The sequence below is a fragment of the Streptomyces sp. NPDC048361 genome, from assembly GCF_040651795.1.
Lineage (GTDB): Bacteria > Actinomycetota > Actinomycetes > Streptomycetales > Streptomycetaceae > Streptomyces.
This window is the reverse complement of sequence record NZ_JBEZKW010000012.1, coordinates 1-82,571: the sequence shown is the minus strand read 5'-3', so window position 1 is coordinate 82,571 and position 82,571 is coordinate 1. Positions and strand designations below refer to the sequence as shown.

General features: G+C 71.3%; 74 protein-coding genes and 2 pseudogenes. 34 read left to right on the top strand and 42 right to left on the bottom strand.

Translation table 11 applies throughout. The features are described 5' to 3' along the window. Positions 1-183: 183 nt before the first annotated feature. From AB0D31_RS09525 to AB0D31_RS09510, 4 genes and pseudogenes are all read right to left on the bottom strand, one after another. Positions 184-2,991, bottom strand: a complete 2,808-nt coding sequence (locus AB0D31_RS09525; protein WP_362719363.1) for a molybdopterin-dependent oxidoreductase — start codon at positions 2,989-2,991, stop codon at positions 184-186. Further along, positions 2,988-3,821, bottom strand: a complete 834-nt coding sequence (locus AB0D31_RS09520; protein ID WP_362719360.1) for an FAD binding domain-containing protein — start codon at positions 3,819-3,821, stop codon at positions 2,988-2,990. The genes AB0D31_RS09525 and AB0D31_RS09520 overlap by 4 nt, the downstream gene beginning before the upstream one ends. Before the next feature lie 155 nt (positions 3,822-3,976). Beyond that, a pseudogene (locus tag AB0D31_RS09515) lies at positions 3,977-4,090 on the bottom strand (polyketide cyclase /reductase); the annotation flags it as partial. A gap of 225 nt (positions 4,091-4,315) precedes the next feature. Continuing rightward, positions 4,316-5,257, bottom strand: a complete 942-nt coding sequence (locus AB0D31_RS09510; RefSeq protein WP_362719507.1) for a LysR substrate-binding domain-containing protein — start codon at positions 5,255-5,257, stop codon at positions 4,316-4,318. Positions 5,258-5,381: 124 nt separating this feature from the next. Here AB0D31_RS09510 and AB0D31_RS09505 point away from each other — a divergent pair, with 124 nt between their 5' ends. The 5 genes from AB0D31_RS09505 (at position 5,382) to AB0D31_RS09485 (ending at position 10,920) form a co-directional block, all read left to right on the top strand. Then, positions 5,382-6,509, top strand: a complete 1,128-nt coding sequence (locus tag AB0D31_RS09505; protein ID WP_362719357.1) for a diaminopropionate ammonia-lyase — start codon at positions 5,382-5,384, stop codon at positions 6,507-6,509. A 247-nt stretch (positions 6,510-6,756) separates the two neighbouring features. Beyond that, positions 6,757-7,302: an FABP family protein gene (locus AB0D31_RS09500; protein ID WP_362719354.1), complete on the top strand. Its 546-nt coding sequence runs from the start codon at positions 6,757-6,759 to the stop codon at positions 7,300-7,302. A gap of 583 nt (positions 7,303-7,885) precedes the next feature. Continuing rightward, positions 7,886-8,599 carry a DNA primase gene (locus AB0D31_RS09495; protein WP_362719352.1) on the top strand — a complete coding sequence of 238 codons (714 nt, stop codon included), beginning with the start codon at positions 7,886-7,888 and terminating at the stop codon, positions 8,597-8,599. Beyond that, on the top strand, positions 8,583-9,875 hold the full coding sequence (locus AB0D31_RS09490; protein ID WP_362719350.1) for an SRPBCC family protein: 1,293 nt from the start codon (positions 8,583-8,585) through the stop codon (positions 9,873-9,875). The genes AB0D31_RS09495 and AB0D31_RS09490 overlap by 17 nt, the downstream gene beginning before the upstream one ends. Positions 9,876-9,978: 103 nt before the next feature. Then, positions 9,979-10,920, top strand: coding sequence for a cation diffusion facilitator family transporter (locus AB0D31_RS09485; RefSeq protein WP_362719347.1), 942 nt, complete (start codon positions 9,979-9,981; stop codon positions 10,918-10,920). 165 nt (positions 10,921-11,085) lie between these two features. Here AB0D31_RS09485 and AB0D31_RS09480 read toward each other — a convergent pair whose 3' ends face one another. Beyond that, on the bottom strand, positions 11,086-11,433 hold the full coding sequence (locus AB0D31_RS09480; protein WP_362719344.1) for a PRC-barrel domain-containing protein: 348 nt from the start codon (positions 11,431-11,433) through the stop codon (positions 11,086-11,088). 263 nt (positions 11,434-11,696) lie between these two features. On the opposite strand from AB0D31_RS09480, the gene AB0D31_RS09475 reads away from it, so the two are divergent. After that, positions 11,697-12,197, top strand: coding sequence for a flavin reductase family protein (locus AB0D31_RS09475; protein WP_362719504.1), 501 nt, complete (start codon positions 11,697-11,699; stop codon positions 12,195-12,197). A gap of 27 nt (positions 12,198-12,224) precedes the next feature. Here the strand turns inward: AB0D31_RS09475 and AB0D31_RS09470 are convergent, their stop codons facing one another. The 5 genes from AB0D31_RS09470 to AB0D31_RS09450 all read right to left on the bottom strand — a co-directional run bounded on the left by AB0D31_RS09470 (position 12,225) and on the right by AB0D31_RS09450 (position 15,508). Next, positions 12,225-12,812 (bottom strand): hydrolase, encoded by a 588-nt coding sequence (locus AB0D31_RS09470; RefSeq protein ID WP_362719342.1) that lies wholly within the window; start codon positions 12,810-12,812, stop codon positions 12,225-12,227. Between the two features lie 287 nt (positions 12,813-13,099). After that, positions 13,100-13,549 carry a MarR family transcriptional regulator gene (locus AB0D31_RS09465; RefSeq protein WP_362719340.1) on the bottom strand — a complete coding sequence of 150 codons (450 nt, stop codon included), beginning with the start codon at positions 13,547-13,549 and terminating at the stop codon, positions 13,100-13,102. A gap of 157 nt (positions 13,550-13,706) precedes the next feature. Next, positions 13,707-14,207: a hypothetical protein gene (locus AB0D31_RS09460; RefSeq protein ID WP_362719337.1), complete on the bottom strand. Its 501-nt coding sequence runs from the start codon at positions 14,205-14,207 to the stop codon at positions 13,707-13,709. Between the two features lie 87 nt (positions 14,208-14,294). Beyond that, positions 14,295-14,807, bottom strand: coding sequence for a hypothetical protein (locus tag AB0D31_RS09455; RefSeq protein WP_362719335.1), 513 nt, complete (start codon positions 14,805-14,807; stop codon positions 14,295-14,297). Positions 14,808-15,091: 284 nt separating this feature from the next. Continuing rightward, complete coding sequence (locus tag AB0D31_RS09450; RefSeq protein WP_362719332.1) at positions 15,092-15,508, bottom strand: DUF5997 family protein; 417 nt, start codon at positions 15,506-15,508, stop codon at positions 15,092-15,094. 58 nt (positions 15,509-15,566) lie between these two features. Between AB0D31_RS09450 and AB0D31_RS09445 the strand changes: the two genes are divergently transcribed. Then, the gene (locus tag AB0D31_RS09445; protein WP_362719329.1) at positions 15,567-16,355 is read left to right on the top strand and encodes a LysR family transcriptional regulator substrate-binding protein; all 789 of its coding nucleotides are present in this window, start codon (positions 15,567-15,569) and stop codon (positions 16,353-16,355) included. Positions 16,356-16,448: 93 nt separating this feature from the next. Here the strand turns inward: AB0D31_RS09445 and AB0D31_RS09440 are convergent, their stop codons facing one another. Continuing rightward, positions 16,449-17,045 carry an XRE family transcriptional regulator gene (locus AB0D31_RS09440; protein WP_362719326.1) on the bottom strand — a complete coding sequence of 199 codons (597 nt, stop codon included), beginning with the start codon at positions 17,043-17,045 and terminating at the stop codon, positions 16,449-16,451. Between the two features lie 81 nt (positions 17,046-17,126). Between AB0D31_RS09440 and AB0D31_RS09435 the strand changes: the two genes are divergently transcribed. Together AB0D31_RS09435 and AB0D31_RS09430 are read left to right on the top strand one after the other, a co-directional pair. Next, positions 17,127-18,191, top strand: coding sequence for an NAD(P)/FAD-dependent oxidoreductase (locus tag AB0D31_RS09435; RefSeq protein ID WP_362719323.1), 1,065 nt, complete (start codon positions 17,127-17,129; stop codon positions 18,189-18,191). 133 nt (positions 18,192-18,324) lie between these two features. Next, positions 18,325-19,971, top strand: coding sequence for a GMC oxidoreductase (locus AB0D31_RS09430; protein ID WP_362719320.1), 1,647 nt, complete (start codon positions 18,325-18,327; stop codon positions 19,969-19,971). A gap of 43 nt (positions 19,972-20,014) precedes the next feature. Here AB0D31_RS09430 and AB0D31_RS09425 read toward each other — a convergent pair whose 3' ends face one another. The 4 genes from AB0D31_RS09425 to AB0D31_RS09410 all read right to left on the bottom strand — a co-directional run bounded on the left by AB0D31_RS09425 (position 20,015) and on the right by AB0D31_RS09410 (position 23,077). Continuing rightward, positions 20,015-20,494 (bottom strand): carboxymuconolactone decarboxylase family protein, encoded by a 480-nt coding sequence (locus AB0D31_RS09425; RefSeq protein ID WP_362719317.1) that lies wholly within the window; start codon positions 20,492-20,494, stop codon positions 20,015-20,017. Then, on the bottom strand, positions 20,491-21,573 hold the full coding sequence (locus tag AB0D31_RS09420) for a dihydrodipicolinate reductase (RefSeq protein ID WP_362719315.1): 1,083 nt from the start codon (positions 21,571-21,573) through the stop codon (positions 20,491-20,493). Before AB0D31_RS09420 ends, AB0D31_RS09425 begins: the two co-directional genes overlap by 4 nt. Before the next feature lie 84 nt (positions 21,574-21,657). Then, positions 21,658-22,482 (bottom strand): class F sortase, encoded by an 825-nt coding sequence (locus AB0D31_RS09415; protein WP_362719313.1) that lies wholly within the window; start codon positions 22,480-22,482, stop codon positions 21,658-21,660. Beyond that, on the bottom strand, positions 22,469-23,077 hold the full coding sequence (locus AB0D31_RS09410; protein WP_362719311.1) for a hypothetical protein: 609 nt from the start codon (positions 23,075-23,077) through the stop codon (positions 22,469-22,471). Before AB0D31_RS09410 ends, AB0D31_RS09415 begins: the two co-directional genes overlap by 14 nt. Positions 23,078-23,369: 292 nt before the next feature. Here AB0D31_RS09410 and AB0D31_RS09405 point away from each other — a divergent pair, with 292 nt between their 5' ends. Further along, positions 23,370-24,140, top strand: a complete 771-nt coding sequence (locus tag AB0D31_RS09405) for an IclR family transcriptional regulator (RefSeq protein WP_362719308.1) — start codon at positions 23,370-23,372, stop codon at positions 24,138-24,140. Next, positions 24,137-24,979, top strand: a complete 843-nt coding sequence (locus AB0D31_RS09400; protein ID WP_362719305.1) for an SMP-30/gluconolactonase/LRE family protein — start codon at positions 24,137-24,139, stop codon at positions 24,977-24,979. The genes AB0D31_RS09405 and AB0D31_RS09400 overlap by 4 nt, the downstream gene beginning before the upstream one ends. A gap of 62 nt (positions 24,980-25,041) precedes the next feature. Here AB0D31_RS09400 and AB0D31_RS09395 read toward each other — a convergent pair whose 3' ends face one another. The 7 genes from AB0D31_RS09395 to AB0D31_RS09365 all read right to left on the bottom strand — a co-directional run bounded on the left by AB0D31_RS09395 (position 25,042) and on the right by AB0D31_RS09365 (position 33,555). Further along, complete coding sequence (locus tag AB0D31_RS09395) at positions 25,042-26,199, bottom strand: aldose epimerase family protein (protein ID WP_362719302.1); 1,158 nt, start codon at positions 26,197-26,199, stop codon at positions 25,042-25,044. Between the two features lie 37 nt (positions 26,200-26,236). Next, a complete protein-coding gene (gene mmsB / locus AB0D31_RS09390; RefSeq protein WP_362719300.1) occupies positions 26,237-27,472 on the bottom strand; it encodes a multiple monosaccharide ABC transporter permease in 1,236 nt (411 codons plus the stop codon). 5 nt (positions 27,473-27,477) lie between these two features. Continuing rightward, entirely contained in the window at positions 27,478-28,998 is a 1,521-nt protein-coding gene (gene mmsA, locus AB0D31_RS09385) for a multiple monosaccharide ABC transporter ATP-binding protein (protein ID WP_362719501.1), read from the bottom strand. Positions 28,999-29,045: 47 nt separating this feature from the next. After that, positions 29,046-30,161, bottom strand: a complete 1,116-nt coding sequence (chvE, locus tag AB0D31_RS09380) for a multiple monosaccharide ABC transporter substrate-binding protein (RefSeq protein WP_362719297.1) — start codon at positions 30,159-30,161, stop codon at positions 29,046-29,048. Between the two features lie 5 nt (positions 30,162-30,166). After that, on the bottom strand, positions 30,167-31,156 hold the full coding sequence (locus AB0D31_RS09375) for a hypothetical protein (RefSeq protein ID WP_362719294.1): 990 nt from the start codon (positions 31,154-31,156) through the stop codon (positions 30,167-30,169). Between the two features lie 210 nt (positions 31,157-31,366). After that, positions 31,367-32,380, bottom strand: a complete 1,014-nt coding sequence (locus AB0D31_RS09370; protein ID WP_362719292.1) for an alcohol dehydrogenase catalytic domain-containing protein — start codon at positions 32,378-32,380, stop codon at positions 31,367-31,369. 14 nt (positions 32,381-32,394) lie between these two features. After that, on the bottom strand, positions 32,395-33,555 hold the full coding sequence (locus tag AB0D31_RS09365; RefSeq protein ID WP_362719289.1) for a mandelate racemase/muconate lactonizing enzyme family protein: 1,161 nt from the start codon (positions 33,553-33,555) through the stop codon (positions 32,395-32,397). Positions 33,556-34,021: 466 nt separating this feature from the next. Between AB0D31_RS09365 and AB0D31_RS09360 the strand changes: the two genes are divergently transcribed. Beyond that, complete coding sequence (locus AB0D31_RS09360) at positions 34,022-37,210, top strand: amidohydrolase family protein (RefSeq protein WP_362719286.1); 3,189 nt, start codon at positions 34,022-34,024, stop codon at positions 37,208-37,210. A 200-nt stretch (positions 37,211-37,410) separates the two neighbouring features. Here the strand turns inward: AB0D31_RS09360 and AB0D31_RS09355 are convergent, their stop codons facing one another. Further along, entirely contained in the window at positions 37,411-37,701 is a 291-nt protein-coding gene (locus AB0D31_RS09355) for a hypothetical protein (protein WP_362719283.1), read from the bottom strand. Between the two features lie 161 nt (positions 37,702-37,862). On the opposite strand from AB0D31_RS09355, the gene AB0D31_RS09350 reads away from it, so the two are divergent. Genes AB0D31_RS09350 through AB0D31_RS09340 form a run of 3 tightly spaced genes read left to right on the top strand, consistent with a single transcriptional unit; the run spans position 37,863 to position 40,149 of the window. Further along, entirely contained in the window at positions 37,863-38,543 is a 681-nt protein-coding gene (locus tag AB0D31_RS09350) for an ABC transporter permease (protein ID WP_362719280.1), read from the top strand. Next, complete coding sequence (locus tag AB0D31_RS09345; protein ID WP_362719278.1) at positions 38,540-39,214, top strand: ABC transporter permease; 675 nt, start codon at positions 38,540-38,542, stop codon at positions 39,212-39,214. Before AB0D31_RS09350 ends, AB0D31_RS09345 begins: the two co-directional genes overlap by 4 nt. After that, entirely contained in the window at positions 39,211-40,149 is a 939-nt protein-coding gene (locus tag AB0D31_RS09340) for an ABC transporter substrate-binding protein (RefSeq protein ID WP_362719275.1), read from the top strand. Before AB0D31_RS09345 ends, AB0D31_RS09340 begins: the two co-directional genes overlap by 4 nt. A gap of 39 nt (positions 40,150-40,188) precedes the next feature. Here AB0D31_RS09340 and AB0D31_RS09335 read toward each other — a convergent pair whose 3' ends face one another. The 8 genes from AB0D31_RS09335 to AB0D31_RS09300 form a co-directional block, all read right to left on the bottom strand. Continuing rightward, positions 40,189-40,869: an alpha/beta fold hydrolase gene (locus tag AB0D31_RS09335; RefSeq protein ID WP_362719272.1), complete on the bottom strand. Its 681-nt coding sequence runs from the start codon at positions 40,867-40,869 to the stop codon at positions 40,189-40,191. A 272-nt stretch (positions 40,870-41,141) separates the two neighbouring features. Beyond that, positions 41,142-42,302, bottom strand: a complete 1,161-nt coding sequence (locus AB0D31_RS09330) for a betaine/proline/choline family ABC transporter ATP-binding protein (RefSeq protein ID WP_362719270.1) — start codon at positions 42,300-42,302, stop codon at positions 41,142-41,144. A gap of 68 nt (positions 42,303-42,370) precedes the next feature. Next, the gene (locus AB0D31_RS09325; RefSeq protein WP_362719267.1) at positions 42,371-43,867 is read right to left on the bottom strand and encodes a HAMP domain-containing sensor histidine kinase; all 1,497 of its coding nucleotides are present in this window, start codon (positions 43,865-43,867) and stop codon (positions 42,371-42,373) included. Between the two features lie 13 nt (positions 43,868-43,880). Continuing rightward, complete coding sequence (locus AB0D31_RS09320; RefSeq protein ID WP_362719264.1) at positions 43,881-44,615, bottom strand: response regulator transcription factor; 735 nt, start codon at positions 44,613-44,615, stop codon at positions 43,881-43,883. Between the two features lie 38 nt (positions 44,616-44,653). Then, positions 44,654-45,283 (bottom strand): DUF5666 domain-containing protein, encoded by a 630-nt coding sequence (locus tag AB0D31_RS09315; protein WP_362719262.1) that lies wholly within the window; start codon positions 45,281-45,283, stop codon positions 44,654-44,656. Between the two features lie 5 nt (positions 45,284-45,288). Beyond that, on the bottom strand, positions 45,289-46,500 hold the full coding sequence (locus AB0D31_RS09310) for an ABC transporter permease (protein WP_362719260.1): 1,212 nt from the start codon (positions 46,498-46,500) through the stop codon (positions 45,289-45,291). Continuing rightward, a complete protein-coding gene (locus tag AB0D31_RS09305; protein WP_362719257.1) occupies positions 46,497-47,378 on the bottom strand; it encodes an ABC transporter ATP-binding protein in 882 nt (293 codons plus the stop codon). Before AB0D31_RS09305 ends, AB0D31_RS09310 begins: the two co-directional genes overlap by 4 nt. Beyond that, a complete protein-coding gene (locus AB0D31_RS09300) occupies positions 47,375-48,766 on the bottom strand; it encodes an HlyD family efflux transporter periplasmic adaptor subunit (RefSeq protein ID WP_362719255.1) in 1,392 nt (463 codons plus the stop codon). Before AB0D31_RS09300 ends, AB0D31_RS09305 begins: the two co-directional genes overlap by 4 nt. A gap of 278 nt (positions 48,767-49,044) precedes the next feature. Here AB0D31_RS09300 and AB0D31_RS09295 point away from each other — a divergent pair, with 278 nt between their 5' ends. Continuing rightward, on the top strand, positions 49,045-49,689 hold the full coding sequence (locus tag AB0D31_RS09295; protein WP_362719252.1) for a hypothetical protein: 645 nt from the start codon (positions 49,045-49,047) through the stop codon (positions 49,687-49,689). A gap of 252 nt (positions 49,690-49,941) precedes the next feature. Here the strand turns inward: AB0D31_RS09295 and AB0D31_RS09290 are convergent, their stop codons facing one another. After that, complete coding sequence (locus tag AB0D31_RS09290) at positions 49,942-51,369, bottom strand: alkaline phosphatase family protein (RefSeq protein WP_362719249.1); 1,428 nt, start codon at positions 51,367-51,369, stop codon at positions 49,942-49,944. A 250-nt stretch (positions 51,370-51,619) separates the two neighbouring features. Between AB0D31_RS09290 and AB0D31_RS09285 the strand changes: the two genes are divergently transcribed. Further along, complete coding sequence (locus AB0D31_RS09285; protein WP_362719246.1) at positions 51,620-52,456, top strand: enoyl-CoA hydratase/isomerase family protein; 837 nt, start codon at positions 51,620-51,622, stop codon at positions 52,454-52,456. Between the two features lie 140 nt (positions 52,457-52,596). On the opposite strand, the gene AB0D31_RS09280 is transcribed toward AB0D31_RS09285, so the two are convergent. Next, positions 52,597-53,514 carry an SDR family oxidoreductase gene (locus tag AB0D31_RS09280; protein ID WP_362719243.1) on the bottom strand — a complete coding sequence of 306 codons (918 nt, stop codon included), beginning with the start codon at positions 53,512-53,514 and terminating at the stop codon, positions 52,597-52,599. A 263-nt stretch (positions 53,515-53,777) separates the two neighbouring features. Here AB0D31_RS09280 and AB0D31_RS09275 point away from each other — a divergent pair, with 263 nt between their 5' ends. From AB0D31_RS09275 to AB0D31_RS09250, 6 genes are all read left to right on the top strand, one after another. Further along, positions 53,778-54,746 (top strand): NADPH:quinone oxidoreductase family protein, encoded by a 969-nt coding sequence (locus tag AB0D31_RS09275; protein ID WP_362719240.1) that lies wholly within the window; start codon positions 53,778-53,780, stop codon positions 54,744-54,746. Then, the gene (locus tag AB0D31_RS09270) at positions 54,743-55,924 is read left to right on the top strand and encodes an acyl-CoA dehydrogenase family protein (RefSeq protein WP_362719237.1); all 1,182 of its coding nucleotides are present in this window, start codon (positions 54,743-54,745) and stop codon (positions 55,922-55,924) included. The genes AB0D31_RS09275 and AB0D31_RS09270 overlap by 4 nt, the downstream gene beginning before the upstream one ends. Beyond that, a complete protein-coding gene (locus AB0D31_RS09265; protein ID WP_362719234.1) occupies positions 55,921-57,039 on the top strand; it encodes an acyl-CoA dehydrogenase family protein in 1,119 nt (372 codons plus the stop codon). The genes AB0D31_RS09270 and AB0D31_RS09265 overlap by 4 nt, the downstream gene beginning before the upstream one ends. A 367-nt stretch (positions 57,040-57,406) precedes the next feature. After that, the gene (locus tag AB0D31_RS09260; protein WP_362719231.1) at positions 57,407-58,072 is read left to right on the top strand and encodes an ATP-binding cassette domain-containing protein; all 666 of its coding nucleotides are present in this window, start codon (positions 57,407-57,409) and stop codon (positions 58,070-58,072) included. Between the two features lie 118 nt (positions 58,073-58,190). Then, positions 58,191-58,385 carry a hypothetical protein gene (locus tag AB0D31_RS09255; protein WP_362719229.1) on the top strand — a complete coding sequence of 65 codons (195 nt, stop codon included), beginning with the start codon at positions 58,191-58,193 and terminating at the stop codon, positions 58,383-58,385. Next, entirely contained in the window at positions 58,382-59,557 is a 1,176-nt protein-coding gene (locus tag AB0D31_RS09250) for a winged helix DNA-binding domain-containing protein (RefSeq protein WP_362719226.1), read from the top strand. The genes AB0D31_RS09255 and AB0D31_RS09250 overlap by 4 nt, the downstream gene beginning before the upstream one ends. Positions 59,558-59,654: 97 nt before the next feature. Here the strand turns inward: AB0D31_RS09250 and AB0D31_RS09245 are convergent, their stop codons facing one another. The 3 genes from AB0D31_RS09245 to AB0D31_RS09235 form a co-directional block, all read right to left on the bottom strand. Then, entirely contained in the window at positions 59,655-60,032 is a 378-nt protein-coding gene (locus AB0D31_RS09245; protein WP_362719223.1) for a DUF779 domain-containing protein, read from the bottom strand. Positions 60,033-60,142: 110 nt separating this feature from the next. Beyond that, a complete protein-coding gene (locus AB0D31_RS09240; protein ID WP_362719220.1) occupies positions 60,143-61,594 on the bottom strand; it encodes an amino acid permease in 1,452 nt (483 codons plus the stop codon). 157 nt (positions 61,595-61,751) lie between these two features. After that, a complete protein-coding gene (locus AB0D31_RS09235) occupies positions 61,752-62,708 on the bottom strand; it encodes a hypothetical protein (RefSeq protein ID WP_362719217.1) in 957 nt (318 codons plus the stop codon). Between the two features lie 509 nt (positions 62,709-63,217). On the opposite strand from AB0D31_RS09235, the gene AB0D31_RS09230 reads away from it, so the two are divergent. The 3 genes from AB0D31_RS09230 to AB0D31_RS09220 all read left to right on the top strand — a co-directional run bounded on the left by AB0D31_RS09230 (position 63,218) and on the right by AB0D31_RS09220 (position 68,731). After that, positions 63,218-65,425, top strand: a complete 2,208-nt coding sequence (locus tag AB0D31_RS09230; RefSeq protein WP_362719214.1) for an RICIN domain-containing protein — start codon at positions 63,218-63,220, stop codon at positions 65,423-65,425. A 212-nt stretch (positions 65,426-65,637) separates the two neighbouring features. Beyond that, positions 65,638-67,083 (top strand): glyceraldehyde-3-phosphate dehydrogenase, encoded by a 1,446-nt coding sequence (locus AB0D31_RS09225; protein WP_362719211.1) that lies wholly within the window; start codon positions 65,638-65,640, stop codon positions 67,081-67,083. 409 nt (positions 67,084-67,492) lie between these two features. Beyond that, the gene (locus AB0D31_RS09220) at positions 67,493-68,731 is read left to right on the top strand and encodes a SpoIIE family protein phosphatase (protein WP_362719208.1); all 1,239 of its coding nucleotides are present in this window, start codon (positions 67,493-67,495) and stop codon (positions 68,729-68,731) included. A gap of 215 nt (positions 68,732-68,946) precedes the next feature. Here AB0D31_RS09220 and AB0D31_RS09215 read toward each other — a convergent pair whose 3' ends face one another. The 3 genes from AB0D31_RS09215 to AB0D31_RS09205 form a co-directional block, all read right to left on the bottom strand. Continuing rightward, a complete protein-coding gene (locus tag AB0D31_RS09215; RefSeq protein WP_359002506.1) occupies positions 68,947-69,102 on the bottom strand; it encodes a DUF6131 family protein in 156 nt (51 codons plus the stop codon). A gap of 113 nt (positions 69,103-69,215) precedes the next feature. Next, entirely contained in the window at positions 69,216-69,608 is a 393-nt protein-coding gene (locus tag AB0D31_RS09210; protein ID WP_362719205.1) for a hypothetical protein, read from the bottom strand. Between the two features lie 134 nt (positions 69,609-69,742). Beyond that, positions 69,743-70,708: an LLM class F420-dependent oxidoreductase gene (locus tag AB0D31_RS09205; protein WP_362719202.1), complete on the bottom strand. Its 966-nt coding sequence runs from the start codon at positions 70,706-70,708 to the stop codon at positions 69,743-69,745. A gap of 218 nt (positions 70,709-70,926) precedes the next feature. Here AB0D31_RS09205 and AB0D31_RS09200 point away from each other — a divergent pair, with 218 nt between their 5' ends. After that, complete coding sequence (locus AB0D31_RS09200; protein ID WP_362719199.1) at positions 70,927-71,145, top strand: hypothetical protein; 219 nt, start codon at positions 70,927-70,929, stop codon at positions 71,143-71,145. 91 nt (positions 71,146-71,236) lie between these two features. After that, positions 71,237-71,911, top strand: a complete 675-nt coding sequence (locus tag AB0D31_RS09195) for an HAD family hydrolase (protein WP_362719196.1) — start codon at positions 71,237-71,239, stop codon at positions 71,909-71,911. 142 nt (positions 71,912-72,053) lie between these two features. Here the strand turns inward: AB0D31_RS09195 and AB0D31_RS09190 are convergent, their stop codons facing one another. Together AB0D31_RS09190 and AB0D31_RS09185 are read right to left on the bottom strand one after the other, a co-directional pair. Continuing rightward, positions 72,054-72,251 (bottom strand): hypothetical protein, encoded by a 198-nt coding sequence (locus AB0D31_RS09190; RefSeq protein WP_362719193.1) that lies wholly within the window; start codon positions 72,249-72,251, stop codon positions 72,054-72,056. 66 nt (positions 72,252-72,317) lie between these two features. Continuing rightward, positions 72,318-73,271 carry an LLM class F420-dependent oxidoreductase gene (locus AB0D31_RS09185; protein WP_362719191.1) on the bottom strand — a complete coding sequence of 318 codons (954 nt, stop codon included), beginning with the start codon at positions 73,269-73,271 and terminating at the stop codon, positions 72,318-72,320. Between the two features lie 283 nt (positions 73,272-73,554). On the opposite strand from AB0D31_RS09185, the gene AB0D31_RS09180 reads away from it, so the two are divergent. The 5 genes from AB0D31_RS09180 to AB0D31_RS09160 all read left to right on the top strand — a co-directional run bounded on the left by AB0D31_RS09180 (position 73,555) and on the right by AB0D31_RS09160 (position 81,442). After that, entirely contained in the window at positions 73,555-76,695 is a 3,141-nt protein-coding gene (locus AB0D31_RS09180) for an FAD-linked oxidase C-terminal domain-containing protein (RefSeq protein WP_362719188.1), read from the top strand. An 81-nt stretch (positions 76,696-76,776) separates the two neighbouring features. Further along, positions 76,777-78,585 (top strand): thiamine pyrophosphate-requiring protein, encoded by a 1,809-nt coding sequence (locus tag AB0D31_RS09175; RefSeq protein ID WP_362719186.1) that lies wholly within the window; start codon positions 76,777-76,779, stop codon positions 78,583-78,585. Next, entirely contained in the window at positions 78,582-79,709 is a 1,128-nt protein-coding gene (locus tag AB0D31_RS09170) for an enolase C-terminal domain-like protein (protein ID WP_362719183.1), read from the top strand. Before AB0D31_RS09175 ends, AB0D31_RS09170 begins: the two co-directional genes overlap by 4 nt. Positions 79,710-79,760: 51 nt before the next feature. Then, positions 79,761-80,771 (top strand): SDR family oxidoreductase, encoded by a 1,011-nt coding sequence (locus tag AB0D31_RS09165; RefSeq protein WP_362719182.1) that lies wholly within the window; start codon positions 79,761-79,763, stop codon positions 80,769-80,771. Between the two features lie 137 nt (positions 80,772-80,908). Next, positions 80,909-81,442, top strand: coding sequence for a type 1 glutamine amidotransferase domain-containing protein (locus AB0D31_RS09160; protein ID WP_362719179.1), 534 nt, complete (start codon positions 80,909-80,911; stop codon positions 81,440-81,442). Between the two features lie 79 nt (positions 81,443-81,521). Here AB0D31_RS09160 and AB0D31_RS09155 read toward each other — a convergent pair whose 3' ends face one another. Next, a complete protein-coding gene (locus tag AB0D31_RS09155) occupies positions 81,522-82,058 on the bottom strand; it encodes an ATP-binding protein (protein WP_362719177.1) in 537 nt (178 codons plus the stop codon). Positions 82,059-82,401: 343 nt separating this feature from the next. Between AB0D31_RS09155 and AB0D31_RS09150 the strand changes: the two are divergent. Continuing rightward, positions 82,402-82,571, top strand: a pseudogene (locus AB0D31_RS09150) (VOC family protein); the annotation flags it as partial.

The window sequence follows — 82,571 nt, the reverse complement described above, 5'->3', positions numbered from 1 at the left end:
TGGCCGGTGCGCCCGGAGTGACCGGCGTGACGAGAGGACAGGAGTGGCCGGTGCGCCCGGAGTGACCGGCGTGACGAGAGGACAGGAGTGGCCGGTGCGCCCGGAGTGACCGGCGTGACGAGAGGACAGGAGTGGCCGGAGTGGCCGGTGCGCCCGGCTGCCGTGGGCGCCCCGGCTCGACCGTCACGCGTCGTGAGTCGCGCCCGCCTCCGCTCCCGACCGGGCATGGCGGTCCAGCGCCAGCCATACGCGGTCACGCGTCACCGGCATCTCGGTGAAGCGCACCCCCGTCGCGTCGCGCAGCGCGTTCGCGAACGCGGGGGCCACCGGATTGAAGGGGCTCTCGCTCATCGACTTGGCTCCCAGCGGGCCGATCGCGTCGGTGGTCTGCGTGAAGTGGACCTCCGTGCGCGGGACATCGGCGAACTGCGGCAGCCGGTAGCGGCGGAAGGCGGCCGTGGTGACCGCGCCGCGCTCGTCGATGCGTACCGTCTCGAAGAGGGTCGCGCCGAGCGCCTGGGCGACTCCGCCCTCGACCTGACCGCGGCACTGCATCGGGTTCATGACCTTGCCCGCGTCGGCCGCGTGGACACTGCGCAGGATACGGATCTCGCCGGTCGCGGGGTCGACGGCGAGGCGGAACCACTGGGCGTTGAACGCGATGGAGCGGGGCGTGCCGCCGAAGTGGCCGTCCACGGCCAGCTCGTCCTCCGCGCCCGCCGCGAGGGCCGCCTCGTGGAGCTCCTTCAGGGTCACCACCCGGCCCGCGCAGTCGAAGGCATCCGCCCCGAGCACGCACAGGTGCCGGGCCACCCCGCAGTGGCGGGCGGCGAAGGTCCGGAGCCGCTCGGCCAGCGAGGTGGCGGCGAGCAGGACGGCCTTGCCCGCCACGACCGTGCCCGCGGAGCCGAAGGCCCCGGTGTCGTGGCGCACGACATCCGTATCGGCCTGACGGACCGTCAGGCGGTCGACGGTGGTGTTCAGGGCGCCCGCGGTGATCTGCTGGTGAACGGTGGTGGTGCCGTTGCCGAACTCCGCGGTGCCGACGGCGATGTCGTACGTGCCGTCGGAAAGCAGGGTCACACGGGCGTCGGCGTAGTGTCCCCCGGGCGGGGTGGTCGCGATCATCGCCATCGCCGTGCCCTGGCCCACCAGCCACCCCTCGGGCGCCTGCTCTGCGCTGTCGTCCTCGGTGATGGCCCTGCGGACGACCGCCAGGCACTGGTCGAGACCGTACGAGGCGATGTGCAGGTCTTCCTCCTCCTCGCCGATGGGGCTGTGCAGGGGTTCGCCGGGGCCGATGATGTTCTTCTCGCGGATGACCAACGGATCCATGCCGAGCCGGTGGGCGAGCTCGTCCATCACCGATTCGACGGCGAAGGTGACCTGGCCGAGGCCGTAGCCGCGGAAGGCTCCCGACGGGACGACGTTGGTGTAGACCGAGTAGGCGTCCACCTTCTTGTGGGGTGCGCGGTAGACGGCGAACGACTCGCCCACGCTGTGGAACATCACGCCGGGGCCGTGGTTGCCGTATGCGCCGGTGTTGGTGACCACACGCATCTGGAACGCGGTCAGGGTCCCGTCGGCGCGGGCGCCCATCTTGATCCCGATGGTGAAGGGGTGGCGGGTGGTCGCCCCGAAGAACTGCTCGGCCCTCGTGAACTCCAGCTTCACCGGGCGGCGCAGTTTCAGCGCGGCCAGCGTGACGATGTCCTCGGTCAGCATCTCCTGCTTGCCGCCGAAGCCGCCGCCGACCCGTCCCGCCACGACCCGGACCTCGTCCTCGGGCAGATCGTAGAGAGCACACAGCGCGCGGCGCGTCAGGAAGGGGGTCTGGGTGGAGGAGCGCACGGTCAGCCGCTCCCCGCTGCCGTCCTCCTTCGGTTCGAAGTAGGCGACACAGCCGTGCGTCTCCAGGCTGGCGTGCTGGACGCGTTGGGTGCGGAAGGTGTTCTCGTAGACCACGTCGGCCTCGGCGAAGCCGTCCTCGACACAGCCGATCTCGCCGTGCACCTCACCCGCGACGTTGTTCTCCACCCGGGCGATCCGCATTTCGGGCCCCTTGCCGGCGTGCACGACGGGGGCGCCTGGCGCCATCGCCTCATCCGCGTCGATGACGTACGGAAGCTGTTCGTAGACCACCTCGATCCGGCGGCAGCCCTCCTCGGCGGCCTGCTCGCTGTCGGCGACGACAGCGGCGACGCGCTGGCCCACGAAGCGGACGACGTCGTCCAGGACGCGTGTGTCGTCGGGGTCCTCGCCCGGGTGCTCGTGGCGGGCCGAGGAGTACAGGGTGTCGGGCGAGTCGTGGTGGGTGAGGACGGCGTGCACCCCGGGCACGCGCAGCGCCCGGACGGTGTCGATGGAGAGGATCCGGGCGTGCGGGTGGGGGGAACGCAGCAGCTTCATGTGGAGGAGTCCCGGCACGTCGACGTCGAAGGTGTAGCGCGCGGCGCCGGTCACGACCAGAGGGCCGGCCGGAGCACCCAGATTCTTGCCAACTGCCCTACCGGCACAGGGTTGTTCGGTGTGCCGCACACTGCGCACCGCGTCCTCGATCGCGCGGTATCCGGTGCACCGGCAGATGTTGCCCTTGAACGCGCGGGGCAGGTCCGCCAGCTTCCCGTCGTCGTGCGGGGTGCCCTGTTCGGCTTCGAGGGCAGCCGTCGTCATCAGGAATCCGGCGGTGCAGAACCCGCACTGGAATCCCTGCGCTTCGAGGAACTTCCGTTGTACGGGGTGGAGTTCGCCCTCCGGCGAGGCGAGCCCCTCGACCGTCGTCACGCTACGGCCCTCGGCCCGTACCGCCGGATACAGACAGCTGTGGACCGGCTCCCCGTCGACGTGGACGGTGCATGCCCCGCAGTCGCCGCCGTCGCAGCCCTTCTTCACCCCGTACCAGCCGCGCTCGCGCAGATACGTCCGTAGACACTGGCCGGCGCGCGGCTCGGCGTCGAAGTGCTGCTGGTTGACCTCGATGCCGAAGCTCATCGCACACCGTCCCCGGAGAGGCGCGTCAGGTCGTGGCGGACTTCCTCGGCCAGACGCAGCCCCATGTGCCGCCGCCACTCGGGAAGTCCGTGGATGTCGTCGTACCAGTCGTCGTCGCGGATGTGCGTGTCGATCACCTGCTGGAGCTCCCCCCGGTCGGGAGGGAGCGGGAACCAGAAGCGGAACGGGCGCACGGTCGCCGCGCTGATGGTCACCGCCATCGAACCGTCCGCCGGGTCGAGCGTGCCGATGACCAGGGCGCCCGAGCGGCCGAGCCCGTACAGCGATGCCTGCCGGAAGGCCGTGCGGCAGGCCAGGGCGCGTCCGGGCAGCGTGACCGAGCGGAGGAGCTCGCCCTCGCCGAGGTCCTTCACGCCGGCGCCTCGGATGAAGTCGACGACTTTCACGTCGCGCACGGCACCCTCCTGCGACTGGAGCAGACAGCTGCCGTCGAGCGCGGCGGCCAGCGAGATCACGGGGCCGGCCGGCAGGCCGTTGCAGAGGTTCCCGCCCACCGTGGCCATGTTCCAGATCTTGAACGAGGCCAGAAAGGCACGGCAGCACTGCTCGAAGAGGGGCGCGGACGCCACGGGCATGGCCCGCCCGAACCGGTAGAGCTGGGCGATGGTGCACGTGGCCGCGATCTTCAGTGAACCGTCGGCGCCCACGGTGAGCGGATCCCAGCCCATCCGGCTCAGATCCACGAGACGCCGCAGATGGGGCTGCGGCTCGGAGAACAGATAGGTGCCCCCGCCCAGCCATGCGTCGCCCGCCTGCCAGGGTTCACGGAGCCGCGCGTCCCGCACGTCCGTCACGGTGTTCAGATCCATGTCTCTCCACGCCCTTCGACCACTGCATCCAGGCCAGTGAAGCCCGGAGCACGGCTGGAAACGACTGGTTCGGCGCACGGAAAACGGCGGCGCGGGAGCATGCCCACTGGAGGATTCACCAGGCGGCTTCACCGGATGGTCGACGGTCCCCGTCATCAGCCCGGCTGATCGGCGGTGCGGGCTTCGGCGGCGCTCTTCAGATCCCGTAGCCACGCGTCGAGGCCCGTGCGGAGGATGTCGGTGGCGGCGGCCACGTTGGCGTCGACCTGCGGCTGAGCGGCGCGTGAATGACGGTCTCGGTGCGGTAGCGGACGCGAGCGTCGGGGTCGACGCTCTGCCCGCGGCAGGTCAACGGTTTGGCGTGGTGGGCGGGGTGTGGCATCTCGTACGCGATCTGAAGGAATCCCCGGCGGCGCGGGGCCCGGCCGAAACCGTCGGGGCACCGTCCCTGCGCGAGCTCTTGGGGCAGCGCGCCAACTGTCATGAACCGAGCTCTAGTTGAGCGTGTTCGTGGCGGTCCGGGCAAGAGCTGAACGGGCCGCCCGCACGGCGGGATGGCCGCTGCGGCCGCGGCGTACGACGGTGAAGACTCGGCGGGTGCCGCGGCCCTGGGGGAGTGGGTGCAGGGGGACGGTCGGCCGGCCTCCGCCCCAGACCAGATCGGGCAGGAAGGCCGCCGCGTGCCGCTGTTCGACGAGGCGTAGATGGAGCAGGAGGTCGGAGGTCTCGAACCGTACGTCGGGTTCGAACCCGGCGTCGCGGCACAGGGCCACCGCCCAGCGCCGGGCGGCGGTCCCCTCGGGCTCCATGACCCAAGGGTGGCCCGCGAGTTGCCGCAGCGGGGCCAGTGGATCCGTGCTCGTCGACCGCTCGGCCGCGTCTGGGGACGCGAGGCGGATCCGGTCGTCGAGCAGGCCCTCCTCTTCGAGGTCCGCCGGGCGCGGGCCGGGGTCGCCGGGATACTCCTCGGCGAGCACCAGGTCGAAGTCGCGGGCCTGAAGGCCGGGCAGCGCGCTCTCGGGCTCCAACTGGCTCAGATGCACCCGAAGGTGCGGGTGACGGTCGCGCAGGAGCCCGAGCGCCCCGGGTATCAGGGCGAGGGCCGCCGTCTGGAACGAGGCGATGCGCAGGGTGCCGGTGAGGCCGGTGAGGCCGGTGAGGCCGGTGAGGTCGGCGAGGGAGGTGGCGATCTCGGCCTCCGCGCGGTCAAGTCGTTCGAGGACCGCCTCGGTGTGGCCGACAAGGATCTCGGCCTGATCCGTCAGGCGCACCCGCCGGCCGACCCGTTCAAGGAGCGGCACCCCTACCTCCGCCTCAAGTTGAGAGAGCTGCTGGGAGACGGAGGAGGGGGCGTAGGACAGGGCGGCGGCGACGGCGGCGAGGGTGCCGCGGTGCTTGAGTTCGCGCAGGAGGCGCAGTCGGTGCAGATCGAACATGGGCCGGCCCGCCTCTCCGGCCGCCGCCGGCTGCCGGTCGTCGTCGATCAGTCGGTGTGGCCGATGAGTATAGGTCGGAAACATGAGCTGGACCGAAGGGCGGAGATGGCCGCACCCTGGGCGTGTGCCTGAGAACGTAGCGACACTCCGCGCCCTGCCCCTCCCCTGGTTCGCCCGGCCCGGCGCCCGCACTTGGCGGTGTGCGCCCGCCCCGGCCGAGGTGCGGGACTTCCATGCCGCACTGCCCGGCTATGTGCCGACTCCGCTGACCGAACTCCCTTCGCTGGCAGCAGAGTTGGGGGTCGGCCGGGTCTTCGTCAAGGACGAGTCGTCGCGGTTCGGGCTGCCCGCGTTCAAGGTGCTGGGGGCGTCCTGGGCGGTCCGGCGGGACCTCGCCGAACGGGCCGCGAGCGGCGAAGAGGCGCGCTCGGTCACGCTGGTGACGGCCACCGACGGCAACCACGGCCGCGCCGTGGCCCACGTGGCCCGGCTGCTCGGACAGCGCGCCCACGTCTACGTACCGCACGGTGTCCATCCGCGGGCGGTCTCCGCCATCGTCGCGGAGGGAGCCGAGGTCACCGAGGTCGCCGGGCCGTACGACGACGCCGTGCGCCTGGCGGCTCGGGCCGCCGCAGGGTCCGACGCGGTCCTGGTCCAGGACACGGGCTGGCCGGGATACGAGCAGATCCCGGGGTGGATCGTCGAGGGGTACTCCACGCTCTGCACGGAGATCGACGAGCAGTTGACGGCTCAAGGCGTCGAGCGGGGGCCCGACTTGGTCGCCGTGCCGGTGGGGGTGGGGTCGCTGGCCCAAGCCGTCGTGACGCACTACCGCAGCCGTCCGTCCGGGCACGCGCCGGCGCTGCTCTCGGTCGAGGCCGAGGCCGCGGCCTGCGTCCTACGGAGCCTTGAGCGCGGCAGGCTCCTCAGCATCACCACCGGCGACACCGCCATGGCCGGGCTCAACTGCGGAACCCCGTCCAGCAACGCCTGGCCACGCCTGCGCGACGGCCTGGACGCCGCGGTCGCCGTCCCGGACTCCGCCGGCGCCCGCGCGGCGGCCCGCCTCGCGGCCCTCGGCGTCTCCTCGGGCCCTTGCGGCGCCGCGCCCCTCGCCGGCCTCGAAGCCGCGCTCACCGACCCGGGCGCCGACGACCGCCGCACGGCACTGGGGCTCGGCCCGTCGTCGGTGGTCGTCCTGTTGAACACCGAGGGGACTGCGGCGAATCCGCGTGGCGCAGGCGGTTGTTGAGACCCGGGGGTGGGGATCGGTCGGCCGCGGGCGCCGGGCGCCGGGGGCCGGGGGCCGGGGGTGCGGGTTCCTCTGGGGCCACCTGGGCTGGACGGGGACGATGAGGGCGCCAGGGTCCAGGGTTATGAGGGCGGCCGGGCCTCACCGGGTCAACGGATACCGCCCGACTGGGGCCGCCGAAGCGAAGTCGCTCCGAGAACACCCTAGGCTGCCTCCGGCATCAACCCCGAGCTCAGGAGCGTCCGCCGTGTTCGACCCCGCACCGGAACACCCCTACCCCGACGCCCACCACCCGGAGGCGACGCCCGCCCCGCATGCGCTGCTCGCGCCCGTGGTCGGCTTTCTGGGCACTTGGTACGGACGGGGTGAGGGCGGTTACCCAACGATCGACGGGGACTTCACTTACGCACAAGAGGTCACCTTCACCCACGACGGCCGTCCTTTCCTGCGGTACGAGGCCCGGGCCTGGCTCATCGGCGAGGACGGCGCGCCGCTGCGACCGTCGGCGCGTGAGAGCGGCTGGTGGCGGCTCCAGCCCGACGGCCGGGTGGAGGCCCTGATCACCCAGCCCACCGGCATCGCCGAGATCGCGGTCGGCGCGGCGAGCGGAAAGACGGTGGAGTTCGCCACCCACCAGGTGGCTCTCACTCCGACCGCCAAGGAGGTCGACGCGACCCGTCGCCGCTACGAGCTGACCGACGACACCACACTGACCTTCGCCCACGACCTGGCCGCGGTCGGCCGCCCTCTGCAACACCACCTCACGGCGGTCCTGCGGCGTCGCACGGGCTGACGGCACGCTGTCGTTCACCGTCCTGGGACATCTCGCCAAAATGCACGCGGCACCCGCTTATCAGGCGGAGGGCGTGAATCGGGCGGAGGGTGCGAATCCGGCCGCGGCGGCGAACAGTGCCACCGCGACCGTCGCGCCCAACGACCACCGCGACCGTCATGCCCACCGCTCACCGCCCACCGCCCACCGCTAACGTCCCGCCCACCGCGACCGTCGCGCCCGCCTTGCTCCACCCTGCCTCGTCCCCCATGCGCTATCCATGACGCCCGCCCCTCCCGCCCACCCCAACTACCGCTCTGCGAACGGGAGGTCCAGGCATCGCGGCGGCATCGAGGGGGCCGCGGGCCGGCGCGCAAGCGGGGTGAGTGGCGCTGGGACACCGGGACGCCCGCCCCAAGGTGACCTGCGGAGAATCAGTGTCCTGGGGCGGCCCGGAGCCGGGGGGTCCGCGCCCGGCGGGGTGCGCCATCGTCCACTCCCGTCTGCTCGTCCGGGGTTTGGCCTTGGCCTTGGTGGCTACCCGGTGTGATGAGTCCTTTCCGGGCTCCCCGCGCGAGACTGACGAGAAGAGGACAGGTCTGACATGAACAATCGAATGGGATTGGGGCTCGCGGTAGGCGCGGGCTATCTGCTCGGACGTACGAAGAAGGCGAAGCTGGCCTTCGGTATCGGCACTTTGGTCATGGGCAAGCGCCTGCAACTGAACCCCCGCGCGATCGCGGACTTCGCGGCGGCGCAGCTGGCGGCGAACCCGCAGTTCAAGGAGATCGGTGAGCAGCTCAGGGAGGACATGCGCGGCGTCGGCAAGGCCGCGACCGGCGCGATCCTCAACCGGCAGATCGAGGGCCTCGCCGACCGGCTGCACGATCGTACGCAAGGCGTGCAGGACCGCATGTCCGGCGTGCTCTCCGGCGTGACCGGCGCCAGGGACGAACGGGACGAAGAGGGCGAAGAGGGCGAGGAGGAAGAGAGCGCGGACGAACAGTCCGACGGCGAGGACGACGCTCCCGCCAAGTCGTCTTCGCGTTCCTCCTCCCGGTCGTCCTCCTCCCGCTCGGCGTCGGGCCGCTCCTCATCGGGCCGCTCCTCATCGGGTCGGTCGACGTCCAGGTCGTCCAGCGGCGGCGGGACGGCGTCCAAGTCCCGCTCCGCAGGCGGTACGGCCGCCAAGTCGGCCTCGTCCAAGGGCACTTCGGCCAAGAAGACCGCGCAGACCACGCAGCGCACGGCGAAGCGCGCCACGGCCAAGAAGACCGCGAGCCGCCGCACCGCCAAGGGTGGTGACGACCGTGGCTGAGTCGAAGAACCCGCTGGTCAACAACCCCGCGGCCGATCGTCTCAAGTCGGAGCTCCAGTCCTATCTGCTGGCTCAGGGCGAGCGGCTCCTCGTGGGTGTGGGGCACAAACTGGGCGAGAGCACGGGCAAGCTCAACGACATAGCCGAGGGCCGCAGCCCCGGCTTCGCCAAGCTGGCCCTCGAAGGCGGCCGCAAGGTCGCCGAGGGCAAGGGGCCCGTCCGCGCCGCGGTGGAGATGGGCGCCTCTCATCTCAAGGAGAACGCCAAGGACATGTTCAAGGGAATCGGCGGGCGGAAGAAGGGCGGCGCGGGGCGCAAGCCGACCGTGATCATGGAGTCCGTGGACGTGGGCGTGCCGGTGCGCGACGCCTACGACCAGTGGACCCAGTTCCCGTCCTTCTCCACCTTCGCCAAGGGCGTCAAGAGCGCGACCGTCGCCGACGACACCACGTCGGACTGGAAGGTCAAGGTCTTCTGGTCCAGCCGGAGTTGGAAGGCACACACTACCGAGCAGGTGCCGGACGCGCGCATCGCCTGGACCTCTGAGGGTGCCAAGGGCACGGTCAAGGGCGTCGTCACCTTCCACCCGCTGGGCGAGAACCTCACCCGGGTGCTCCTCGTCATGGAGTACTACCCGAAGGGGCTCTTCGAGAAGACTGGCAACATCTGGCGCGCCCAGGGCCGACGTGCACGGCTCGACCTCAAGAACTTCGCGCGCCACATCGCGATGCTGGGTGAGGCCGACGGCGGCTGGCGGGGCGAGATCAGGGACGGCGAGGTCGTGGTCAGCCACGAGGACGCCGTCGCCGAGGAAGAGGAGCGGGACGCGCAGGACTCCGGGCCGCAGGACGGCCGGGACGAGGACGACCCCGAGCAGGACGACGAGGGCGCCGACGAGTTCGAGAACGAGGACACCGAACCGGAAGAGGCCGAGGGGTCCGAGGAGTCCGAGGAGCCTGAGGAGCCTGAGGAGGAGGCCGAGGGCGAGCCCGTCCAGGAGTACGACGAGGACGAGGTGGACCCCGACGCCGAGGACGCCGAGGACGCCGACGGCGCCTACGAGGGCGAGTACGAGGACGAGGAGCCGGCCGAGGGTGAGGAGCCGGCCGAGGACGGCGAGCCCGTCGAGGACGACGAGCCCGTCGAGGGGGAGTACGAGGACGAGGGCGCCGTCGAGGAGGAGGCCGACGAGGACGAGCTCGACGACCCCGAGGAGGCGTCGTCCGCGAAGAAGCGCCGCGCCTACGCGGGCGGCCGGAGCAGCAGCCGCCGGTGACCCGCCACCTATGACCCTCCCCGGGGGCGGCACGAGCCGCCCCCGGGGACCTTTGACGTGACGTCATGTCGGACACCGGGCCGCGGAGGCAGGGAAAGTGACCGTGAACAAGAAGGACCGCAAGACCCGGTTGACCGTCCTGGTGGCGCTGGGGGCCAACCTCCTCATCGCCGCCGCGAAGGCGGGCGCCGGAGTGCTGGCCGGTTCGCCCGCACTGCTCTCGGAGGCGGCGCACTCCGTGGCCGACAGCATGAACGAGGTGTTCCTGCTCGCCGCGTTGCGGCGCAGCCGGCGCCCGGCCGACCAGCGCCACCCGTTCGGCTACGGCAAGGAGCGCTACTTCTGGTCCCTGCTCGCCGCCGTCGGCATCTTCGTCATGGGGGGTTGCTTCTCCTTCCTCCAGGGCATCGAGGCGCTGGGCTCGAACGAGCAGGAGTCCACCGGCGGCTACATCGCGGGGCTGTCCGTCCTGGGCGTCGCCCTCGCCGCCGAGGGCGGCTCGCTGCTGCGGGCCCTGTACCAGGTACGCGGGCAGAAGGGCGGCATCGGCGGAGATCCGGCGCTCCGTACCGTCATCGCCGAGGACGGCACCGCGGTACTCGGCGTGCTGCTCGCCGCGGGAGGCATGACCCTGCACATGGTCACGGGCCGAGTGGTCTGGGAGGCGTCCGCCTCGCTCGCCATCGGACTGCTCCTCGTGTACGTGGCGTACCGCCTGGGCAAGGAGGCGCGCGACCAGCTGATCGGCGAAGCCGTCGACCCAGAGCTGCGCCGCCGCATCCGCGCCCTGCTCGACGAGCAGCCCGAGATCGACAACGTTGCCGACCTGCTCACGATGCGGCTCGGCCTCGACTCGACGCTGGTCGCCGCCCGGATCGATCTGCGGCCCGGGCTCGACAGCGAGGATGTCGAGCTGGTCTCCGAGCGCATCAAGGCGGCCGTGGCGGAGGAGTGGCCCGAGGCTGACCATGTGTTCCTCGACATCACGGACGCCCCGCCCGGGGAACGGCCGGCGCACGCCGCGCGGGACAACACCTCGGCCTGACGGCGGGGCACCCCGCTCACACAAAAGGTGACGTACGGCTGTGACGTACAGACGTGACGTACCGCGTCCGCGGACATGGAGCACTCTGCGGACATGGAGCACAGAGACACAGACATGACGATGCCCGGCCGCTCGGGACGGCCGGGCATCGCGTGTGCGGGGACGTCACATGTGCGGGCGTCCGTAATAGCCGCCGACCTGCTCGTGGTACGTGGGGTCCCCGAGGTGCTTCTCCTTGTCGAACTCGGGGGAGTCCTTGATCTGTTCCTTGGTGCAGGCGACGTAGATCTTCTTCTCGACCGCGTCGATGCGCGTGAGGACACCGGCCGGCAGCAGGACGTGCTTGCCGAAGATCCAGGGACCGGTGTCGACGACGATGTACGAGGAGCTGACCTCCTCGGAGTACTTGTCGACCTTGCCGATGCTTCCGTCGGTCGCCTCGACCTTGAACCCGGTCAGGTCGGTACCGGGCTGGTAGGCCGCGGCCTCCGGGTAGGCCCAGATGTTCTCCATGGTGGAGGATTCCCTTCGGATGGACGGTGATGGCGGGATGCGGACGACGGACGCGGTTCGGTGTTCCACGTTTCGTACGCGGGGCCCGTCGGCCCGCCAAGCTCCCGGGTGCCCCCGGCCCTCGCCCCTACACTCCGTGGAGCCGGCCCGTCGCTTCTTTCAGCCGTTCGGGCTACCCGGTGCGTGCCGGGTGGCACGCCTGTGGCGTGCCCGACAGAGTGTGCGGACCACGAAGTGAGGGGTTGCAGCCGGTGAGTGCCCAGGTGAGTGCCATGGACGAGTTCCTCGACCACCTCGATTACCCGATGTACGTGGTGACGGCCGTAGCGGGTCGGGAGCGGGGCGGGTGCCTGGTGGGGTTCGCTTCGCAGTGCTCGATGGTGCCGGTGCGGTTCATGGTGTGGCTGTCCACCGCCAACAGGACGTACCGCGTGGCACGTTCGGCCGAAGTCCTCGCGGTGCACCAGCTGGCGCGCGCGCAGTTCGACCTGGCGGAGCACTTCGGCGGCACGACCGGTGACGACGTCGACAAGTTCGCCGGCGTCGCCTGGCATGAGGGCCCCGGCGGCACGGTGATCCTGGACGACGTCCCGGCGTGGTTCGTCGGCCGGGTGGAAGACCACGTCGAGGGCGGCGACCACGTGGGGTTCCTGCTCAGTCCCTTGGCGGCCGCGTCCGCCGAACCGCCGTCGCCGGACGCGGAGTTGTTCCGGCTGAGCGACAGCGAGGGCATCGAAGCGGGCCACCCGGTGCAGGACGCCTGACCGGCGCTGCCCTGCGGCGGTGTCGGGTCAGGCCGAGCGGGTCTTGGCCAGCAGCTCGCGGATCTCGGCCGTCGTGCCGGTCTCACCGAGGCGGGGGAAGATCGCCTCGATGCTGTTGCGGTGCGCGTCGGCCCGCAGATCGGTCATGGCGTCGGTGGCCAGGGTCACGTGGTAGCCGTGCTCGTGGGCGGCGCGTGCGGTCGACTCCACGCCGATGCTGGTCGCGACCCCGGTGAGCACGATCTGGGTGATGCCGCGGCGGCGGAGCTGGAGGTCGAGGTCGGTGCCGTAGAAGGCGCCCCAGTTGCGCTTGGTGACCGTGATGTCCTCGGGGTGCCCGGCCAGCTCGTCGACGATCAGGTCCCAGCCCTCGGGCGGAGTGCCCCGCCCGTTACTCGTCTCGGTACGGCCCGGGGCCGCGTCGGAGCCGTCGGCGGCGAACGAAACGCGGACCAGGACGACGGGCAGCCCGTGCGAACGGAAGGCCTCGGCGAGTTCTGCCGAGCGGGCCACGACCTCCGATGTGGGGTACGGCTGGGCCGGGGAGGCCACGATGCCGCGCTGGAGGTCGATGACGACGAGGGCGGTGCGCGGGTCGAGAGTGGTGAGAGCCATGGTGATGCCTTTCTTGCCTACTGGCCTTGCCTACCGGTCTTGGTGACCGGTCTTGTCGACTGGTCTTGTCGAACGGGTTTGTTTGCCGGCCTTGTTTGCCGGGCCGAGTGGATCGGTCTTGGATCGGCCTTGCCGACTGGCGCGGCCGACCGCTTCGACATGGCGGGGGGAGAGGCGGGGAAGCGGGCGCGGCCGACCGCTTCGACATGGCGGGGGGAGAGGCGGGGAAGCGGGCGCGGCGGAGGGAGCCGGCGCGCCCCGACGGGCTCGGCCGCTGGCCGGCCGGGTCACGGTTGGGCGAGTCTCTCCAGCAGGGCCATCGCCTCGGCGATGGTGCCGCGCTCGTCCTCGGTGTAGCGCTCCTGGAACGCCTGCGTGAGCCACTCGGCACGCGCCTGACGATTGCCTTCGGCGCGCTCGCGACCCGCCTCGGTCAAGGTGACCAGCTGGCGCCGGCCGTCCTCGGGGTCAGGGCTGCGCTGGATCAGACCCTGCTGGTCGAGGGCGGCGAGCGTCGCGGCCATCGACTGGGGGCGCACCCCCTCGGTGGCCGCGAGAGCACTGGCCGACGCCGCCCCGCCCTTGTCGATGAGGGTCAGCGCGGAGACCTGCGAGGGAGTGAGGTCCTGGACGTCCGCGACCTCCCGGAGCCTGCGCCGCAGCCGGCTGAAGACGACCCGAAGGTCGCGTGCGGCGCGGACGGCGGACGCGGAGACGCCTTCGGGGGTGTCGGTCATGCCGCCCACCGTAAAGTCTTCAGTTGAAACTGTCCAGTTTGAGCTGAACGATGCTGAACGATGGGGCGCAGCCGGGCCCGGTCCGGCGGGTCGCCCGCATGCGGGCCCGGCTGCCGGGCGGGTCGCCGCGCGCGCGGGCGGCCGTAGGGCCGGTGGCTCATGCCGAGGTGGGGCCACCGGATCTGAGGGAACCGGGCGGCCACACCACGTCGACCGGCAGCCCGGCCGCCCGGGCCTCGGCGACCATGTCGGCGGTCCCGCCGCCGCGCCCCGTCGGCGCGCCGCCGTCCCACACGGCCACCAAGCGGTCGGCTCCCTTGAGCAGCCTCCGGTTCGCCGCCTCGTAGGCGTCGCGCCCCGCGTGGTCGTACGGCATGACCGCCACCTCCTGCGCGGCGCGGCACAGCGCGTCGAACAGGGCCAGGTCGGCCGCGCTTACCTCTGCCTCGCGGTAGTCGCGGGACGGGATGACCGCGACCAGCCTGCCGCCCAGGGCGAGCACCTCCTGGGCGAAGACGGTGTCGGCCCCCGGGGCCAGGCAGGAGCGGCCCACCAGGCCGGGGGTGAACGCGTCGAGGAGCTTGCGCAGTGCGGCGCGGACCGGCCCGACGCTGTCGGGGGTCAGGTCCATGTGGCCGGTTACGGCGATCGTGGTCACACGACAACTTCCTTTCCGGCGGCTCTGGTTGGCCGTCGCGCTGGGCCGGTCGATCGAAGCGATGTCCCTCGGGCCCAACGCCGGGCATCACACTGCGAGGCCGACACATCCCAGTACGTAGGTGGTCGCGAAGATGGCGGGGATCCAGCGCTCGACATGGGTCAGCGGCAGATAGGCGTTCCAGTTGCGGCCCTCCTGGAGGGCCTGCCACTCGGCAGCCTTGAAGGCGCGGGCCGGCAGGCGCTCCTCCAGGGCGGCGATCACCTGGAACTTGCCGTTGTTCAGCTGCTGGTAGGAGCGCAGTGTGAACCACCAGGCTGTGCACAGGGAGAGCAGCACGAGCAGCCCGCCGACCAGGAGGACGACGGAGGGCCGTGCGCGCTGCGGCTGCGTCAGCCAGACGCCGAGGAAGGCGAGCAGACCGCTGTGGAGGGTCACGAAGAAGGTGTTGGCCAGGTTGCGGCGGGCGCTGACCCGGTCCGCCATCTCGACACACAGCTTGTACTGCTCGAAGACGGCGGCGTTGTACGTCGACCTCTCCGCGCCGTAGTCGGACGCCGTGACGCCCGCGTTCCACAGGGTTTCGCTGATCTCGGCCATGACGGCATCATGCCCCAACAGCCCTTTCCCGGACGGTGACTTGACCAACCGGGCGCCGACACCGCCGTCGGTGACTGATGCGGTGTCAGGACGGAACCACGGTCTCCGGTGCCTGCCCGGACGCGAAGTGCCGCCGACCGGCTGCGGGGCAGCTGATCGGCGGCACTCTCGTACAGAACGGCACTCGCGCACGAAGGGCGAGGCCGGGCGGCACCGGAAGCACCGTTGGGTGGCACTGGGGACGCCGCCGAGCGAGGCCGGGCGGCGCCGGGGCGCCGGGCGGGTCAGGAGCGGGGGCTGCGGGGCTCCTCGGCCTGCTGCGCGTCCTTCTCCTTCTGCTTCTCCTTGATACGGACCGTTTCCTTGCGGACCTCGGCCTGGGTGGCGCGCTCCTTCTGGAGCCACTCCGGGTTCTCCTGCTTCAGGGCGTCGATCTGCTCCGTGGTGAGCGCCTCGGTGACCCCGCCGCGCGCAAGACCCGCGATGGAGACGCCGAGCTTGGCCGCGACCACCGGACGGGGGTGCGGGCCGGTGCTTCGCAGGTCCTGCAGCCACTGGGGCGGGTCGGTCTGCAGCGCGTTGAGCTCGGTGCGCGAGACCACACCCTCCTGGAACTCGGCGGGGGTGGCTTCGAGGTACACACCCAGCTTCTTCGCCGCGGTGGCGGGCTTCATCGTCTGGGCGGTCTGGTGCGACGTCATGGTGTCAAGAGTAGCGAGCGTGTGCGATCCCGCCGACCACGACCGGTAACCTGGCGGGGTGACAGGCTCGGAAGAACCCCCATCGTTCCGGCTCGCCTACGTTCCGGGTGTGACGCCGAGCAAGTGGGTGCGGATCTGGAACGAGCGGCTGCCCGACGTGCCCCTGACGCTCACGACGGTGACCGCCGCCGAGGCGCCCGCCCTGCTGCGCGGCCGCGAGGCCGACGCCGGGTTCGTGCGGCTGCCGGTCGACCGCACGGGTCTCAGCGCGATTCCGCTCTACACCGAGACGTCGGTCGTCGTGATTCCCAAGGACCACCTCTTCGCGGCGGTCGAGGAGGTGTCCGCGGAGGAGCTGGCCGACGAGATCGTGCTGCACCCCCTCGACGACACCCTCGACTGGGAGCGCCCGCCCGGCCAACCCGCGTTCGAGCGCCCCGCCACCACGGAGGACGCCGTCGAACTGGTGGCGGCCGGAATCGGGCTGCTGGTCGTGCCGCAGTCACTCGCCCGTCTCCACCACCGCAAGGACCTCACCTACCGCACGGTCACGGGTGTCCCCGAGTCGCGGGTCGCCCTGTCGTGGGCTGAGGAGGAGGTCGCGCCCGACCTGGTGGAGGAGTTCATCGGAATCGTCCGCGGCCGCACCGTGAACAGCTCCCGCGGCCGTACGCCGACCCCGCCGCAGCCCAAGCAGAAGCGCGCCGACAAGGGCGGGGCCCAGCGCAAGACGGCCGGCAGGCCCTCGGGCGGTACGGCGGGCAAGTCCGGCGGCAAGAACGCGCGGGGCGGTTCCGGCGCACCGAAGAGCGGTGCCAAGCGCGGCAAGCCCCGCGGCCGCAAGTAACCCGCCACGACCCGGGCATCGCGCAGCAAGTAGTAGCCCGTACATGCCCGTGCGTCCAGCCCTCGGTGGGGCGGCCGTGGTGTCTGCGCGCGCCTAGCCCTTGGTGGGCTGGGCCCGTACGTGCATGCGCTCGCCCTGAGCCCCGTACAGGGAGAGGAACTCCACGGGCCGCTCGCCCGGGTTGGCGAAGCCGTGCGGGGTGCGGGTGTCGAATTCGGCGGCCTCGCCCGCGGTGAGGATCAGGTCGTGGTCGCCGAGCGCGAGCCACAGCCGTCCCGACAGGACGTACAGCCACTCGTACCCGTCGTGCACATTCAGCTCGGGCCGTACGTCCTGGGCGGCCTTCCGGGGCGGGATGATCTGCTTGTACGCGTGCAGCCCGCCCAGGTAGCGGGTGAGCGGCACGAAGGTCTGGCCGTGCCGCGTGAAGGGCCGCGGGTGGATGCGGGGGTCGCCCGTGGTGGGGGCGCCGACCAGTTCGTCGAGCTGCACCCGGTACTCCCTGGCGAGCGGCAGCAGCAGTTCGAGGGTCGGCTTGCGCTGTCCGGACTCCAGCCGGGAGAGCGTGCTCAGGGAGATCCCGGTCGCTTCGCCGACCTGGGCAAGCGTGGCGTCCCTGGCCTGGCGCAGCGCGCGCAGCCGTGGTCCCACTCCGGACAGCACATCGGTGAGGTCGTCGTCTTGAGCCATGACTCCATTTGCCGTATCGGCAAGAAGCTTTGTCAACCCGGCGGGTCCAGGCGCAGCATCGCGGCATTGGAGGTGTCGCACATGAACGAGCGAACGGAACACGCGATGGACAGCACTCCCGAGAGCGGGCGCCGGACGGTGTACGACGTGGTGGTGATCGGGGGCGGCGCCGCCGGGCTGAGCGGTGCGCTCACCCTGGGCCGGGCCCGGCGCTCGGTCCTGGTGGTCGACGCGGGGCAGCCCCGCAACGCCCCGGCCCGCGGCGTCCACGCCCATCTCGGCCACGAGGGCACCCCGCCCGGCGAACTGCTCGCCAAGGGGCGGGACGAAGTGCGGCGCTACGGAGGGGAGTTGAGGAGCGGAAGCGCGACGGGCGCCGAGCGCGTCGGCGACGGTTTCCGCGTCACCCTCGCCGACGGGGGACGGCTGCGCGCCCGCCGGCTCCTGGTGGCCACCGGCCTCGTCGACGAACTCCCCGACGTTCCCGGCGTCGCGGAACTGTGGGGCAGCGACGTACTGCACTGCCCCTACTGTCACGGCTGGGAGGTGCGGGACCAGGCCATCGGCGTCCTGGGGACCGGGCCGCTCGCCGTGCACCAGGCCCTGCTGTGGCGGCAGTGGAGCGCGGACGTCACGCTCTTCCTGCACACCATGGACGAGCCGGACGAGCAGCAGTACGAGGAACTGGCCGCCAGGGGTATCGGTGTCGTGGTCGGCGAGGTCGCCGCGCTGGAGACGTGCGACGGACGCCTGCACGGCGTACGGCTCGCGAGCGGACAGCTGATCTCACGTCAGGCACTCGCGGTGGCAACGAAGTTGAGGCCGCGGGCCGGCGTGCTCGCTTCGCTCGGTCTCGCACCCATGGACCTGGAGATGGCCGGAACCGTCGTCGGCGCCCATATCGCCGCCGATCCGGTCGGCGCCACCGAGGTGCCCGGTGTGTGGGTGGCGGGCAATGTCGCCAACCCGCTGGACCAGGTCGTCGCGGCGGCCGCCGCCGGGGTGCGGGCCGGGGCGGCGATCAACGCGGACCTGATCGCGCAGGAGACCCGCCGAGCCGTCGAGGCGCGCAGGGAACCGTTCTCCGCGCGGCTGGAGCGAGAGGTCTGCGAGGTGGTCCTGGGCGACCGGCGCCACGGCCTGTAACGCGAGCCCGGGGCGTGGAAGCTCTCGTTCAAGAGCGCGTAACGAGCCAGAAGTTACCTCCAGGTATCTAGTGACTTATCACGCCTGCGCCAGTAGAACCTGTTCTCACTCCGTCGAGAGTGAGGAATGTCACATGAGTGACCCTACCACGCAACCTTCGGGCACCCCGGGTGTTTCGCGGCGAAGATTCATCGCTGGAACAGGTTCTATTGTCGGGGCCGCTGCCCTCATCGGGCACGGCGCCGTGGCCCAGGCGCGATCCTTCGCCCCGAAGGCCGCCATCGGCGACGGCGCCCACGTGCCGGCCCTCGTGATCGGCACCGGATACGGCGGCTCGGTCGCGGCCCTGCGACTGGCCCAGGCCGGCGTCGACGTGCAGATGATCGAGATGGGCATGGCGTGGGACACGCCGGGCTCGGACGGCAAGATCTTCTGCAACACGACGACGCCGGACTACCGCTCCTACTGGCTGCGCACCAAGACCAAGCAGCCGCTGAGCAACTTCTTCGGCATCCCGATCGACAAGACCATCCCCCGCTACACCGGGATCCTGGACGCCGAGGACTTCAGCGGGATCACCGTCTACCAGGGCCGAGGCGTCGGGGGCGGCTCGCTCGTCAACGGCGGCATGGCGGTCACGCCCAAACGCGAGAACTTCGGCGCCATCCTCCCGTCGGTCAACCCCGACGAGATGTACGCCACCTACTATCCGCGCGCCAACGCGGGGCTCGGCTCGGGTCTCATCGATCCGGCCTGGTTCGACACGGTGGACTGCTACCAGTTCGCCCGTGTCGGCCGTAAGCAGGCCCAACGCTCAGGCTTCCCCTTCGAGTTCGTACCCGACGTGTACGACTGGGACTACATGAAGCAGGAGGCGGCCGGCACCGTCCCGAAGTCGGCCGTCGCGGGCGAGATCCTGTACGGCAACAACTACGGCAAGAAGTCGCTCCAGAAGACCTATCTGGCCCAGGCGAAATCGACCGGCAGGGTCACCATCTCGCCGCTGCACCGGGTCACTTCGGTCTCCCCGGCCTCCGGTGGCACCTACACCGTCGTCATCGAGCAGCTCAACACCAACGGCGACGTCACGGCCACCAAGTCCGTCACCGCGGACAAGGTGTTCTTCGCGGCCGGCAGCGTCGGCACCAGCAAGCTGCTCGTCAAACTGAAGGCCACCGGCGCCCTGCCCCGCCTCAACGGGGAGATCGGCCGTGGCTGGGGCGACAACGGCAACGTCATGTGCGGGCGCGCCAACTACCTGTGGGATCCCACCGGCAAGATCCAGGCGTCCATCCCGTGCGGCGGCATCGACAACTGGAACGCCGGCGGCGCCTTCGCCGAGGTGGCACCGCTGCCCACCGGCATCGAGACGTACGCCTCGTTCTACCTGTCGATCACCAAGAACCCCAACCGCGGCACGTTCTCCTGGAACCCCGTGGCCGGCCGCGTCGACCTGGACTGGCAGACCGCCTGGAAGCAGGCCTCCATCGACATGGCCAAGACGATCTTCGACAAGATCAACGCGACGGAGGGGACGATCTACCGCACCGACCTGTTCGGCGTCTACAAGGTGTGGAACGACACCCTCACCTACCACCCGCTGGGCGGTGCCGTGCTCAACAAGGCGACCGACAACTACGGCCGTCTGCAAGGGTATCCGGGCCTGTACGTCATCGACGGCTCGCTGATCCCCGGCAACACCAGCGTCAATCCGTTCGTCACCATCACGGCGCTCGCCGAACGGAACATCGAGAAGATCATCGCCGCCGATCTCGCATGACGGCACAGCGCGGGGCCGCCCGGGACGCCGGGCGGCCCCGTCGTCAGGTGGTGGGAAGGACGCACACGGAGTCGAGGCCGAGCACATGGTTGAGCCGGCCGAACGCCAGCCAGGAGCCGATGCTCATGCTCAGCTCCACGATCTCGACCTGGCTGTAGTGCGCGGTCATCCGCTCCCAGAACTCCTCGTCGAGCCCGTGGTGGTCCACGGCGTACCGCTCGGCGTACTCGGCGGCGAGCCGGGTGCGGTCGTCGAACGCGTCGGTGGTACGCCACTCGGTGACCGCGTCGGCGAAGGACTCCTCGACCTTCTCGCCGTCCCGGTCGGTCCGCCAGTCCAGACAGAACTGGCACCCGTTGATCTGCGCGATCCGCAGCCGCGCCGCCTCGAACTCCCGTAGCCCCAGGGTGGTGTGGGCATAGACGGAGAGGGAGAAGTTCGCGGCGGCCATGCCGATGCCGGGCACCATGTCCCCCCACACGTACCCGATCGGCTCCTGCCCCTCGGGGATGTCGATCCTCATCGTTGTTTCCTTCCGAGTCTGCCGACTGCCGGGCGCAGCGGGATGTCGAGCGCGTCGTAGAGTCCGGGCTCCGCCGCCACCAGCCAGTCGACGGCGTTCACCAGGCGGCCGACCGCGGTGGCGTTGCCGCCCGCCGACCGGTTCGCGCCCTCGTCGGTCGCCGCCACGGTGACCTCGATGCGCGGCCGCCCCTCGATCACGACACGGTGTGCCCCGTCACCGCCGTCGGGCGGCACCGGCCAGTCGGGGGCGCAGGAGGGGTGAATACGGGTGACGTGCTCGATGACGATGCGCGGTTCACCCTCGACGATGCCCTGGACCTCGAACCGCACCGCACCCTGGGTGCCGGCCGCGAAGGTGCCCATCGTCCGCGTGCTCACCGTGGCGTCCAGCGGCCGGCGCTGCATGGTCTCGCGGATGTCGTCGAGCTCGACGCTCAACGCACGTGCCATCAGCCGGAGTTGACCGCCCCACACCATGGTGGGAATGGACGGCGCGAGCATCAGGGGCTCGTACTCCATCGGATGGCCCATGCCGATCAGATGCCGGACCGACTCCTCCTGCTCATAGGTGGAGTAGTCGAAGATCTCCTGGCAGCGGATCGCGTCCACGGTGGTGCCGAGCCCGCTCATCAGCAGCGGCAGTACGTCGTTGCCCCAGCCCGGGTCGACACCCGAGACGAAGAGGGACCCGCCGCCCGCCGCGATCGCGGCGAGTACCGGGTCCCTGAATTCGGGTGGTGCGCTGACGTGGTCGTAGAGCGGGTACAACGCGGGCGTGACCACCACGGCGCCCGCGCGGATCGCACGGCAGACGTCGGCCAGCGCCTCGTCGGGGCGGATGTCCCCGGACGCCGCGTACACGACGGCACGCGGCCGTGCGGCCAGGACCGCCTCGGCGTCGTCACTCGCCGCCACGCCCAACACGCCCTCGGCCCCCGCGAGTTCACCCGCGTCGCGGCCCACCTTGGCCGGGTCGTGGACGAGTACGGCCGCGAGTCGCAGAGCGGGATGGGCCTCGACGGCACGTATCGCCGCACGGCCGACATTGCCGGTACCCCAGACAACCGTGGGAATCATGCGCGGAGGGTAGCGAGAAGGCCCAGAGGTTCCTAGAGCCGTGCCTGGAAAAGATGCCGCCGGTGCGGGCCCCCGCGCGCGCCCCTACGGCACGGTCCGGTGCGGGGGCGGCGCGGCCCTGTGCGTGTGCTGCGGCGGACGCGCCACGGGCGGGGCGACGGCGGCGGTTGGGGTGGTGGTGGCGGCGGTGGAGGTGGCGGCGGTGGAGGTGGCGGGCGAGCGGACCCGCGTCAGGTGGGCGAAGACGACGAGGTTGCTCTCGTACCCCGCCTTGGGAGTGAACCGGCCGCCGCAGGTGATGAGACGCAGCTCCGGGCGTTTCGCCGGTCCGTACACCTCCTGGTCGGGAAAGTGCGCCTTGTCGTACGTCTTGACCCGGTCGACGGTGTAGACGGCGACCTTGCCGTCGGCGCGGCGCGCCTCGACCAGACGGCCCGGGCGCAGTACCCGCAGTTCGACGAAGACGGCGGCCCCCGTCTTCGTGTCGCGGTGACCGACCGCGACGGCGGTGCCCGACTCGCCCGGTGACGGCCCCTGCCGGTACCAGCCCACCACCTTCGGGTTGTCCACGGGCGGCGTGGTGAGGTGGTGCTGGGCGTCGAGGCCCAGGGCGACGACCGGCGCCACGATGCCGAGGTACGGGATCGCGAGCGAGACCGCGGGCGATGGCGGCAGCGGCCGGGGCGGCGGCGCCGTGGGGCGCGGGGACGCCGCGCCCCGGCTGTCGCCCGCCGGGGCGGCGGCCACCTCGGAGTCCATCGGCCCGGCGGCCGACAGTGCGGCGGGGTCGTCGTCCTGGGCCCACCAGACGCCGCCCACCACCAGGGACAGGGCCAGGGCCGCCGTCCTCGTCAGGCGGTAGGCGCGCGTCCGGCGACGGGCGATGGGGGCGCGTCTACGCTGCGCCATCGGGGCGACGGCGAAGGCGGCGGATGTACAGCACCCCGGCGACCGCGACGAGACCCACGCCCGCCACGGCCCCCGCCTGGGGGATGCTCGGAGTGTCGGCGAGGCCGCCGCCGCCGGCCGGTACCCCGCCGTGCGGCGGGCCGTAGGCGCCGATCGCCGCCGCGCGGGGCGCAGAGGACGGGCACTCGACCTTGAAGACCTTCTGCTTGCCCGCGCCCTTGCCGCCCACGATGGTCCAGGTGAGCTTGTACTGCCCGTTGGGCAGCGTGAGCGGCGTGGTGTGGCCGGTGCCCGTCGTGAGCTGGACGGTGCCCGAGAGGGAGGGGCCGCCGGCCCTGTCGGGCTGGGTGTTGACGTTCCAGGTGATGGCCTGCGCGGTGTCGAAGTTGAACGCGTCGAGGTAGAAGTTGCAGACCTTCGGCTCGTCGCGCGGGTCGGTGAAAGGCGTCCCCATCGCGTGGAGCTTGATGTCGCCGTTGTCGCCGGGGGCGGCGAAGGCGGCGGGGGCCGAGGTGAGCGCGGTTGCCGCGAGGGTGAGCGCCGCGACGGCGGCGAGCCGCGTACGGGGGCTGGCGTGCAGTGCTGGGGCAGGCATGGGCATTCCTCTGGTCGGGATGATTGTCATACAAATCGGACCTGTGCCTGACTCTCTTTCACGTCGTGCGCGGCGGCGCCCGAGCCTCGCCGCGACACTCGCGGAATATCACCCGTCCGCCGCAATCCGCTGCGCCCGGGACCGGCTCCGCACGGCGAGCGGGACCCGCTCCGCATGGCCGGCAGGGCCGCCGCGCACGGCCATTGCCCGCCGAACGCCCCTGTGGTTAGCCTGTGTTCGTCATCCCGGCCATTGGCCGGAGTTTCGAACGAAGAGGGTGGGTGGCTGAGCGATGGGCCGACTGGTTCCCGCGGTGACGAGGGCGCTCGACGTCCTCGAACTCTTCCTGGAGAGCGAAGGCAGCCTCTCCGCGCCCGACGTCATCCGCCGCCTCCAGCTCCCCCGCACCACCGTGCACGAGCTGCTCACCACCCTGGCGGCCCGCTCCTATCTGGCGCCGGTGCCCGAGCAGCCGGGCCGCTACCGGCTCGGCGTCCGCAACCACCAGCTCGGCAGCCGGTACGCCGAGCAGCTCGACCTCGCCGCCGAGGGGCGGCAGGTGGCGCGCGAGGTCGCGGAAACCTGCGACGAGACGGTGCACGTCGCGATCCTGGAGGACGCCGACGTCATCTACATCGCCAAGGTCGACTCCACCCACGCCGTCCGCATGGTCTCGGCCGCCGGCCGCCGGCTTCCCGCGCACTGCACCTCCGTCGGCAAGATGCTGCTCGCCGCCCTGCCCGAGGGGGAACTCGACACCCGGCTCGCGGGGCGCGACCTCGTCGCGATGACGCCCGACAGCATCACCGACCCCGTCGCCCTGCGGGCCGCCCTCACCGAGATCCGCGCCCGCGGGACCGCCGTCGAACACCGTGAGTCCAACCCGGACGTCAGCTGTGTGGCCGCGCCGGTCAGGGACGGGGCCGGGCGGGTGGTCGCCGCGCTCTCGATCTCCGTACCGATGACACGGTGGAGCGAGGAGCGCGAGGCGGAGCTGGCCGGGCTCGCCGCGAAGGGCGCGGGAGACCTGTCCGCACGGCTCGGACACCGAGGGGCACGATGACGTACGAACTCGCGGTACGGGAGTGGGCCCAGCTCGGCGAGGGGCCCACCTGGGACCCGGCGGCCCAACGGCTCATCTGGGTCGACATCCTCTCCTCGCGGATCCACACCTACGCGCCCGACACCGGTCGCCGTACCGTCCTCGCCGCCGAGCAGCATGTCGGCGCGGCGAAGCCGCGGGCCGGGGGCGGCCTCGTGGTCAACCTCCGCGACGGCGTCGCCCTCTACGGCCCGCGGGGTGAGTTCCGCTGGCTGGTCCGCGACCCCGTGCCGGGCCGGCGCGGCAACGACGCGGCGGTCGCCCCCGACGGCGCACTGTGGGCCGGGACGATGCGGTACGACGAGGCCCCCGGCGGCGGCTCCCTGGCCCGCGTCGCCGCGGACGGTACGACGACCGGGGTCCTCGACGGCGTGACCATCAGCAACGGCACCGGCTGGAGCCCGGACGGCCGTCTCATGTACTACATCGACACCCCCACCCGGAACATCGACGTGTTCGACTTCGACGGCCGACTCCCGCACAACCGCCGGGTGTTCGCGTCCATCGAGCCCGACGCCGGGCACCCCGACGGGCTCACCGTCGACGCGGAGGGCGGCGTCTGGGTCGCGCTGTGGGGCGGGGGAGCGGTGCGCAGATACGCCGATGACGGCAGCCTCGTCCTCGTCGTCGAGCTGCCCGTGCGGCGCCCCACCGCCTGCGCCTTCGGCGGCCGGGACCTCACCGACCTGTATGTCACCTCCGCACGCGTCGGCGGGACCGCGCCCGAGCCCCTCGCCGGCTCGGTGCTCGTACTGCCCGGCGTGGGGCGCGGTCTGCCGGGGTTCGCCTTCGCCGGCTGATGGGTCGTCATGCGCTTTGCGCCCGGCGGACGTTCCGCCGGGCGCACGCGGACCACCCGTTCTCAGCGCGTGGAGAAGGAGTGGACGGTGGAGGTGCGGTATGTCGTGCCCGGGCGCAGCACCGTCGACGGGAACGCGGGGTGGTTGGGGGAGTCGGGGAAGTGCTGGGTCTCCAGGGCGAGTGCGTCGCCCTGACGGTAGGCGTGCCCCGCGGTGCCCACCAGGGTCGAGTCGAGGAAGTTGCCGCTGTAGAACTGCAGGCCCGGCTCGGTCGTGTACATCCGCATCACCCGGCCCGACGGCGGGTCGGTCAGGGTGAGGGCATGGCCGGGAGTGGTCGAAATCCCCTTGTCGAGGACCCAGTTGTGGTCGTACCCCTTGGCGTACACCAATTGCTCGCCGCCCCGGCGCAGGTCCCGGCCGATCGGCTTCGCCCTGCGGAAGTCGAAGGGCGTGCCCGCCACCCGTGCGAGCTCACCGGTCGGGATGAGGCCGGCGTCGACGGGCGTGTAGCGCGCGGCGGCCAGTTCCAGGGTATGGCTCTCGATGGAACCGCTGCCCTCCCCGGCCAAGTTGAAGTAGGTGTGGCTGGTGAGGTTGACGACCGTCGGCCGGTCCGTCGTCGCCGCGTAGTCGATCCGCCAGTCGCCGCGCGCCGTCACGGTGTACGTGACGCGGACCTTCAGGGTGCCGGGATAGCCCATCTCGCCGTCCGGGGAGACCCGGGTCAGCACCAGGCCGGCGTCCCCGCCCCGGGTGAAGGGCTCCACCTGCCACATCCGCTTGTCGAAGCCCTGGGTGCCGCCGTGCAAGCTGTTCGCGCCGTCGTTGAGCGGGAGTTGGTAGGTGTGACCGTCCAAGGTGAACCGTCCGGCCGCGATGCGGTTGCCGTACCGGCCGATGAGTCCGCCGAAGTACGGGCTCTTCGCCACGTAATCGGCAAGGTTGTCGAAGCCCAGCGCGATGTTGGCCAAGTGGCCGTTGCGGTCGGGGACTTCGAGGCGGTGCACCACACCCCCGTAGGACAGGATCTGGAGGCGGGTGCCGCCGCCGGTGACGGTCCACACGTCCACCGCCGTGCCGTCGGCCAGGGTGCCGAAGTGCCGCTTCGAGGGGTAGTGGCGCGGCGCGGCCTGGGCGGGGGCGCCGGTGGTGAGCGTCGTCGTCGCGGCCAGTCCCGCCGCGCCGGCCGCGAGTACGGCGCGTCTGCTGGTGTTCATGGAGCGGCTCCTTCGTGAAGGGGAAAGGGAGAGGGACTCACGAGCCGACCTTGCGTTTGTTGTAGACGTCGAAGCCGACCGCGGCAAGCAGCACGAGCCCCTTGATGACCTGCTGGTAGTCCGTGCCGACGCCGACCAGCGACATGCCGTTGTTGAGCACGCCGAGCACCAGGCCGCCGATGACGGCACCGAACACCGTGCCGACGCCGCCGCTCATCGACGCGCCGCCGATGAACGACGCGGCGATCGCCTCCAGTTCGAAGTTGACGCCCGCGTTGGGGGTGCCCGCGTTGAGACGGGCCGCGAAGACCACACCGGCCAGCGCCGCGAGTACGCCCATGGTGACGAAGACGGAGAAGGTGACCCGCTTGTCCTTGACGCCAGACAGCTTCGCTGCCGCCTGGTTGCCGCCCAGCGCGTACACATGGCGCCCCACGACCGCGTTACGCATCACGAAGCCGAGGCAGATGAGCAGCGCGGCGAGCAGGAGCAGCACCACCGGGACGCCCCGGTAGCTGGCCAGGGTCATCGTGAAGGCGAGGACGGCGGCCACCATTGCCGCGCACTTCGCGAGGAACAGCGGCCTGGGCAGCACATCGAGCTCGTACGCCCGCTGACGCCGCCGCGACCGTACCTCCTGGACCAGGACGACGACGATGAGGGCAAGCCCCAACAGGAGTGTCGGATTGTGGTAGTTGGTGTCGGGGCCGAATGCCGGTAGGTACCCCGTGGAGATCTTCTGGAAGCCCTCGGGGAACGGGCCGAGCGAGCGCGAGCCGAGCAGGATCTGGGTGCTGCCGCGGAACAGCAGCATGCCCGCCAGAGTGACGATGAACGACGGTATCCCCACGTAGGCGATCCAGAACCCCTGCCAGGCGCCCGCGACCGCCCCGATGGCCAGCGCCACGACGAGGGCGAGCACCCAGGGCACCCGGTGCTCGACCATCATCACGGCGCACGCCGCCGACACGAAGGCCGCGAGTGAACCCACCGACAGATCGATGTGGCCGGCGATGATGACGATCATCATGCCGATCGCGAGGACCAGGATGTAGCTGTTCTGGAGCACCAGGTTGGTGACGTTGTTCGGTTTGAGCAGCACCCCGCCGGTCCAGATCTGGAACAGCACGACGATCAGGCCGAGCGCGACGAGCATCCCGTACTGGCGCAGATTGCGGCGGGCCGCGCCGAGCAGCAGCGTGGCGGGCGACGGGCGCGGTGAAACGGGCGCCGGCGGGGCGCTCCCGGGGGTGTCGGTGGTGACCGGACCCATGGCGACTACCTCTTGTTCTCGGTCATGTGGCGCATCAGCACTTCCTGGGTCGCCTCGGCCCGCGGAACCTCACCGGTGAGCCGGCCGGCCGCCATCGTGTAGATGCGGTCGCACATGCCGAGCAGTTCGGGGAGTTCCGAGGAGATGAAGACGACCGCCTTGCCTTGGGCCGCGAGCTGGTCGATGACGGTGTAGATCTCGTACTTGGCACCCACGTCGATGCCACGGGTCGGCTCGTCGAGGATCAGCACATCGGGACCGGCGAAGATCCATTTGCTGAGCACGACCTTTTGCTGGTTTCCGCCCGACAACCGGCCGACCTGCTCGAAGACGGTGGGCGCTTTGATGTTCATGGACCGGCGGTAGGACTCGGCGACCCGGCGCTCCTCGTGCTCGTCGACCACGCCACGCCGCGACACCCGGCCGAGTGCGGCCGTGCTGATGTTGCGGGCGATGGTGTCGATGAGATTGAGGCCGTACCGCTTGCGGTCCTCGGTGACATAGGCGATGCCATGGCCCACCGCCTCGGGGACGGTGCGAGTACGAATCTCACGGCCGTCCTTGCGTACGGTGCCGCTGATGTTGCGCCCGTAGGAGCGGCCGAACAGGCTCATCGCGAGCTCGGTGCGGCCGGCGCCCATCAGACCGGCGATGCCCACGATCTCACCGCGCCGCACCTGCAAGGAGACGGCGTCGACGACCTTGCGCTGCTGGTCGATGGGGTGGTGCACGGTCCAGTCGCGCACGTCGAGGGCGGGGTGCGCGTCCGGGTCACCCTCGTAGGTGGACCGCTCGGGGAAGCGGTGGTCGAGGTCGCGGCCGACCATGGCCCGGATGATCCGGTCCTCGGTGGCCGCCGGGTCCTTCACGTCGAGGGTCTTGATGGTGCGGCCGTCCCGGATGACGGTGACCGAGTCGGCGACCGCCGCGATCTCGTTGAGCTTGTGCGAGATGACGATGGACGTGATGCCCTGGCCCTTCAACTCCCGTACCAGGGACACGAGATGGGCGCTGTCCTCGTCGTTGAGCGCCGCGGTCGGCTCGTCCAGGATGAGCAGCTTCACCTCCTTGGACAGCGCCTTCGCTATCTCCACCAACTGCTGCTTGCCGACGCCGATGTCCGCGACCCGGGTCTGGGGATGCTCCTTCAGACCCACCCGCTCCAAAAGGAGTGCCGCGTGCCGGAGGGTCTCGTGCCAGCTGATGACGCCACGGGTGGCGTGCTCGTTGCCGAGGAAGATGTTCTCCGCGATCGACAGATAGGGCACCAGGGCGAGTTCCTGGTGGATGATGACGATGCCGCGCGCCTCACTGGCCCGGATGTCCTTGAAGGCGCAGGGTGCGCCCTGGAAGAGGATGTCACCCTCGTAACTGCCGTACGGATGGACCCCGCTGAGCACTTTCACCAGGGTCGACTTGCCCGCGCCGTTCTCCCCGCAGATCGCGTGCACCTCGCCATCGGCGACCGTGAGCGACACGTCCGACAGCGCCCGGACACCGGGGAACGTCTTGACGATGGAGCGCATCTCCAGGACCGGCGCTCCAGGGGCCGGCCCCTTGTGCAGCCCGTCGCTCACTTCAGGTCACTTGCCTTGATGTAGCCCGAATCCACCAGCTCGGAGCGGTAGTTGGACTTGTCGACGCTCACCGGGTCGAGCAGGAACGCCGGCACGACCTTCTTCTCGTTGTCATAGGTCTTGACGTCGTTGACCTCGGGCTTCTTGTTGTTGAGCACGGCGTCGGCCATCTGCACGGCTTGCTTCGCCAGGGCCCGGGTGTCCTTGTAGACCGTCTGCGTCTGGTCACCCGCGATGATCGACTTGACCGACGCCACCTCGGCGTCCTGGCCGGTGACGACGGGGTAGGGCTTGGCCGCCGTCCCGTAGCCCCCGGAGCGCAGCGCGGACAGGATGCCGATCGAGATCCCGTCGTACGGCGAGAGCACGGCGTCGACACGCGCCGACGAGTACGCCTTGGTGAGCAGGTCGTCCATGCGCTTCTGGGCGGTCGCGCCGTCCCAGCGCAGGGTGGTCACCTGATTGAGCCGCGTCTGACCGCTCCGGACGACGAGCTGCTTCTTGTCGAGGTAGGGCTGGAGCGTCTTGAGGGCGCCCTGGAAGAAGTAGCGCGTGTTGTTGTCGTCGGGCGACCCGGCGAACAGCTCGATGCTGAACGGGCCCTTCGCGATGCCGCCCTTGAGCCCCAACTTGTCGACGATGTACGAGGCTTGGAGCACGCCGACCTTCTCATTGTCGAAGGAGGCGTAGTAGTCGACGTTCGGCGTGCCGAGGATCAGCCGGTCGTAGGCGATGACCTTGATGTGCTGATCGGCGGCCTGCCGCAGCACATCGCTCAGGGCCCGCCCGTCGATGGCGGCGATCACCAGGACGTCGACACCCTTGGTGATCATGTTCTCGATCTGGGCCACCTGCTGGTCGACGTTGTCCTCGCCGTACTGGAGCTCGGTCTTGTAGCCGAGGGCGTGGAACTGCTTGACCATGTTGTCGCCGTCGTTGATCCAGCGCTCGGACGACTTGGTCGGCATGGCGATGCCGATGGTGGAGCCCTTGCCGCCCTTCCCGGTGTCCTTGCCGCCGCCCTCGCTGCTCTGCCCGCAGGCGGCGAGGGCGAGGACGAGGGAGCCGGCGACGAGGGCAAGAGCTGCTCTGTTCGGGCGGATGTGACGCATGGTCATCAGTCCTTCGGGTTCACGGAGAAGCGGTTGAGGGGGCCGGGCAGGCGGGAGCCGAGCGGAGACATGCCGCCGTCGGCGCCGTGCCGCGCCAGCAGATCGAGCACGAGCCGGCCCCGGCGTACGCGTTCGCGCGCGGTGTTCAGGGCGACGTCGCGCAGATGGGCGCCGTAGGGGTAGATTCCGGGCGCTTTGGAGAGCCCGAACTTGAGATACAGCGGGGCGGCGCGGCGGATCAGCTCGGCCGCCTCGTACATCCGCACATAGCCGCCGAGGTCGTCCGGAGCCTCGATGTAAAGATCGAGCGGGACTCCGGACACCCGGCGGATCTCCGTGAGGTGAGCGGCCGTCAGATCGGACGGCACGTTGACGGAGTCGGCGCCGAGCCGCTCGTACACGGTGACGGAAGCAGGGTTGACCGGGCCGATCAGAGCCGACACCTTCAGCGTGGTGCCGGCCGGCAACAGGCCGCGCTCGCGCAGCCGGTGCAGACTCCACAGCACGCCCTCATCGGCCACGAGCAGACACGACACCCCCAACTCCGTTGCGCGCAGGGCATCTTCGAGACAGCCCGCGAGCGCGTCTTGGCCCCGGGCGCGGAGTCCCGCTCCACCCGAGCCGGTCCGGGTGGAGCCACCGGTGTCCCAGGTGCCGCGTGGCCCGGTGAACAGGCAGAGCTCGATGCCGCGTGCCGCGCACGCCCCGGCCATCTCGGTGATCTCGGCGTCGGAGAGCATCCAGACGCCGCTGCCCTGGCTGACCCGGTGCACGGGCACGTCGAGCCGCGCGGACTCGTCGAGGACGACGGCGAGCGCCTCGGGGCCCTCCACGGAGGGGATTTCGGTGCGCCAGGCGCCCGCGTCGGGGAAGGTGTGCGGCGAGGCGTCGGCGGGGTTGGCGGCGGGCGCGGCCAGGCCGAGCTCCGCCAGGGCGCGCTCGCCGGGGCGGCGGGGCCCCGCCGGCGCGCGCAGGAGAGGTGAAGCGTTGTTCACGGGCGTCAATTCCTTGCGTCTGCGGAGTCGGGAGTCGGGAATCGGGGGCGTGGGAGTCAGCGGCCGGGAGTCGGAAGACGGGAGTCGGGGGGCGGGGGTCAGGGGTCAGGGGATGTTCGGTATATCGAACGTGGTTCGGATCTTGGGGTACGGGAATCCGGTTGGCGCCACGGCGCGCACCAGGGGGAACCAGGGAGTGGAAGACAAGGCCTAGGGGCGCAGCAGGACCTTCCCGGTATCGGGGGCTCCGCCGCCTACCAGGGCGAGTGCGTCGGCGAACCGCTCCAGGGGGAACTCGTGCGTGATCAGCGCGGCCGGGTCGATCTGCCCCCGGACGTACGCCCGCACGGCGAACGACCACGCCGCGGACGGGGCTCCGAAGACGCTGCGCACGGTGAGCTGGCTCAGGGAAAGGTGGACGGGGTCGATGCCGGTGGCACCGGGGGCGAACATGCCGGTGAGCACGGCCCGGCCGCCGCGCCGTGCGAGCAGGGTCGCGTCGGCCGCTGTGGCCGGCGCGCCCGCCGTCTCCACCACCAGGTCGAAGCGGCCGCGCACCTCGTGGGACAGCTCGGGGGTGCGGGCATCGGTCGCCCCCATCTGCCGTGCGGTATCGGCCCGTTGGGCTCGGGGATCGATCACGGTCAGCTCGCCGGGGGAGTAGTTGGCCAGGAGCTGGACGGCGAGCAGCCCGAGCGTTCCCGCGCCCACCACGGCGACCCGCTCGCCCGGCTCGGGCGCCCCGGCCCGTACGGCGGCCGCGGCCACCGCCGCCGGCTCCAGGAGGGCGGCGGCCGGCAGGTCCACGTCGTCCGGCAGCGGGTGCAGCAGCCGCGCGGGCACCGCCACATGGTCGGCGAAGCCACCGGGGTGGGTGAACCCGGTCTCGGCGTACGGGCCCTCGCACAGTGAGGTCTCACCGCTGCGGCACCGCTCGCACCGTGCGCAGCTGCGGAATCCTTCGGCGACCGTGCCGCGCCCGAGCAGGGCGTCGTCGACACCCGGGCCCACCGCCTCGACGATCCCGGACCACTCGTGGCCGGGCGTGAGCGGATAGCGGACGTAGCCCGGGGCGCGGCGGCCCTCGTACACCTCGCGGTCGCTCATGCAGATGCCCGCGGCCGCGACCCGCACCACCACCTCGCCCGGGCCCGGCTCGGGGCGCTCGCGGGTGACCAGGCGATGGCTGCCCGGCGCGTCGACGACGATCGAGCGGCTGTTCATTCCCCGGTCCCGGATCATTCCCGGGTCCCGGACGGAGCGCGCTTCTCCCAGCCCTCGGCCCACAGGTCGAACCGCGCCTGCTGCTGCGGGAACTCGGCCGCCGCGTCCACGTCCAGCTCCACGCCGAGACCGGGTGCGTCGGACAGCTCGAAGTAGCCGTCGACCACCTCGGGAGCGCCCTTGACCACCTTCTTGATGTCGGCGTCCGCGAAGTCGTTGAAGTGCTCCAGAATCTTGAAGTTCGGTGTGCAGCCCGCCACTTGGAGGGACGCGGCGGTGAGCACCGACCCGCCCACGTTGTGCGGCGCGACCAGCGTGTAGTGGGTCTCGGCGGTCGCGGCGAGCTTGCGGGTCTCCAGGATTCCGCCGATGTGGCCGACGTCGGGCTGGATGATGTCGGCGGTCCCCGACTCGAAGAGTTCACGGAACTCGATCCGGTCGTGGATGCGCTCACCGGTGGCGATGGGGATGTCGACCTTGGCCGCGACCCGCGCCAGCGCCTTGAGGTTCTCCGGCGGGACCGGCTCCTCCAGCCACGCGGGGTCGAACGGCGCGAGCTCGTGCGCCAGGCGCACCGCGGTGGCCGGCGAGAAGCGGCCGTGCATCTCCAGCATCAGTTCGGTGTCCGGGCCCACGGCGTCCCGTACCGCCTCGATCAACGACACGGCGTACAGCGTCTGTTGGCGGTCGAGCTCGAAGCGGCCGGTGCCGAACGGGTCGATCTTCAGGGCCCGGTACCCGCGTCTCACGACCGCGCGCGCCGCCTTGTGGTAAGCCTCGGGCGTGCGCTCGCTGGTGTACCAGCCGTTGGCGTACGCCTTGACCCGGTCGGTCACCCTGCCGCCGAGCAGCTCCCAGACCGGGACGCCCAGCGCCTTCCCCTTGATGTCCCAGCAGGCCATCTCCACGACCGCGATGCCAGACATCACGATCTCGCCGGCCCGGCCGTAGTCGCCGTACTTCATCCGCCGTACGAGGTCCTCTATCGCGAACGGGTCGGAGCCGGCGATGTGGTTGAGCTCCGCCTCCCGGAGATAGCCGAGCAGTGCGTCGGTGCGGCCGAGCATCCTGGTCTCGCCGACGCCGGTCAGGCCTTCGTCGGTGTGGACCTGGACGTAACTGAGGTTTCGCCAGGGGGTCCCGACGACATGGGTGCTGATTCCCGTGATTCGCAAGGCAGTTGCTCCCGGGGCTGCTGGCCATGACGTTCGATATTTCGTCATGCGTTCGAAATGTTGGCGTGACGGTAATGAGGCGTGCTCGGGGGTGTCAATGGGTCGCGCAGGAACAGTGCCGAGGTGGCCGTGGGGTGTTGACGGCGGGGCCGAGAAAACGCCATGCTCCCCGGCGACGACATGCGTGACCCTGTCCGAAATGCCGAACGAGAGGCGGCAGTTGAGGCAGGCGGGAGAGTGGCGGCGCGGCGCCGAGGGTGGGTGCCAGGCGTGGCGCGGCGCCGAGGGTGGGTGCCAGGCGTGGCGCGGCGCCGAGGCTGGGTGCCAGGTGTGGCGCGGGCGGCCGTCGCCGCAAGAAGGCGGTGCGGGAAGAATCCTGACTGCTCTGCGGCGAACAGGGCCGTACCCGTTTGGCGGGAATGGCGGTGTTGCCCCTGTGCCCTGCGGTGCGCGAGCGTGCTGTGTCATGGACCGTGACACCACCGCCTCCGCTTCCCCCCTCACCCTCTCCCGCCGTCAACTCCTCGCCGCCGCGGGCGCCACCGGGGCCGTCACCGCCGTCGGCGCCGTGCCCGCCCAGGCGGCCTCGCGCCCCGGTCTCGCGCTCTCCTTCACCGGCGCCACCAACGGCGCGGCGAGCCTCTCGCCCGACGGCGACCGCCTGATCGCCGAGATTCAGGACGTCCTGTGGTCGCTGCCGCGCGCCGGCGGCACGGCCGAGCCGCTCACCCCGGCCGGGCTCGAACCCACCCGGCCCGTGCACTCCCCGGACGGCACGCTCATCACGTTCTGCGCGTACCAGGGCGGCGGCTACCACATCTGGACCATGCGGCCCGACGGCTCCGACGTACGCCAACGTACCGACGGCCCCTGGGACGACCGAGGTCCGGCCTGGTCACCCGACGGCACGAGGATCGTCTTCGCATCCGAACGCGGCGGGGACCCCGCGACCGGCAGCGCCTACCGCATCCACGTACTCGACCTGCGCTCCGGTGACGTAACCCGTCTCACCGGGCTCCCCGACCAGGACGGACCGCTCCAGGACGGCGCGTGGGAGGACTTCGACCCCACCTGGTCGCCCGACGGGCGGCGGATCCTCTTCGTCCGTGCCCGGGCCGTCACCACCCCGTTCGGCCTCGGCGTGGACGCGCGGACCGTCGCCGCCGTCCCCGCCACCGGCGCGGGCGCCGTCACCGTCGAGCACACCGAGACCGAGAACGCCCAGGTCATGACGCCCACACTCGCGCCCGACGGCCGCCGCCTCGCCTATCTGCGCACCACCGCCGCCCCCGCCGCCTCCTGCGTCCTGGTCGTCGACGGCGAGGCCGTACCCGTCGCCGGTGACATCGCTCCGATGCCGCCGCGCTGGACGGCCCACGGCCAGCTGCTCCTCACCCTGAACGGCCAGTTCACGCTGGTCCGCCCGGAGCAGCCGACGCGCCCGGAGACCATCGCGTTCGAGGGAGCGCTGCCCGTCGACAGGCCGCGCTACCAGGTCAAGGCGTACGACCTGGGCGAGGAGCGGGTGCGCCCGGTGCGCGGCATCCATCTGCCCGCGCTCTCCCCTGACGGCCGCCGCATCGCGTTCGCGGCCCTCAACTCCCTCTGGGTAGCGGACACTTCGGGCGCCCGGCCGCCGCAACGGCTGCGCCGGTCGGCCGCCACCCGCTATCTGCTCGGGCCGGTCTGGTCCCGCGACGGGCGCTCCCTCGCGTACGCGGACGACCGCGACGGACTGCTCGGCGTGTACCGGCACACGCTCGCCACCGGCGACGAGAGCACGCTGGCCACCGGCGGCCGGGTGCACCCCGCGCTCTCGCCCGACGGCAAGCGGCTCGCCGCCCTCGACATGACCGGCCGGCTCATCGTGCGCGACTTGGCGAGCGGCACCGAGCGCGTCCTGGTGACGCCGCTCGGCGGCGGCGGGCTGCCGGGCCGGCCGAGCTGGTCGCCCGACGGCCGCCACCTCGCGCTGTGCGACCGCAACCGGCTCAACCTGCGCTTCCGCGAGGGCTACAACGTCATCCGGGTCGTCGACACCACCACCGGCGCCGACCGCCTGCACGCCGTCGCGCCGCACGTCTCCATCGCCGACCGTTACGACTCCGGGCCCGTCTGGTCCCCCGACGGCCGGTGGATGGCGGTCATCGTCGAATCAGCCCTGTGTCTGCTGCCCGTCGCCCCCGACGGCACCCCGCAGGGCCCGCCGCGCGCCCTCACCACCGAACCCGCCGACCACCCCTCCTGGTCCGGTGACTCCACGACCCTGCTCTACCTCTCGGGCGCCCGGCTGCGGCTCATCGGCGTCGACGGCGGCGCCGCACGCACCGTGCGCCTCGCCCTCGACCAGCGCAGGCCCGCGCCCGCCGACACCGTCGTGCACGCCGGACGGCTCTGGGACGGCACCGGGGATTCGACACGCGACGACGTCGACATCGTGGTGCGCGCCGGACGCGTGGCCTCCGTCGAACCCCACCGCAAGCGCGGCGCCCTGCGGACCGTCGACGCCTCCGAACAGACCGTCGTGCCCGGCCTGTGGGACACCCACACCCACCCGTGGCAGAGCACCTACGGTGGCCGCCAGACCGTGGGCCAGCTCACCTACGGCATCACCACCGCGGTCTCCCTCGGCGGCTTCGCCTACGAACAGGCCCGCATCCGCGAGGCTGTGGCCACCGGACAACTCGCCGGACCACGTCTGCTGACCACCGGCGAACTCCTCGACGGCTCGCGGGTCGCGTACAGCATGGGGCGTGCCCACCGCACCGAAGCGGGCCTCCGGCGGTCCCTGGAGCGTGCCGCCGCACTGGACTGGGACTTCGTCAAAACCTATGTACGGGCGCCCAGTTGGCTCATGGCGGAAGCAGCCCGGTTCGCGCACGAGCGGCTCGGAGTGCGCTCGGGCAGCCATCTGATCTCACCCGGTGTCGAGGTCGGACAGGATCTGACGACCCATCTGCTCGCCACGCAGCGCGCCGAGTTCGGCCACGCCACCTCGGCTGCCGGGCGCGCCTACGAGGACGTCGTCGAGATCTACACGGCACGCGGAGTCAACTTCGCCCTCATCATGACGCCGTTCACCTCCGCGCCCCTGCTCGGCGCCGACCCCGGGCTCGCCGACGACCCGCGGGTCACCACCGTGATGCCGCCCTGGGACACCGCGGCCGTACAGAAGTCGGCGACCACGCCGCCCACCGACGCTCAGCTGGCCACCCTTCGTACCGAGACCGACGTATACCGCCGGGTGCTCGACGGAGGCGGTCTCATCGCCCTCGGCACGGACCAGCCGCTGGTGCCTGTCGGGCTCTCCCTCCACCTCGGACTGCGCGCCCTGCACCGGGGCGGTCTCTCCCCGGCGGCGGCCCTGCGTACCGCGACCATCCATCCGGCCCGCCTCTTCGGCCTCGACAAGGACCTCGGCACGGTGGAGCCCGGCAAGCTCGCCGACCTCACCCTCGTCGACGGCGACCCGCTCGCCGACTTCGACTCCCTGGTGCGCACGACCGGAGTGCTGAGGGGCGGGGTGGCCTACACGACCGACGATCTCGTGGCGGCGTTCGAGCCGCACGAGCGTCACACGGCGGCGAAGAGCGAGGACTGGCTGGAGGTCGGCCGTCTCATGCGGCGCGACGGCTGCTGCGACGCCGGGATCTGAGCGGAAGCGGGTTGGCGAGAGAGCGGGACCTCCACGGGCGGGGCTGGCAAGGGCGGGGGCTGACAAGGGCGCGGCCGGGCCGCGAGGGTGGCCCGGCCCCCGGCCGGTCCCGGACGGCCCCGCGGGCGGTCCCGGACCGGCCCCGGACGGCCCCCCGGGCGGTCCCGGACCGGCCCCGGACGACCGGCGGTGCCCGATGGTCAGCCGAGCGCGCCGAGCCCCTTGGCCAGGTCGTCGCCGTTCATGACCGGCGCCAGGTCGATCCTGGCCCCGAACTCCTGCATGAACGGCTCGGCGATCCTCGGGATGTCGGAGGAGTCGGCCATGTCGAAGACGATGAGCGCCGTACGGCGGCCGTCGTCGGCGGTGAAGTAGGCGGCCTCCGGGCGGAGAGTCTCCATGATGGACTGCATCGACTTGCTCATCGTGCCGTCGCGGATCGCCTCGTTGGTCTTCTCGGTGTCGAGCTGTGCCTTCAGCAGTACGCGCACACCACTCACCTCTTCCCGGCCGGGCGGGTGCGCTCGACGTACCGGTGGTGCCCGGCCGTGTTCCCTTCCAGCGTCTCCCTTTTGCCCCGCTATCACAATCGGTGCCCCGATCAGCCCACCAGGACGCGCGGCCCCCGCGGGCGTCGGGCTCCAATGGACGGGTGACCGCGCCCCCCGACGACTGCCTCGCGCGCAATGACTGGATCTGCGGCGCCTATCTGTCGAGCCGCCGGCAGATCCTCTGGGACGCCGTCGTCCAGCACCTCCAGCTCACGGCGGTGTCGGTCCTGATCGGCCTCGTCATTGCCGTGCCCCTGGCCGTCGCGGCACGCCGCTGGCGATGGGCCGCTGGACCCGTCCTGGGAGTGACCACGATCCTCTACACCATCCCCTCCCTCGCCATGTTCTCGCTGCTGCTCCCGGTGTACGGGCTCTCCGCCTCCATCGTCATCGCGGGCCTGGTCCTGTACTCCCTGACGCTGCTCGTACGGAACATCCTGGCCGGCCTGCGCGCGGTCCCCGAGGACACCCGGCAGGCGGCCCGCGGCATGGGCTACGGGCCGGTACGGCTGCTGCTCGCCGTGGAGCTGCCGCTCGCCGTGCCCGCCGCGATGGCGGGGCTGCGCATCGCCACCGTCTCCGCGGTGTCCCTGGTGACGGTCGGCGCCATCGTCGGCTACGGAGGGCTCGGCAACCTGATCTACTCCGGGATGAACACCTACTTCAAGGCGCAGGTGCTCACCGCCTCCGTGCTGTGCGTGGTGATCGCCGTCGCCGCCGACCTGGTGCTGCTCGCGATCCAGCGGCTGCTGACTCCCTGGACGAGGGCGGTCCCGTCATGAAGACTCTCTCCGAGACATGGTCGTGGCTCACCTCAGCCGCGCACTGGTCGGGCGAGAACGGGATCTGGAACCGGCTCGGCCAGCACCTGTGGCTCACCGCGCTCTGTCTCGTTCTCAGTTGTCTCATCGCGCTGCCCGTCGCCCTGGTCCTCGGCCACCTCGGCAAGGGCGGGACGCTCGCCGTCAACATCTCCAACGTGGGCCGCGCCGTCCCCACCTTCGCCGTCCTCGTCCTGCTGCTGCTCACCCCGATCGGAGCGTACGGCGAGTGGCCGACCATCATCGCGCTGATCCTCTTCGCCGTACCACCGCTCCTGACCAACGCCTACGTCGGCATGCGGGAGGTCGACCGCGATGTGGTGCGCGCGGCCCGGGGAATGGGCATGACCGGCCGCCAGCTCCTGTTCCGGGTCGAGCTGCCGCTCGCCCTGCCGCTGATCCTCACCGGCGTACGCATCGCGGCCGTTCAGCTCGTGGCGACCGCCACCCTCGCGGCGCTGGCCGGCGGCGGCGGGCTCGGCCGGATCATCACCGCGGGGTTCAACCTGGCCTCGACCCCGCAAGTCGTCGCGGGCGCCGTGCTCGTGGCGGTGTTCGCGCTGGTCGTCGAGGGCATCTTCGAGGCGGTGCAGCGCTTCGCGCCGCAGTGGGCCAGGGGCGGTTTCGGGTGAGGCCGCGTCTGCTGCTCGCAGCCCTCGCCCTGACGGCGGTCACCGCCTGCTCCACCGGCCCGAGCCTGGAGAAACAGGGCTCGGTCACGGCGCCGCCCGGCGACAGCAAACACCTGACGATCGGCTCCGCCGGCTTCACCGAGAGCGACCTGCTGGCGCAGATGTACGCCCTGCTCCTCGGCAAGGCCGGCTACCGCACGAAGATCCTCTCGGTCACCAACCGGGAGATCTACGAACCCGCCCTGGAGAGCGGCCAGATCGACGTGGTCGCCGAGTACGCGGCCACCTTCGCGGACTGGCTCAACGCCAAGGCCCACGGAGCCGACGCCAAGCCCGTCGGCTCACCCGACCTGACCCGCACCATGACGGCCCTGCGCGCCCTGGCCACGCCGCGCGGCCTGACCGTCCTCGACCCGGGCAGGGCGGTGGACCAGAACGCCTTCGCGGTCGCCCAGTCCTACGCCCGTCAGCACCGGCTCACAACGCTCAGCGACCTCGGCGCGTCGAAGCTTCCGGTACGGCTCGCGGCGGGCGACGAATGCGTCCAACGGCCCTACTGCGAGCCGGGGTTGAAGAAGACCTACGGCATCGACATCACCGCGGTCGACCCCAAGGGCGTCGGAACCACCCAGTCCAAGCAGGCCGTCCAGAGCGGTCAGGACCAGATGGTCCTGACCACCACGACGGACGCCACACTCGGCGCCTTCGGTCTGGTGCTGCTCGCCGACGACAAGCACCTGCAGAACGCCGACTACATCGTGCCGGTGGTGAACCGCTCACGGGCGGGCAGCAAGGGCGTGACCGGCGCCCTGGACCAGCTCAACACCGTGCTCACCACGGCCGACCTCGCCTCCCTCAACGAACAGGTCGACAGCTGGCGCCAGCTGCCGCAGGACGTGGCGAGGAACTACCTCACGTCCAAACACCTGATCTGATGGCGACCGCTCCGACAGCGGCTGAAAGCGTCAACACCCCTACTGCTTCAAGAAGTTGAGCACCCCTTGTGCGGTGGGGGCGTCCGTCAGCAGGTCGTTGTGGGCCAGGCAGCCGGCGTCGGTGTTCACGGCTCCGGACAGCGGCACACTGCTGTTGGGCAGGATGAAGCCGTCGCAGTCCGACCAGAACGTGGCGTACTTCGTGGCCCCCGGGGTCTCGTCGCCGCTCGCCAGCTGGCTCTCCACGTACGAGTTCGGGGTCATGTCCCGGCACCCCTGGTCCCAGATCGCACACGCCCAAGCGAGGCTCGTGCCGTGGTTGGGACCGCCGAGCGAGACCAGGTGCCGCACCACGTCGGAGCCGCCGCCGAACTTCGCATACCAACGGGTGGGGAGGCTGCCCTGGCTGTGCGCGACGATGTCCACCTGCGCCGAGCCGGTCTGGGCGCGCACCGAGTCGATGTAGGCGGCGAGTTGACCGGCAAGGACCTCGTTGGTCGACTGGCTGGAGTCGTAGCCCCAGGCGAAGACGTCGCCCGCCGGGTAACCCGCCTGCTCGAACCGGTCCTTCATGGTGCCCCACACGCCGGGGTCGGCGTTGCGGCCGTGCACGAACACGACGGGAACGGGGGTGGGGGCGGGGGCAGCGTCGGCGGCGGGGGCGAGGGCGATCGTGCCGGCGAGCAGAGCGAGCGCGGCGGCGGCGGTTGCGAGGCGCATGGCGGCTCCAGCGGGGATGGGTGCGGGGCCCCTGGCGGGGCTACCGGATGGTAACCGCGCGCTCCGTGGAACGTAAGAGGCGTGCGGATGCAACTCCCTCTGGATGGAGTCATGGTGACGGTCCCCGCGCCGGCCGGGCTATGAGTCATGGTGACGGTCCCCGCGCCGGCCGGGCTATGGAGTCATGGTGACGGTCCCCGCGCCGGCCGGGCTATGGAGTCATGGTGACGGTCCCAGGGCCCGCCGGGCTGCGGACTTCCCGCACGTGGGACCTACGCGTCGGCCACCGAGTCGAAGTCGACCTCCGTGCGGTCCACGCCCAGTGCGTCCGCGTCCACCGAGCGCCGCAGCGCCTCGTGCAGCTTCGCGGGGGTCAGGACGCCCACGAAGCGCGCCCCGTCCACCACGGCGACCCACCCCGCGTCGTACTGGAGCATCTCGCTGAACGCCTGCTTGAGCGGGGCCCCGACGGGGACCCACGCCTCCATGCGCCGGGCCAGATCGGCCACCGAACCCGACCCCGCGAGCGAGAGCTCCTCCGCCGCGACCCAGCCGTGCAGTTCGCCCCCTTCGTTGAGCACCACCGCCCAGCGCGCCTCCTCGCCGCGCAGCCGGGCCGCCGCCGCCTCGGCGGGCTCGTCGAGGCGTACCACCGGCGGCTGCTCCAGGTCGTCGGGCTCCACCGTCGTGACCGACAGCCGCTTCAACCCCCGGTCGGCGCCCACGAATTGGGCCACGTACGAGGTGGCGGGCGCACCCAGGACCGATGCCGGGGTGTCGAACTGCTCGACGCGCCCCGACCCGTACACCGCCATCCGGTCGCCCATCCGCACCGCTTCCTCGATGTCGTGGGTGACCAGGAGCACCGTCTTGCGCACCGTCGCCTGGAGGCTGAGGAACTCGTTCTGGAGGCGCTCGCGCACGACGGGGTCGACCGCGCCGAACGGCTCGTCCATCAACAGGACCGGCGGGTCGGCGGCCAACGCCCGCGCCACACCCACCCGTTGGCGCTGGCCGCCCGAGAGCTGCGCCGGATAGCGCGGCCCGTACGTCGACGGATCGAGCCCGACGAGATCGAGCAGCTCCGCCGCGCGCGCCCTGGCCTTCTCCCGTTTCCAGCCGACCAGCGCGGGCACGGTCGCCGTGTTGTCGAGGACGGTGCGATGCGGAAAGAGCCCGACCTGCTGGATCACGTAACCGATCCGGCGGCGCAGCTTCACCGGGTCGAGCGTGGCGATGTCCTCGCCGTCGACGAGGATGCGTCCCGAGGTGGGCTCGATGAGCCGGTTCACCATCATCATCGTGGTCGTCTTGCCGCAGCCGGACGGGCCGACGAGGGTGACCAGTTCGCCCTCCGCCACCTCGAACGACAGGTCGTCGACGGCGCGGGTGCCGTCCGGGTACACCTTGCTGACCTGCTCGAACCGGATCATGGATCCACGCTAGGAGCCCTGGGCCCCGCCCGCACTCGGGCCGGGCCGGGGGAGTGGGCCCGGACGCCTCAGGGAGCGCCGGGCAGCAGCACCCGGAACACGGCGCCCTCGCCCGGCGCGGTCTCCAGCTCCACCCGGCCCGTGTGGGCCTGGACCAGGGCCGACGCGATGGCCAGGCCGAGGCCCGCGCCGCCGCCGGTCTGCCGGCTGCGGGAGGCGTCCACGCGGTAGAACCGCTCGAAGACGCGGGCCGCCTGCTCGGGGGCGATTCCGGGGCCCGCGTCGGCGACCTCGATGACGCCGTGCCCGTCGCGGGCGCCCACCCCGATGCGTACGGGGGAGCCCGACGGGGTGTGGGCGACGGCGTTGCCGACGAGGTTGGCGACGACCTGCCGCAGCCGCGCCTCGTCGCCGAGGACCGGGGCCGGCCCGGGCGGGCCTTCGCCGCCGGGACCGGTGAGCGTCACCTCGCGCGCCGGGTCCAGGGCACGCGTGTCGTGCAGGGCGTCCACCGCGAGGGTGCGCAGATCCATCGGTGCGAGCTGCAGTGGGCGCTGCTCGTCCATGCGGACCAGGGTGAGCAGATCCTCCACCAGACCGCCCAGACGCACCGCCTCGCTCTCGATGCGGGCCATCGTGCGCTTCACATCGGCCTCGTCGGGAAGCGCGCCCATCCGGTACAGCTCGGCGAAGCCCCGGATGCCGGCGAGCGGCGTGCGCAGTTCGTGGCTGGCGTCCGCGACGAAGCGCCGCATCTGTTCCTCCGACTCGGCGCGCGCCGCGAACGCCGATTCGAGCTGCGCGAGCATCCCGTTGAGCGCGCTGGTGAGCCGGCCCGCCTCCGTACGCGGCGAGGCGTCCGGCATGCGGTGCGAGAGCGGGCGGCCCGCGGCGATCTCCGCCGCGGTCGCCTCGATGCGGCGCAGTGGTCGCAGCCCCGCCCGGACCGCGAACCAGCCCGCCACGCCGAGCAGCAGCGCCACGACCACGCCGATGATCTGGAACGCCGTGGCGAGGTGGTCGACCGTGGAGGAGACCTCCTCCAGAGGCGCGGCCACCACCACCCCGGCGGGCAGCCCCGGGTCACCGTTGTCCACCGGCACGATCAGCATCCGCCAGCTGCCGCCGCCGTGATCGCTCGGCACCTCGAACGGCTTGCCCAGGTGGGCCCGGAGCGAGGCCGCGTCCATCGTCGGCCAGGTCGGCCGCGGGTCGCCGGCCGCGACGGGCTGGCGGAACTGCTCGGTGACCTTCCCGTCGTCGGCGGCGAAGGCGATCACGTACTGGCTGGGGAGCCAGGCCCGGCCGCCCCCCGTACGGCCGGGCCTGGGTGTGGGGGTGCCCTCGACGCCGACGCGGTGGGCGACGGAGTCGCCGAACCGGTTCAGCTGCTGGTCCACCCGCTGGACCAGCTGGGCACGTACCGAACTGAGCACCACGGTGTCGCTCACCGTGAGACCGAGCGCCACCAGCGCCATGGCGAGCAGCACGAGCCGGGAGCGCAGCGACAGGGCGGAGAAGCGGCGCGGCAGCCGCCCCAGCCGCGCCCGCAGATATCTCGGCATCGCCCGGGGCATCTCAGGACTGCGGGCGGCGCAGCACATAGCCGATGCCGCGCACGGTGTGGATGAGCTTGGGCGCGCCGTCCGCCCCGGAGTCCACCTTGCGGCGCACATAGGAGATGTACGACTCGACGATGCTGAGGTCGCCGCCGAAGTCGTACGCCCACACATGGTCGAGGATCTGCGGCTTGGACACGACGCGGTCGGCGTTGGCCATCAGATAGGCGAGCAGCTTGAACTCGGTGGGGGAGAGCGAGACCGGCCGGCCGGCCCGCAGCACCTGGTGGCCCACCGGGTCGAGTTCGAGATCGCCCGCCACGAGCCGGCCCTCGCCGCTCGGGCCGCCGGTGCGGCGCAGGATCGCGCGGATCCGGGCGATCAGCTCCTCCAGGCTGAAGGGTTTGGTGACGTAGTCGTCGCCGCCCGCCGTCAACCCGTTGATCTTGTCGTCGACGCCGTCCTTGGCGGTGAGGAAGAGCACCGGAAGATGGTCCGGGCCCGCCCCGCCGCCGGCCTCCTCGCGCAGCCTGCGCACCACCGCGAAGCCCGTCATGTCGGGCAGCATCACATCGAGCACCACCAGGTCGGGGCGCTCCTTGGCGACGGCGGCCAGCGCGTCGGCGCCGGTCGCCGCCGAGACGACCTTGAAGCCGACGAAGCGCAGCGAGGCCGACAGCAGTTCCCTGATGTTGGGCTCGTCGTCGACGACCAGCAAGCTCGCCTCGGGGGCGGCCGTGTCCGTCGGGGCCATCGGGTTCCTCCTCGTGGCGGCGTGGGCGGTGGGCGCGGTCAGCCCCGGCCCCCGCCGAAGCCGCTCGCGCCGCCTTGGGTGACGGTGGTCGCCGCGACATCTCCCGAAGCATTCTGGCTGCCGCGGACGGTGACCGTCTGACCGGGCTGGAGGTCGGACACCTTGCCGCTCTTGGACTCGGTGACCTGGGTGCTGCCCGCCGTGGTGACCTTGACGACGTTGCCCTGGGTGTCGGTGACGTAGATCGTGCTGCCGTCGACGAGCTTCACCGTACCGATGGTCAGACCGCCCGCCGTGCCCGCCCCCGCGGCGCTGCCCTGGCGCTGGCCGCTCTGGCCGCCCTGCCCGGCGGCGAAGCCGCGCTGGCCGGTCCCGGCGATGGCCGAGCGGCCGGCCGCCGCCGGGGTGCGCTGCGTACCGGACGAGCCCTGGTCCTGGCTCTTCTCCACCAGGGCGCCGCCCGCGAAGGCCACCCCCGCGACCAGGCCGCCGGAGAGCAGCAGCGTCAGCCAGGGCAGGCGCGGCCGGGGCGGCGCACTGAGCTCGGCCGAGATGTCCCGGGTGTCGGGCGGTTCGGCGAGGATGTCCTCCGGGCTTGCTGCCGCCGTGGGGCGGGCGCTCTCCACAATCTCGGCGTTGCCGAACATGTCCTCTCCCTGTTCGTACATGGGGTTCATTCGTGACGCAGCGCTTCGATCGGGCGCAGACTCGCGGCGCGGTTGGCGGGGTAGCCGCCGAAGAACAGACCGATCGCCACGGCGATGGCGAACGCGCCGACGACGGATTCGGGGATGATCACCGGTTTGATGCCGGCGATGGTGAAGTGCGAGCCGATCAGGCCCGCCGCGACCCCGAGCCCTCCGCCGATCAGCGAGAGGAGTGTCGACTCGGCGAGGAACTGCCCGAGGATGACGCCGCGCGGCGCTCCGATCGCCTTGCGGATGCCGATCTCACGGGTCCGTTCGGTGACCGTCACCAGCATGATGTTGGTGATGCCGATCCCGCCGACGAGCAGGGAGATCGCCGCCACCGCGCCGAGCAGCACCGTGAACGTCTTGTTGGTGTCGGCCTGTGTGGTGAGCAGGGAGGCCTGGCTGCTGACCCGGAAGTCCAGCGCGCTCGGGTCCTTGATGCCGTGCCGGCCCATCAGGACGGTGGTGATCTCGCTCTGTGCCGCCGTGGTCGCGTCGGCCGACTTGGCCTCGACGAGGATCTGGCCGAGGGAGCCGAAGCCGGTGAATGCGTTCTGCACGGTCGGCAGCGGCGCCACCACCACGTCGTCCGGGTCCTGGAATCCGGTGCCGCCCTTGGTGGCGAGGACGCCGACCACCGTGAACGGTGTACCGCCGAGCGTCATCTTCTTGCCGACCGGGTCGGTGGTGCCGAACACATCGGTCGCCGTGGTGGAGCCGATCACGGCCACCTTGCGCGAGCCGAGCACGTCGTCGGAGCTGAAGTAGTCGCCCTTGGTCACCTTGCTGTTGGACGCCTTGAAGTACGCCGGGTAGGTGCCGACGACCTGGCTGACGGTGTGGGAGGTTCCGTCGTACAGGGCGGTCTGGGAGGTGGTGGTCTCCGGGGCGACCGACTCGATGTGCGGGGCGGACGCCGGGTCGGCGAGCGCCCTGGCGTCGTCCACGGTCAGCGGCTTGGTGACGGTGGCCGAACGGGACCCGCCGAAGCCGCCGCCCGACGACACGGTGAGCGCGTTGGTGCCGAGCTTCTCGATCGAGTCCTTCACGGACTGCGAGGAACCGTTGCCCACCGCGAGCAGCACGATGACCGCGGCCACGCCGATCAGCACCCCGAGCATGGTCAGGGCGGAGCGCACCTTGTTCGCCGCGAGCCCGCCGAAGGCGAAGCGCAGCGTCTCGAACGGGTTCACCGGCCGCCTCCGACCAGCGAGCCGGCCGCGCGCAGGGCGGGCGGCGGACCATCGACGCGGGCCTGCCGCACGTCCTCGACGATCCTGCCGTCGACGAGCCGCACGACCCGCTTGGCGTGCCGGGCCACCTCGTCCTCGTGCGTGATCAGAACGATGGTTCGTCCCGCCGCGTTCAACCGGTCGACGACGGCGAGCACCTCCTCGGTGCTGTGGCTGTCGAGGTTGCCGGTCGGCTCGTCCGCGAGCAGCATCGCGGGCGCGGTGACCAGGGCGCGGGCGACGGCGACCCGCTGCTGCTGACCACCCGACAGTTCATTGGGACGGTGGTCCATCCGGTCGGCGAGCCCGACCAGGGTGAGCGCGGCCTCGGCGCGTCTGCGCCGCTCGGCCGGCTTCACACCCGCGTACGCGAGCGGCAGCTCGACCTGGGCGAGCGCGGGGGTGCGCGGCACCAGGTTGAACGACTGGAACACGAAGCCGATCTTCCGGTTGCGCACCAGCGAGAGCTGGCGCTCATCGAGCCCGCCGACGTGGATGCCGTCCAGGAGATATCGCCCGGAGGTCGGCACGTCGAGGCAGCCCAGGATGTTCATCAGGGTCGACTTGCCCGAGCCGGAACTCCCCATCACGGCGACGAAGTCACCCTGCTCGACGACGAGTTCGACCCCGAGGGCGTGCCCGCTCACCGGATCGACCGGTCCGCTCAGCGCGTGCACGGCCGCGTCACCGTGACCGTACGTCTTGATCAGCGAGCGCACCTCGATCACCGGCGCCGGTGCCCAGGGACCGGCGTCCGTGGTCTCGGGGGCCTCGGGCAGCGCCGTGGTCCTGAGCGGCCACAGAGGCGCGCGCATCCGCGGCCACAGGGACGGCGTCATCCGCGGCCACCCCCGCCGCCACCGCTCGCACGGAAGCCGCCACCGCCGCCACCGGCGCCGCCCCCGCTACCGGCGCCACGGGTGCGTGCGCCCCCGCCGCTGAGACCACCGGGGAAGGAGCCGCTGGGGAATCCGCCGCTGCCCGTCGCGGACACCGCGGCCAGCTGGATCTTCTCGCCCTCGCTCAGACCGCTGAGGATCTGGTCGGAGCTGTCGCCCTCAAGGCCCACCGTGACCGGGGTCCGCTCCGTGGTGCCGTCCGCCTTGACCACCGTCACGGTGCGGTTGGCGCCGGTGCCGCTGACCGCGGCGGTCGGCACCGACAGGGCGCCGGACGCCTCGCCCGTGACGACCTGGATGCTCGCGCTGAGCCCGGTCCGCAGGTCCGTGGTGGGACTGGTGATGGCCAGGGTGGCGGCGTACTGCACCGCGCTGCCCGAGCTGCTGTTGCCGCCCCCGCCGGACCCGGAGCCGCTGCTGACGGGCAGCGAACTGACCGAGAGGACCTTGGCGTTGAGGGTGTGGTCCGATTCCGCGTTGAGCGTGACCGTGGCGGCCTGGCCCGGCTTCAGCTTGAGCGCGTCGGCCTCGGAGAAGTTGGCACTGACCTGCATGCCGGACGGATTGGTGAGGACGACGAAGCCGGAAAGCGACGACGAGGACGAGGACGATGAACTACTGCTGCCTGAGCCGGAGTTGGAGCCGCCCGAGGTGCTTCCGCTGCCCCCGCTGCTGGTGTTGCCGCCGGTCCCGGAGACGGTGTCACCCTTCTTCGCGGACACCGAGGCCACGGTGCCGGAGACCGGAGCCCGCAGGGTGGTGCCGTCCACCGCGCGCTGCGCCGCGTCCACCGCGTTCTGCGCCTGGGTCAGCTGCGCCTCGGCCTGGGCGAGCTGGGCGGGGTCGACCGTCGGCGACGCTGCGGGCGCGGGCGCGGTGTTGGCCGTGCCGCGCGCCGACGAACCGTTGCCCGAACCGGTGGCGGTACTCGAACTCGCCTGCCCCTCCTGCACCTTGGTGAGGTTGGCCTGCGCGGCGGTCAGGGACGCCTCGTCCTGAGCGAGGGTCTCCCTTGCGGCGGTGGCATCCACCTTGCCGAGCACCTGGCCCGCGGTGACCTTGTCACCCGGCTTCACGTCGACCTGGGTGAGCTTGCCGCCGGTGGTGAAGTTCACCCCTGCGTCGCTCGGCGAGGCGAGGGATCCCGAGCCGGACACGGTGGCGAGGACCGTACCCTTCGTGACCGCCACGCTCTTCGCGTCGCTCCGTGCGGGAGCGCTGTCGTGGCTGGTCACCGCCGCGTAGGCGCCGCCGGCACCCGCGAGGACGGCCACACCGAGCACCGAGTTGATCAGGACGGCTTTGCGCCGTCGTGGGAGCACCTTCATGGGGCCGGATCCTGGCCGCCCGCACTTTGGAACGCCTGGGAGCTTTCTGGGAGTTCCCTGGGAGCACCAGGACCCGCGAATCTTCGCATGGGGGGAGGAAGCGTACGGAACGCACCGTGCCCCGTGGCGTGTGGGCCCCGCGTGGGCCGGGGCGTCCAGGAAACTCCCAGTCCTTCCCCCGGCGGCACCCACCCCGGTGCGGTTCAGTCATGGGTCGCCGACGGCGCACACACTTCCCGGAGGCCGTCGTCCGCCAACGCATCGAGGAGACACCGGACATGACCTGGACCAAGCGCGGGCCCGCCACCGCGCGCACCGCGCTCGCCGTGCGGGCCGCCGTCTCCACCGCCACGCTTGCGGCGTGCGGCCTGCTGCTCGTGGCCTGTTCGTCCTCGGCGTCGCCCTCCGCGCAGGCGAAGCCGTCGGGGGTGGCGTCGTCCTCGGCGTCGTCGTCCACGGCCAAGGGGATGGACGCCTACCGCCAGTGCCTGGCGCAGCACGGCGTGACGATGGCACCGCGCCCCGCCGGCAGCGGACGGCCTGGTGGGTGGCCCAGCGGGCGGCCGAGCGGGCGGCCCTCGGGCGGTGCTCGGCACTCCGACGGGGGTGGTGGTTTCGGCGGCTTCGGTGGTGGGGCCTCCGCCGACCCGGCGCAGCGTCAGGCCGCGCAGGCGTGTGCGAGTCTGCGTCCGCAGTTCGGCGGACGGGCTGGTGCGGGGGGCGACAGCACCGCGATGAAGGCGTTCACGAGCTGCCTCAAGGACCACGGCGTGGTCCTTCCCTCGGCGTCGCCGGGGGCGGGGGGCATGCGCGGCCTCAACACGGCGGATCCCAAGTCGGCGCAGGCGCTGGGCATCTGCAAGGCGCTGCTGCCCCAGCGAGGCGCGACCACACCGAACCCGTCGTCCACCCCGACCCGCTGAGGGCGCGGCCCGGCTTTCGGGTGCGGGTCGTTTCTTGGTTGCCCGCGCAGTTCCCCGCCCCCCTGGCGGTGGCGGTGCTGGGCGGCGTGGGCATCTTCAGCCCGTCCGGCCGGCTGGGTGTGGGCCTGTATGGGCATAGCCGGCCTGTCCGGCGATTGAGGACGAGCGCCCTCAAGGCGCGAACGGGGTCTGCGGCGGACCCCCGGGGGCCGGGCTGGCCGAGGTGCGAAGGGCGGGCCCGGCCCCGGGAGGCTAGACGTGCGGGCGGTGGCCGCGTTCCTGCTGGGGGAAGGACTGGTCCGCCCCCGGCAGCGTCGGCTTGGGCAACGTCGCCACCTCCCGCTTCGCCTCGGCCAGCTGCTCCGCCGTGTCGTCCGGCAGCCGCGGCGCCTGCGGCGCACCCACACTGAACCGGAACGCCGACGTCAGGTCGCCGAAGGTGCGACGCCGCCACTCGCTGATGTTCGGCTCTTTGACCCCGGTGAACTGCTCGAGGAAGCGCAGCGCGGACGTGTGGTCGAAGGCCTCACTCGCCACCCAGCCCCCCACCGTCCACGGCGAGATGATGATCGCCGGCACCCGGAACCCGCCGCCGATCGGCAGCCCGCCGACATACTCGTCCGCGGTACCCGCCTTCGGAGTCGGCGGAACCACGTGGTCGAACAGGCCGTCGTTCTCGTCGTAGTTGAGGACGAAGGCCGTCTTCGCCCACACCTTCGGATTGGACGCGATCGCCTCGATCTTGCTCGCCACGAAGTCGGCGCCCGCGGCCGGCAGATAGTCCGGGTGCTCCGACTGGTAGCTGGTCGGCATGATCCAGGAGACCGTCGGGAGCCGGTCGGCCCGCGCGTCGTCCTCGAAGGTGCCCACGGGCTGCGGCCGCACGCCCCGCTCGTACAGCGGGGAGCCCGGCTTGGCGTCGCGGAAGGTCTGGAACTGTTCGAGCAGGTTGCAGCCGTAGTCGTCGTCCTGCTGGTAGACCTTCCAGCTCACCCCGGCGCTCTGGAGCCGTTCCGCGTACGTAGTCCACCGGTACGGGCTGGGCGCGGCGTTGCTGATCACCGGCCCGCCCTTGGTGCCGGACGGGTCGATGCTTCCCGTCATCCAGTAGAGGCGGTTGGGCCAGGTCGGGCCGAGGACGGAGCTGTAGTAGTTGTCGCAGATCGTGAAGGTCTCCGCGAGCGCGAACTGGAACGGAATGTCCTTGCGCGTGTAATAGCCCATCACATAGGGCCCGTTGACGCCGTCCGCCTTGCGGTGCGCGGGCAGCCACTGGTCCATTTTGCCGCCGTTCCACGCCTGGTGCTGCACGGCCCAGGCGTGGCTGGTGGAGGGGATGGCCTGCGCGCTGGTGCTGCGGGTGTCCAGGTGGAACGGCAGCAGGTAGCCCTTGGGGTTCACCGTGTCGGGCTGGTAGAACACCGACCGCCCGTTCGGGAGCTTGAGCGCCTGGGGGTCACTGAACCCGCGCACGCCCGACAGCGTACCGAAGTAGTGGTCGAAGGACCGGTTCTCCTGCATCAGCATGACGACGTGCTCGACGTCGCGCAGCGAGCCGCGGCGCGGCGCCCCCGCCGCGACGGCCTTCTGGATACTGGGCGGCAGCAGGGAGAGCGCGGCCGCTCCTCCGAGCGCTCCGGCTGCCGATCCCAGGAGTCTGCGTCGTGTCAACTCGGCCATGAACGCCCCTTCCAGAGCTGTCGGTTGTGACCAGTGACGTGGACCTGCCAGTCAGTCTTGCGCTGTCCGGTGTGGCGCGGTGGAGGGAACCGGTGAACACGAGCCCAACGAAGAGCGAGCGCTTCACCAACCCCGGGCCGGAGCCTCACGCGGCCCGTACGGCGCCCCTCCCGCGGGGGTGCGCCGCACGGGGAAGTCCCCTAGTCTCGACAGACCTGACGGGGAGTCAGCATAGGGAAGAGGAGAGGTGATGATCGACACCCTGGACCGGCGGGTCGCCGAGGGAGAGGAACGCATCAGGCTCGATGTCACCGAGTCCGGCATCGGCGTCCTCACCCTGTGCCGGCCGGACACGCTCAACGGGTGGAGCTGGGAGTCCAGCCGCCAACTGGGCCTGCTTGCCGACCGCATCCGCTTCGACGAGTCGGTCAGGGCCGTGCTGCTGCGGGCCGAGGGGCGCGCGTTCTGCGCGGGGATCGACGTCACCGCCCCGGGCGGCGCCATCACCGGACGCTCCCCGGCCGACCGTACCCACCAGTACTACGAAGGCATCCGCTGGGTCCATGAACGCTTCGCCGCCTTCGCCCGGCTGCCCCAGCCCGTGATCGCCGCCGTCCAGGGTTACTGCCTCGGCTTCGGCTTCGAACTCGCCCTGATGGCTGACATCAGGATCGCCGCCGAGGACGCCGTGTTCGCGCTGCCCGAGACCGGCATCGGGGTGGCCGTCGACGCCGGCGGCGACCTGCGGATCGCGCGCGACGCCGGTGCCGGCTGGGCCAAGCTGCTCGCGCTCACCGGCCGCCGCATCGACGCGCCCACCGCAGAGCGCATCGGGCTCATCCAACAGGTCGTGACCGTCGGCGAGTTGAGGGACAGCGCAGGGGCGGTGGCGGCCGAGATCGCGGCCAACGCACCGCTCGCCGTACGCGCCGTCAAACGGGACATCGACGCCTTCGCCGACGCGGGACTCGCCGAAGCCCTCGACCGTACGGCCCTCGCCGCTGCCCTCACCCTCACCTCCGAGGACGCCCGCGAGGGCTACGCGGCGAAGGCCGCCAAGCGCCCACCCTCCTTCGAAGGAGCGTGAGACCCCCGCGCCGAGCCGGACGTAACCCCACCCGCGCCGAGCCGGACGCCGCCTCAACCGCGCCGAGCCGGACGCCGCCCCACCCGTGCCGAGCCGGACGCCGCCTCAACCACGCCGAGCCCGACACCGCCTCGCCCGGGCTACGCGCCGAACGGCCCGCGCCCCAACTGCTCCCGTACGCTGCTCACCGGGGGCGCCACCAAGGCTCGCCGCTGCCAGTTCGCCCCGTCGACCACCAGGGTGTGGCCGCTGATGAAGCGGGCGTACGGCGAGGCGAGGAAGGTGGCGGCCCAGCCCAGTTCGCGGGGGAGGCCGACCCTCAACGCGGGCTGGCGCAAAGGTAGTTCGCCGCTGTCATCGGCCCGGTCGAGGCTCGCGCGAATCGCGTCCGGCAGGTCCGGGTGCGGCATCAGGCCCGGCACCAGGCCGTTGACCTGGATGCCGTAGGGGCCCCACTCCACGGCGAGCGTCTCGACGAGGTTGCGTACGCCCGCCTTGGCCGCCGCCGAGTGGGCGTGGCCCGGTCCGCCGGTCCAGGCGTACGAGGCTCCGATGCTGATGACCGACCCCGGGGTGCCGGCCGCGAGATGGCGGCGGCCGAACTCGCGGGTCATGAACCACGTACCGGTCAGGGTGATGTCCAGGACCGCCCGCCACGCGTTGGGCGACAAGTCCTCTGCCGGCGAAGGGAAGTTGGCGGCCGCGTTGTTCACCAGGACGGCCGGCAGGCCCAGCGTCTCCTGCGCGGTGTCGAAGACCTCGGCGATCCGCTCCGGCTCCCTGATGTCGCACACCGCGGACGCCACCCGGCCGCCCAGCGCCGCCAGCTCGTGCTCGGCGCCCCTGAGCCGGTCCGCGGAGCGCCCCACGATCATGAGATCGGCGCCGAGCCGCGCGAACTCGGCGGCCATCGCCTTGCCGAGCCCCGACCCGCCCCCGGTGACCAGCACCACGCTTCCCGCGTACGTCCCTGGCGGCAGCGCGCACGCGCCGAGCGGCGGCGGCGCGGGAAGTCCGGGGTGCGCGGGGCGCGGGTTCGGTGCGGCGGCATCGGTCATGCCGCATCCCTACCGGCTGGCGCCGCACATCGCCATGCCCGTGCGGTGCCCTTCTCGCGCGTGCGGTGCCCTTCTCGCGCGTGCGGCGCGTGCCGCGCGGGTGCGTGCGCGCGCCGCACGGCCCGAGTGAGCCCAGGACCGCTGAGCTCAGGTGATTCCCTTTGCGGCAAGCGACCGCTTAGTATGCTCGCGAGTGCAGGAACGTACAGGAACGGACTCAGCGGTACGCAGCCGTATCGCGCCCGGCGTGTGGAGGCCCCCGAATGCAGGCATGGCGAGTGCATGAGAACGGCGAGCCGGGCGAGGTGATGCGGCTCGAAGAGATCGACCGGCCCGTGCCGGGAGCGGGGCAGGTGCTCCTGCGGGTGCGCGCCGCCAACATCAACTTTCCCGACGCCCTGCTCTGCCGCGGCCAGTACCAGATCCGGCCGCCGCTGCCGTTCACGCCCGGCGTCGAGATCTGCGGCGAGACCGAGGACGGCCGCCGGGTGATCGCGAACCCGGCGCTGCCCCACGGCGGGCTCGCCGAGTACGTCGTCGCGGACGAGGTGGCCCTGCTGCCCGCGCCCGAGGCGCTCGACGACGCCGAGGCGGCCGCCCTGCACATCGGCTACCAGACCGGCGTCTTCGGACTGCACCGCCGCGCCCATCTCCAGGAGGGCGAGACGCTGCTCGTGCACGCCGCGGCCGGGGGAGTGGGCAGTGCGGCCGTGCAGCTCGGCAAGGCCGCCGGAGCCCGTGTCATCGGCGTCGTCGGAGGGCTCGAAAAGGCAGCAGTGGCAAGGGAGTTGGGGTGTGACCTGGTCATCGACCGGCGTGCTGACGACATCGTGGCTGCGGTGAAGGAGGCCACTGGCGGGCGCGGCGCCGATGTCATCTTCGACCCGGTCGGCGGCGACGCGTACGCCAAGTCCGCCAAGTGTGTCGCCTTCGAGGGGCGGATCGTGATCGTCGGCTTCGCGAGCGGCTCGGTTCCGGCGCCCGCGCTCAACCACGCCCTCGTCAAGAACTACTCGATCGTCGGGCTGCACTGGGGCCTGTACGCACAGAAGGACCCGGCATCGATCGTCCGCTGCCACGAGCAGCTCACCCGGCTCGCCGCCGACGGCGCGATCAAGCCGCTCATCAGCGAACGGGTCCCGCTCAAGGACGCCGCCGCGGCGGTGCAGCGCGTCGCCGACGGCACGACCACCGGCCGTGTGGTCGTCACCATGGACGGAGCCGCCCGATGACCGACGCCGCCGAACTGCGCACACGTACACGGGAGTTGCTCGCCGCCCACCCGCCCGCCGATACCGCGCCGCTCGACTTCCTCAAGGCCCGCTTCGACGCCGGGCTCGCCTGGGTGCACTACCCGGTGGGGCTCGGCGGTCTCGCCGCGCCGCGCTCCCTGCAACCCGTCGTCGACGCCGAACTCGCGGCGGCCGGGGCGCCCGACAACGACCCGCGGCGGATCGGTATCGGCCTCGGCATGGCCGCGCCGACCGTCCTCACGTACGGCACCGAGGAACAGAAGCGACGCTTCCTGCGTCCCCTGTGGGTGGGCGAGGAGGTCTGGTGTCAGCTCTTCAGCGAGCCCGGCGCCGGCTCCGACCTCGCGGCACTCGGGACCCGGGCCGGGCGCGACGGCGACGACTGGGTGGTCGACGGGCAGAAGGTGTGGACCTCCAGCGCCCACCTCGCCCGCTGGGCCATCCTCATCGCCCGCACCGACCCCGGCCTGCCCAAGCACCAGGGAATCAGCTACTTCATCTGCGACATGACCGACCCCGGCGTCGAGGTGCGGCCGCTGCGGCAGATCACCGGCGAGGCCGAGTTCAACGAGGTGTTCCTCACCGGGGTGCGCATCCCCGACGCGCACCGGCTCGGCGAGATCGGCGCGGGGTGGAAGGTCGCCCAGACCACCCTCATGAACGAGCGCGTCTCCATCGGCGGCATGCGCATCCCGCGCGAGGGTGGCATGATCGGCCCGGTCGCCCGCACCTGGCGCGAACGCCCCGAACTGCGCACCCATGATCTGCACCAGCGCCTGCTCACCCTGTGGGTCGAGGCCGAGGTCGCCCGGCTCACCGGCGAACGGCTGCGCCAGCAGCTCGTCGCGGGCCAGCCGGGCCCCGAGGGCTCCGGCATGAAGCTCGCGTTCGCCCGTCTCAACCAGGAGATCAGCGGCCTGGAGGTCGAACTCCTGGGATCGGACGGCCTGTTGTACTCGGATTGGACGATGCGCCGGCCCGAACTGGTCGACTTCACCGGCCGCGACGCCGGCTACCGCTATCTGCGCTCCAAGGGCAACTCCATCGAGGGCGGCACGAGCGAAGTGCTCCTGAACATCGTCGCCGAACGCGTCCTCGGGCTGCCCGCCGAGCCGCGCAACGACAAGGACGTCGCCTGGAAGGACCTGGCCCGATGAAAGCGCAGCCGGCACAGACCGCCGAAGAAGCCACCGTGGACCTGCTGTACTCCGAGGCCGAGGACGACCTCAGGGCGGCCGTACGCTCCCTGCTCGCCGACCGCGCCGACACCCCGGCCACGCTCGCCCGCGTCGAGTCGGACACCCCGTACGACCCCGACCTGTGGCGGTCGCTCGGCGCACGGATGGACCTCGCCGGGCTCCTCGTGCCCGAGAAGCTCGGTGGTCAGGGTGGCTCGCACCGGGAGGCCGCGGTGGTCCTGGAGGAGATCGGCCGGGCCGTGGCACCGGTCCCGTTCCTGACCAGCGCCGTGATCGCTACGGAGACCCTGCTCGCGCTCGCTACGGAGAGCGCCGAAGTGGGCGCGCTCGTACGGGAGTTGGCGTCCGGCCACCGGACCGCCGCCCTTGTCGTGCCGTTCTCCGCGGGCCCGGACTCGGTGCGGCCACCGGCGGCGCTCACCGGAACGGTGTCGGCCGTCGCGGACGCGGCGACCGCCGATGTCCTGCTGGTACCGACGGCCCAGGGCCTGTACGCGGTGGACGCCGCCGATGTCATGGTCACCCCGCTCACGCCGCTCGACCTGACCCGCCCGCTTGCCGCCGTCACCCTCGACGGTGCGAACGGCACGCTCCTTGCCGGCCCGGACGTTACGCCGGCCGCCGTGCGCCGGGGCCTGCTCGCCGGGGCGGGGCTGCTCGCGTCCGAGCAGCTCGGGGTCGCCGAGTGGTGCCTGACCGAGACGGTGGCGTACACCCGCGAGCGCAAGCAGTTCAACCGGCCGGTCGGCTCCTTCCAGGCGCTCAAGCACCGCATGGCGCAGCTCTGGCTTGAGGTCGTCTCGGCCCGTGCCGCCGCACGCAACGCCGCCGATGCGCTCGCGACGGGCAGCCCCGAGTCGCCGCTCGCGGTGGCCGTCGCCCAGGCGTACTGCGCCCGGGTCGCCGTGCACGCCGCCGAGGAGTGCGTACAGCTGCACGGCGGCATCGGCATGACCTGGGAGCACCCGGCGCACCTCTACCTCAAGCGCGCCAAGTCGGCCCAGATCGCGTTGGGTTCGGCGGGCGAGCACCGGGCGGCGATCGCCGATCTGGTCAACATCCCGTCCCCGTGACGAAGACCCGCCGCTAAGCGGCACGCCCCCTGAGGACACGGCCCCGCCCCGCGCACCCCCGCGGGCCCGGGGCCGTTCCCACTCCCCGAACCCATCAACGCCGGGTGCTGGAGCCCAGGCCAGGGGCGCGGGGAACTGCGCGCTCAGCCGAGCACGGTCCGCAGCCGGAAGTGCCCCCCAGCCCCCCGGGACGGGCACGCCGCCACCCCAGGAGGCGCCCCACCCCACATTCACCCGTACGCTCGTGGTCTGCTCGATATCCTGACGGAACGTTCCTTCAGGTTCATCCCCGACATTCCGTCGGGGCTGGGGGTCGCGGTTCGACGGCTGGTCCGCCTGCCACCACGCGCACGGGAGGACTACAGGAGTGCTAGAACTCAGCAACATCACCGCCGGTTACGAGCGGGGCAAGCCCGTCGTGCGGGACATGAGCCTCGCCGTGGCCCGCGGTGAAGCGGTCGGTCTGCTCGGCACCAGCGGGTGCGGCAAGTCGACGCTCGCCAGGGTCGCCGCCCTGCTCCACCGCCCCGACGCGGGAACGGTCGTCATCGACGGCACCCCCGTCGCCGGCCACCGCCACCGCGTCCCGCGCGCCCTGCGCACCACCGTGGGCTTCGTCTTCCACGCACCCCGGCTCTCCGCCGACCCCGCGCTGCGCCTGCGTGACCTGATCGCCGAGCCGCTGAAGGCCTCGGGCCGGCGCATTGAGATCCGTGAGCGTGTCGACGAACTGGCTCACGCCGTCGGCCTCGGCGGGGACCTCCTCACCCGGGACATCCGGGAAGTCGGCGACGCCCAGCTCCAACGCGCCTTCCTCGCCCGCGCCCTGGTGCTCCGTCCGCGCCTGCTCATCTGCGATGAGATGACCGCGCTCATGGACGCCGAGACCACCGCCGACCTCATCGCGACGGTGCGGAACTACCGACACGCAACCGGGGCCTCCCTGCTCGCCGTCGGCGACGATCCGGCCCTGCTCGCCACCTGGTGCGACCGCACGGTCACCTGGGACGCTCCCCGCGCACACGATGAGTGACGGGGTCACGCGCAGTCAACACCCGTACGGCGGACACGTCTTGAGGCGGGCTGCGGTGCCTCCTCCGCCACACTGACGCCCGAACGCCGCCATTCCGGCGCGGTGGAGGAGGCTCGTCATGGCTGTTTCGATCTCGGTGGTGCTGTTGCTGCTGGTCCTCGCGATGATCTTTCTGCGGAGTGGAGGACTCAAGCTCTCGCACGCCGTCGTCTGTGCGCTGCTCGGTTTCTTCCTGGCCGGTACGAGCATGGCGCCGACGATCCTGGACGGTCTGAGCGCGACGGCGGGTGTGGTCGGTAGCCTGAAACCATGACCGAGGCCCGCCGGAAGATCACCGCCGAGGAACGCCGTGCCCGCCTGGGCGCACGCCACTTGCTGGCGTCCGCCGCTCGCGCGAGCACCCCGGAGGCGGTCGCCGAGGCGCTGCTCGGGCTGCACGCCACCGACCCCGCCTCGGTGTATCTCTCCGTCGCCGCCCGCCTCAGGGAGCCGTCCGTGACGGAGCTGGAGCGCGCGCTGTACGAGGACCGGACCCTGGTGCGGATGCTGTGCATGCGGCGCACCATGTTCGTGGTGCCGCGCGAACTCGCCCCCGTGGTGGACGCCTCGACCGCCCGCGCCGTGGCGGCACGCGAACGCCGCAACCTGGCCAAGGTCATCCAGGAGCAGCTCGGCTTCGACGCACGCTGGTTCGCCGCGACCGAGGCCGCGGTGGTGGCGGCGCTCCAGCGGCGCGGCGAAGCGACCGCGGCTCAACTGGCCGACGACGTACCGGAGTTGAAGAAGCAGATCGTGCAGGCCGAGGGCAAGCCGTACGAGGCGCGGCCGCGCATCACCAGTCGCTTCCTCGGTGTGATGGCCGCCGAAGGGCGCATCCGGCGCGGCCGGCCGCTCGGCACCTGGGCGTCGAGCCAGTACCGCTGGACCCCCGTGGAACCCCACCCCGACCTGCCTGTCGACGAGGCGAAGGCGCGGCTGGCCGCCCGCTATCTGGAGTCGTTCGGCCCCGCCACCACCGAGGACGTCAGGTGGTGGACGGGCTGGACGCTCACCGACACCCGCAAGGCGCTTGCCCGCACCGAGGCCGTGGACGTCGACCTGGACCACGGCCCCGGCCACGCGCTGCCCGCCCACCTCGACGCCCCCGCCGAGCCCGAACCCTGGGTCGCGCTGCTCCCCGCGCTCGACCCCACCCCCATGGGCTGGCGCGACCGCGACTGGTACTTCGACGCCGGACACAAGGCCGACCTGTTCGACACCAACGGCAACATCGGGCCCACCGTGTGGTGCGACGGGCGCGTCGTGGGCGGCTGGGCCCAACGGCCCGACGGTGAGATCGTCACGGAGCTCCTGACCCCGCAGGGCCTGGGCCGCGAAGCACGTGCGGCGATCGCCACCGAGGCCGCACGGCTGACCACGTTCTTCGCCGACGTACGCATCAAGCCGAGCTTCCGCACCCCACTGGAGCGCCGGCTCACCCGGTGACGCCGCTCGGCGGTGGATCCACCGGCTCGACGTACGCGCCGACGACAGCGGCCGCGACCCGGTACCGACCGGGGCTGAGGCGCGATCGGCGGCCGGTTCACACCAGGCGCGAGCGGATGAGGAACCGTACCCCTTCCGGAGCCTCCAGCGAGAACCCGCTGCCGCGGCCCTCCACCACGTCGACGATCAGACGGGTGTGCCGCCACAGCGCGTACTGGCTCCTCGACATCCAGAACGCGATGGGCTCCGCCACACCGTCCACCACGAGGGAGGCGAGCAGGACGTCGGAGTCGCCGGTGCGGAACTCGCCGCGCGGGTAGCACATGGGGGCGCTGCCGTCGCAGCAGCCGCCGGACTGGTGGAACATCAAAGGGCCGTGCGCCGCCCGCAGCGTGCGGAGCAACTCGCTTGCCGCCGGGGTGAGTTCCACCGGCGGTGCCGCGGTGGGCGGTTCCGGGTGCTGCGGGGGTGTCATCTCTCCTCGCTCCTCCGGTCCGCGCGACCGGCCCCCGGTGGGCTGTGTCGCGCGGATCCGGCCCGGCTCAGCTCACCACCCGCGTGGTTGCGAGCGGGTTGCGAGCGTCCTCAGATGAGGTCCATCGCCGCCACCTCGTCGGGGCTGCCGTAGCTGACCGGCCCCTGGAAGCGCCGGCGGGCGGTGGCGAACCACCAGATGGTGGCGATGAGGAGGACCACGCCGAGCGCGATCGGCGCGTAGTTGAACGAGTCCGCGGTGATGGGGGAGACCTGGGGCAGCATGAACAGGACACTGCTCAGCACGATCCACACCACGGCCACCGCCGCGACCGGCCTGCCGTAACGGCCCAGGTTCCACGGGCCGGGCTCGAAGTCCTTGAGCCGCAGCCGCAGGAAGATGGGCACGCCGTACGCGAGGTAGAGACCGACCACGTTGACGCTGACGATGGCGGTGAACGCCGTGTGCGACCACCAGCCCGGAATGATCAGGACCAGTGCGCAGGCGGCGGCGAGCCACACGGCCTTCACGGGCGTACGGGTGCGCAGCGACACCGAGTGCCACCAGCGGGAGCCGGGCATCGCCCCGTCGCGCGAGAAGGCGAAGATCTGGCGGGTGTTGCTGGTCATGTTGGCCAGACCGCAGAACAGCATGGCGCCGATGACGATCAGCAGGAGCAGCTTCGCCATGCCGAGGCCCAGCGCATCCACGAGGATCTGCACCGGCGGCGCCGACGCGGCGATCTCGCTCGCGTAGTCACGGATCGAGTACACCAGGGCGAGCATGAGGACGAGGCCGGCGAGCGCCGAGTAGAGGATGGCCCGCATGATGCCCTTGGGCGTGTTGACGGTGGCCTGCACCGTCTCCTCCGACATGTGGAAGCTGCCGTCGAAGCCCGTGAACGTCCAGCTCGTGACGAGCAGGCCGAGCATCGCGGCGTACAGGCCGTTGCTGAAGCCAGTGCTGTTGACGAAGTGCGTGGCGAACGAGACCGGCTGGTGCGAGCCGGGCTTCACGGTCAGCGCCACGACGATCACCACCATGCCGATGAGCAGCCACCACACGGAGATCCGGTTCACCACGGCGACCAGCTGCACCGTGTAGGTGTTGGCGAGCGCCTGGACCAGCAGGATCGCGGTGGCGATGCCCACCGTCTGCTGCGGGGTCGCCTCGTACGAGGGCCACTGCATGGCGATGAACGCCTGGATGAAGGTGGCGGCGGCGTAGTTGGTGGCGGCGGTGCCGCCCACCTGGCCGACGAAGTTCAGCCAGCCCGTGTACCAGGACCAGGCACCTCGGTGCCGCTTGGCGAGCTTGCCGGCCGAGAAGTACAGGGCGCCGCTCGTCGGGTAGGCGGAGGCGATTTCACCCATCGCCGCGCCCACGAACAGCACCATGATGGAGACGCCGATCCAGCCGAAGACGAGAATCCTCGGGCCGCCCGCTCCCATGCCGAAACCAAATGCGGAGAAGATGCCGGAGATTATGTTGATGATGGTGAAGGATATGGCGAAATTGTCGAAGGCATGAAATCTACGGGTGAGTTTCCGTGGATATCCCATCGCATGCAGCGTGGCGTCGTCATCAGATGTGGATGATGCTTCCACCGGCCGGCTTGTCGGGCGGGCGGGGGACGTACGCTCGGACACAGGGGCAACCTTTCCTCGGGGATGAAAAGACGCGTGGTCTCGCAGGCGGGGTCGTGCGCGCCGGTCGTGATCAGGTCGGCGCCGGGGTCGGCAGGCCGCAGGACTTCCTGGCCCGGGTCAGCTGCTCCCCGGGCTCGCCGAACATGCTCCAGGGCATGCGTGAGGCGTAGGGGCCCATGGCCGTGAGGACTTCGCGTGCCTCGAATTCACGCCTTGCCATGAACAGTGCGTGCGCCAGATAGGCCAGGTCGAGTACGGGGGTGAACCGGTAACTCGCCGCCTGGGGAAACCAGTTGTGATAAATACCCAGGGTGGTCGTCGTCCATTGCGGCTGCTGCCAGGTCTCGTTGGCCAACAGCGCGTTCGGGTCGTAGTCCTCGACGAGCGCGACCAGCGGGAGCAGGCGCAGCGCCGAAGTCGCCGGCGCCCGGTGGCTGAGGAAGGAGGCGACGTCCCAACGGGCGCTCGCGGAGCCGCCGTGGCGGGTGAAGAAACACGCCAGGAAGCGGTGGTGGGCCTCGCGGTGCCAGGGGTCGAGGCGCAGGACGTGGGCGAACATCTGCCAGGGCCCGGCCGGTGCGGTCAGCAGTCCTCTGGGCGCGGCGTCGCGGGGCCCGTCGATGCGGGCCAGGGCCAGTTGGGCCGCCCACGGGGTGGGGTCGTCGGGCAGCAGTCGTGCCGCCCGCACACAGGCCGCCTGCGCTATGCGCAGCAGTGCGTCGGCGCGTGCGTCGCCGGCGTCGGCGGTGCGCAGCGCGCGGATCATCGCCACGCGCGCCGCCAACAGGGCGGCCTCCGGGCCGGGTTCCTCGGCGAGCCAGCGCTCCGCGAGGTCCGAGTCGGCCGCCTCCGAGGCGAGCACGAGAGAGCGGTGCGCCCTCAACTCGTAGTCGCCGCGCGTCTCTTGGAGGACGTTGTGGGCGCCCAGGTAGCGCCCGGCCCGCACATCCGTGCACGCACGTGCCAGCTCGCGATCGTCGGCCGCCGGATGCCACACGTAGTGTCCCTCGAACGAGCCGGCAGCCACGATCCTCTCCCTGTGTCCCCGCGGACGACACCCCGCGCCCTACGAATCCCATAGGGAATTGAGCCGGAGCCCGAGCCCGTACGCAGGATCACCGACAGCGACCCACACCTTACTCATCCTTTAGGCCCATCGAAACTCATCGCCCGGAATATCTGGTTCCGTGCCCTTTGGTGATGTCGGGCGCAGCTTATAAATCCTGTGACTTCGAGTCGATTTTCGGCCACACATTCGCGCCCGTGGCTCGACAGCGTACGTATTCGCCGTATTCGGCGGGTGGCCCGTGCGTGACCTCGCACCGATCTCGTGGCGCGCCGGGGGGCGCGGGGCGCTGCCGGCCGACGGGCGACGAGGGCGCCCCCGCCCGGTGACGAAAGTCCAAGTCCGGCCGACGGATGTCCGTGGACGCCGGCCGGGGCGGTGCACAGACTGCCGAGCACGCGGGCGGCCCCGTCGCCGGCGCGCGTCGTTCCCCGCTCCCACATCCGTGGGCCGTCACAGAAGGAGCGCCCGTGTCCTCCCCCACCTTCAGAGCAGTCGCCGCGGCCGTCGGCGCCGCGGCGCTGGCCCTGGCCGCCGCGGTGGCACCCCCCGCGGCCGCCGCGCCCCCGGCCGCGACGTACACCGTCAGCGTCGGCTCGCCCGTGCCGTACACCCACCCCACGGACACGCCCGCCTCGACCTACATCGACAAGGACGGCACCTTCTACTTCCAGCAGTCGGCCGCCCTGTACGGGGCGAAGGACCCGCGGTACTGGGACTTCTTCACCGGCACCGACATGGACAGCGCCTCCCGGTCGAGCGCGATCAGCGACGCGGTGAACCCCGCCAACCCGTCCGACAAGAACAACGACACGACCTGGCGCTGCAACAACAGCCCCACGGGCCTGGAGGCGACCTACGCCGTCGGCAACGCGGGGTACTCGCAGAAGAACTACTGCGACCTCATGGGCACCTGGGTCGACCCGGACACCGGTGACTGGTACGGGCTGGTCCACAACGAGTTCACCCCGGCGCCGTTCTCCGACGGCATCCACTACGACGCGATCGACTACGCGGTCTCGAAGGACCAGGGCCGCACCTGGACCATCAAGGACCACGCCATCACCTCGCCGTACAGCACCAAGCGCGGCGACACCACACAGTTCCCGCACGAGACGTACTCCTACGGTGACGGCGACCCGCGGCTCTTCGCCGACACCGCGTCCGGCTACTTCTACGTCTACTACGGCTCGCGCATCGTCGCGAAGGGCGGGAACTGGGAGGACAGCCTCGCGCACGTGGCCCGGGCGCCGATCTCCGGCAAGATGGCGCGCGGCTCCTGGCAGAAGTGGTACGACGGCCACTGGTCGCAGCCGGGTGTGGGCGGCCTGGAGAGCAACATGGTGCCGGTCGACGCCGCCAGTTCCACGGGGTACACCCCGATCGCGGGCGACTACGACCCATCCCACGCGGGCACGGTGGCCCAGCAGATCGCGGCGGGCCAACTTCCCAGCAAATCACCGCTGTTGGTGATGAACGTCACCTACAACGCCTATCTCGGGCTCTACATCGGCGAGCCCGAGGCGGTGAACGGGACCGCGCCCCAGCGCATCTACGCCACCGACGACCTCACCAGCCAGAAGTGGCACCTGATAGGCGACACCGGCGGCTACACCAACAACTCCTGGTACCGCTGGTTCCTCGACGGCGCCAACCGCACCAACTCCGCCATCGTGGGCAAGACTTTCAGGTCGTACTGCTCCATCGAGTGCCAGGGCGGCTCCGACGGCGAGTACGTGGACATCACGGTGGGCTCGTCCGCGCCGGCCGCACCCCCGGTCGACGTCACCAGGAGCTACCGCATCGGCAGCGGCGACGGCCGGGTCCTGGCCCAGGCCGCCGACGGAACATCGGTCACCTCGCTCGCGGCTCCCACCGGGTCCGCCGGCGAGTCCTGGGTGTTCACCGCGAACGGCGACGGCTCGTACCGCATCGCCGGTGCGTCGAGCGGCAAGCTCCTCGGGGTCCCCGCCACCTCCAAGGCCGGGCGCGCCTGGGGCGCGAAGCCGGTGCTCGCCGCCGCCGCGGCGGGCGGTCCGACGGTCGGCCAGCAGTGGTTCGTCGTGCCTGTCACCGCCACCGGTTCCTACCGTCTGGTGAACCGGTACAGCGGGCTCGTGCTCGGCCTGTCCGCCAAGGCCGGCCGGCTCGCGGAGACCACCCCCACCCGCAGTTGGAGCGACACCACGGGCAGCGCGGTCGGCGGCGCCCGCACCGCGGCCGAGCAGACGCTGGCCCTCACGCCCACCGGGTCGGCCACCGGCGGATCGCTCGACGGCACCCACACCCTCACGGCGTCGGGCAAGGCCCTCGACGACCCCGGTCACTCGACGGATCAGGGAACGCAACTCATCACCTGGAGCCCGAACACGGGAGCCAACCAGAACTGGGTCTTCACCCGCCAGCCCGACGGCAGCTACCAGATCGTCAACGGAGAGTCGAAGCTCTGCGCCGACGTGACGGCGAGTTCCCACGCGGCCGGAGCCAAGGTGATCCAGTGGGCCTGCACCGGCGGCGCCAACCAGCACTGGACGGTGACCGCCACCGCCGACGGCCGCTACGCCATCGTCTCCAAGACCAGCGGGCTGCTCCTCACCACCGCCGCGGCGGCCGACGGAGCACTCGTCACCCAGCAGGCCGACACGGGCTCCGCGCTCCAGCGCTGGACCCTCGGCTGAGGCGAGGGGGCGAGGGGGCGAGGGGGCGAGGGGGCGAGGGGGCGAGGGGGCGAGGGGGCCAGGGGGCCCGGGGGCCGCGGCGAGCCGCGCGGTACCGGGCCCCCTGCTCCCACCAGCTCCCACCAGCCCATTCCGCCAAAGGAGACCACTTGAACGATCAAAAATGGGCGGGGGTTAGCATATGAGCGCCGCCTAGCTCGAAAGATGAACCCGTGACTGTCAATGACGACTCGTTCACCAACTGGAAGAACCGCGAGGAAATCGCGGAGTCGATGATCCCCATCATCGGGAAGCTGCACCGGGAGCGGGACGTCACGATCCTGCTGCACAGCCGCTCCTTGGTGAACAAGTCGGTGGTCAGCCTTCTGAAGACCCACCGATTCGCCCGGCAGATAGCCGGGGAGGAGCTCTCGGTCACCGAGACGCTGCCCTTCCTCCAGGCTCTGACCACCCTCGATCTCGGTCCCTCGCAGATCGACATCGGGATGCTCGCCGCGACGTACAAGGCGGACGACCGCGGCCTGTCGGTTGATGAGTTCACCGCGGACGCCGTCATCGGCGCGACCGGCGAGAACAAGATCGAGCGCCGTGAGGGCCGCGACGTCGTCCTGTACGGCTTCGGCCGCATCGGCCGCCTCGTCGCCCGCCTGCTCATCGAGAAGGCAGGCTCCGGCAACGGGCTGCGCCTGCGCGCCATCGTCGTCCGGGGTGGCGGCGAGGCCGACCTGGTCAAGCGGGCCTCGCTGCTGCGGCGCGACTCCATCCACGGCCAGTTCCAGGGCACCATCACGGTGGACGAGGCGACGAACACGATCGTCGCCAACGGCAACACCATCAAGGTGATCTACGCGAACGACCCGTCCGAGGTCGACTACACGGCGTACGGCATCAAGGACGCCATCCTCATCGACAACACGGGCAAGTGGCGGGACCGCGAGGGGCTCTCGAACCACCTGCGCCCCGGCATCGACAAGGTCGTCCTGACGGCCCCGGGCAAGGGCGACGTCCCCAACATCGTCCACGGCGTCAACCACGACACCATCAAGCCGGACGAGCAGATCCTGTCCTGCGCCTCCTGCACCACCAACGCGATCGTCCCGCCGCTGAAGGCCATGGCCGACGAGTACGGCGTGCTGCGCGGCCACGTGGAGACCGTCCACTCGTTCACCAACGACCAGAACCTCCTGGACAACTACCACAAGGCCGACCGCCGGGGCCGTTCCGCGCCGCTGAACATGGTCATCACCGAGACCGGTGCCGCCTCCGCCGTCGCCAAGGCGCTGCCCGACCTGAAGGCGCCGATCACCGGCAGCTCGATCCGGGTGCCCGTGCCGGACGTGTCGATCGCCATCCTGAGCCTGCGCCTGGGCCGCGAGACCACCCGCGAGGAGGTCCTGGACCACCTCCGCGACGTGTCGCTGCACTCGCCGCTGAAGCGGCAGATCGACTTCACGACCGCGCCCGACGCCGTCTCCATGGACTTCGTCGGCTCGCGCCACTCCTCGATCGTCGACGCCGGCGCCACCAAGGTCGACGGCGACAACGCGATCCTCTACCTCTGGTACGACAACGAGTTCGGCTACTCCTGCCAGGTCATCCGCGTCGTCCAGCACGTCTCCGGGGTGGAGTACCCGACCTACCCGGTGCCGGCGCTCTGAGCCGGCCGGCTCGCTGAGCCTGTAGGTCGGGTTGCGGCCGGCGCCGGTATCGACGAAGTCGACCGACGTGGCGGGCGCCTTGTTCGAGAGGGTGTCCCGCTGGAGCAGGGCGCCGCCGGACACCTCGATGCGCTGGGCGGTGACCCAGCGCAGTCCGTCGGAGGCGAGCGTGGCGATGGCGTCGCCGCCCTCGCTCGCGCCCCCGGCGCTTCGCACGGGCGGGAGGGCGAGCCGCACCGGGCGGTCAGTGCCGGGTGGGGCACGCGTCCTTGACGTCGACGGGTGCTCCGCCGGGCTTGTCGCGGAATCTGCAGTACGGGTGGGACGCGGCCGCCCGGCGGGCCTGCTCGCCCAATGCCGCCTATCGTGAAGAGCACAAGATCCGAAGATGCGTTGCGCGGGCAGGTGCATGGTGAACGGGTCCGGCATCCAGTACGAGGCGGTGTTCCGGGCCCTGCCCGCCCCGGTGGCCCTGCTCACCACCGACCTCGTCTACGCCGACGTCAACGCCGCGTTCACCAGTCTGACGGGCCGCACGCGCGAGCAGCTCGTCGGCCATTACCTCTTCGACGTCTTCCCCGACAACCCCGACGACGCGGATGCGAGCGGGATGCGCAACCTCGGGACTTCACTGCGCCGGGTGGTGGCGACGGGCGAGCGCGACACCATGGCGTTGCAGCGGTACGACGTGGAGGACCCCACGGCGCCCGGGGTCTGGGAGGAACGGTACTGGAGCCCGGTGAACACCCCCGTGTTCGGACCGGACGGCGAGGTCGTCCTGCTCCTGCACCGGGTGGAGGAGGTCACCGAGCTCATCCGCGCCCGCGGTCGCGCCGACGCGGCCGGCGGCGACCGGGCGAAGGTCCTGGAGTCGGAGCTCTACAGCAGGGCCAGGGAGCTGCAGGAGGCCAACGAGAGGCTGCGCCGGGCGCACGCGCGGGAACACGAGGTCGCCCTGTCGCTCCAGGCCGCGATGCTGCCTACACCCGGTCCGCTGGGACGGCGCAACGCGGCCGTGCGCTACCGCCCGGCGGTCGGCGCCCTGAACGTGTGCGGCGACTGGTACGACCTGGCCGAGCTGCCCGGCGACCGGCTCGCGGTCGCCGTCGGTGACGTCGTCGGCCACGGGCTCGCCGCCGCCGGCGTCATGGGGCAGCTGCGCAGCGCACTGAGCGCCGCCTCACGTGTGGCCGAAGGTCCCGCTCGCGCCCTTGACGTGCTCGGCCTCTACGCGAGGTCGGTGGAGGGGGCTGAGTCGAGCACGGCGTTCCTGGCCTTCGTCGACTGGGCCGGCCGCACCATCACGTACAGCAGCGCGGGACATCTGCCCGCGGTCCTCGTGCACCCCGACGCGAGGGTGGAGCTCCTCGACGGGGCGACCGACCCCCCGCTCGGGGCCCGCTCGGAACACGTGGACCGCCCGCAGGCCACGGCCGCCTTCACCGCGGGGGCGAGCCTCGTCCTCTACACCGACGGGCTGGTCGAACGCCGTGACGAGGACATCGAGGCCAGCCTGCAACGGCTCGCCGGTTCGCTCACGCGCCATCGCGGCGCAGGACCGGAACTCCTCGCGGACGCCGTGCTCGCCGACCTGCTGCCCACCGGCGGTGCCACCGACGACACGGCCCTGATCGTCATCGGTCTCTGAGCAGGCGCGACCAACCGCTGAACAAGCCCGGGCGCCCACGCCAGGCTGAACATGCCGGGTTCCACTCGACCGGCTGAAGACGCCCGGTTGAGCAAGCCCGGTTGAACACGCCCGCCGAACACGCGCGCACACCCGGAGGCCGTGCCGCTCACCGGCGGACACGGTTTCCGGGGGCGCCTCTCGTGCTACGGATGGAGTGCATCCGCTCCGGGCCGTTACCAGTAGTGCCGCCGTCCACCGACCGCGTGACCCACAGATCCCAGGATCCACAGAATGACGCCCAGGACGACGAGGATGACGCCGATGGTCCACAGGATGGATATGCCGGCCACGAAGCCGACGACCAGCAGGATGACTCCGAGGACGATCATGATGTCCTCCGCTCTCGTGGAAGGGTTCCCGCTCCTGGTTACAAGAGTAGGTCCGCGTGCCCGATCCGGGACCGGTCGAGCGCGGTGAACCTGGAAGCGGGCCCCGGCGCCCGCTAGGCGTTCGTCAGGCGCAGCTGGACGTCGACCTCCTGGTCGCCCGCCGACGAGCCCGCGGCTTCCACCGTGAAGGCCGCGGCCAGCGTCTTGCGCAGCCGGTCCACCGCCACGGGGCCGCCCTGGAGATCGGCGGTGACGGGCCCGGCCAGGAGTACCTGCGCCACGTCGTCCGGGGCGTGGTCGGCACAGAAGCTGCCGGTCCAGGCTGCGGGCTGCGGGCTCTCGTCGCGATGGGGCACCACACCCTCGCGGTCGGAGGTGAAGTGGGTGCCGAGTACTTCGAAGACCGCGTCCGCGTCGGCTGCGGAGCACTCACCGAGCATCACGTGCACCAGGTCGGGGGAGTCGGCTCCGGTGTCGGGGGAGGCCGAGGAAGATGTGTCGTTCACGCTGTTCTCCGTGCTCGATTGAAGTGCGGGGTCGAGGGATCCGGGTTCGGGGTGCGCGATTGCGGGTTCGAGAACCCGGGTTCGGGATTGCGGGTTCGGGATTGCGGGCGTCCGCCCGCGTACGTCGTGTGCGGTCAGAGGTCGCGCAGGGCGGGGAGCAGCTTCTTCTCGGCCCAGTCGATGAAGGGGCGCTGGTGCTCCCCGCCGATCTGGACGAGGGCGACCTCGGTGAACCCGGCCTCGGCATAGGGGCGTACGGCCTCGACGAACGCGGAGACGTCGTCGCCGCACGGAATGGCGTCCGCCACGTCCTCGGGGGTCACGAAGCTCGTCGCGCCCTCGAAGCCGGACGGGCCCGGGAGTTCGGAGTTGACCGGCCAGCCGCCCATCGCCCAGCGGAACTGGTCGTGCGCCCGGGCGATCGCCGCGTCCCGGTCGGTGTCGAAGCAGACGGGCAATTGGCCGACGCGGGGCTTGCCCTGGCCGCCGTGGCGGTCGAAGGAGTCGATGAGCTTCTTCTTCGGCTCGGTGGCGATCACCAGATCGGCGAGCCGGCCGGCCAGCTCGCAGGAGCGCTCGCCCGACACCGCGACGCCGATCGGCGGCAAGTCGTCGGGCAGGTCCCACAGGCGGGCGTCGGACACGTCGAAGTACGTGCCCTGATGGTTGACGTTGCCGCCGTCGAACAGCGCCCGGATGATCTCGACGGCCTCTTCCAGCATGCCGAGGCGCACCTTGGCCGAGGGCCAACCGGCGCCCGTCACATGCTCGTTGAGGTTCTCGCCGGAGCCCAGGCCCAACCGGAAGCGGCCTTCGGAGAGCAGCTGCATCGTGGCGGCCTTCTGCGCCACGACCGCCGGGTGGTAACGGACCGTAGGGCAGGTCACATACGTCATGAGGGGGATCCGGCTGGTGGCCTGGGCCGCCGCGCCCAGCACACTCCACGCGTAGGGAGCGTGCCCCTGCGACTTGAGCCACGGAAAGTAGTGGTCGGAGGTGACGGAGAAGTCGAAACCCGCGCGTTCGGCCGCGACCACGTCGTCGACGAGGGCGCGCGGGCCAGCCTGCTCGGTCATCATTGTGTAGCCGATTTGCACCATAAGTCACCCTTTTCCGATCCGCTGCGACCAAAACCTCCGCCCCGCCCGCGTACGGCCGACGGCTCGCCGGGTACCCGCAGGCGCGGGACGTACGCGGTCAGGATGCGCCCCACGGGCGACTTCCGCCCGACATGTGACGACTCCCGCCCGACATGTTTCGAGTGCGCGCTCCGGGCAACCCGGTCCAGGCAGACCCGTCTCCCCTGCAAGGAGTTGTCGTGGTCCTCATAGCCGTCTTCCTGCCCGTGTTGCTGCTGATGGCCGTTCTGGCGCTCGGCAGGTACGAGGAACTCATGCTGGGCAGGGACGAACCCGCCGAGGTACCACGCGGCCGCCATCTGGTGGCGGTGCCCGACCTGCCGGAGGCCGAAGGGCCGCTGCCGGACCGGGTGCGTCCGTACGGGGTCGTCGCGGCCGAGGAGCGGCCCGCGGCGTGACCCGCGGGCCGCCCGCGGATGTCGGGCGCGGCGAATCGCGGCATGATCGGCAGTGGAGCGGGACCCGGGCACGGAACGAAAGGCTTGACGCATGGCACGTGCGGCGCTGTTCGACGTCGACGGAACCCTTGTCGACACCAACCATCTGCACGTGGTCACCTGGTGGGAAGCGTTCCGCCAGGCAGGGCACGATGTGCCGACCCACGACATCCACCGCGCCGTCGGCCTGGGCTCCGACGACCTCATCGCGCACCTGCTCGGTGAGGACCGCGACAAGGACCAGGACGAGACCCTGAGCGCCGCGCACACCACGCTGTACGCGACCTACTTCGAGCGTCTGCCCTCGCTGGACGGCGCCCGCCGCCTGCTGCGCGAACTGGCCGGGCGGGGATGGCGCATCGTGCTCGCCACATCGGCGGGCGGACCCGAACTGAAGGCGCTGCGGCGCGCCATTGACGCCGACGACGTCATCGCGGGCGTCGCGAGCGCCGACGACGTCAGCGACGGCAAGCCCGCCCCCGACCCGGTGGAGCGGGCGCTCGAACTCGCCGAGGCGAAGGCTGCGGAAGCGGTGTTCGTGGGGGACACGGTCTGGGACATGAAGGCCGCCGCGGCGGCCGGCGTGCGCGCCGTGGCGCTGCTCGCCGGCGGAATCGCCCGCGCCGACCTGGAGGAGGCCGGTGCGCTGGCCGTGTACGGGGACCCGGCGGAGCTCCTCTCCCGCCTGGACACCAGCATCTTCGCCCAGGTGGAGCGCGAGGACTGAGCGCGGCCGCACGGACGGAACGAACGCAGGGCGCCTGCCCGGGAGGATGATCCCCGGACGGGCGCCCTGCGCGTGCCGCATGCGTTCCCTGCGGGCGTGTGCTTTCTACGGACGTTCTACGGACGTTCTACGGACGTGTGGCTCAGTCGTCCGACGCCTCTTCCTGCGCCTCTTCGTTCGGCGACAGCGCGTCCCCGGCCTCGCCGTCGTGGGCGTCCTTGCGCCCCGCCGACCTGGGGTCGCGCGTCTCGGCGTCCTCGAACTCCTTGAGGACCTCGTCGAGCGCCGTGTCGGGGTGGGCCTTGGACGAGCCGTTGTCCTGCGTCTGCGGGTGGGTCATGTCACTCCCGTGGTCGGTGCGTTGTGCGGTGGTGCTCTGGTGCGGGGCTTACCGGACCGGTCCCGCTCAGGTGAGCTGCGGCAGCACCTTGGTGCGGTAGAAGTCGAAGAAGCCCTGCTGATCCTTGCCGATCTGGTTGATGTAGACGGTGTCGAACCCCGCATCCACGTACCCCTTGACCGCCGCTACATGAGCGTCCGGATCAGGACCGCAGGTGACGTTCGCACGGACCCGGTCGGGGGTGACCAGTTCGGAGGCCTGCTCGAAGTGGCTCGGGGTCGGCAGGATCTGGGCCAGCTCGCCCGGCAGCTGCTCGTTGGGCCACAGCCGGTGCGCGGTGCGCAGCGCCTCGTCCTCGTCCGTGCTCCAGCACACCTTGAGCCCGGCCATCACCGGCTTGCTGCCGCCCCCGCTGCGCCGGAACCGTTCGATGGACGAGGCGTCGGGCGCCATCGTGATGAAGCCGTCCCCGATCCGCCCCGCGACCTCCGCGGCGAGCGGACCAAAGGCGGAGACGTCGATGGGCACGGGCTCGTCCGGCACCGTGTAGAGCCGGGCGTTCTCCACCGTGTAGTGCTTGCCGTGGTGGCTGACCTGCTCGCCGGTGAAGAGCTGACGCATCACCCGGACGGCTTCCTCCATCATCTCCAGGCGTACGGCGGCCTCCGGCCAGGGATCGCCCAGGATGTGCTCGTTGAGGGCCTCGCCGCTGCCGATGCCGAGCCGGAAGCGGCCGTCGAGCTGGACGGCGCTGGTGGCCGCTGCCTGGGCGACGACGGCGGGGTGCATCCTGACGATCGGGCACGTCACGGCGGTCTCCACGGGAAGCGAGACGGCCTGCGAGAGAGCGCCGATCACCGACCAGACGAACGGGCTCTGCCCCTGCTCGCCGTTCCACGGGTGGTAGTGGTCGGAGATCCACAGGGAGGTGAAGCCGGCCTGCTCCGCCATTCTGGCCTGTTCCACCAGCTCGGCGGGGGTGTGCTCCTCGCTGGACAGGAAGTAGCCGTATTCCGTCATGGGGAAACTCCTCACGGGTGGCGGACGCGACGCATCCCCGTCCGGGTGGCCGAAGTACGCACGGGGAAACCCTCCGGGCCCGTGAATTCGGCGGCGCGCGGAGCCCGTCCCCCGTCACCCTAGGCGCGGCTCCCCTGCCCCGCATGCGCGAGAGGACCGGCGAAGGCCGAGTGGCGGGGGAGACCGACCTCGGGTAGCCGTAGGGAGGGTGTGGGCACCCCGCTCACGGGTACTCGCGGGGCGCGGGGGAGCGACGGCGACGACGAAAAGTGGAGTGATGCACATGCCCGACAGCCCCGCTTCGGCCGACCGTGGACTGGATGCGCGAGGAGCAGCCGAGGACGTCGACCGTGTGAGCCCGGACCACGCGGGTCCGCAGGGAGCGGGTCTGGACGGCGCGGCCCTCGAACGCGCTCTGCGGGAGCGCGTCGACGGCGAGGTGCGGTTCGACGCGGGCAGTCGTGCGGCCTACAGCACCGACGGCTCCAACTACCGGCAGGTCCCGATCGGCGTCGTCGTGCCGCGTTCGGTCGACGCCGCCGTCGAGGCGGTCGCCGTGTGCGCGGAGTTCGGCGCGCCCGTCCTGTCGCGCGGCGGAGGCACGAGCCTGGCGGGACAGTGCACCAACACGGCGGTCGTCATCGACTGGACCAAATACTGCTCCACCCTGGTGTCGGTCGACCCGGCCGCGCGCACCTGCGTCGTCGAGCCCGGACTCGTCCTCGATGAACTCAACCATCAACTCGCCCCGCACCAGCTCAAGTTCGGCCCCAAGCCCTCGACCCACAGCCACTGCGCACTCGGCGGGATGATCGGGAACAACTCCTGCGGCGCCTCCGCGCAGGCGTACGGCAAGACCGTCGACAACGTACGCCGCCTCGAAGTGCTCACCTATGACGGCACCCGCATGTGGGTCGGCCCCACCAGCGCCGAGGAGTTCGAGGCGATCGTCGCCGAGGGCGGCCGGCGCGCCGAGATCTACCGGGGGCTCAAGGAGATCATCGACCGCAACCTGGCGGAGATCAGGCACGGCTACCCCAAGATCCCGCGCCGCGTCTCGGGCTACAACCTGGACTCGCTGCTGCCGGAGAACGACTTCGACCTGGCCCGCGCCCTGGTCGGCAGCGAGGGCACCCTGGTGACGGTGCTCCACGCCGAACTCGACCTCGTGCCCGTGCCGCCGTGCGACGCGATCCTCGTCCTCGGCTACCCCGACATCTGCGCCGCCGCGGACGACGTGCCCCGTCTGCTGCAGCACAGCTCCCCGGCCCAACTGGAAGCGCTGGACGGGCGGATGGCGCAACTCATGCGCGAGGAGGGCGCCTACCTCGCATCCCTGGAGAGCTTTCCCGAGGGCGAGAGCTGGCTGCTCGTGCAGTTCACCGGGGACAGCCAGGACGAGGTCGACGGGCAGGCCCACGACCTGCTGCGGGCACTCGGCCGGGACGAGAAGGACACCTCGGTGGCGTTCTCCGACGACACCACGCGCGAGCAGGAGATGCTGAAGGCCCGCGAGGCCGGGCTCGGCGTGACCGCCCGGCCGCCCGACGAGCGGGAGACCTGGGAGGGGTGGGAGGACTCCGCGGTACCGCCCGAGCGCCTCGGTGACTATCTGCGCGCCCTCAAAGCCCTCTTCGAGGAGTTCGACTACGACCACCCCTCCCTCTACGGCCACTTCGGCCAGGGCTGTGTGCACACCCGCATCCCGTTCGGCCTGAAGACCGCCGAAGGGGTGGCGAAGTTCCGCCAATTCCTTTTCCGCGCAGCCGACTTGGTGGCGTCCTTCGGCGGATCGCTTTCGGGAGAGCACGGCGACGGACAGGGCAGGGGAGAGCTCCTGGTCCGCATGTTCGGCGAGCCTCTGGTCGCCGCGTTCGGCGAGGTCAAGGCGGTGTTCGACCCCACCGAGCGGATGAACCCGGGCAAGGTCGTGAGCCCGTACCGCACGGACGAGAACCTGCGGCTCGGCCCGCACTGGCGGCCCAAGGCGCTCTCCACCCACTTCGCCTACCCCCACGACAAGGGCTCCTTCAACCAGGCGGTGCTGCGCTGCGTCGGCATCGGCAACTGCCGCACCCACTCCGGTGGCGTGATGTGCCCCTCCTACCGCGCGACGGGGGAGGAGGAGCACTCCACACGCGGCCGGTCCCGGCTGCTGTTCGAGATGCTCGACGGCCACGCCGACTCGGCGGTGACCGACGGCTGGCGCTCCAGCGCCGTCCACGACGCCCTCGACCTGTGCCTTGCCTGCAAGGGCTGTAAGTCCGACTGCCCCACCGGCGTCGACATGGCCACCTACAAGGCCGAGTTCCTCGCCCACCACTACGCCGGCCGTCCCCGCCCCGCCGCGCACTACTCGATGGGCTGGCTGCCCCTCTGGGCGCGCCTGTCCCGGCTCGCCCCCCGCGCCACCAACGCGCTCGCACGGGCTCCCTTCGTCGCCCGGCTCGGCAAACACCTCGCGGGGGTGGCGCCGGAGCGCGAGGCACCCGCCTTCGCCGAGGAGTCGTTCGTGCAGTGGTGGTCCGCGCGCGGACTGCCCGAACCCGACCCGGCCGACGAGCGGACCGTGGTCGTATGGCCCGACACGTTCTCCACGTACTTCCACCCCGAGGTCGCCAAGTCGGCGGTACGGGTCCTGGAGAGTGCCGGGTTCCATGTGACCGTCCCGACCAAGGCCGTGTGCTGCGGCCTCACCTGGATCTCCACCGGCCAGCTCGACACCGCCAAACGCGTACTCCACCGCACACTGGACGTCCTGCGGCCGTGGATCGAGGCCGGCACGCCCATCGTCGGCCTGGAACCGTCGTGCACGGCCGTCTTCCGCGCCGACGCACCCGAACTGATGCCGGACGACGAGGACGTCAAGCGTGTCGCCCAGCAGTTCGAGACCTTCGCCGAGTTCCTGCTGAACCACGCGCCCGAGGACTGGCGTCCCCCAACTCTCGCCCGCACAGCGCTCGTTCAGACCCACTGCCATCAGCACGCCATCCTGAAGGACGACGCCGACCGTGAACTGATGCGCCGCATGGGCCTGGACGCGGACGTCCTCGACGAGGGCTGCTGCGGTCTCGCCGGCAACTTCGGCTTCGAGCAGGGCCACTACGACCTGTCCATGAAGATCGGCGAACAGGGCGTGCTGCCCGCCGTGCGCGGGGCCGCGCCCAGCACCCTCGTCGTCGCCGACGGATTCAGCTGCCGCACCCAGATCGAGCAGGGCAACACCGGGCGGCGCGCCATGCACCTCGCCGAGGCGCTGGCCCTGGGGCTCGACGGGCCGCTCCCCGCCGACCTGCCCGAGAAGCTCACCGCGCGCCCCGAGCCATCGGCCGGGGACGCGCGGCTGGCCACCGCCACCGCAGGGCTGGCGCTCGGCGGCGGTGTGGCCGCCCTCTACGCCTGGACCCGCCGTCGCCGCAGGTGACCTGTGGGGCGCACGGCCCCGTACGCCCCCACGAAAACCCCCGCAGCAACCCGAGAACCGCACCAGTGAAAGGCAGTCTCCGTGTCCATCAAAGTGTCCGACTACGTCCTCCAGCGTCTGAGCGAGTGGGACGTCGAGCACGTCTTCGCCTACCCCGGTGACGGCATCAACGGCCTGCTCGCCGCCTGGGGGCGCGCCGAGAACAAGCCCCAGTTCATCCAGGCACGCCACGAGGAGATGGCCGCGTTCGAAGCGGTCGGCTACGCCAAGTTCTCCGGCAAGGTCGGCGTCTGCGCGGCGACCTCCGGCCCGGGCGCCATCCACCTGCTCAACGGCCTGTACGACGCCAAGCTCGACCACGTGCCGGTCGTCGCGATCGTCGGCCAGACCAACCGCAGCGCCATGGGCGGCTCCTACCAGCAGGAAGTCGACCTGCTGAGCCTCTACAAGGACGTGGCCGGCGCCTACTGCGAGATGGTCACGGTCCCCGAGCAGCTGCCCAACGTCATCGACCGCGCGATGCGCGTGGCCCGCGCCCAGCGCACGGTGACCGCCGTCATCATCCCCGCGGACGTCCAGGAACTCGACTACTCGCCGCCGCAGCACGCCTTCAAGATGGTCCCCTCCAGCCTCGGCATGGCCTCCTACGCCCCGGTCCCGGCGGACGACGACATCGCCCGCGCCGCCGAAGTACTCAACGCCGGTGAGAAGGTCGCGATCCTCATCGGCCAGGGCGCCCGCAGCGCCCGCGCCGAGGTCGAGCAGATCGCCGACGTGCTCGGCGCCGGCGTCGCCAAGGCCCTGCTCGGCAAGGACGCGCTCCCCGACGACCTGCCGTATGTGACCGGCTCCATCGGTCTGCTCGGCACCCGGCCCAGCTACGAGATGATGCAGGACTGCGACACGCTGCTCGTCATCGGATCGAGCTTCCCCTACACCCAGTTCATGCCCGAACTCGACCAGGCCCGCGCGGTGCAGATCGACATCGACCCCCAGATGATCGGCCTGCGCTACCCCTTCGAGGTCAACCTCGTCGGCGACTCCGCCGGCACCCTCCAGCGCCTCCTGCCGCTCCTCAAGCGCAAGAAGCACGACAAGTGGCGCAAGAAGATCGAGAAGGACACCGCGCGCTGGTGGGAAGTGATGGAGCGGCGCGCCGCCGTGGACGCCGAACCCATCAACCCCGAGTACGTGGTGCACGCCCTCGACGCGATGCTCCCCGACAACGTGATCCTCGCCGCCGACTCCGGCTCCGCCGCCAACTGGTACGCCCGCCACCTGCGGATGCGCGGTTCGATGCGCGGCTCACTCTCGGGCACCCTCGCCACCATGGGGCCCGGCGTGCCCTATGTGATCGGCGCCAAGTTCGCCCACCCCGACCGCCCCGCCATCGCCATCGTCGGCGACGGAGCCATGCAGATGAACGGGCTCGCCGAGCTGATCACGGCGGCCAAGTACTGGCAGGAGTGGAGCAACCCCAACCTCATCGTCGCGGTCCTCAACAACCAGGACCTCAACCAGGTCACCTGGGAGATGCGCGCCATGTCGGGCGCCCCGCAGTTCCTGCCGTCGCAGTCCCTGCCCGACGTCGCCTACGCCGACTTCGCCCGCTCGATCGGCCTCGACGGCGTACGCGTGGAGAAGCCGGACGAGGTCGAGGGTGCGTGGCGGCAGGCGCTCGCCGCCGACCGGCCCTTCGTCATCGACTTCCGCACCGACCCGGCCGTGCCGCCGATCCCGCCGCACGCCTCGCTCGACCAGATCGAGGCCGCGGCCGCCTCCGTCCTCAAGGGCGACAGCGACCGCACCGGCATGATCCGCCAGGGCCTCAAGGCCAAGGTGCAGGAAATGCTCCCCGGCACCCGCCACCGCGACGGCGGCGACGAGTGACGACACCCGCGGCGCCCGGCGCCGGGCCGTCGGTCGACGAGGTGGAGGCGGCCGCGTACACGCTGGCCACCGACGCCCCCGAGGCCGACGGCACGCTGGAGTGGGACAAGACCACCCTCGTCGTGGTCCACGCCCGCTCCGGCACCACCACCGGCCTCGGCTACACCTACGGTGCGCCCGAGACGGCGGCGTACGTCCGCGGCCATCTGGCACCCGTGGTCGCCGGCCGCGGTGCCTTCGACGTGCCGGCCGCCAACGAGGCGATGACCCGGGCGGTCCGCAACGACGGCCGCCCGGGCCTGGTCGCCGGCGCGATCTCCGCCGTGGACATCGCGTTGTGGGACCTCAAGGCCCGGCTCCTCGGTGTCCCGCTGACCCACCTGCTCGGCCGGGCACGGCCCGACGTGCCGGTGTACGGAAGCGGCGGCTTCACCACCTACGACGATCAGCGCCAGGAGCGGCAGCTGCGGCACTGGGTCGAGGACCAGGGCATTCCCCGGGTCAAGATCAAGATCGGTGAGTCGTGGGGGAGCGCCGAGCACCGCGACCGTGAGCGGATCGCCAAGGCCCGCGCCACCATCGGCGACGCCACCGAGCTGTACGTCGACGCCAACGGGGGCTACACCGTCAAACAGGCCATCCGTCTGGCCCGCTACCTCGACGACCACGGTGTGACCTGGTTCGAGGAGCCCGTCTCCTCCGACGACCTCGACGGCCTCGTCCGCGTCAGGGCCGGCGGCCTGGTGGACGTGGCCGCCGGCGAGTACGGGTACACGCTCGGCTACTTCGGGCACATGCTGAGGGCCGGCGCGGTGGACTGCCTCCAGGCGGACGCGACCCGCTGCGGCGGACTCACCGTCTGGTTGCGGGCCGCGGCCCTCGCCGAAGCATTCGGGACGGAGATCTCCGGGCACTGCGCCCCGCACGCGCACGCCGCGGTCGCCGCGGCCGTGCCCAACCTGCGCCATGTGGAATGGTTCCACGACCACGTCCGCATCGAATCCCGCTGGTTCGACGGCACCTTGGACCCGGCGGGCGGCCACATCACCCCGGGGGCCGACGGCGCGCCGGGCCACGGACTGACGTTCAAGACCGCCGATGCCGAGCCCCACCGCGCCGGCTGACCCCGGGCGGTGACATCCCGCCGCCCGCCGTCGTGTCCCGAAAGGAAGGCCATGCCCGAGACCGTCGTCATCACCGGAGCGAGCGCCGGCATCGGCCGCGCCACCGCCCGCCTGTTCGCCGAGCGAGGCGCCCACATCGCCCTTCTCGCCCGCGGTGAGGCCGGCCTCGACGCGGCCGCCGCGGAAGTCGAGGAGCTCGGCGGGCGCGCCCTCGCGCTGCCCGTCGACGTCGCCGACCCCGACCAGGTCGAGAAGGCCGCCGAAGCCGCCGAAGCGGCCTTCGGGCCGATCGACGTATGGGTCAATGTGGCGTTCACCTCGGTGTTCGCGCCCTTCGACGAGATCTCCGCAGAGGAGTTCCGGCGCGTCACCGAGGTGAGCTACCTCGGCTTCGTGCACGGCACGCACACCGCGCTGGCCCGCATGCTTCCCCGCGACCGGGGAACCATCGTGCAAGTGGGCTCCGCGCTCGGAGAGCGCTCGATTCCGCTGCAGTCCGCGTACTGCGGGGCCAAACACGCTGTGAACGGGTTCACCTCGTCCGTGCGCACCGAACTCCTCCACAACAAGAGCCATGTACGCATCACCGTCGTCCAGATGCCGGCCGTCAACACACCCCAGTTCTCCTGGGTACGTTCACGGCTCTCCGGGCATCCGCAGCCCGTACCGCCGATCTACCAGCCGGAAGTCGCCGCGCGCGCCGTGCTGTTCGCCGCCGACCACCCCCGGCGCAAGCAGTACTACGTCGGTGCCTCCACGGTCGCCACCGTGTGGGCCAACCGCTTCGTGCCGGCCCTCCTCGACCGTTACCTCGCCCGGACCGGGTACGGCTCGCAACAGCGCGAGGACATCGCCCCGGAGACCTCACGCGGCAACCTGTGGCAGCCCCTGGACCAGGCGCCGCAGGACGACCACGGCGCGCACGGCATCTTCGACGACCAGGCCCACTCCCGCTCGTACCAGGCCATGACTGCCCACCACCCTGTTCTGACCACCGGCACCGCTCTGGGAGCGCTGGCCGCGGCGGGATGGGCAGCGCGCCGGTCCCTCAAGAAGACGTGAACCCCGAAGACATGACGCAGGGGATGACCCGAAGACGTGACCCCGAAGTCATGACCCCGAAGTCATCCCCACGTCATGAACCCCCAAGACATGCAGCCACCGCGATCGGCGCGGTGCACTCAGAAAGGAGCGACACCATGAAGGTGGCATTTCTCGTGGCGACGGAAGGCATCGAGCAGGTCGAGCTGACCGAGCCGTGGAACGCCGTGAAGGACGCGGGCCACACCCCGGAACTGGTCTCCACCGACTCGGGCCACGTTCAGGCCTTCAACCACCTGGACAAGGCCGACACCTTCCCGGTGGACCGGACCGTGAGCCAGGCACGGCCGGACGACTACGACGCGCTGGTGCTGCCCGGCGGCGTGGCCAACCCCGACGCGCTGCGCATGGACGAGGACGCCGTCGCCTTCGCGAAGGGCTTCTTCGACCTGGGCAAGCCGGTGGCCGCGATCTGCCACGCTCCGTGGACCCTCGTCGAGGCGGGCGTCCTCGGCGGGCGCACCCTCACCTCGTGGCCCAGCCTGCGCACCGACATCACCAACGCCGGCGGCACCTGGGTCGACGAGCAGGTCAAGGTGTGCACCGGCGGTCCCAACACCCTGATCACGAGCCGCAAGCCGGACGACCTCAAGGCATTCTGCGAGACCCTGATCGGTGAACTCGGTCACTGATCCCGTCGGGCGGCCGGCCGCGGTCGCCGGGGAGGGCACCCCGCACGGCGGGGTGCCCTCCCCATGCCCGGTCGGAGATTCAGGCGTCGCTGAGGCACCACTGATCGGAACGGAGCGGGTGTCCGTGGGACGGGGTGTCGAGGGGCGGCAGTGCGGAAACGCTCACGGTGGTGCTCAAGGTCGGCGCCGGGGGCAGCGTACGCAGCGGTCGCAGCGCCTGGGGCTGGGCGGTGAGCGTGAACCAGACCACTTTGCCGTCGGGTGTCGGCTGAGTGCCCCAGCTGTCGCTGAGGTGCGCGATGAGGGCGAGTCCGCGGCCGCGCTCCGCGAAGGGCTGGGGCCCCTGGAGGCGAGGCAGACGCGGATCGCCGTCGGTGACGGACGCGGCGAACTGACCACGCGCCCACCGCAGTTCGAGCACACAGGGCCGATCGCCCTCGGTGTGCCGGTGGACGTTGGTGAGCAGTTCGCACACGCCGAGGCTGACGGGCTGGATGATGTTCTCCAGCCGCCAGTGGCGCAGATGAGCGGCGACGATACGGCGGATCTGCGGTATGCGGTCCGGCGTCGCGTGCAGGCTCAGGGTGTACTGGCGGGGACTGTCGTTGGCTACCACTACGGCTCCCTTGTCGGCAGGAGCGGCTCGCCGGCCACTCCCGCGTCCGCAAACCACGCAAGGACTACTAAAAGTAGCCAGGTGAGCACAGCGCGGATTCCTCCAGCATGACCCGTACGGCGGCATCCGCAACACGAGCCGCTTCCGCCCCGGGAGAGACGGGGCGGGAGACGCGTCGTCAACCCGGCGCCGGCCGGTCCCGCGCGGCCGACGGGCACCGGCCGGTCGGCGGCGGGATAGTGGAAACGACCATGACCAGGTGTCGCACACCCGCAAGCGCGGTGTCGTACACCCCGCGAGCACGGTGTTCGCACACCCGCAAGCACCTGGAAAGTACCTGGAAATGAGGCCCCTCTTGACACCCCCATCGACAGACTCCACCGCCCGACTCGGCTCTGGTGAGCCGGTGTTCGGCGCTCCGTGCTGGGTGAGCCTGATGGCTCGGGATCTGGGTGCCGCGCTGGATTTTTATGGTGCGGTGTTCGGCTGGACGTTCCGGTCGGGTGGTCTGGG

Bases quoted from the DNA above. Each gene is read 5' to 3' on its own strand.
- AB0D31_RS09185 (WP_362719191.1), bottom strand. From the start codon at position 73,271: ATGACGGAATACGGCTACTTCCTGTCCAGCGAGGAGCACACCCCCGCC.
- AB0D31_RS09330 (WP_362719270.1), bottom strand. From the start codon at position 42,302: ATGATCCGGTTCGAGCAGGTCAGCAAGGTGTACCCGGACGGCACCCGC.
- AB0D31_RS09285 (WP_362719246.1), top strand. From the start codon at position 51,620: ATGATCGACACCCTGGACCGGCGGGTCGCCGAGGGAGAGGAACGCATC.
- AB0D31_RS09470 (WP_362719342.1), bottom strand. From the start codon at position 12,812: ATGGCTCTCACCACTCTCGACCCGCGCACCGCCCTCGTCGTCATCGAC.
- AB0D31_RS09450 (WP_362719332.1), bottom strand. From the start codon at position 15,508: ATGACGTCGCACCAGACCGCCCAGACGATGAAGCCCGCCACCGCGGCG.
- AB0D31_RS09205 (WP_362719202.1), bottom strand. From the start codon at position 70,708: ATGGTGCAAATCGGCTACACAATGATGACCGAGCAGGCTGGCCCGCGC.
- AB0D31_RS09275 (WP_362719240.1), top strand. From the start codon at position 53,778: ATGCAGGCATGGCGAGTGCATGAGAACGGCGAGCCGGGCGAGGTGATG.
- AB0D31_RS09300 (WP_362719255.1), bottom strand. From the start codon at position 48,766: ATGAAGGTGCTCCCACGACGGCGCAAAGCCGTCCTGATCAACTCGGTG.
- mmsB (WP_362719300.1), bottom strand. From the start codon at position 27,472: ATGGGTCCGGTCACCACCGACACCCCCGGGAGCGCCCCGCCGGCGCCC.
- AB0D31_RS09180 (WP_362719188.1), top strand. From the start codon at position 73,555: ATGCCCGACAGCCCCGCTTCGGCCGACCGTGGACTGGATGCGCGAGGA.
- AB0D31_RS09320 (WP_362719264.1), bottom strand. From the start codon at position 44,615: ATGGCCCCGACGGACACGGCCGCCCCCGAGGCGAGCTTGCTGGTCGTC.
- AB0D31_RS09405 (WP_362719308.1), top strand. From the start codon at position 23,370: ATGGGCCGACTGGTTCCCGCGGTGACGAGGGCGCTCGACGTCCTCGAA.
- AB0D31_RS09430 (WP_362719320.1), top strand. From the start codon at position 18,325: ATGAGTGACCCTACCACGCAACCTTCGGGCACCCCGGGTGTTTCGCGG.
- AB0D31_RS09215 (WP_359002506.1), bottom strand. From the start codon at position 69,102: ATGATCGTCCTCGGAGTCATCCTGCTGGTCGTCGGCTTCGTGGCCGGC.
- AB0D31_RS09510 (WP_362719507.1), bottom strand. From the start codon at position 5,257: ATGTTCGATCTGCACCGACTGCGCCTCCTGCGCGAACTCAAGCACCGC.
- AB0D31_RS09495 (WP_362719352.1), top strand. From the start codon at position 7,886: ATGAACAATCGAATGGGATTGGGGCTCGCGGTAGGCGCGGGCTATCTG.
- AB0D31_RS09245 (WP_362719223.1), bottom strand. From the start codon at position 60,032: ATGACACCCCCGCAGCACCCGGAACCGCCCACCGCGGCACCGCCGGTG.
- AB0D31_RS09480 (WP_362719344.1), bottom strand. From the start codon at position 11,433: ATGGAGAACATCTGGGCCTACCCGGAGGCCGCGGCCTACCAGCCCGGT.
- AB0D31_RS09360 (WP_362719286.1), top strand. From the start codon at position 34,022: ATGGACCGTGACACCACCGCCTCCGCTTCCCCCCTCACCCTCTCCCGC.
- AB0D31_RS09250 (WP_362719226.1), top strand. From the start codon at position 58,382: ATGACCGAGGCCCGCCGGAAGATCACCGCCGAGGAACGCCGTGCCCGC.
- AB0D31_RS09345 (WP_362719278.1), top strand. From the start codon at position 38,540: ATGAAGACTCTCTCCGAGACATGGTCGTGGCTCACCTCAGCCGCGCAC.
- AB0D31_RS09455 (WP_362719335.1), bottom strand. From the start codon at position 14,807: ATGGCCGAGATCAGCGAAACCCTGTGGAACGCGGGCGTCACGGCGTCC.
- AB0D31_RS09295 (WP_362719252.1), top strand. From the start codon at position 49,045: ATGACCTGGACCAAGCGCGGGCCCGCCACCGCGCGCACCGCGCTCGCC.
- AB0D31_RS09435 (WP_362719323.1), top strand. From the start codon at position 17,127: ATGAACGAGCGAACGGAACACGCGATGGACAGCACTCCCGAGAGCGGG.
- AB0D31_RS09270 (WP_362719237.1), top strand. From the start codon at position 54,743: ATGACCGACGCCGCCGAACTGCGCACACGTACACGGGAGTTGCTCGCC.
- AB0D31_RS09255 (WP_362719229.1), top strand. From the start codon at position 58,191: ATGGCTGTTTCGATCTCGGTGGTGCTGTTGCTGCTGGTCCTCGCGATG.
- AB0D31_RS09220 (WP_362719208.1), top strand. From the start codon at position 67,493: ATGGTGAACGGGTCCGGCATCCAGTACGAGGCGGTGTTCCGGGCCCTG.
- AB0D31_RS09370 (WP_362719292.1), bottom strand. From the start codon at position 32,380: ATGAACAGCCGCTCGATCGTCGTCGACGCGCCGGGCAGCCATCGCCTG.
- chvE (WP_362719297.1), bottom strand. From the start codon at position 30,161: ATGCGTCACATCCGCCCGAACAGAGCAGCTCTTGCCCTCGTCGCCGGC.
- AB0D31_RS09395 (WP_362719302.1), bottom strand. From the start codon at position 26,199: ATGAACACCAGCAGACGCGCCGTACTCGCGGCCGGCGCGGCGGGACTG.
- AB0D31_RS09280 (WP_362719243.1), bottom strand. From the start codon at position 53,514: ATGACCGATGCCGCCGCACCGAACCCGCGCCCCGCGCACCCCGGACTT.
- AB0D31_RS09410 (WP_362719311.1), bottom strand. From the start codon at position 23,077: ATGCCTGCCCCAGCACTGCACGCCAGCCCCCGTACGCGGCTCGCCGCC.
- AB0D31_RS09190 (WP_362719193.1), bottom strand. From the start codon at position 72,251: ATGACCCACCCGCAGACGCAGGACAACGGCTCGTCCAAGGCCCACCCC.
- AB0D31_RS09315 (WP_362719262.1), bottom strand. From the start codon at position 45,283: ATGTACGAACAGGGAGAGGACATGTTCGGCAACGCCGAGATTGTGGAG.
- AB0D31_RS09165 (WP_362719182.1), top strand. From the start codon at position 79,761: ATGCCCGAGACCGTCGTCATCACCGGAGCGAGCGCCGGCATCGGCCGC.
- AB0D31_RS09520 (WP_362719360.1), bottom strand. From the start codon at position 3,821: ATGGATCTGAACACCGTGACGGACGTGCGGGACGCGCGGCTCCGTGAA.
- AB0D31_RS09265 (WP_362719234.1), top strand. From the start codon at position 55,921: ATGAAAGCGCAGCCGGCACAGACCGCCGAAGAAGCCACCGTGGACCTG.
- AB0D31_RS09195 (WP_362719196.1), top strand. From the start codon at position 71,237: ATGGCACGTGCGGCGCTGTTCGACGTCGACGGAACCCTTGTCGACACC.
- AB0D31_RS09240 (WP_362719220.1), bottom strand. From the start codon at position 61,594: ATGGGATATCCACGGAAACTCACCCGTAGATTTCATGCCTTCGACAAT.
- AB0D31_RS09325 (WP_362719267.1), bottom strand. From the start codon at position 43,867: ATGCCGAGATATCTGCGGGCGCGGCTGGGGCGGCTGCCGCGCCGCTTC.
- AB0D31_RS09335 (WP_362719272.1), bottom strand. From the start codon at position 40,869: ATGCGCCTCGCAACCGCCGCCGCCGCGCTCGCTCTGCTCGCCGGCACG.
- AB0D31_RS09305 (WP_362719257.1), bottom strand. From the start codon at position 47,378: ATGACGCCGTCCCTGTGGCCGCGGATGCGCGCGCCTCTGTGGCCGCTC.
- mmsA (WP_362719501.1), bottom strand. From the start codon at position 28,998: ATGCGCTCCATCGTCAAGACGTTCCCCGGTGTCCGGGCGCTGTCGGAC.
- AB0D31_RS09425 (WP_362719317.1), bottom strand. From the start codon at position 20,494: ATGAGGATCGACATCCCCGAGGGGCAGGAGCCGATCGGGTACGTGTGG.
- AB0D31_RS09160 (WP_362719179.1), top strand. From the start codon at position 80,909: ATGAAGGTGGCATTTCTCGTGGCGACGGAAGGCATCGAGCAGGTCGAG.
- AB0D31_RS09465 (WP_362719340.1), bottom strand. From the start codon at position 13,549: ATGACCGACACCCCCGAAGGCGTCTCCGCGTCCGCCGTCCGCGCCGCA.
- AB0D31_RS09400 (WP_362719305.1), top strand. From the start codon at position 24,137: ATGACGTACGAACTCGCGGTACGGGAGTGGGCCCAGCTCGGCGAGGGG.
- AB0D31_RS09420 (WP_362719315.1), bottom strand. From the start codon at position 21,573: ATGATTCCCACGGTTGTCTGGGGTACCGGCAATGTCGGCCGTGCGGCG.
- AB0D31_RS09440 (WP_362719326.1), bottom strand. From the start codon at position 17,045: ATGGCTCAAGACGACGACCTCACCGATGTGCTGTCCGGAGTGGGACCA.
- AB0D31_RS09290 (WP_362719249.1), bottom strand. From the start codon at position 51,369: ATGGCCGAGTTGACACGACGCAGACTCCTGGGATCGGCAGCCGGAGCG.
- AB0D31_RS09415 (WP_362719313.1), bottom strand. From the start codon at position 22,482: ATGGCGCAGCGTAGACGCGCCCCCATCGCCCGTCGCCGGACGCGCGCC.
- AB0D31_RS09525 (WP_362719363.1), bottom strand. From the start codon at position 2,991: ATGAGCTTCGGCATCGAGGTCAACCAGCAGCACTTCGACGCCGAGCCG.